Annotated in this window: 99 protein-coding genes and 7 pseudogenes (2 of these 106 cut by a window edge); 58 read left to right on the forward strand and 48 right to left on the reverse strand. The window is 51.8% G+C overall.

Annotated features, from left to right (window positions below):
- The 3 genes from AC2LB6_RS00570 to AC2LB6_RS00580 form a co-directional block, all read left to right on the forward strand.
- Positions 1 to 1,195 carry the 3' portion of an LLM class flavin-dependent oxidoreductase gene (locus AC2LB6_RS00570; RefSeq protein WP_490091963.1) on the forward strand. Its footprint begins 218 nt before the window's first position, so only the last 1,195 of its 1,413 coding nucleotides appear in the window; its start codon lies off the left edge, out of view; the stop codon is at positions 1,193 to 1,195.
- Between the two features lie 263 nt (positions 1,196 to 1,458).
- Positions 1,459 to 2,919, forward strand: coding sequence for an MFS transporter (locus AC2LB6_RS00575; protein WP_490091964.1), 1,461 nt, complete (start codon positions 1,459 to 1,461; stop codon positions 2,917 to 2,919).
- Entirely contained in the window at positions 2,912 to 4,126 is a 1,215-nt protein-coding gene (locus tag AC2LB6_RS00580; protein WP_490091965.1) for an acyl-CoA dehydrogenase family protein, read from the forward strand. Before AC2LB6_RS00575 ends, AC2LB6_RS00580 begins: the two co-directional genes overlap by 8 nt.
- Positions 4,127 to 4,178: 52 nt before the next feature.
- Here the strand turns inward: AC2LB6_RS00580 and AC2LB6_RS00585 are convergent.
- Positions 4,179 to 4,501, reverse strand: a pseudogene (locus AC2LB6_RS00585) (IS3 family transposase); the annotation flags it as partial.
- Positions 4,502 to 4,581: 80 nt separating this feature from the next.
- Here AC2LB6_RS00585 and AC2LB6_RS00590 point away from each other — a divergent pair.
- The gene (locus AC2LB6_RS00590) at positions 4,582 to 4,959 is read left to right on the forward strand and encodes a RidA family protein (RefSeq protein ID WP_490091966.1); all 378 of its coding nucleotides are present in this window, start codon (positions 4,582 to 4,584) and stop codon (positions 4,957 to 4,959) included.
- Between the two features lie 25 nt (positions 4,960 to 4,984).
- Here the strand turns inward: AC2LB6_RS00590 and AC2LB6_RS00595 are convergent, their stop codons facing one another.
- The 3 genes from AC2LB6_RS00595 to AC2LB6_RS00605 are packed head-to-tail and all read right to left on the reverse strand — an operon-like array spanning position 4,985 to position 6,203.
- Positions 4,985 to 5,512 carry a DUF4865 family protein gene (locus AC2LB6_RS00595; RefSeq protein WP_490091967.1) on the reverse strand — a complete coding sequence of 176 codons (528 nt, stop codon included), beginning with the start codon at positions 5,510 to 5,512 and terminating at the stop codon, positions 4,985 to 4,987.
- Positions 5,509 to 5,898 (reverse strand): tautomerase family protein, encoded by a 390-nt coding sequence (locus AC2LB6_RS00600; protein WP_490091968.1) that lies wholly within the window; start codon positions 5,896 to 5,898, stop codon positions 5,509 to 5,511. The genes AC2LB6_RS00595 and AC2LB6_RS00600 overlap by 4 nt, the downstream gene beginning before the upstream one ends.
- Positions 5,898 to 6,203 (reverse strand): carboxymuconolactone decarboxylase family protein, encoded by a 306-nt coding sequence (locus tag AC2LB6_RS00605; protein WP_490091969.1) that lies wholly within the window; start codon positions 6,201 to 6,203, stop codon positions 5,898 to 5,900. The genes AC2LB6_RS00600 and AC2LB6_RS00605 overlap by 1 nt, the downstream gene beginning before the upstream one ends.
- Positions 6,204 to 6,299: 96 nt before the next feature.
- Here AC2LB6_RS00605 and AC2LB6_RS00610 point away from each other — a divergent pair, with 96 nt between their 5' ends.
- On the forward strand, positions 6,300 to 7,181 hold the full coding sequence (locus tag AC2LB6_RS00610) for a LysR substrate-binding domain-containing protein (RefSeq protein ID WP_490091970.1): 882 nt from the start codon (positions 6,300 to 6,302) through the stop codon (positions 7,179 to 7,181).
- 7 nt (positions 7,182 to 7,188) lie between these two features.
- Here the strand turns inward: AC2LB6_RS00610 and AC2LB6_RS00615 are convergent, their stop codons facing one another.
- Both AC2LB6_RS00615 and AC2LB6_RS00620 read right to left on the reverse strand, forming a co-directional pair.
- Complete coding sequence (locus AC2LB6_RS00615) at positions 7,189 to 7,734, reverse strand: TetR/AcrR family transcriptional regulator (protein WP_490091971.1); 546 nt, start codon at positions 7,732 to 7,734, stop codon at positions 7,189 to 7,191.
- A gap of 393 nt (positions 7,735 to 8,127) precedes the next feature.
- A complete protein-coding gene (locus AC2LB6_RS00620) occupies positions 8,128 to 8,682 on the reverse strand; it encodes a GNAT family N-acetyltransferase (RefSeq protein ID WP_490091972.1) in 555 nt (184 codons plus the stop codon).
- Between the two features lie 408 nt (positions 8,683 to 9,090).
- Between AC2LB6_RS00620 and AC2LB6_RS00625 the strand changes: the two genes are divergently transcribed.
- Positions 9,091 to 9,708, forward strand: coding sequence for a pyridoxamine 5'-phosphate oxidase family protein (locus tag AC2LB6_RS00625; RefSeq protein ID WP_490091973.1), 618 nt, complete (start codon positions 9,091 to 9,093; stop codon positions 9,706 to 9,708).
- 51 nt (positions 9,709 to 9,759) lie between these two features.
- On the opposite strand, the gene AC2LB6_RS00630 is transcribed toward AC2LB6_RS00625, so the two are convergent.
- Positions 9,760 to 10,152, reverse strand: a complete 393-nt coding sequence (locus AC2LB6_RS00630; protein WP_490092289.1) for a VOC family protein — start codon at positions 10,150 to 10,152, stop codon at positions 9,760 to 9,762.
- 170 nt (positions 10,153 to 10,322) lie between these two features.
- Positions 10,323 to 11,330 carry a hypothetical protein gene (locus AC2LB6_RS00635; RefSeq protein ID WP_490091974.1) on the reverse strand — a complete coding sequence of 336 codons (1,008 nt, stop codon included), beginning with the start codon at positions 11,328 to 11,330 and terminating at the stop codon, positions 10,323 to 10,325.
- 308 nt (positions 11,331 to 11,638) lie between these two features.
- Here AC2LB6_RS00635 and AC2LB6_RS00640 point away from each other — a divergent pair, with 308 nt between their 5' ends.
- Positions 11,639 to 12,832: an MFS transporter gene (locus AC2LB6_RS00640; protein WP_490091975.1), complete on the forward strand. Its 1,194-nt coding sequence runs from the start codon at positions 11,639 to 11,641 to the stop codon at positions 12,830 to 12,832.
- A gap of 296 nt (positions 12,833 to 13,128) precedes the next feature.
- Here the strand turns inward: AC2LB6_RS00640 and AC2LB6_RS00645 are convergent, their stop codons facing one another.
- The gene (locus AC2LB6_RS00645) at positions 13,129 to 14,040 is read right to left on the reverse strand and encodes a LysR family transcriptional regulator (protein WP_490091976.1); all 912 of its coding nucleotides are present in this window, start codon (positions 14,038 to 14,040) and stop codon (positions 13,129 to 13,131) included.
- Positions 14,041 to 14,287: 247 nt separating this feature from the next.
- Between AC2LB6_RS00645 and AC2LB6_RS00650 the strand changes: the two genes are divergently transcribed.
- The 3 genes from AC2LB6_RS00650 to AC2LB6_RS00660 all read left to right on the forward strand — a co-directional run bounded on the left by AC2LB6_RS00650 (position 14,288) and on the right by AC2LB6_RS00660 (position 23,832).
- Positions 14,288 to 14,470, forward strand: a complete 183-nt coding sequence (locus AC2LB6_RS00650) for a hypothetical protein (RefSeq protein ID WP_490091977.1) — start codon at positions 14,288 to 14,290, stop codon at positions 14,468 to 14,470.
- A gap of 1,510 nt (positions 14,471 to 15,980) precedes the next feature.
- Positions 15,981 to 19,004: an autotransporter domain-containing protein gene (locus AC2LB6_RS00655; protein WP_490091978.1), complete on the forward strand. Its 3,024-nt coding sequence runs from the start codon at positions 15,981 to 15,983 to the stop codon at positions 19,002 to 19,004.
- 301 nt (positions 19,005 to 19,305) lie between these two features.
- The gene (locus AC2LB6_RS00660) at positions 19,306 to 23,832 is read left to right on the forward strand and encodes an ATP-dependent helicase (protein ID WP_490092290.1); all 4,527 of its coding nucleotides are present in this window, start codon (positions 19,306 to 19,308) and stop codon (positions 23,830 to 23,832) included.
- Here AC2LB6_RS00660 and AC2LB6_RS00665 read toward each other — a convergent pair.
- On the reverse strand, positions 23,797 to 24,744 hold the full coding sequence (locus AC2LB6_RS00665) for a LysR substrate-binding domain-containing protein (RefSeq protein WP_490091979.1): 948 nt from the start codon (positions 24,742 to 24,744) through the stop codon (positions 23,797 to 23,799). The two genes, AC2LB6_RS00660 and AC2LB6_RS00665, sit on opposite strands and share 36 nt — an antisense overlap.
- A gap of 95 nt (positions 24,745 to 24,839) precedes the next feature.
- On the opposite strand from AC2LB6_RS00665, the gene AC2LB6_RS00670 reads away from it, so the two are divergent.
- The gene (locus tag AC2LB6_RS00670) at positions 24,840 to 25,694 is read left to right on the forward strand and encodes an aldo/keto reductase family oxidoreductase (RefSeq protein WP_490091980.1); all 855 of its coding nucleotides are present in this window, start codon (positions 24,840 to 24,842) and stop codon (positions 25,692 to 25,694) included.
- 39 nt (positions 25,695 to 25,733) lie between these two features.
- Here the strand turns inward: AC2LB6_RS00670 and AC2LB6_RS00675 are convergent, their stop codons facing one another.
- The 4 genes from AC2LB6_RS00675 to AC2LB6_RS00690 all read right to left on the reverse strand — a co-directional run bounded on the left by AC2LB6_RS00675 (position 25,734) and on the right by AC2LB6_RS00690 (position 30,677).
- A complete protein-coding gene (locus AC2LB6_RS00675) occupies positions 25,734 to 27,233 on the reverse strand; it encodes an alpha/beta hydrolase (RefSeq protein WP_490091981.1) in 1,500 nt (499 codons plus the stop codon).
- 18 nt (positions 27,234 to 27,251) lie between these two features.
- Positions 27,252 to 27,812 carry a lipid IV(A) palmitoyltransferase PagP gene (pagP, locus tag AC2LB6_RS00680; RefSeq protein WP_490091982.1) on the reverse strand — a complete coding sequence of 187 codons (561 nt, stop codon included), beginning with the start codon at positions 27,810 to 27,812 and terminating at the stop codon, positions 27,252 to 27,254.
- A gap of 311 nt (positions 27,813 to 28,123) precedes the next feature.
- Positions 28,124 to 29,575: a sugar porter family MFS transporter gene (locus AC2LB6_RS00685; RefSeq protein WP_490091983.1), complete on the reverse strand. Its 1,452-nt coding sequence runs from the start codon at positions 29,573 to 29,575 to the stop codon at positions 28,124 to 28,126.
- A 205-nt stretch (positions 29,576 to 29,780) separates the two neighbouring features.
- Positions 29,781 to 30,677 carry a LysR substrate-binding domain-containing protein gene (locus AC2LB6_RS00690; RefSeq protein ID WP_090964948.1) on the reverse strand — a complete coding sequence of 299 codons (897 nt, stop codon included), beginning with the start codon at positions 30,675 to 30,677 and terminating at the stop codon, positions 29,781 to 29,783.
- Between the two features lie 197 nt (positions 30,678 to 30,874).
- Here AC2LB6_RS00690 and AC2LB6_RS00695 point away from each other — a divergent pair, with 197 nt between their 5' ends.
- From AC2LB6_RS00695 to AC2LB6_RS00710, 4 genes are read left to right on the forward strand one after another with little or no spacing between them, the layout of a single operon-like run.
- Positions 30,875 to 31,624: an SDR family NAD(P)-dependent oxidoreductase gene (locus AC2LB6_RS00695; RefSeq protein WP_490091984.1), complete on the forward strand. Its 750-nt coding sequence runs from the start codon at positions 30,875 to 30,877 to the stop codon at positions 31,622 to 31,624.
- Between the two features lie 55 nt (positions 31,625 to 31,679).
- Entirely contained in the window at positions 31,680 to 32,978 is a 1,299-nt protein-coding gene (locus AC2LB6_RS00700) for an MFS transporter (protein ID WP_490091985.1), read from the forward strand.
- A gap of 12 nt (positions 32,979 to 32,990) precedes the next feature.
- Positions 32,991 to 33,833 carry a transketolase gene (locus AC2LB6_RS00705; protein WP_490091986.1) on the forward strand — a complete coding sequence of 281 codons (843 nt, stop codon included), beginning with the start codon at positions 32,991 to 32,993 and terminating at the stop codon, positions 33,831 to 33,833.
- 1 nt (position 33,834) lies between these two features.
- Positions 33,835 to 34,845: a transketolase family protein gene (locus tag AC2LB6_RS00710; protein ID WP_490091987.1), complete on the forward strand. Its 1,011-nt coding sequence runs from the start codon at positions 33,835 to 33,837 to the stop codon at positions 34,843 to 34,845.
- A 1,147-nt stretch (positions 34,846 to 35,992) separates the two neighbouring features.
- Here AC2LB6_RS00710 and AC2LB6_RS00715 read toward each other — a convergent pair.
- The 3 genes from AC2LB6_RS00715 to AC2LB6_RS00725 form a co-directional block, all read right to left on the reverse strand.
- Positions 35,993 to 36,964 (reverse strand): ParB family protein, encoded by a 972-nt coding sequence (locus AC2LB6_RS00715; RefSeq protein WP_490091988.1) that lies wholly within the window; start codon positions 36,962 to 36,964, stop codon positions 35,993 to 35,995.
- Between the two features lie 7 nt (positions 36,965 to 36,971).
- On the reverse strand, positions 36,972 to 38,171 hold the full coding sequence (locus AC2LB6_RS00720; protein ID WP_490091989.1) for an AAA family ATPase: 1,200 nt from the start codon (positions 38,169 to 38,171) through the stop codon (positions 36,972 to 36,974).
- Between the two features lie 1,550 nt (positions 38,172 to 39,721).
- Positions 39,722 to 40,651, reverse strand: a complete 930-nt coding sequence (locus tag AC2LB6_RS00725) for a RepB family plasmid replication initiator protein (protein ID WP_003855845.1) — start codon at positions 40,649 to 40,651, stop codon at positions 39,722 to 39,724.
- 460 nt (positions 40,652 to 41,111) lie between these two features.
- Here AC2LB6_RS00725 and AC2LB6_RS00730 point away from each other — a divergent pair, with 460 nt between their 5' ends.
- The gene (locus tag AC2LB6_RS00730) at positions 41,112 to 42,482 is read left to right on the forward strand and encodes an aldehyde dehydrogenase family protein (protein WP_490091990.1); all 1,371 of its coding nucleotides are present in this window, start codon (positions 41,112 to 41,114) and stop codon (positions 42,480 to 42,482) included.
- Between the two features lie 3 nt (positions 42,483 to 42,485).
- On the opposite strand, the gene AC2LB6_RS00735 is transcribed toward AC2LB6_RS00730, so the two are convergent.
- Complete coding sequence (locus AC2LB6_RS00735) at positions 42,486 to 43,664, reverse strand: NAD(P)/FAD-dependent oxidoreductase (protein WP_490091991.1); 1,179 nt, start codon at positions 43,662 to 43,664, stop codon at positions 42,486 to 42,488.
- A gap of 93 nt (positions 43,665 to 43,757) precedes the next feature.
- Complete coding sequence (gene zigA / locus AC2LB6_RS00740; protein WP_490091992.1) at positions 43,758 to 44,987, reverse strand: zinc metallochaperone GTPase ZigA; 1,230 nt, start codon at positions 44,985 to 44,987, stop codon at positions 43,758 to 43,760.
- A 122-nt stretch (positions 44,988 to 45,109) separates the two neighbouring features.
- Between zigA and AC2LB6_RS00745 the strand changes: the two genes are divergently transcribed.
- Positions 45,110 to 45,448: an ASCH domain-containing protein gene (locus tag AC2LB6_RS00745; protein WP_490091993.1), complete on the forward strand. Its 339-nt coding sequence runs from the start codon at positions 45,110 to 45,112 to the stop codon at positions 45,446 to 45,448.
- Here AC2LB6_RS00745 and AC2LB6_RS00750 read toward each other — a convergent pair whose 3' ends face one another.
- Positions 45,449 to 45,997 (reverse strand): helix-turn-helix domain-containing protein, encoded by a 549-nt coding sequence (locus AC2LB6_RS00750; protein ID WP_490091994.1) that lies wholly within the window; start codon positions 45,995 to 45,997, stop codon positions 45,449 to 45,451.
- A 111-nt stretch (positions 45,998 to 46,108) separates the two neighbouring features.
- On the opposite strand from AC2LB6_RS00750, the gene AC2LB6_RS00755 reads away from it, so the two are divergent.
- From AC2LB6_RS00755 to AC2LB6_RS00765, 3 genes are all read left to right on the forward strand, one after another.
- The gene (locus AC2LB6_RS00755) at positions 46,109 to 46,777 is read left to right on the forward strand and encodes an AzlC family ABC transporter permease (RefSeq protein WP_490092291.1); all 669 of its coding nucleotides are present in this window, start codon (positions 46,109 to 46,111) and stop codon (positions 46,775 to 46,777) included.
- Entirely contained in the window at positions 46,774 to 47,097 is a 324-nt protein-coding gene (locus tag AC2LB6_RS00760; protein WP_490091995.1) for an AzlD domain-containing protein, read from the forward strand. Before AC2LB6_RS00755 ends, AC2LB6_RS00760 begins: the two co-directional genes overlap by 4 nt.
- Before the next feature lie 103 nt (positions 47,098 to 47,200).
- Positions 47,201 to 47,893: a DJ-1/PfpI family protein gene (locus tag AC2LB6_RS00765; protein ID WP_490091996.1), complete on the forward strand. Its 693-nt coding sequence runs from the start codon at positions 47,201 to 47,203 to the stop codon at positions 47,891 to 47,893.
- Here the strand turns inward: AC2LB6_RS00765 and AC2LB6_RS00770 are convergent.
- From AC2LB6_RS00770 to AC2LB6_RS00780, 3 genes are read right to left on the reverse strand one after another with little or no spacing between them, the layout of a single operon-like run.
- Entirely contained in the window at positions 47,879 to 48,844 is a 966-nt protein-coding gene (locus tag AC2LB6_RS00770; RefSeq protein WP_490091997.1) for an acyltransferase family protein, read from the reverse strand. The genes AC2LB6_RS00765 and AC2LB6_RS00770 overlap by 15 nt on opposite strands.
- Positions 48,837 to 51,899, reverse strand: coding sequence for an efflux RND transporter permease subunit (locus tag AC2LB6_RS00775; RefSeq protein WP_490091998.1), 3,063 nt, complete (start codon positions 51,897 to 51,899; stop codon positions 48,837 to 48,839). Before AC2LB6_RS00775 ends, AC2LB6_RS00770 begins: the two co-directional genes overlap by 8 nt.
- Positions 51,899 to 52,987: an efflux RND transporter periplasmic adaptor subunit gene (locus AC2LB6_RS00780; protein WP_490091999.1), complete on the reverse strand. Its 1,089-nt coding sequence runs from the start codon at positions 52,985 to 52,987 to the stop codon at positions 51,899 to 51,901. The genes AC2LB6_RS00775 and AC2LB6_RS00780 overlap by 1 nt, the downstream gene beginning before the upstream one ends.
- A gap of 514 nt (positions 52,988 to 53,501) precedes the next feature.
- On the opposite strand from AC2LB6_RS00780, the gene AC2LB6_RS00785 reads away from it, so the two are divergent.
- Positions 53,502 to 56,231, forward strand: a complete 2,730-nt coding sequence (locus AC2LB6_RS00785; protein WP_490092000.1) for a cation-transporting P-type ATPase — start codon at positions 53,502 to 53,504, stop codon at positions 56,229 to 56,231.
- On the opposite strand, the gene AC2LB6_RS00790 is transcribed toward AC2LB6_RS00785, so the two are convergent.
- Entirely contained in the window at positions 56,220 to 57,251 is a 1,032-nt protein-coding gene (locus AC2LB6_RS00790) for an AI-2E family transporter (protein ID WP_490092001.1), read from the reverse strand. The two genes, AC2LB6_RS00785 and AC2LB6_RS00790, sit on opposite strands and share 12 nt — an antisense overlap.
- A 198-nt stretch (positions 57,252 to 57,449) precedes the next feature.
- On the opposite strand from AC2LB6_RS00790, the gene AC2LB6_RS00795 reads away from it, so the two are divergent.
- From AC2LB6_RS00795 to AC2LB6_RS00825, 7 genes are all read left to right on the forward strand, one after another.
- Positions 57,450 to 58,064 (forward strand): TetR/AcrR family transcriptional regulator, encoded by a 615-nt coding sequence (locus tag AC2LB6_RS00795; protein WP_490092002.1) that lies wholly within the window; start codon positions 57,450 to 57,452, stop codon positions 58,062 to 58,064.
- Between the two features lie 50 nt (positions 58,065 to 58,114).
- Positions 58,115 to 59,014, forward strand: coding sequence for an alpha/beta fold hydrolase (locus AC2LB6_RS00800; protein WP_490092003.1), 900 nt, complete (start codon positions 58,115 to 58,117; stop codon positions 59,012 to 59,014).
- A gap of 241 nt (positions 59,015 to 59,255) precedes the next feature.
- On the forward strand, positions 59,256 to 60,443 hold the full coding sequence (locus AC2LB6_RS00805; protein WP_490092004.1) for a M20 metallopeptidase family protein: 1,188 nt from the start codon (positions 59,256 to 59,258) through the stop codon (positions 60,441 to 60,443).
- Positions 60,444 to 60,464: 21 nt separating this feature from the next.
- Positions 60,465 to 61,313 (forward strand): ABC transporter substrate-binding protein, encoded by an 849-nt coding sequence (locus tag AC2LB6_RS00810; RefSeq protein WP_490092005.1) that lies wholly within the window; start codon positions 60,465 to 60,467, stop codon positions 61,311 to 61,313.
- A gap of 6 nt (positions 61,314 to 61,319) precedes the next feature.
- Complete coding sequence (locus tag AC2LB6_RS00815; protein WP_490092006.1) at positions 61,320 to 62,045, forward strand: ABC transporter permease; 726 nt, start codon at positions 61,320 to 61,322, stop codon at positions 62,043 to 62,045.
- 9 nt (positions 62,046 to 62,054) lie between these two features.
- On the forward strand, positions 62,055 to 62,741 hold the full coding sequence (locus AC2LB6_RS00820) for an ABC transporter permease (RefSeq protein ID WP_490092007.1): 687 nt from the start codon (positions 62,055 to 62,057) through the stop codon (positions 62,739 to 62,741).
- Positions 62,738 to 63,541, forward strand: a complete 804-nt coding sequence (locus AC2LB6_RS00825; RefSeq protein WP_490092008.1) for an ABC transporter ATP-binding protein — start codon at positions 62,738 to 62,740, stop codon at positions 63,539 to 63,541. Before AC2LB6_RS00820 ends, AC2LB6_RS00825 begins: the two co-directional genes overlap by 4 nt.
- Before the next feature lie 112 nt (positions 63,542 to 63,653).
- On the opposite strand, the gene AC2LB6_RS00830 is transcribed toward AC2LB6_RS00825, so the two are convergent.
- The gene (locus tag AC2LB6_RS00830) at positions 63,654 to 64,361 is read right to left on the reverse strand and encodes a glutathione S-transferase (RefSeq protein WP_490092009.1); all 708 of its coding nucleotides are present in this window, start codon (positions 64,359 to 64,361) and stop codon (positions 63,654 to 63,656) included.
- Between the two features lie 136 nt (positions 64,362 to 64,497).
- Between AC2LB6_RS00830 and AC2LB6_RS00835 the strand changes: the two genes are divergently transcribed.
- Complete coding sequence (locus tag AC2LB6_RS00835; protein WP_490092010.1) at positions 64,498 to 65,067, forward strand: TetR/AcrR family transcriptional regulator; 570 nt, start codon at positions 64,498 to 64,500, stop codon at positions 65,065 to 65,067.
- Between the two features lie 98 nt (positions 65,068 to 65,165).
- Here the strand turns inward: AC2LB6_RS00835 and AC2LB6_RS00840 are convergent, their stop codons facing one another.
- Positions 65,166 to 65,675, reverse strand: coding sequence for an anti-virulence regulator CigR family protein (locus AC2LB6_RS00840; protein ID WP_490092011.1), 510 nt, complete (start codon positions 65,673 to 65,675; stop codon positions 65,166 to 65,168).
- Between the two features lie 382 nt (positions 65,676 to 66,057).
- Between AC2LB6_RS00840 and AC2LB6_RS00845 the strand changes: the two genes are divergently transcribed.
- Positions 66,058 to 66,225: a con-10 family general stress protein gene (locus AC2LB6_RS00845; RefSeq protein ID WP_490092012.1), complete on the forward strand. Its 168-nt coding sequence runs from the start codon at positions 66,058 to 66,060 to the stop codon at positions 66,223 to 66,225.
- 103 nt (positions 66,226 to 66,328) lie between these two features.
- Complete coding sequence (locus AC2LB6_RS00850; RefSeq protein ID WP_490092013.1) at positions 66,329 to 66,898, forward strand: DUF4142 domain-containing protein; 570 nt, start codon at positions 66,329 to 66,331, stop codon at positions 66,896 to 66,898.
- 205 nt (positions 66,899 to 67,103) lie between these two features.
- Here AC2LB6_RS00850 and AC2LB6_RS00855 read toward each other — a convergent pair whose 3' ends face one another.
- Positions 67,104 to 67,472, reverse strand: coding sequence for a winged helix-turn-helix transcriptional regulator (locus tag AC2LB6_RS00855; protein ID WP_490092014.1), 369 nt, complete (start codon positions 67,470 to 67,472; stop codon positions 67,104 to 67,106).
- Positions 67,473 to 67,572: 100 nt separating this feature from the next.
- On the opposite strand from AC2LB6_RS00855, the gene AC2LB6_RS00860 reads away from it, so the two are divergent.
- Entirely contained in the window at positions 67,573 to 68,361 is a 789-nt protein-coding gene (locus tag AC2LB6_RS00860; RefSeq protein ID WP_490092015.1) for an NADPH-dependent F420 reductase, read from the forward strand.
- A 16-nt stretch (positions 68,362 to 68,377) separates the two neighbouring features.
- Here the strand turns inward: AC2LB6_RS00860 and eptA are convergent, their stop codons facing one another.
- The 4 genes from eptA to AC2LB6_RS00880 form a co-directional block, all read right to left on the reverse strand.
- Complete coding sequence (gene eptA / locus AC2LB6_RS00865; RefSeq protein ID WP_490092016.1) at positions 68,378 to 70,027, reverse strand: phosphoethanolamine transferase EptA; 1,650 nt, start codon at positions 70,025 to 70,027, stop codon at positions 68,378 to 68,380.
- 500 nt (positions 70,028 to 70,527) lie between these two features.
- Positions 70,528 to 71,841 carry an NAD(P)/FAD-dependent oxidoreductase gene (locus tag AC2LB6_RS00870; protein ID WP_490092017.1) on the reverse strand — a complete coding sequence of 438 codons (1,314 nt, stop codon included), beginning with the start codon at positions 71,839 to 71,841 and terminating at the stop codon, positions 70,528 to 70,530.
- 165 nt (positions 71,842 to 72,006) lie between these two features.
- Positions 72,007 to 72,615: a dTMP kinase gene (locus tag AC2LB6_RS00875; protein WP_490092292.1), complete on the reverse strand. Its 609-nt coding sequence runs from the start codon at positions 72,613 to 72,615 to the stop codon at positions 72,007 to 72,009.
- Positions 72,616 to 73,042: 427 nt separating this feature from the next.
- Positions 73,043 to 73,918 carry a LysR family transcriptional regulator gene (locus AC2LB6_RS00880; protein WP_490092018.1) on the reverse strand — a complete coding sequence of 292 codons (876 nt, stop codon included), beginning with the start codon at positions 73,916 to 73,918 and terminating at the stop codon, positions 73,043 to 73,045.
- Positions 73,919 to 74,020: 102 nt separating this feature from the next.
- On the opposite strand from AC2LB6_RS00880, the gene AC2LB6_RS00885 reads away from it, so the two are divergent.
- From AC2LB6_RS00885 to AC2LB6_RS00900, 4 genes are all read left to right on the forward strand, one after another.
- Positions 74,021 to 74,956 carry an NADP-dependent oxidoreductase gene (locus AC2LB6_RS00885; protein ID WP_490092019.1) on the forward strand — a complete coding sequence of 312 codons (936 nt, stop codon included), beginning with the start codon at positions 74,021 to 74,023 and terminating at the stop codon, positions 74,954 to 74,956.
- A gap of 28 nt (positions 74,957 to 74,984) precedes the next feature.
- A complete protein-coding gene (locus AC2LB6_RS00890; protein ID WP_490092020.1) occupies positions 74,985 to 75,854 on the forward strand; it encodes an SDR family oxidoreductase in 870 nt (289 codons plus the stop codon).
- Positions 75,855 to 75,946: 92 nt separating this feature from the next.
- A complete protein-coding gene (locus tag AC2LB6_RS00895; RefSeq protein WP_490092021.1) occupies positions 75,947 to 76,348 on the forward strand; it encodes a DoxX family protein in 402 nt (133 codons plus the stop codon).
- A gap of 24 nt (positions 76,349 to 76,372) precedes the next feature.
- Positions 76,373 to 77,278, forward strand: a complete 906-nt coding sequence (locus AC2LB6_RS00900; RefSeq protein WP_490092022.1) for a pirin family protein — start codon at positions 76,373 to 76,375, stop codon at positions 77,276 to 77,278.
- 406 nt (positions 77,279 to 77,684) lie between these two features.
- On the opposite strand, the pseudogene AC2LB6_RS00905 reads toward AC2LB6_RS00900, so the two are convergent.
- Positions 77,685 to 78,653, reverse strand: a pseudogene (locus AC2LB6_RS00905) (IS5 family transposase).
- Positions 78,654 to 79,423: 770 nt separating this feature from the next.
- On the opposite strand from AC2LB6_RS00905, the gene AC2LB6_RS00910 reads away from it, so the two are divergent.
- The 4 genes and pseudogenes from AC2LB6_RS00910 to AC2LB6_RS00925 all read left to right on the forward strand — a co-directional run.
- Positions 79,424 to 80,101: a phenylacetate--CoA ligase family protein gene (locus AC2LB6_RS00910; RefSeq protein WP_490092023.1), complete on the forward strand. Its 678-nt coding sequence runs from the start codon at positions 79,424 to 79,426 to the stop codon at positions 80,099 to 80,101.
- Between the two features lie 161 nt (positions 80,102 to 80,262).
- Complete coding sequence (locus AC2LB6_RS00915; RefSeq protein WP_490092024.1) at positions 80,263 to 81,042, forward strand: hypothetical protein; 780 nt, start codon at positions 80,263 to 80,265, stop codon at positions 81,040 to 81,042.
- 17 nt (positions 81,043 to 81,059) lie between these two features.
- Positions 81,060 to 82,412 (forward strand): MATE family efflux transporter, encoded by a 1,353-nt coding sequence (locus AC2LB6_RS00920; RefSeq protein ID WP_490092025.1) that lies wholly within the window; start codon positions 81,060 to 81,062, stop codon positions 82,410 to 82,412.
- Between the two features lie 53 nt (positions 82,413 to 82,465).
- Positions 82,466 to 82,582, forward strand: a pseudogene (locus AC2LB6_RS00925) (transposase); the annotation flags it as partial.
- Positions 82,583 to 82,917: 335 nt separating this feature from the next.
- Here AC2LB6_RS00925 and AC2LB6_RS00930 read toward each other — a convergent pair.
- Positions 82,918 to 83,103: pseudogene (locus AC2LB6_RS00930) on the reverse strand (helix-turn-helix domain-containing protein); the annotation flags it as partial.
- A 406-nt stretch (positions 83,104 to 83,509) separates the two neighbouring features.
- On the opposite strand from AC2LB6_RS00930, the pseudogene AC2LB6_RS00935 reads away from it, so the two are divergent.
- Positions 83,510 to 83,716, forward strand: a pseudogene (locus tag AC2LB6_RS00935) (Rid family hydrolase); the annotation flags it as partial.
- 78 nt (positions 83,717 to 83,794) lie between these two features.
- On the opposite strand, the gene AC2LB6_RS00940 reads toward AC2LB6_RS00935, so the two are convergent.
- The gene (locus AC2LB6_RS00940) at positions 83,795 to 84,325 is read right to left on the reverse strand and encodes a GDYXXLXY domain-containing protein (protein ID WP_490092026.1); all 531 of its coding nucleotides are present in this window, start codon (positions 84,323 to 84,325) and stop codon (positions 83,795 to 83,797) included.
- Positions 84,318 to 86,525, reverse strand: a complete 2,208-nt coding sequence (locus AC2LB6_RS00945; protein WP_490092027.1) for a DUF4401 domain-containing protein — start codon at positions 86,523 to 86,525, stop codon at positions 84,318 to 84,320. The genes AC2LB6_RS00940 and AC2LB6_RS00945 overlap by 8 nt, the downstream gene beginning before the upstream one ends.
- Positions 86,526 to 86,918: 393 nt before the next feature.
- On the opposite strand from AC2LB6_RS00945, the gene AC2LB6_RS00950 reads away from it, so the two are divergent.
- On the forward strand, positions 86,919 to 88,277 hold the full coding sequence (locus AC2LB6_RS00950) for an esterase-like activity of phytase family protein (protein ID WP_490092028.1): 1,359 nt from the start codon (positions 86,919 to 86,921) through the stop codon (positions 88,275 to 88,277).
- 183 nt (positions 88,278 to 88,460) lie between these two features.
- Here AC2LB6_RS00950 and AC2LB6_RS00955 read toward each other — a convergent pair whose 3' ends face one another.
- Positions 88,461 to 89,024 (reverse strand): TetR/AcrR family transcriptional regulator, encoded by a 564-nt coding sequence (locus AC2LB6_RS00955; RefSeq protein WP_490092029.1) that lies wholly within the window; start codon positions 89,022 to 89,024, stop codon positions 88,461 to 88,463.
- 398 nt (positions 89,025 to 89,422) lie between these two features.
- Positions 89,423 to 89,974, reverse strand: a pseudogene (locus AC2LB6_RS00960) (glutathione S-transferase N-terminal domain-containing protein); the annotation flags it as partial.
- A gap of 536 nt (positions 89,975 to 90,510) precedes the next feature.
- On the opposite strand from AC2LB6_RS00960, the gene AC2LB6_RS00965 reads away from it, so the two are divergent.
- Positions 90,511 to 91,113 carry a LysE family translocator gene (locus tag AC2LB6_RS00965; protein ID WP_490092030.1) on the forward strand — a complete coding sequence of 201 codons (603 nt, stop codon included), beginning with the start codon at positions 90,511 to 90,513 and terminating at the stop codon, positions 91,111 to 91,113.
- A 226-nt stretch (positions 91,114 to 91,339) separates the two neighbouring features.
- Positions 91,340 to 91,687, forward strand: coding sequence for a cupin domain-containing protein (locus tag AC2LB6_RS00970; RefSeq protein ID WP_490092293.1), 348 nt, complete (start codon positions 91,340 to 91,342; stop codon positions 91,685 to 91,687).
- 185 nt (positions 91,688 to 91,872) lie between these two features.
- Here AC2LB6_RS00970 and AC2LB6_RS00975 read toward each other — a convergent pair whose 3' ends face one another.
- Both AC2LB6_RS00975 and AC2LB6_RS00980 read right to left on the reverse strand, forming a co-directional pair.
- Positions 91,873 to 92,499: a LysE family translocator gene (locus tag AC2LB6_RS00975; protein WP_490092031.1), complete on the reverse strand. Its 627-nt coding sequence runs from the start codon at positions 92,497 to 92,499 to the stop codon at positions 91,873 to 91,875.
- A gap of 226 nt (positions 92,500 to 92,725) precedes the next feature.
- Entirely contained in the window at positions 92,726 to 93,625 is a 900-nt protein-coding gene (locus tag AC2LB6_RS00980; protein ID WP_490092032.1) for an NADP-dependent oxidoreductase, read from the reverse strand.
- 231 nt (positions 93,626 to 93,856) lie between these two features.
- Between AC2LB6_RS00980 and AC2LB6_RS00985 the strand changes: the two genes are divergently transcribed.
- Both AC2LB6_RS00985 and AC2LB6_RS00990 read left to right on the forward strand, forming a co-directional pair.
- Positions 93,857 to 94,750, forward strand: coding sequence for a LysR family transcriptional regulator (locus AC2LB6_RS00985; RefSeq protein WP_490092033.1), 894 nt, complete (start codon positions 93,857 to 93,859; stop codon positions 94,748 to 94,750).
- Between the two features lie 130 nt (positions 94,751 to 94,880).
- Positions 94,881 to 95,333 carry a GNAT family N-acetyltransferase gene (locus tag AC2LB6_RS00990; protein WP_490092034.1) on the forward strand — a complete coding sequence of 151 codons (453 nt, stop codon included), beginning with the start codon at positions 94,881 to 94,883 and terminating at the stop codon, positions 95,331 to 95,333.
- A gap of 108 nt (positions 95,334 to 95,441) precedes the next feature.
- Here AC2LB6_RS00990 and AC2LB6_RS00995 read toward each other — a convergent pair whose 3' ends face one another.
- Together AC2LB6_RS00995 and AC2LB6_RS01000 are read right to left on the reverse strand one after the other, a co-directional pair.
- Complete coding sequence (locus AC2LB6_RS00995; protein WP_490092294.1) at positions 95,442 to 95,891, reverse strand: GNAT family N-acetyltransferase; 450 nt, start codon at positions 95,889 to 95,891, stop codon at positions 95,442 to 95,444.
- 213 nt (positions 95,892 to 96,104) lie between these two features.
- Entirely contained in the window at positions 96,105 to 96,848 is a 744-nt protein-coding gene (locus AC2LB6_RS01000; protein WP_490092295.1) for an SDR family oxidoreductase, read from the reverse strand.
- Positions 96,849 to 97,396: 548 nt separating this feature from the next.
- On the opposite strand from AC2LB6_RS01000, the gene AC2LB6_RS01005 reads away from it, so the two are divergent.
- From AC2LB6_RS01005 to AC2LB6_RS01025, 5 genes are read left to right on the forward strand one after another with little or no spacing between them, the layout of a single operon-like run.
- On the forward strand, positions 97,397 to 99,100 hold the full coding sequence (locus AC2LB6_RS01005; protein ID WP_490092035.1) for an ABC transporter substrate-binding protein: 1,704 nt from the start codon (positions 97,397 to 97,399) through the stop codon (positions 99,098 to 99,100).
- Between the two features lie 45 nt (positions 99,101 to 99,145).
- Positions 99,146 to 100,105 (forward strand): ABC transporter permease, encoded by a 960-nt coding sequence (locus AC2LB6_RS01010; protein WP_490092036.1) that lies wholly within the window; start codon positions 99,146 to 99,148, stop codon positions 100,103 to 100,105.
- The gene (gene opp4C / locus AC2LB6_RS01015; RefSeq protein WP_490092037.1) at positions 100,105 to 101,052 is read left to right on the forward strand and encodes an oligopeptide ABC transporter permease; all 948 of its coding nucleotides are present in this window, start codon (positions 100,105 to 100,107) and stop codon (positions 101,050 to 101,052) included. The genes AC2LB6_RS01010 and opp4C overlap by 1 nt, the downstream gene beginning before the upstream one ends.
- Positions 101,049 to 102,029, forward strand: a complete 981-nt coding sequence (locus tag AC2LB6_RS01020; protein ID WP_490092038.1) for an ABC transporter ATP-binding protein — start codon at positions 101,049 to 101,051, stop codon at positions 102,027 to 102,029. Before opp4C ends, AC2LB6_RS01020 begins: the two co-directional genes overlap by 4 nt.
- On the forward strand, positions 102,026 to 103,000 hold the full coding sequence (locus AC2LB6_RS01025; RefSeq protein ID WP_490092039.1) for an ABC transporter ATP-binding protein: 975 nt from the start codon (positions 102,026 to 102,028) through the stop codon (positions 102,998 to 103,000). Before AC2LB6_RS01020 ends, AC2LB6_RS01025 begins: the two co-directional genes overlap by 4 nt.
- A gap of 374 nt (positions 103,001 to 103,374) precedes the next feature.
- Here the strand turns inward: AC2LB6_RS01025 and AC2LB6_RS01030 are convergent, their stop codons facing one another.
- Positions 103,375 to 104,043: a DUF3313 domain-containing protein gene (locus AC2LB6_RS01030; RefSeq protein ID WP_490092040.1), complete on the reverse strand. Its 669-nt coding sequence runs from the start codon at positions 104,041 to 104,043 to the stop codon at positions 103,375 to 103,377.
- Positions 104,044 to 104,165: 122 nt separating this feature from the next.
- On the opposite strand from AC2LB6_RS01030, the gene AC2LB6_RS01035 reads away from it, so the two are divergent.
- The 3 genes from AC2LB6_RS01035 (at position 104,166) to AC2LB6_RS01045 (ending at position 105,409) form a co-directional block, all read left to right on the forward strand.
- The gene (locus AC2LB6_RS01035) at positions 104,166 to 104,651 is read left to right on the forward strand and encodes a hypothetical protein (protein ID WP_490092041.1); all 486 of its coding nucleotides are present in this window, start codon (positions 104,166 to 104,168) and stop codon (positions 104,649 to 104,651) included.
- Between the two features lie 82 nt (positions 104,652 to 104,733).
- A complete protein-coding gene (locus tag AC2LB6_RS01040; protein ID WP_490092042.1) occupies positions 104,734 to 105,024 on the forward strand; it encodes a hypothetical protein in 291 nt (96 codons plus the stop codon).
- Between the two features lie 82 nt (positions 105,025 to 105,106).
- Entirely contained in the window at positions 105,107 to 105,409 is a 303-nt protein-coding gene (locus AC2LB6_RS01045) for a hypothetical protein (RefSeq protein WP_490092043.1), read from the forward strand.
- 321 nt (positions 105,410 to 105,730) lie between these two features.
- Here AC2LB6_RS01045 and AC2LB6_RS01050 read toward each other — a convergent pair whose 3' ends face one another.
- Both AC2LB6_RS01050 and AC2LB6_RS01055 read right to left on the reverse strand, forming a co-directional pair.
- The gene (locus tag AC2LB6_RS01050; protein ID WP_490092044.1) at positions 105,731 to 106,348 is read right to left on the reverse strand and encodes a TetR/AcrR family transcriptional regulator; all 618 of its coding nucleotides are present in this window, start codon (positions 106,346 to 106,348) and stop codon (positions 105,731 to 105,733) included.
- Between the two features lie 222 nt (positions 106,349 to 106,570).
- Positions 106,571 to 107,284: an aspartate/glutamate racemase family protein gene (locus AC2LB6_RS01055; protein WP_490092045.1), complete on the reverse strand. Its 714-nt coding sequence runs from the start codon at positions 107,282 to 107,284 to the stop codon at positions 106,571 to 106,573.
- A 384-nt stretch (positions 107,285 to 107,668) separates the two neighbouring features.
- Between AC2LB6_RS01055 and AC2LB6_RS01060 the strand changes: the two genes are divergently transcribed.
- Positions 107,669 to 108,088, forward strand: a complete 420-nt coding sequence (locus tag AC2LB6_RS01060) for an ASCH domain-containing protein (RefSeq protein ID WP_490092046.1) — start codon at positions 107,669 to 107,671, stop codon at positions 108,086 to 108,088.
- A 526-nt stretch (positions 108,089 to 108,614) separates the two neighbouring features.
- Here the strand turns inward: AC2LB6_RS01060 and AC2LB6_RS01065 are convergent.
- Positions 108,615 to 109,370 (reverse strand): SDR family oxidoreductase, encoded by a 756-nt coding sequence (locus AC2LB6_RS01065; protein ID WP_490092047.1) that lies wholly within the window; start codon positions 109,368 to 109,370, stop codon positions 108,615 to 108,617.
- 118 nt (positions 109,371 to 109,488) lie between these two features.
- On the opposite strand from AC2LB6_RS01065, the gene AC2LB6_RS01070 reads away from it, so the two are divergent.
- Positions 109,489 to 110,079, forward strand: coding sequence for a TetR/AcrR family transcriptional regulator (locus tag AC2LB6_RS01070; RefSeq protein WP_490092048.1), 591 nt, complete (start codon positions 109,489 to 109,491; stop codon positions 110,077 to 110,079).
- 870 nt (positions 110,080 to 110,949) lie between these two features.
- On the opposite strand, the gene AC2LB6_RS01075 is transcribed toward AC2LB6_RS01070, so the two are convergent.
- On the reverse strand, positions 110,950 to 111,690 hold the full coding sequence (locus AC2LB6_RS01075; protein WP_490092049.1) for an SDR family oxidoreductase: 741 nt from the start codon (positions 111,688 to 111,690) through the stop codon (positions 110,950 to 110,952).
- A gap of 250 nt (positions 111,691 to 111,940) precedes the next feature.
- Here AC2LB6_RS01075 and AC2LB6_RS01080 point away from each other — a divergent pair, with 250 nt between their 5' ends.
- Complete coding sequence (locus AC2LB6_RS01080) at positions 111,941 to 112,381, forward strand: GNAT family N-acetyltransferase (RefSeq protein ID WP_490092050.1); 441 nt, start codon at positions 111,941 to 111,943, stop codon at positions 112,379 to 112,381.
- 93 nt (positions 112,382 to 112,474) lie between these two features.
- Here AC2LB6_RS01080 and AC2LB6_RS01085 read toward each other — a convergent pair.
- Both AC2LB6_RS01085 and AC2LB6_RS01090 read right to left on the reverse strand, forming a co-directional pair.
- A pseudogene (locus tag AC2LB6_RS01085) lies at positions 112,475 to 112,749 on the reverse strand (FadR/GntR family transcriptional regulator); the annotation flags it as partial.
- 777 nt (positions 112,750 to 113,526) lie between these two features.
- Positions 113,527 to 114,153, reverse strand: a complete 627-nt coding sequence (locus AC2LB6_RS01090; protein WP_490092051.1) for a TetR/AcrR family transcriptional regulator — start codon at positions 114,151 to 114,153, stop codon at positions 113,527 to 113,529.
- 73 nt (positions 114,154 to 114,226) lie between these two features.
- Here AC2LB6_RS01090 and AC2LB6_RS01095 point away from each other — a divergent pair, with 73 nt between their 5' ends.
- Positions 114,227 to 115,343: the 5' portion of an efflux RND transporter periplasmic adaptor subunit gene (locus AC2LB6_RS01095; protein WP_490092052.1), read on the forward strand. It continues 26 nt past the right edge of the window; the window shows 1,117 of its 1,143 coding nt (coding positions 1-1,117); it begins with the start codon at positions 114,227 to 114,229; the stop codon falls past the right edge of the window.

A 115,343-nucleotide genomic window follows, 5' to 3' on the forward strand; every position in this document is an offset into this window, starting at 1 on the left:
TGCGGCGATTCGTCAGGCCACGCAGGTGCCGGTCAACGATCCGCTGGCGTTAATCACGCCGATGGCCATGGTGACGGAGCATCTGGGCTTTGGCCTGACCGCCTCACTGTCCTTTGAACATCCCTACCCGTTTGCGCGACGAATTTCGACCCTGGATCATCTGACCAAAGGTCGCATTGGCTGGAATATTGTGACCTCCTATCTGGAAAGTGGCGCGCGCAATATCGGGCATCAGGCTCAGACTGACCACGACGCGCGCTACGACTACGCCGATGAATATCTGCAGGTCATTTACAAATTGCTGGAGGGAAGCTGGGAAGAGGGTGCGGTCCTGCGCGATCGTGAACGTCATATTTTCAGCGATCCGAATAAAATCCATCCAATTAACCATCAGGGGACATTTTTCCAGGTGCCGGGTATTCATCTCTGCGAACCGTCACCGCAGCGCACGCCGGTGCTTTACCAGGCGGGTGCGTCCAGTCGTGGCAAAGCATTTGCGGCGGAACATGCTGAATGCGTATTTGTGGCAGCACCGTCCAAAGTGTTGCTGAAGAAAACCGTGGCGGATATTCGCCACAGGGCCGCAGAGGCTGGACGCGATCCGCGCTCCATACTGATCTTCAACCTGCAGACGGTGATTGTGGGTGAAACCGACCTGGCGGCGCAGGCAAAATGGCAGGAATACAAAAGTTATGTCAGTTACGAAGGCGCGCTGGCGCTGATCTCGGGCTGGACGGGTATCGATTTCGGCCAGTATCAGCCGGATCAGGTATTGAAGCATCTGCATACCAACGCGATTCAGTCGGCGGTCGAGACATTCTCCACCGCCGATCCCCATCGTCAATGGACGGTGCAGGGCCTGGCAGACTGGGTAGGCATTGGCGGATTTGGTCCGCTGCTGGTGGGCAGCGCGGAAACCGTGGCTGATGAGCTGCAGAGCTGGGTAGAAGAAACTGACGTCGATGGTTTTAACCTCGCCTATGCCGTGACACACGAAACCTTTACCGACGTGGTGGAACTACTGGTTCCGGAACTGCAAAAGCGCGGCGTCTACAAGCAGGACTATCAGCCTGGTACGCTGCGTGAGAAGTTGTTCGGAGAGGGGCCACGGCTGGTGTTGCCGCATCCGGGGGCGGGTTATCGCCGGAGCGCAGACACGGAACAGCAGATAAGCAGCGCCGAAATATCGGGATAAAATCTGTGGATTGATGCAATCAGTTATCACTGAACGGATTTCATAACCACAGAGAAAAGCACGCAGCTTTCAGATCAGGAAAAAAGAAATGCTTTAATTCGCACCGGATGAATCCAGCTATTCATCCGGCTTTTGCCGTGGATAGCTTTCATGTTTAACTTATTGAATATATTGAAATAGTTATCGTTATTTGTTGGTTGTTAACTGTGCCGGAAATGCCTATAAAACCCTCGTTACCTGCTGAATATAATAACGAGGATACGATGAGTACATTAAATATTGACGACACCCTGACCGCCCCGCCGCCACACTCCGCACCGGTTCGATCGGTGAGTGATGTGGCCCGGCTCATCAACAATAATAGTGAGCAACACAGCTACGCCCGCTGGATTGTTTTTCTGGCACTGGGGGGCGTGTTTCTTGACGCTTACGATCTCACCACGCTCTCCTACGGCATTGATGATGTGGTCAGGGAGTTCGGATTAACACCCGTGCTCACCGGACTGGTCACCTCCTCAATCATGATCGGCACCATCGTCGGTAATCTGGTCGGCGGCTGGCTTACCGATAAATATGGCCGCTATTCGGTGTTTATGGCCGACATGCTGTTCTTTGTGGTTTCGGCAATTGCTGCGGGCCTGGCACCCAACGTCTGGGTGTTGATTGGTGCCCGTTTCCTGATGGGAGTTGGGGTGGGGATCGACCTGCCGGTTGCCATGGCCTATCTGGCGGAGTTCTCTAAATTCTCCGGCAAGGGAAACAAAGCGTCGCGACTCGCGGCCTGGTGCCCGATGTGGTACGCCGCCTCGTCTGTTTGCTTCTTTATCATTTTTGCACTCTATTTCCTGTTGCCCGCAGAACATATCGACTGGCTGTGGCGCGCCTCCCTGCTGTTTGGTGCCGTACCGGCACTGCTGATTATTGCGGTGCGCAGTAAGTTTATGAATGAGTCACCGCTGTGGGCGGCGAATCAGGGCGATCTGAGCGGTGCTGTGCGTATTTTGCGTGACTCGTACGGCATTGTTGCGCATGAGGCGTTGCCCGCTAAAGCCGCTGCTGTGAAAGCGACGCCGAAAGTGCGTATCCGCGTACTGTTTCAGAAGCCCTATCTTGAGCGCACGGTCGTCAGCGCGGTGATGAATGTCTGTATTTCGTTTGAGTACACCGCTATTGCTTTCTTCCTGCCATCAATTCTGGCGCAGTTCCTGGGCGCGGGGGTCTTCGAGACGATTTCTGCTTCGCTGGGGCTGAATGCGCTGTTTGCTTTTACCGGCGGTCTGCTGGGGATGCGGCTGGCGTGGAAATTTCCTTCCCGACATGTGGCGATTGCCGGTTTTGCGCTGCAGTTTATTGCATTGATCTCGCTGGCATTGATCGGTCATCCGGAAGCGACGGTCGGCGTGGTGTTTGCCGTGCTGATGCTGGGTCTCTGGCTATTCGCGGAAGGTTTTGGACCTGGCGCGCAGTTAATGATCTATCCGGCCCTCTCCTACCCGACCCACATTCGCGCAACCGGTGTCGGCTTCAGTCGCTCGCTCTCCGGTGTTGGCAGTGCGCTGGCACTGTTTATTCTGCCGATTCTGCAGGCCCGATACGGCACCAACATGTTCTGGATCGTCTCTCTTGCTGCTCTTATTCCGATTATTTTCCTGTTGATCGTGCGTTTTGAGCCGACCCGACAGGATATTGATGAACAACCCGAATCTGGAGAAGATCATGTCTGAACTAAGTCACACTGAATTTACCGCACTGACTGAATATTTCAGGCCACTTTTTGCTCGTATTGCTGAAGATGCCGCTGTGCGTGAAGCGGATCGCACCCTGTTGCATGAGCCCATTCGCTGGTTGAAAGCGGCCAGGTTCGGCACCCTGCGCATTCCCAGAGAGGAAGGCGGTTTTGGCGTTTCGCTGCCGCAGTTATTTTCTCTGCTGACCGAACTGGCAGAGGCGGATTCAAATCTGCCGCAGGCTCTGCGCGCACACTTCGCATTTATTGAAGATCGGTTGAATCAGCCTGATAGTGATGACCGTCGCCGCTGGTTTCGCCGTTTTGTTGATGGTGAACTGGTAGGCAGTGGCTGGAGTGAAATCGGTGCGGTTAAGCTGGGTGAGGTCAACACGCAGGTTTCACCCGCTGAGGGAGGATGGCGGATCAGTGGTGAGAAATTTTACAGCACCGGCACGCTCTATGCGGACTGGATTGATGTCTATGCGAAGCGTACTGACAATGGTCGCGACGTGATTGCTCTGGTGAACACGCATCAGAATGAAGTGGAGCGCGATGATGACTGGGATGGCTTCGGGCAGCGGCTGACCGGCAGCGGCACGACGCGCTTTAAGCTGGCGCAGGTGGAACAGTCGCATGTCTATGATTTCAGCGAGCGCTTTCGCTATCAGACTGCTTTTTATCAGCACGTTTTATTGTCCACGCTGGCCGGCATTGGTCGGGCAATCGTACGTGATGGCGCACAGGGCGTGGCGAAGCGTAAACGCATCTACAGCCATGGCAATGCCCCTCAGGTGAAACAGGATGTACAGGTATTACAGGTGATCGGCCAGATTAGCAGCTGGGCATGGGCAGCAGAAGCTACCGTCGATCGTGCGACCCACTCATTGCAACGGGCGTTCGAACTGCAACTGAATGGTGCAGATGAGGCACAACTTCAAGCGGCTAATGTGCAGGCTGAGGTAGAATCTGCCCGGGCGCAGGCCGTGGCCATTGAGCTCGTGACACGTGCTGCCAGCGAGCTGTTCAATGCACTGGGGGCTTCCGACACCCGCGCCAGTAAGGCGCTCGACAGACACTGGCGTAATGCCCGGACAGTCTCATCACACAATCCGGTGATCTACAAAATACGCAACGTGGGTGACTGGGAGGTGAACGGCAATGATCCGACGTTTATCTGGCAGATAGGTAGTGGTGAGCAGTAATGGTTTTAACGTTGTATTCCGGCAGCTCATCAGCGAGGCGTGGCGTACCCTATCGCTGTTTTGCTTCAGTGAAGGCCAGATAGACAGCGGCGTCACAGAGAAGCCAGAACTCCTGACGGGGCCGTGCTGATGGGCCAGGCATACCAACTGCTGCGGGCAACCCGAAGCACCCGACACATCGCTTTGATGCCGAACTCTGCCCGAGGCTTTTCGATAAAGACAGACTTCATTTCAGGCGCTTCGCGAAGTATGTCGCGGCCTTTTGGAGGATGGCCAGCTCCTCGTCCCGTTCAGCGAGTTGCCTTTTAAGACGGGCAATTTTGAAGCCTGTTCGTTCCCGCGCTCAGAGACTGTGGCCTGATACTGCTGCTTTGTTAACACAACCCGCTATCGGGTTTCGCTCTTTTTTGGTGCCAGTAGCCTGACTAGTATGAACTTCATCTTTAGGAGGAAATATGACCCTGCCAGAACGCAAAAATTATCCGCAACTGGGCGAAATCAAAGCGCCGTATGTACATGCCGTAAAACATGGCGCGACGCTGTATGTCTCAGGGCTGACTGCCTTCGGGACAGCGGCTCAGCAGGGCGATATCGCTGAACAGGCAGAAGCCATTTTTGAACAACTTAAGTCGGTTGCCGCTGCTGAAAATACGTCCCTCGCTGCGCTGCTCAAAGTCACAATCTTCATTACTTCATTCACTGAAATCAGCGCGCTGCGGGAAGTGCTTTATCGCAATTATGGCGAGCATCTGCCCGCCAGCTCGCTGGTTCAGGTCAGCGGGCTTTTCTCCGCCGACCTGCGCATCGAGATTGAGGCCATTTTTGCCCTTTAAATAGCAGATCGTGGTCTCTCCGCAGCTACAGCTGAAAATCTGCTGCAGCTGCCCCCCGCGCCAGATAACCGATGCGATAAACCTCCTGCTCGCCGGATGGTCGCTGCTGTGACGCGTCAATGTTTACTCCCTGCCAGCGGGTCACATCCCAGGCGCTGAATCCAGCTCTTACAGGGAGTGCTGCCAGGTCCGAATGCGCCGGAATCATCCAGCGGTTCAGCGTCATAAAGCGGGCGTCGGCCAGATTCCGGAGCGGGGTCTGCGCTTCCAGCGTCAGCCAGCTTTCGATGATCGGCCAGCCAAAATCCCTGACCAGTGTCGCGAAGCCAGGACTTTGCAGGAATTGCTGCATGCCTCTCGCTTCCCGCCAGAAATAGAGGGGCGCATAACGGTTTTCATTCGGTCCGCCATCTTCACGGCAGGCGTAGAGATACGCCTTAGCCACCAGCCCCGGAAAGCCATCAAGCCGCGCGCCGTTAAGTCGGATACGCTGTTCAATGATGCCCATGTCGTAGTCAGCAGGCAGCGTAAAACGGTAGTGCATGATAATCATAACGCCTCCTGTGCCAGCATCTGGCCGCCGCTAAAGCTCCACTCTTCGGTGCTATTGAACTGAATAATGATCATCACATCATGAGGATCGATCGCCATCTCAATCTGAAGCGCCGAGCAGAGTGAATGATAAAATCGTTGCTTCTGTTGCCGGGTTCGCGGTCGGCCTGCCGTCACCTGAAACAGCACGAAATTATCGCTGCGACCGCCGCTGAGATAGTGACGATCAAATACCCGCTGTCCGGCAGGCAGCATCTCAATCACCTGAAAGCAATCATGCTCAGGCACGTCAAACTCCGCCACCAGCGCCTGCTGAAGCAGCGAGGAGATCTGATGCAGATCCTGCTCGCTATAGCCCTGACGCAGGGTAATTCTGGTAAAGGGCATCAGTGATTATCCTCCAGATAGCCCAGCGCGGTGACGGCGGCCGGCCAGCCTGCGTAGAATGCCAGGTGGGTGAAACTCTCCACCAGCTCATCCTGCGTCAGCCCATTTTGCCGGGCGAAATCGATGTGCCACGGCAGCTGCTGGACCCGCCCCAGCGCGGTTAAGGTTGCCAGCGTCAGCAGGCTGCGTTCACGCGGTGACAGCAGTTCGCGCTGCCAGATATCGCCAAACAGTACCTGCTGCGTCAGTTCGGCAAGCTTTGGCGCGCGCTGCGCCAGTGTTTCCCGATCCAGTGAATTTTTCATTGCACACTCCTCAGTAGTCAGAGAGAGTGTCGCCCAGGGCTTCAATCCTGAAAATCAAATTAATCAACACGCAGCATCCTTTTTTACAGGACCATTATGAATAAGGTACCAGAGTCACTCGATATGGATGCGCTGCGCAGTTTCGTGGCGGGCATTGATGCGGGCAGTTTTGCTCTTGCAGCACAGCATCTGTGCCGGTCGACCTCAGCCGTCAGTGCGCAGCTTAAAAAACTTGAGCAGCAATGTGGCACGGCGCTGGTGATGAAAAAAGGGCGACATCTGCGGCTGACCCGTAGCGGTGAACAGCTGATGAGTTACGCCAGACGTTTGTTGTCGCTGAACGATGAGACATTGCGGGCAGTGAAAGGCGAAGCATTACAGGGCGAAATACGCATCGGGATGCAGGAGGATTTTGGTGAAGCGTTGATGCCAGCCATTCTCGGCGCGTTTAACCGTCAGCATCCGGATGTGATGCTGACCGCTCGCGTCGACAGAAACCTGCCACTGTTAACGGCGCTGGCCCGTCATGAGCTGGATCTGGCGCTGCTGTGGCAGGCAGAGCAGCAGGCTGGCACGCAGTTAATTGGTCAGTGTCCGTTAGTCTGGATACAGCATCAGGCGTTTGATCTGGCGGGATATCTGCAGCGCGGCGAGCCACTGCCGCTGGTGGCGTTTGATGCGCCGTGTGTCATGCGATCGCGCGCCACCGAGACGCTGGATAAGGCAGGTATTCCGTGGCGGGTGGTGTTCACCAGCCACAGTCTTAGCGGGATCTGGGCGGCATTACAGGCCGGGCTGGGCATCACCCTGCGCACCCGCGCAGGGTTGCCGGAGACGCTGATGATTGAATCACATAGACTCCCGCTTCCCGGCTTTCTGGGTATCGCGCTCTCCCGCTCAGACCAGAGCGACGATCCGGCGCGTGCGCTGTTGCAGCATCTGATCACCGAGGCCGCTCTGCCCTTTGTTCAGCGTTGATTCATGCTTAAAAGACCCGCTGAATCAGCGAAGAACAGTATTCCGCTGAAACGTCACGATCACCGAACAGAATATGAAACATCACCGGTGCCACGACCACATCGATGATGCGATCAACGTCAAAGCCCGATTGGCCGCGGGCGATGGCCCGGTTGTTGAGCGTTTCAAGATGTTGATAAGTAAACCCGCAGCATTTCTGGCTGGCTTCTTCACCATGGCTGCCAATCACATCGGCCAGAAGCTCGCGACCGACTTTCGATGACATCTCTTCAGCATACTGCTGGATAAACGCCGTAAGATCGCCGGCCGTCGATCCGGTATCTTCCGGTTCTGCAATGGGTCGCATCCGCGCCACGGCCACATCCGCCAGCAACTGGGACAGATCCCCCCAGCGCCGATAGATCGTGGAAGGTGTTACACCCGCCTGTTCGGCGATCATCGGCACTGTAATCGCTGAACGATCAAGCGTTTCCAGCAAGCGGTTAACGGTGTTATGCACTTCCGCCTGAATCCGTGCGCTGCGCCCACCCTGCCGAATCATCTCCCTTGCCATCTCTTTCTCCCGCTTTTATCAGCCTCAACGTCAAGGTTAAAGCAACGAAGTTGCATTAACAGATAACGGCAGTGTACCGCATCTCAGGCTGAGCAGGCGCTAATGTGTGCTATCGGGCGATTGTGAATTAAGGCTGCAGTTTACTCAGGACCGATTTAACCGGCTCGGCGGTGAGATGTGACGAACGGTTATCTGATGCGCCTATCCATAAAAGACTGACTGCCATGACTGCTGAAATAAAAATTGTACGAATATCCATAAAGCCTCCCCGGAATAAGATGGATAAAGTAATTCAGACTGCCAGGAGTTAATCGCGGGATAAGAGATGCTTAAAGGGGTAAAACGCGAAAAAGTGGCGCAAATTTCGTCACGCCTGGGTTACCAGCGAAAAAATCAGAGGGAGGTGGTCACGGTGTTGCCAGCCGCAAGCCATTCGCGTCGGCTAATAGTAAACATCAGGTTGGGAGGAAACCTATCTGGATCATCGACCTTCTTCAAAAAGGTTAAACCCGCTTTTTCCAGTACCCGGCGCGAAGCCAGATGGTTTTCGCGCGTCACACCCGTAATGACGCTCAGCCCGGCCTCTTCGAATCCGTAGCGAATGGCTCTGCGGGAAAGCTCGGTCGCATACCCTTTTCCCCAGGCAGCAGGCTCAAACCGGTAACCGAGATTATTCGTCTGACGGCCGTCGAACTGACTTCTGAATACGCCACCAAAGCCGATGATTTTTTCCGGATGGGCTTTCTCAAATATTGTCCAGTCGCCAAACCCCTGTTCCTGGTAGCTCTGTAATATGCGCTCCATGGCCTGAATAGCATAGGCTCTGTCAGGCCATGGACCTCGCGGGTTGAATTTATGCGTTTCGGGATCGCTGTAGATTCTGAAGAGGTCGTCGAGATCCTCACGAAGGGTATATCTGTAGAGCAACCGTTCAGATTCCCAAACCATCCTGCACTCCTTTTGCATGCTGAATAAGCAATTTTTACTCTTTATATCAGCAACGTCTCCTGTCACCAACTCTGTTAATACTCTTAACGAATGGCGGTTGATTTCAGTGCAAAAGGCGCAGTTTTCTTGCTCATCTGATCGCAGTAAATGGACCCCTCATCAGAGGCTGTCGCTACGTTTTATTGTGCTTCTGATATTGATAAAGAGTAGAAAGAGGTTGTCGTCCCAGGTAATGAGCTGTTTTAGCGGCGGGAAGACGGGTTCTCATGGGGTCATTGTCATAAAGGATAGCGCAAACGTTCTGAAGACACCGCATGGGTGTTAAAGTACTGCTTAAAGTGGCGCGTCGGGTCTGTGTAGTCTCACCTTCAGCGTCATGAGGATCTGAATAGTGAAAGGAAAGTGCAAATGGCTGAACAGAACAGCATTATTACTGAACTGACTGAACTTGAACGTCTTTACGGCACGGTTGCCAGGCCCTCTATCGCTAAGGTGACCGATCACATTCACCCCGTCTATCGTCCGTTTATTGCCGCCTCGCCTTTTGTGGCGCTGGCAACGTCAGGGTCGGAGGGACTGGATGTTTCACCGCGCGGCGATCCGGCCGGATTTATCGAAATTGAAGATGATAGAACTCTGCTATTGCCCGACAGACGTGGCAACAACCGCATCGACAGCCTGCGTAATATTCTGCATGACAATCGGGTCGCGCTGCTTTTTCTCATTCCTGGCATTGGCGAGACGTTACGCATCAACGGCACGGCAGCAATCAGCACCGACCCGGCGCTGCTTGAGCGCTTTGCCATCAACACTCAGCTACCCAAAACCGTGCTGCGCATCAACGTGGAGAGCGTTTTCTTTCAGTGCAGCCGGGCAATTATTCGCTCCGGATTATGGAATGTTGAAACGCAGATCTCGCGGCAGTCGCTGCCCAGCACCGGCTCGATTCTCAAACAGATTGCGGAAATTGATGGGGACGCCTACGACAAAGCGCTGCCTGAACGATTGAAGAATTCGCTTTATTGATCGCCGTTCGTGACTTTCAGGTTACGCCTCTAAGCGCACGCATCAATAGCCTTATGCAAAGCTCTCAAGTATCTGCTTTACCTGAAGGTAGTCGTAAGAGGTCACTTCAATTTTATTGTTACTGAGGTCGTTGAAATAGACGGACATCGACACATCGTGGTCACTGACGTTGAAAGGGATTTTATTGTCATTGAGGATAGGGATAAGTTCACTAAAAGATGACGCTGCCACCCCGAAAGCCACGGTATGGCCTGGTGGCTGAGATTGTCTGAGGAAAAGAGAGAGTGATGCCCGGTTGTTCCTGATGACCAACGGCCCACCCTGTTCAAACCAGAAGTACAGTGAAGTGTCGCGTTCAAAGCCCAGGGTTTCGTTGTACCACTTGTCTGCCTGTTCAATATTATCAACGTAGAGATGGATATGATCGATCTCAGCTATCTTCATCATCTGGCTCCCTGATTGTTTATTAAGAGTAAGACTCGCCGAAACGTTGTTGATAAACAATCCGAAAAACACATGACAACATGAAATTTACCATGATTCTTTATGGCAGACAGAGATTACCCTAAAGGCTGCTGCGACAATCATATTGCTTAGCTTATTTAATTAAAGTCTCACTTATCTTTTTTTAAGCAGACCAGTGCAAACCTTCCTCGTTCCGCTACAGATTCCGATATATCGGAAGCCAGTTGAGTGGCCATGGAAAAGGCTTCATCACATATATTTTCTAATTCTTTAATCAGCATTTCTCCGGCTATACGCCGTACCATCGGTGAGCGGTCAAGTATGGCCATCCTTAAGATATCAATAAAAGGTCTGGAAACGACTATTGTTTTTTCTTTTAAAACAGGTACACGCCGTCGTACGCCAAAGGCTTTATCAATCCACTTCCACTCCAGCCCCTCGGACCAGATAATTTTGCCTTCGAACAGGCAGCGGTACGCCTTCGCACGCAGTGAGGGCTGAATGGATAATTCAGCAATCTCAGACAGAAAATTATCTAATACTGACGTGCGTCCTGCCTGGGTAAAGACAGTCGCAGCAGGCCCCGAAGAAGCGCAGATAAGTCTTTTTTTCAGAGAGGCAGTGACGTTCTCCATTGAAATAATGTCTGTCAGTACCTCGTGTTCCTTCTCACCCGCTCTTTCCCATGAGGTCCAATAGGGAAGCGTTATAAACAAGACATCCACGATAACTTCCGGGTCAGAAGCTGCTGCGATTGAGGGCAGTGCTTCACGGGCGGCTTCTCTGACCTGAGGAACCCAATCATTTAACCTTCTGACGGCTAAGGCAAATAAAAAACTGTTGGGAGCACCAGCTGATAATGTTCGTAATGCGCGTTCCCGCCGAAAACCATCTGCATGACATAAGTCCAGCCACCTGAGAGAACCCACCTGCTGAATCTCAGCACCTGCCCATTTATAACCTGATCCATAAAAAGATGAGTCAATCTGCCAGCGTATTAATCGCTCCCAGTCAGCAAGACTTTTTAATGGCAGTAGTGACGTTGCAACCACGAAAGCTGATATATCAGGCCTTATTCGCTGATACAAAATATCAAAGGTGAGTGATTTTTTGACTGCTTCAGTAACTTCCTGTTTAAGGCTTTCCTGCAATAGCATGCGCCCTTTTCCCCAAATTAAATTTATAACGGTTTGAGCTTATCTATAAAGTCACGGTGGCCCAAAGTCAACGTGCCTCTGCCAGCACTTGGACTCCCGTCGGGAGAGGGTCGTACATCGGATATCCTGATAACAGGTTTGCCTCTTTCAAAAAGCAGACGTAAAACTTTGAATAGCTCTCACCGTTACAAACTCTCAGACATGCCTTCAACCCCACCGCAATAAACGTTAAAGCAAAGATATTGCATTAAGGTTCAGTTAACCGTATACCTTATTAAAAGCTAATATTTTGCATTAAGGTGATTGCCATGAACCCCACATTGACGCCCCAGGCTGCTGCCCGCACCACGCTTTTCAGTTTTACCGGTGCGGCGCTGATTTCCGCCACCAGCAGTGCGCCAACGCCGCTGTACCCACTTTATCGCAGCCTGTTCCACCTGACGCCGACCATGCTGACGCTGATCTTTGGCGCCTATGCTTTCGCTTTGCTGGCTGCGCTGCTGACGGTGGGTAAAGTGTCCGACTTTACCGGCCGCCGTCCGCTGATGCTTCTGGCGCTGGCGATCAATACGGTCGCGCTGGTGATCTTTATGACTGCCAACTCTGCCACCACCTTAATCGCCGCCCGGCTGGTGCAGGGTTTTGCTACAGGTATTGCCTTGCCGACCTTTGGTGCCAGCCTGATTGACGCCAGTAAAACCCGTGGGCCACTGTTGAACTCATTCACCGCCTTTCTGGGGATGACGCTGGGCACGCTGGCGGGCGGCATACTGGTCACCTTTGCGCCCTTTCCCACGGTAACGATCTATGCGCTGCTGCTGCTCCTGATGCTGATTGCCATGGCGCTGTTGCCGCTGATACCAGAAACCATTGCGCCTCAGCCGGGTATGCTGGCCGCACTGCGACCTCAGGTCAGCATACCGCGACGCGCACTGGGCCCGTTGTTGATGGTGACGCCGGTTAACATCGCAACCTGGATGCTGGGCGGATTTTACCTTTCCCTGATGCCTTCGATGGTGGCGAACGCAACCGGCCTGACATCGCCTTTTATCGGCGGCTCGATTGTGGCGACACTGATGCTGAGCGCGACGGCAGCAGTTTTTCTCTTTCGCCCGTTACCGCCTGCGCGGGCATTAGTTATCGGTACGCTGATGCTGATAGCGGGCGTCAGCGTCACTCTTATGGGCCTTTCTCTGCACAGCGTGGCCTGGCTCTATTTCGGTACCGCCATTGCGGGTCAGGGATTTGGATCGATTTTCTCCAGCGTGCTGAAGATCATTATGCAGTTAGCTGAAAGTCATGAACGCGCCGGACTGTTCTCCGCCTTTTTGATCAAAAGCTATCTCGCCTTTGCCCTGCCTGCGATTGCCGCAGGGATGGCAGCACCGCATATTGGGCTGAACCAGACCGCCTGGTGCTATGGCATGACCATCATCGTGCTGGCGCTGGTGTCGCTGCTGGCGATCAGAGGTCGCGCTTTAGCCGGAGCGGCCAGTTCATAAACCCGCCCGACGCGGCCAGGTGTCAGCTGCGTGATACCGTGAGTATGATGTCGAAATCCAAATCTGATGCGGTCTTAGCCCGGTTTTCATCCGCCACAAAGGGCCTGTTTGTCAATGCCCCCGGAAACAGATGAATAAAGTGACTGCAATGATAAGAGAGTCAATAGGTCTGGAAAGAGGAGCCTATTCGGATTCATTTCCGGGTAATGACAGTCTGCTAACCTTTTATAATGGTTAAGAATTAAATGTCGTCAGAGAGTCAACAAATCTTTTTAGCTTTACCCTTGCTCACAGGTTTACTTTTTCTCAGGTAAGTCGCCACCGTATCTGAAGACTGACGCCATAAATTTCCGAATTGCTGGCGAAGTATCCCGATCTCGGGTAGCGAGTATGACAGTAGTAGTGGGTGTATGGTCCTCAATCGGCAAGAACATGACCCCGCTACTTAGCGTTTTCCTCATAGAATCAGGAACAATCGAAACACCTAAACCGGCGCTCACCATTGGAATGATTGCCTCTATCTGAAGCACTGCCTGTTCGCATAGCGGCGTAAACCCAGCCTGACTACAGGCAGCCATGATGGTATCGAACAGACCACCGATGCTACCTCTCTCGCATAATACAAAAGGCTCTTTGGCGAGTTTTTCCAGCGAGACAGTACTATCTGCAACAGCCAGCTTGTGAGCAACGGGTAAAACTACGGCTAACCTTTCCTGAACAACAGGTGTAAGTTCAATACCATCTATCATCGTCGTTAACGGCCAAATAAATGCAGCATCCACATTTCCCTCAAGCAGTTTTCTTATCAACTCAGGCGTGTGCCCTGCCAGCGCTGGCTTCAACAACAGTTCAGTATGAGTACACTTAAACTGGTAAAGGATAGTGGATACGTCCCGGTTGAAATACGTCCCACCAGCAAATCCTAAATTCAACTCGTTGCCCTGGCTTCTTTTAAACCGTTGTACCTCATGTAATGCAACATCAACACTGGCAAGAATATCTCGTGCATGTTTGAGCAGCAATCGACCTCCTTCAGTGAGTTCAACACCTCTGGAGCGGCGATAAAATAATTTTATTTCCATACGCTTTTCCAGACTCTGTATTTGCAAGCTAAGGGGAGGCTGTCCTATCTCTAACCGCTCAGCCGCGCGACCAAAGTGCCCCTCTTCCGCCACAGCAATGAAATAACGCAGGTGATGCAGTTTCATATTCTTATCCTTATCTTTTTCACTGAAAGATATCAAAGAGAGCACTCTGGATGTATTGCACCGATAAATCAGCAGTGCATACTGCTTCAGGTGAGCAAGCGTGACGATGTTTACTTAACCACATGTTAATTTCCGTTAATGGAGCTAATCAGTCTGTTTAATAAATAGTGGAGCACAAGCATTGAAAAAAAACCGAAGAACTGTGTGGATTTTACTGTTCCTGTCATGTTTTCTTTTCTGGTTCGTTATGTTCTCTATCCTTAATCATGCTTTGGCAGTAGATGAATATCAAAAAAATAACGACGAGCATGGCGATGCTTCTCCAGAAGAGCTTATTGAGAAAGTAAAGCAACTAGATTTAACTGAGCAGCAAAGAAAATTCATTGAATCTTTCATTAACATCGACAAAATCAATGATAAAAACGAATAATGATTCTGTTGCTGCTCATCATTTCACTCAGTTGTGCTGATCGTTAATCTGAAAAAATCCTGTAGTGTCATTAATATCCTTTCTTTCAGGAAGGTTTCGGGCAGCAGTGTCACGGATTTACACTGTAGTCATGTGAGGAGATCATGATCGGCAGTTAATGGTTCATCATCACCGTAAGCAACCTTGAAATGGGTTAAGCTATTGACATAAGTCTTCACTGATACATAAGGACCCTCGTTGAATTATAAAAGAAACAGCCTGGTGTATACCTTTATGTTTTTAACTAACTCATATTTTTGTGTATTCAACCAGAGTATTGTTCAGTATGACGCTGAGACTCCATGGCAGCTTCTATAATCTATCGGCAAATTTCTTGATGAAAAGACTTATGTAATTAATGTCATTAGCAGAATGTGGCTTTCTAACTGATTTACTAAAAATATTTTAAGTCACACAAAAAGTCATCTGGCAAAGGGCCTATGATTTCATTGAGTTAAATAATAAAAAACACTAACAAAAGTTTAAGAATTAAAATAAAATCACAATATTACTGGCGGTATTTTAAAGAAAATGATGTAAATCCATCATTTTAATCGACTATCTTTTCTAAAATTAAAATCTTCATGTATGAAATTATAAAAATAAAAAAAAGGATTCAGCCCACTACGGAAACCTGTTCTATACTTTTAATTTTTACTACAAATCAGTTTGTTACAACCCGCAACAAGTTGATAGCCGATTACGTTCTACACAAAATACCACTCTGCAGCCATAGAAAACGCTTCGACAGCCCTTCACTCCTGCCTCGAAAGAGGGTTAAACGAGTGTCTTTTTCCGGTTCAACCTGCCTGCAAAAATTCATAGAATTATGTAATGCGGCGCACAATATGTCAGAGCTTTCAACCAGGAAGATGACAGGTTATATAACCGGCTAGTTGGTGCGTTAATGGATGAATATGCTTTGCACTGATGTTGATGAAGCGAAGCCCGCCTGCCGTTACTGATATCTTCGCCTCAGAAAGCCCTTAGTATCAGATACGAACGTAATAATTTTCTTGAGAGAGGCAATTACCTTTATCTCAATGTGGTTTTTCATTTTAATAGGCCCAAAGCATTAATGTTATTTGAGATAGTAGCATCTCTTATACGCAGGTTTATTGATTCAGGCAGGTTGATAAACACCATCATTATTTGTTTTTGTTCTAAGAGCAAGCCGCATTAATTTGGTGTAAGGAGAAAGCTACAAAAATTAAATAACTTAAAAAAACAGGATTTTACCTCTCATACCACGCTAACGCTAAATTCCACAAAAGATTCATAATCCATAATACCAACCTGGAATAGAATCCCCCCCGTATTAATATTCTGACATTAAAAAATACAAACCATTACCGGTTACATCCGAAATATTTTTAAAATATTATTTTTGGGAAAAAACATAATGGCACCCTTTTTAAGCCGGCAAATGCGTAATATTTATTTGAAATTCTTACTAAAACAGGATAATGGTATGCCACAATTTAAAAACTGCTCAGCATTTTTGCCTAAGTTTATTGTGGCCACGATGCTTGTGAATTTTCAAATACGCGCTGACACATTACCGCCTCCGCTAACAGTATCACAGCTCGACGGGGCCAGGGTGCTTAACGGCACCAATGGAATAGATTCTTTACCCTTGCAGACCTATCAGCAAAGCCTGCAGACAACCATTAATTTTAATAATAATGCCAGTCCCGAACGAGTAGACCAGGCTGTTTTTGACGCCAGTAATTATGTTTATGGCGGTTTCGGCACTAAAATCGATAAACAGTTACTTGCAGTTTTTAATGATTCATCCACCCCTTCACCACTGTTGAACTCGCTGAAGTTCCTGGATTTTTTTGCGAATAAAAGAGTCGGTATCGACAGTTCAAGGCTTAAGCTATATTTTGGGGTGCTGACTGATCCTGCGCCCGATCCTACGGGTAATGTCTATAGCAATACTGAAAAAACCGGATATACCCTGCTTCAGCAGTTCTATGCCTCAAACTCTCAGGGAAATCCCCGGCCCTTTCAGGTCAGTGATCAGATAAAACTCGATCCACGTTATGGCATCGTTCAGTCACAAAACTCTGCGGCATTCCCGAGCGGCCATACAACGGCGGGCACGGCTGTCATGCTTGCTCTCGCTATGGAAGTTCCGCAGCTTTATCAGTCCATACTCGCAAGAGGCGCTGACATCGGAAATAGCCGCCTCGTTCTCGGTGTTCACTATGCTCTGGACGTAATAGGCGGTCGTATTCTTGCCACACAGGAAATGGTCAAATATTTAAATAATACGCCCGGATATACAAATCCTGGTGAAAATTTCCCACAGGAACTGGCAGCTCAGGCCATTCCCATTCAGGCTTTTCTCGCCTCGCAGTGTGGTAGTGTTTCCTACAAATCTCTACAGCAATGCGCGCAGTCCAGTCCGGATGCGTTCACCAACTATAAAAATAATGAAGCGGCGTACACTTTTGCCCTGACTTATGGCATGACGCCAGTTGGCCCGACGAATCTTGCGCCCGTCGTGCCGGTTGGTGCCGAGGCCCTGCTGGCCACCCGCTTCCCTTATCTTTCCGCAGAGCAGCGTCGCGAAGTCCTTGCCAGCACAGAAATTGCTTCGGGTTTCGCACTGGATGATGGGTCCGGTTATGCACGGCTAAATCTTTTCGCTGCTGCGGGTGGATATGGCGCATTTACCAACGATATGATCGTGAACATGGATGCATCACTGGGCGGGCTTAATGCCGCTGACTCATGGATGAATGACATCTCGGGGCCAGGCGGCCTGACTAAAACCGGCAGTGGTGAACTGACACTGAATGGCAAGAGCACCTATCAGGGAGCCACCATCATCAATGGCGGCAAGCTTGAAGTTAACGGGGCTATCACGTCGCCGACGACCATTAACGCCAGCGGCACGCTGGCGGGTTCAGGAACAGTCAGCAATATTCTGGTCAACAGTGGCGGTACCCTGGCGCCTGGCTCGCTGGAAAATACAGGAACGTTGACGGCTAACGGCCAGGTATTGTTCGCCAGTCATTCGATCCTGGCCATCCGGGGTACCCCTGCCGCAAATGACCAGCTTACCGCTAACGGACCTGTTACGCTCGGCGGAGGAGAGGTTCAGGTAAAAGCAGGCAGTGGTCTCTACCTTCCTGCCAGCCGCTATACGATTATTACTGCGCCAGAAGTCACGGGTACGTTTAACACTGCTTCAACGGATCAGGCCTTCCTGGCCCCCCAGCTCAGTTATGATGCAAACCACGTCTATATGGCGCTTAACAGAAATAGCGTCTCGCTTTCAGGGCCTGCACGTAACGGCAATGAACGTGCTATAGGCAAAGCGCTTGATAAAGCTGCCGAAGGTACGCCAGGTGAGTCTGGCAACCGCCTTTTAAACAGTCTTTATCAGTTGACTACCCCACAGGCGCAGAGCGCGCTTCACACACTTTCTGCACCTGGTATTGGGTTTGCTGAGGCGGATAATATCGATCGCGGACGGATCGCCAGTCAGATTGTTGGTGGGCAGATGGGTGACTGGCTTGGAATTAACAGCGTTCCGACAAGCACCAGCCCGGCATACCAGCCAGCAAGTGGCAATGCAAATATTCCGGCATCTTATTCCGGCAATATGGCTAACCTGACTGTTGCGCCAACCTCTCATTCCTGGGGGACATTTACTGGCGGAAGAACAACCCGCAGCCCGGATGCTTCAGAGAGCTTTCCCGGCGGGCATAGTAGCTATACGGGCATTTTCTTTGGCGTCGATAATGCACTTTCGGACACCCTGCTTTTGGGCGGAGCCGTTGGCATAACCCGCGGTAATTTCAGTACCTCCGAAGGCGGTATGTCGGGTAAGGATGATGGATATCATGCTCTCGTCTATTCGGCACTGGCTTATGAGCAAAACTATCTTCAGTTAAGTCAGGCTTATAGTCATTTCAGCAATAAAACACTACGTTCAACCATGGACTTCGGCTTGCTTCAGTCCGATCAATTGAGTAGCTCCTTTGGTGCAGATGAATGGCGGACACGAATTGAAGCAGGCCATCGCTTCGACTTTGATGCTGCCAGACTGTCACCTTTTGTGGCTCTGGACTTCGCGAATTACCATGCAAATACCTATTCTGAGCAGGGTACTAATAGTACGGGCTCAACCGCGCTTAACGTGGAGAGCAATACCACCACTTCAGTACCGCTGTCGCTGGGGCTTCACGCGGCGGCAAACTATGAATTTGCTGACGGATGGATGTTAAGCCCAAATGCCACAGTTGCTGTGGTCCATGAGTTGTCCCAAGACCGTACCGTCACAGCACGATTTCGCGCCCTGCCTGAGGACGCGTTTGTTCTTAATGGACCGAGGGCCGATAAAAACACCGTTCAGTTCAACCCTCGTCTGACTCTCTCTTCTGTGGCCGGTTTATCCTTTATGATAGAAGGTCAGGCAGCACATTCAGGCGAATCGGACAGCCTCGCAGGCCGGTTGTCCGTGAAATATAGCTGGTGAAGAACAGCATCTGACTGCTGAAGCTTACGCCTGAATAGCGAGTTACAGCGTTCCACTCATGCAGCCGATCACTGATTTTAAAACCTGAAGAACAAGCCCGGTACTGCCGACAGGCAGCACCGGGCTGAGCCAGATGCCTGACTGTTTTGCCGAATGAGGATGCTACCGAAGACCAGAGAGCGCGCATTAAATGAATTCGTTATCGCAGCCCGTGTATGTTACGCCATCCACAAACCGCAATTTTCACTTACACTCAACGGATTAATTTCAGGCGCAGTTGCTGCGTGATACCGTGAGTATGATGTCGAAATCCCAATCTGATGCGGTCTTAGCCCGGTTTTCATCCGCCACACGACGCTGGTTTTCTGCCACCTTTGCTGAACCCACGCCGGTACAGCAGGCGGCATGGCAGGCTATTGCCAGCGGAGAGCATGCGCTGGTGATTGCCCCTACCGGCTCAGGGAAGACGCTGGCGGCCTTTCTCACCGCCATCGACACGCTGTTTCAGTTACGAACCGCCCAGCCCTCACCCACACGTGAAACGACCACCCGCATTCTCTATATTTCACCGGTAAAAGCGCTGGCCGCGGACGTCCAGCGCAACCTGAATCTGCCGCTGGCGGGCGTTTATGCTGAGCGACAGGCGCTGAATGAGCCAGAGATCACTCTGAATATCGGAATGCGTTCCGGCGACACTCCCAGTGCAGAGCGCGCCAGGTTGTTGCGCCGCCCGCCCGATATCCTGATTACTACGCCCGAGTCGCTGTTTCTGATGCTGACCTCAAAAGCCCGCACGACGCTGCAGGGCGTGAGCACGATCATCGTCGATGAGGTGCATGCGGTGGCGGGATCAAAGCGTGGTTCCCAGCTGGCGCTGAGCCTGGAGCGGCTGGATGCACTGCTGCCACAGCCCGCCCAGCGTATCGGGCTTTCCGCCACGGTACGGCCGGTTGAGCGGGTGGCAGCCTTCCTTGGCGGCTGTCAGCCCGTTCAGGTGGTGAATCCGGCCGCCGACCGCACGCTGCATCTGACCATCGAGGTGCCGGTCGAAGATATGACCGATATAGCCAGCCCCGATGACCTGACCGGTGAAGCCACGTCTGCCAGCGGATCGATCTGGCCGCACATTGAAGCGCGCATTCTGCAGCAGGTCATGGCTCATTGCGCCACGCTGGTGTTTGTGAATTCGCGTGGCCTGGCGGAAAAACTGACTGCGCGGCTCAATGCGCGTTATCTGACACAGCAGACAGCCGCTGGCGATCAGGATGCAGAGCGCGCTGACAGCGATGATCTTATTGCCCGCTCCCATCACGGTTCCGTCTCGAAAGAGCAGCGCAGCGAGATTGAAGCCGCCCTGAAGCAGGGCAGACTGCGCTGTGTAGTGGCGACCTCCAGCCTGGAACTGGGTATTGATATGGGGCCGGTGGATCTGGTGATTCAGGTGGGTGCACCGCTGTCAGTCGCCAGCGCACTGCAGCGGGTGGGTCGCGCCGGGCATCAGGTCGGCGGCATCTCCACCGGCATCCTTTATCCACGTACCCGACGCGATTTACTGGATTCTGCCGTAATCTTACAGTCGATGCGGGCCGGTCAGCTCGATGCGCTGGCGCCGCCGCGTAACCCGCTCGATATTCTGGCGCAGCAGACGCTGGCCGCCGTGGCAATGGATCCCCTGCAGGCCGATGCGTGGTACGCGCAGGTCTGCCGATCCGATCCGTTCCGCACTCTGTCGCGTCGGCTGTTTGATGCCACGCTCGATATGCTGGCGGGTAAGTTTCCGTCAGACGCCTTTGCTCAGCTGCGACCGCAGCTGGTGTGGGATCGTCAGAGCGGACTGCTGACGGCACGACCTGGCGCGCAGCATCTGGCCGTGACCAGCGGCGGCACCATTCCCGATCGCGGGATGTTCAGCGTCATTCTGCCGGAAGGCGAAGAGCAGGCAGGCTCACGTCGGGTCGGTGAACTGGACGAAGAGATGGTCTATGAGTCGAGGGTCAACGACATCATTACGCTAGGCGCTACGTCATGGCGGATTCAGCAGATTACCCACGATCAGGTGCTGGTAGTGCCTGCGCCGGGTCGTCCGGCTCGTCTGCCGTTCTGGCGTGGGGAAGGCGTTGGCCGTTCGGCGGATTCGGGTGCCAGCCTCGGGCTGTTTTTGCGTCAGCTCAACGCGGCTTCACCGGACGATGCGCAGCAGCAGCTGCGCGCGCTGGGACTGGATAGCCATGCGGTCATTAATCTTCTGGCTTTGCTGGATGAACAACGCGCCGCGACCGGTGTACTGCCGGATGATCGCACGTTGCTGATTGAACGCTGCCGTGACGAAATCGGCGACTGGCGGGTAATCCTGCATTCGCCGTGGGGAAAGCGGGTCAATGCGCCCTGGGCGCTGGCGATTGCCGCTCGTATCCAGCAACGTATGGGTATTGATGCTTCTGTGGCGGCCAGCGATGACGGTATCGTGGCCCGCTTTCCTGCCAGCGAGGGGCTGTTACCCGGTGCTGAGCTGTTCATGTTCGACGCCGACCTGCTCACCCAGGAGGTCACTGAGAGTGTCGGCCAGTCGGCGCTGTTTGCCGCCCGCTTCCGGGAATGTGCCTCACGCGCGCTGCTACTGCCGAGGCGTAATCCGGGCAAACGTTCGCCGCTCTGGCAACAGCGGCTGCGCGCCGGTCAGTTGCTGGAAGTCGCCCGTCAGTTTGACGATTTCCCCATCCTGATCGAAACCGCACGCGAATGCCTGCAGGATGTCTACGATCTGCCAGCGCTGCACCAGCTAATGGAACAAGTGACACAGGGCAACGTAAAAATGGTTGAGGTGACGACCGAACAGCCCTCCCCTTTCGCCGCGCCGCTACTCTTTGGTTACGTCGCTGAGTTTATCTACGCCAGCGATGCACCTCAGGCAGAACGGCGCGCCTCATTGCTGGCGCTCGATACCAACCTGTTGGGTGAGTTGCTCGGCCAGACCCGCAAGCGTGATTTACTGGCACCTGAGGTTGTGGAACAGGTTGAGAAGGAACTGCAGCGCCTCGACGCCCGCTATCAGGCACAGCACACAGAAGGCATCATCGACGTGCTGCGCGACCTCGGCCCACTCTCCGTTGCCGGTATTGCGGCACGGTTCCGCGGTAACGACCCGCAGATTAAAGAAGCAGTCGCGCAGTTCTCTGCCGCCCGGCGAATCATTCCGGTTACTCTCGCGGGTGAAGATCGCTGGGCGGTCATTGAAGACGCGGCCCGCCTGCGTGATGCGCTGGCCATTGTGCTGCCAGACGATTTGCCCACGACATTTCTCGAGCCACAATCTGCTCCACTGCACGATCTGATTAACCGCTTCGCCCGTACCCATACGCTGTTCACCGCCCGACAACTGGCCATGCATTTTGGTCTGGGTGTCGCCGTGGTAAATGAGGTGATGCTTTCCCTGCATCAGCAGGGCAGTCTGCTGAATACAGGCACGGCAGCGGACGAATCGGAAACGACGTGGGTCTCCTCAGAAATCTTCAAGAGGCTGCGCTTACGTTCACTGCAATCAGCACGCGAGGCAACCCGCCCTGTTCCACCTGCCGCCTGGGTCAGCCTGCTGCTGGAGCGTCACGGTCTGCTTAGCCCGCAGCGCGAAGAACTATTGGGTACCAACGGGTTGTTACGAGTGATCGAGCAACTGGCGGGCGTGCCATTACCGGCCTCGCTGTGGGAGTCACAAATCCTGCGCGCCAGGATAGCCGACTATCAGCCTGCGATGCTCGACGAACTGTTAGCCAGTGGCGAGGTTAGCTGGTGCGGACACAAAGCACTGGGTCAGAATGATGGTCTGATCTCGCTGCACCTCGCGGAATATGCCGCTGAAACACTGCCGGTGATTGACATCACACAGCCTCTGACGCCGATTCAGCAGGCGACTCTCGACGCACTAAGCCGCGGAGGCTCCTGGTTTGTTCATGAGATCATGGCGCAGATGGAAGAAGCGACCCAGGCCACAGAGATCTATGACGCCCTGTGGCAGCTGGTGTGGCAGGGCTATGTCACTGCCGATAGCTGGATTGCGGTGCGTGGGCTGCTGACCACGCCAGGCGCAACCCGTTCACGTCCCGCGCGCACCCTGCGCACCCGCTTTGGTCAGCGCTTCACCCCAGGCGCTCTGCCGGCACGCCGTCCGGCGGTCAATACGCTGGCTGGCCGCTGGTCACGGCTTAACCGACAGGAGATTGCGCCTGCCCGGCTTGCCCTTTCACTGGTGGAAAACCTGCTCGATCGTTATGGGGTGATCACACGTGGCTGCGCGATATCGGAACAGATCCCCGGAGGATTTCCGGCGTTGCAGCCGGTATTACGCAGCATGGAAGATGCCGGTCGGCTGCTGCGTGGCCGGTTTGTCGCCGGTGCAGGCGGTGCGCAATTTGCCGACCATAACACCATTGAGCGACTGCGGGAGCTGGCAGACAACCCGGAAAGCACAACAGAGGCGGTGGCAATGGCCTCACTCGATCCAGCGAATCCGTTTGGGGCAATGCTGAGCTGGCCGGTCCATCCCAGCGGCATCCGTCCGACCCGCCGTCAGGGGGCACGCGTGGTGATTGCAGGCGGCGCGCTGATGCTTTATCTGACCCCGGCAGGCAAAGAGTTACTGACGTTCAGCGACGAATCCGCACAGCTTGAGGCGGCGGTGGTGGCGCTAAGCGTTGCGCTGAAACGGGAAAAGTCTGCGAGTTTTACACTTGAAACGGTGGATGGGGAACCCGTGGCGCAGTCACCACTGCTTAATGCGCTGCGACACGCCGGTTTTTCACGGGTTCCGCAGGGTTTCAGCTGGTATAGCTGAGTTTTTTTCGCGCTCGTTTGTTTCGCGGACATAGTCGATAAAGGCCTGAAGCGGCGCCGGGATCAGACGCCGATCGTTGTAGTAGAGCCACGGACCGGAGAAAGTCAGCCACCAGGATTGCAGTAGCGGTTCCAGCCTGCCGCTGTCCAGGGCTGGGCGGAGCCACTCATCAAACAGATAGATCACGCCGCTCCCGGCGATGGCCGCCTCCACCGCCAGATCCATTGCACCACCGACGGTGACCACCAGCGGCCCGCTGGTTTCAACACTGATCTCTTCACCCTCCCGACTAAAGGTCCAGTCTGCCATGATGCCACTGGCATAACGGCCACGCAGGCAGCGGTGATGGATCAAATCGCGTGGGTGTTCCGGTTGGCCATATTCAGCCAGGTAAGACGGGGAAGCCGCCAGCGCGAACCGCTGCTGACGCGGGCCAATCGGTATCGCCACCATATCCTGCTCAAGCCGCTCATCGTAGCGAATCCCGGCATCACAGCCGTCACGATAAACGTCCTGCACATTGCTTTCCGCAACGATTTCCAGCCGGATATCGGGATAACGCCGCAGGAACTCCGGTACCAGCGCAGGCAGCACCAGCCGCGTGGCGCTGACCGGCACATTCAGCCGCAGCGTGCCGCCAGGCGTGTTGCGATAGCGATTCAACGCATCCAGCGCGGCGTTAACTTCATTCATCGCGGGCAGAAGACGCTCAATCAGCGCCCTGCCCGCTTCGGTTAACACCACGGTACGGGTGGTGCGATTAAACAGTCGAATCCCAAGTTGCTGCTCCGCCCGTCGTACCGCATCGCTCAGCCGCGAAGCATTGCTGCCCGTGACGCGCGCCGCTTCCCGGAATCCTCCCGCTTTTGCCACCGCAACTACGGCATCCAGCAGCGCCATATCGATCGCCATTGTGCATCACCCCGTACAGTCTGTCCTGATTTCACCGGATAGTTGCACAGCTCAATCACCGTTACAATTAATCTACATTCACGCAGGAGGTTTTCATGTCAAATACCACCATGACTTTTAGGTTAGGCGATCGTGAAGTTAACCGTCTCGGCTACGGCGCGATGCAACTGGCCGGGCCTGGCGTGTTCGGCCCGGTCAAAGATGAAGCCCGGGCCATACAGGTTTTGCGCGACGCCATTGCGGCAGGCGTCAATCATATCGACACCAGCGACTTTTATGGGCCGCACGTAACCAACCAGTTAATTAAAAAGGCGCTCCATCCTTATCCACAGGATCTCTGCATTGTCACCAAAGTGGGTGCCCGCCGCGACGCCAAAGGCGGCTGGCTGGCGGCGATGGAGCCTGAGGCGCTGACGCAGGCAGTAGAAGATAACCTGCATAACCTGGGGCTGGACGTGATTGAGTTGGTGAATCTCCGCAGTATGTTGCATCCGGCTAAACCTAAAGAGGGCTCTCTGGCACCACAGCTGGAGGCTCTACTGAAACTCCAGGCGCGCGGGCTGATTCGTCACATTGGCCTCAGCAACGTCACTGCCACGCAAATCGCAGAAGCGCAGGCGATGACGCCGATTGTCTGCGTACAGAATATGTATAACCTCGCGCATCGACAGGATGATGGGCTGGTGGATCAGCTAGCGCAACAGGGCATCGCTTACGTGCCGTTTTTCCCGCTGGGCGGTTTTTCTCCGTTGCAGTCTGATCGGCTTAATGAAGTGGCTGCGGCTCTGGATGCCACGCCGATGCAGGTCGCACTTGCATGGCTGCTGCGGCGCTCACCTAACATTCTGTTAATTCCTGGCACCTCTTCGCCTGAACATCTCCAGGAGAACCTCGCCAGCGGCAACCTGCAACTGTCAGATGAGGTGATGGAAAAGCTGAATACTCTGTAACACCAGGCCCGCACGATGCGGGCCTGATGCTTTTGCGGTTCAGTCGCTGTTCAGGCAGGCCGCCAGTTGCGGCTTGTCACTGCAACCAATGTGGTGATCGATTCGGTTAATCATATAAGGGTAAAACGGGTTGGAGGTGGCGCGCATAATCGAGTCCAGCCCGACAATCAGCACCGCACTCTCGCCACGCAGTGACAGCGTCCCAAAACTGATACCAAACTCATTCTTCCTCTCGGGCGCACTGCCATATAACCCATCTTCAACCGGGAACGGAATGGCAACGTGTGACAGCGAGTAGAGACCCGCCGGATAGTCGATTGCCAGCGGCTGAATCCGCTCCTGAATCTCACCGGCAGGCACACTTTTCGTGACCATTTCCAGCGAGGTCGCGGTGGCATTGGTGATTACCGTCGAGGCATAATTGCGACGCGCAGCGGGCAACAGTTGAGTAACTGCCATATAAGAGGAGTGACGGAATAGCGGACTGACGCTGACCGCCTGATTAATATCGAACAGCACCAGCTCACTGCCATTCTCTGGCAGGAAGTTATACAACGAGCGGATTACCGAGGGTGTGCTGACGGTGGAATCCATCACCGACTGGAAAGTCAGTACCGGCGGGAAGCCGGACAGCTGCTGATTACGCGCGTAGTGCTGGATCTCTTTCTGCAGCGCCTGCGTCAGCAAATAGGTCTGGCGGGCAGCGTGAACGGGAAAAGAGTTATATTTAAACGGATTAAACTCCGGCACGATATTCAGCCACGCGGTTTTTGAGAAGGCCGGAAAAACAGAGGGCAGCCCGGCGATACCGGCGAAGCGGGCAAAACTCGTCACACCGATCATCGGCGATAACAGTATCAGCTGCTGCGGACGACGCAGGGAATGATCGCCCAGGCTGTCGAGCGCATATTTTACCGCCAGCGCCCCACCGTTCGAGAACCCTACCAGATGGAGCGGCGTCTGCGTGCCTGCCAGACGGGTCGCTTCCCGCACCGCCAGACGTGTGGCGGCCATCCAGTCCTGCCAGTCAACATCGGTCAGCCCCGCAGGCACCGTGCCGTGACCCGGTAACCTGATCGCCACCGCCACATAGCCCTGCTGTCGATACGCCTCTGCCACATGACGCAGACTGTAAGGACTGTCAGTCAGACCATGCAACAACACAACTGCACCGCGCGGAGTCCCCGTCGGGCGCAGAATATAAGAACGGTTCCAGTCCTGTGCAAAATGACCAGGATAGATCATGCTACCGGGATAATATCGGTTGAGTGGCGTTTTATCTTCAGCTTCAAGTTTGTCGCTGACCTGATGCTTCATCTCGTCAAACATTTGATTTTCAGCAATGAGGTAATCGGCGTAAGTTCCGTTATTAAGTTGTTCTACTGTCAGTTCATGGGGGATCCAGGTGTGCCAGCGATGTAACTCCGGTCCGCGCTCGGCTTCATAGATTCGGATAATCAGTAGCAGCAGTAACAGCACCCCGACCACTATCACCAGCCGCCAGAGTCTGCGTTTAACTGTTTTCCACTTCCGGCTCATACATCCTTTCCTGAAAAATTAAAATGCATAGCGAAACCACGCGAACAGAACATTGCCATTATTGTACGTGCCCGGAATATAGGTGAACTGCACATTCAGCGCTTTATAACCGGCAGAGAACAGCGGCAGAACAATGGGGAGCGGAATGTAGTTGCCAAAATCTTCGCGTGCTGTAATACCCGCCGTTAATCCCGCCCCCAGACGAAAGTCATGATTCGAACCTGGATACCAGCCCTTCTCCCAGCCATAACCAACAATTGGCTGCCACTCGTTGTGCGAATCTTTAAAAGCCATCGCATAGAGCGCGCTCCAGTCTCCGCTGTCGTTGGAGCGGGAAACACCCAGACCGCCGCCCCAGGGATTCTCGTTATAGTGATCGGTTTTTTCTTTGTCGTACATGAAGCGGGCGTGCCAGCTGATAAACGGCAGATAGAGATCGGTGTATTGAGGATTGTTCCATGTCTGCGCCACATCGTCAGTGAATCCATTCCACCAGGAAGAGATGGGCGTGGTTTCAGCATGAAATGGCGCAGCGGTCAGAAGTAAAGCAACAACTGCCGTTAGGGTTGATATTTTCATTGTGCATCCCGATCAGCGTGCAGAGCAGATGGAAATTGAGTATAGCGCAGAGGCAGAAGCAATCTTTGTCAGTGGTCATGCTTCGCTTAACCGGTGGTTACAGAAGACTTTGCAGGATGATTTGGAAGCGGGGCTCTGGCGATTTCAGGCTGAAATCGCCAGAGCTGTACAGAAATTAAGCATGAGACATTACTGATTACAGTGAATGGTTTTCTGACTGAGAAATGAATGGGACCGGGAAGACGTGGACAGCGGGCAGGTAACAACGACGTAAAACCGGATTCAGCCTTTGAGCCGAATCCGGTGGGGACTTATAAGGCTTCAGCCTCTTTCGGCTTTTCGCCAAACTTCTCTTTCATGTGTGACTCAATCTCCTCCAGGCTCTTGCCCCGTGTTTCTGGCACCATCGCCATCACGAAGATTAGCGAGCCGACGTTAATCGCGGCAAAGATGAAGAAGGTCGTGCTGCCGGCATATTCCATGATCGGCGGGAAGCCGAACGCCACCACAGCGTTAAATATCCACTGTAGTGAGACAGCGCCACCGGTTAATACGCCACGAAGCTGCATCGGGAATAGCTCCGACATCATCAGCCAGTAGACCGGCGAGATGCACATCTGCATACAGAACAGGAACAGCAGAATACAGCCCAGTGCGAGGTAGCTCTGCATCAGGCTGGGAGCGATAAAGGTCATCACGCTGCCCAGCATAATCTGCGAAGCGACCACCAGACACAGGCCGGTAATCAGCATCGTGCGGCGCGGGAAGCGACTGACTGCCCAGATACCTATAATCGCAGCCACTACTGAGACCACGCCGTTACCGATGGTCGCGGCAATCGAGGCGCTGGTGCCAAGTCCGGTCTGTTTAAGGATGATTGGGGTGTAATACATAAAACCATTAACCCCGGTGAACTGGGCAACAAAGCCCAGCCCGACGCCGATAACCATCAGACGAATAACCCACTTCTCACGAATCAGGGTTTTCGCATCCGGCCCGCGCTCTGCGGCCCTCGCCTGCTTCTTCATCTGCGCCATTTCATGGCGCACTTCACGCGGCGTTTCGCGAAGATATTTCAGGATCTTTTTCGCCTCTTTCAGACGCCCTTCCGCGACCAGCCAGTGTGGTGAGGCGGGAACAAAGAACGTGCCGATGAACAGCAGGAATCCCGGCACCATGGCAATCGCCAGCATGTAGCGCCACAGGTGCTCATCATGCAGCAGATAGCTCAGCAGCGTACTGGCGACATAGGCGATAAGCTGTCCGGTAACGATCATCAGCTCATTGCGGCTGACCAGCGGCGCACGCAGTCGCGGTCCGGCAATCTCGGCGATAAACACCGGTACAGTGGAAGAGCCACCGCCGACAGCAATCCCCAGCAGGAAGCGCATGGCGACCATGACGTTGACAGAGGGTGCCAGTGCCGTTCCCAGAGAACCCAGCACAAAAATGACCGCCAGGCTGCGTAGCGTAATACGGCGGCCAAAACGGTCAGAGAAGAAACCACTCAGGAAGGAACCAATAGCGGCCCCGAACACCAGCGAAGAGGCGACCAGCCCTTCAGTGAAGGAGTTCAGTCCAAGACCACCCTGATCGGGTGGTGAGGTCATATAAGGTAACGCACCCGAAATAATCCCGGTGTCATAACCAAAAGCCAACGCGCCCATGGTGGCGACGAGCACCACTAAAAAGATGCGCTGGCGTACCGTATCTGCAGGCGCGTGATCGCCCGCTTCACCTGAGTCTGGTGTATTTGTACTCATATTATTCCTGCCATTAATAAGTTAAACATCCGTTTGCTTAAAATTCATACGGAATAGAAATGGAACATATTTACCGATTGGGAAAAGAAGTGTAGACGGTATTTTAAAGTTAGCTTTAGCAATGCGATTTTTAGGGCGGAGATAATTAATCGAAGAAATAAACCCGCGTAATAGTGACCCGGGTAAATTTATTTGAACATCAGAATCACGCGTTGAGTTCCTGCTGGATCCAGCTCAGAAAATGTGCGACGCGGGGAAACTGGGCGAACCCGCGAGGGAAGACCAGATGATGCGCGCTGACAGGCAGACTCTCCTGCTCTGACAGGACTCTGACCAGTTTTCCGCTGCGCAGGTAGTCCTGAGCCAGCAACTCACTCTCAAATATCAGACCGTGACCTAACATGGCCGCTTCAAGACTCATGTATGAGCGATCAAAACGAAATAACCACTCTTTATCCGGCTGAGGTAATTGCTGAGACGCAAACCACTGCGGCCATTGAATAAGCGGTGACTCGGATAATATCAGCGCATGATGAATTAAATCAGCAGGCTGATTAACAGGATGTTGTTTCAGATAGGCGGGAGAGGCCAGCACCGACATTCTTTCATGGCGGATGGTTTTAATTTCAAAGGCATTCCATTCCGGGAATCCATGACGTACTGCAATATCAATATTGTCGCGACTAAAGGACAGGTTTTCGTACGAGCAGGAGAGCGTGAGCTGGAACTCAGGATAGCTGTCACGAAATTTATGAATGCGAGGCAACAGCCACAACAGACCGAAACTGGGTGCGCAATGGATCCTGAGGTTGCTACGCGCTTTCTCATTACTGATGCGCGCCGTCGCCTGCGCCAGTCCCATCAGTATGGGACCAATCTCCCTGAGATAATGCTCTCCTGACAGCGTCAGGACAACGCCTTTTGCCGAGCGATTAAACAGAATACAGCCCAGCTCCCGCTCCAGTTTTGCCAGCTGATGACTGGCCGCCGAGGGCGTAATACTTAATTCTTCGGCCGCCCGCGCGACATTACCAAAATGGGCCACCTGCTCAAAAACCCGCAGTGATTTAATCGAAGGTAAGTGATCAGACTGCTTATCCATCTGCGCCTCCACTCAGGATTTTCGTGATGTATGCCCATCTTTAAATCACAGAATTGTTAACTCCATCAAACCAACAAATTCATTCAGCATCAAATGAATTTTTTTGCATTGCCAATATTAACCGCATTATCAATTCTGATCGTGACCCTGCCGGTAGTGATACCGAACCACTAATAATTATTCTTCTGGAGTGGACCATGTTACTCGAAAACAAAGTTACGATTATTACAGGTGCCGCCTCTCTGCGCGGCATTGGCCGGGCCACAGCCGCCTGCTTTGCTCAGCATGGCGCGCGCGTGGTGGTGCTTGATTTAGATCTGCAGGCCGCCCAGGCCAGCGCGCTGTCGTGTGGTGACGGGCATCTCGGCCTGGCTACCGATGTTACCGATCCCCTCTCCGTTCGTCGCGCCATCGACCAGGTCCTTGAGCACTTCGGTCGTATTGATGTGCTGGTCAATAATGCGGGGATTACTCAGCCGGTTAAGACACTGGAAATAGGCATCGAAGATTACAACCGCATTCTTGATGTCAATCTGCGCGGCACGCTACTGATGTCTCAGGCGGTGATCCCTTCCATGCAGCAGCAGAAAGGCGGCAGCATCATCTGCCTTTCCTCGGTATCGGCACAGCGCGGCGGCGGTATTTTTGGCGGTCCGCACTACAGTGCAGCCAAAGCGGGCGTTCTGGGCCTGACTAAAGCGATGGCTCGCGAGTTTGGCCCCGACCAGATACGCATTAATGCCCTCACGCCCGGTCTTATTCAGACGGATATTACCGGTGGTCTGTTACAGGATGATCGCCGCCACGCCATTCTCGACGGTATTCCGCTCGGACGCCTCGGTACCGCCAGCGATGTCGCTAACGCGGCGCTCTTCCTCGCCAGCGATCTCTCCGGTTATCTCACCGGCATCACGCTGGATGTGAACGGCGGCATGCTGATCCATTAATCAGCGCCCTGCCCTGCCCGCACTCCCTGCGGGCTAACTTTCGGGAGTGAACACCATGACCACGCTTAATTTGAGCGCAGCCTCTGCTGCGCGCGATATCACCTATCGCAAAATTGCCTGGCGTCTGATGCCCTGGCTGATGCTCTGTTACCTCTGTGCCTATCTTGATCGCGTCAATGTTGGCTTCGCTAAATTACAGATGATGGATGATTTATCGCTCAGCGAAACCGTGTATGGGCTGGGTGCCGGGATCTTTTTCATCGGCTACTTCTTCTTTGAGGTGCCGAGCAACCTGATCCTGCATCGGGTTGGGGCACGCCGCTGGATTGCCCGCATTATGATTACCTGGGGAATTATCTCAGTGCTGTTCGCCTTTGTTGAAACGGCCTGGCAGTTTTACCTGCTGCGCTTTTTGCTTGGCGTCGCCGAGGCAGGTCTGGCACCGGGTTTACTGCTTTATCTCACCTACTGGTTTCCGTCTTATCGTCGGGCACGCATGACGGTTCTCTGGTTTATCGCCATTCCCCTCTCAGGAATGATTGGTGGCCCGCTCTCTGGCTGGATTATGGCGACTTTTGCAGGTTTCCACGGCTGGGCTGGCTGGCAGTGGATGTTTATGCTGGAAGCTATCCCTACGCTTGTTATGGGATTCGTGGTGCTGGTGGTTTTGAAGGATCGGGTGGAGCAGGCGGACTGGCTTGATGACGATGAGAAACGCCGCGTGCGTGCCGATCTTGACGAGGACAATCAGCAGAAGGCCTGTCACGGTTCAGTGAAAGCGTTTATTGCCGATCGTCGTCTCTGGCTGCTGGCACTGATCTACTTTTGTGTGGTCATGGGCCAGTATGCACTGACCTTCTGGTTACCCACGCTGGTGAGAAACTCAGGTGTCAGTGAACCGCTGCATATCGGTCTCCTGACCAGTCTGCCTTACCTATGTGCCATTATCGTTATGCTGCTGGCCGGGCGCAGCGGCGATCGCCATCGTGAACGTCGCTGGCACCTGATAGTTCCGATGCTTGTCGGACTCACCGGACTGACGCTGGCGACCCTGCTCAGCCATAGCGTCTCCCTGTCACTGCTCTCTCTCTGTATTGCCGCTGCGGGCATTCTTTCCGCCTCATCCCTGTTCTGGATGTTGCCGACCAACCTGTTGGGTGGTGTCTCTGCTGCCGCAGGCATCGCTGCAGTGAACTGCATTGCTAATCTGGCCGGTTTTTTCTCGCCGTGGCTGATTGGCTCTATCACCACCGCAACCGGGTCACCGGCTTCCGGAATGTATTTTATTGCTTCCGTCCTGCTGGGTGGCGCGTTATGCGTGCTGCGCATTCGGGCGGCGGATGTTAATCGTTAATCAGGAGGTACCATGACTGACTCTCGTCACAGTTCAAACGCGCTTTCACTGCAGCAACGCGCGACCAATATTCGCCGTCATGCGCTATTAATGGGCCAGGTGCAGGGACAGGGCTATATCGGTCAGGCACTGGGTGCAGCTGATTTGCTTGCCGTCAGCTATTTTCACGCTATGAATTACCGGGCAGATCAGCCTGAGTGGGAAGGTCGCGACCGCTTCTATCTGTCGATTGGTCATTACGCTATCGCTCTTTATGCCGCGCTGCTTGAAGCGGGCGTGATACCCGAGGAGGAAAGGGAAACCTATGGTTCCGATGAAAGCCGGCTGCCGATGTCTGGCATGGCCGCCTATACCCCAGGCATGGAAATCACCGGAGGTTCACTGGGTCATGGCCTGGGTATTGCCGTAGGTGCCTGTCTGGGCCTGAAGCAGAAAGGCTCGCAGGCGCGAATCTATAACCTGCTTTCAGATGGAGAGCTTAATGAAGGCTCCACCTGGGAAGCGGCAATGTCAGCTTCACACTGGCAGCTTGATAATCTGATCGCCATTATCGACGTCAACAATCAGCAGGCTGACGGCCACAGCAGTGAGATTCTCGCTTTTGAACCGATTGTGGATCGCTGGCAGGCTTTTGGCTGGTATACCCAGCGGGTCGATGGCAATGACATTGCTGCTCTGCAGAAAGCTTTTGACGTAGCACGTAGCTGGCCTGAACCCCAGCCGCGCGTCATCATTTGTGATACCCGAATGGGCAAAGGTGTACCGTTTCTGGAGAGCCGAGAGAAAACTCACTTCATTCGGGTCGACGCCGATGAGTGGGACAAAGCCCTGACCGCACTAGAGCAAGGAGTCTGAGATGAGTTCACAACCGCAAAAAAAACGTCTGACCACATCCGCCATGATCGCCTCTATCGCTGCTGAGGGTCAGCCGACGGTTTCTGCTCCTTTCGGGCATGCTCTGGTCGCTCTGGCAGAGCAGCGCTCAGATGTGGTGGGCCTGACAGCAGATTTAAGTAAATACACCGATCTGCACCTGTTTGCAGAGGCTTTTCCGCAGCGCTTTTATCAGATGGGGATGGCGGAACAGTTACTCATGAGCGCCGCAGCGGGAATGGCTCGGGAAGGCTTTATGCCTTTTGTCACCACCTATGCCGTGTTTGCTTCCCGCCGCGCCTATGATTTTATCTGCATGGCCATCGCCGAAGAAAATCTGAACGTCAAAATTGCCTGTGCACTGCCAGGGCTGACGACCGGTTATGGGCCGAGTCATCAGGCAACTGACGATCTGGCTATTTTCCGGGGCATGCCGAACCTGACTATCATCGACCCCTGCGATGCTCTTGAGATTAGCCAGGTCATCCCGGCTATCGCGGAACATCAGGGTCCGGTCTATCTGCGTCTGCTGCGCGGTAAGGTTCCACTGGTACTGGATAAATATGACTATCACTATCAGCACGGTAAAGCTCAGCGTCTGCGTAGCGGTAAGCATGCCGTCATTATTAGCAGCGGATTGATGACCATGCGGGCGCTTGAAGCTGCTGAAGCGCTGGAAAAGCAGGGCATTGAGATCGGTGTAGTTCACTCTCCCATGATTAAGCCTCTGGATGAAGAGACCATCCTGAGGGAAGCAGGGGTAGCACTGCAGGCTAATCAGCTGGTTATCACGGCAGAGAATCATTCAATAACAGGCGGATTAGGCGAAGCTATTGCTGCGCTGTTAATGCGAAACCATGTAACTCCACGCTTCAAACAGATTGCCCTGCCGGATGCATTTTTGGCCGCAGGCGCATTGCCGACGCTGCATGACCGTTATGGCATCTCAACCGATGCCATGGTTAAGCAAATCACTACCTGGCTTGAGGCCTGATTCCTGACAAAACCGGGCCACGCCCGGTTTTCTTCTCTGTGTATCATTACCAGCCCTGTAAAATCACCCTTCATTCCCGTCCTCCTTCGCTTCCCGGACGTCGGTTTACTGATTGCAGTGGTCAGCACTCTCTGCGTGCCAGCAAACTCTCTGAATGCCTTTAAACCACCACGGTTGCCGAGTTTCATTGCTGTACGAACGGGGGAAAGGCCGATTCACTGTAAACAGCAATTCAGGCAGTTCTCCTCTTTAGCCTGGTGAACCTGCTGGCGTTCTCTATCGTTGAGCAGACGCTGTCATCCACTTTGCTCAATACAGTGAATCGGGTTCAATCACCTGACTACCTGCTATGACGCATAGTTGGCACCGGTTTCCGTTCGTAAAGTCTTCAGTGTGTTTTTCATAAAACAACCCCTTGTCTTAGCCATCTTCAGAAAATAATTTTTATAATGAGATAAAAGTTATCCACTTTTTCTGTGGATAAGTGAGGGATATTTTCTGAGTATCTTTTTACGCTCTCTGGTCATGACCTGGTTGTCGGTGAGTTGCGCTTCTTTTCTGATCTTGTTTATTCACCCAAGAAAGGTAAAAAGGGAGGGTTATCATCTTAAATTCTGGCGATTTCAGGCTGAAATTTATATGAATTTAAGTTAATAAACAGAGAGTTAACTTCAGTATTGAGTTGGCGCACGTCTTTACCTGGTAAGGGTGTGCAGTGGATCAATGGGTTACAAGAAGCAAGCACGCAGTAACTGAGGTCGTGTGAAAGGGGATTGGTCACTAATGAACCAGCGGCAAAAAATCATTCCTTGCATTATTGCGACTACTCTATGAAGCCTTGCAGCGAACTGAAATGTTAGCGATAGCATTGTGGGAAACCAGAGACTTATTGTCATGAGCTCGTGAGGAGTTTAGGCACTGCTTCAGCATCTGGCAAAAGGGTATTGCATAGTGGCGATTTCAGGAGGTTTATGTCGCATAAATAATAATTTAATCATTAAAAATCAATGTATTAATCAAATAAAGACCGATTAAATAGTGGCGATTTCAGCCTGAAATTCGGTTTCCAGCTACCGCTTACGTTATTCCAGACTGCAAAAAGAAAAAAAGCCAGCAATGAACGCTGGCTGATTTGAATGCGGAGAGGTTAGTGATTGAGATATTTTTTCAAAGTCTCAGCAATGACTTTATCCAGCTCTTCCTGCAGCTCTTTCGACTGCCGGTTGAATTCATAGCTGAACATGCGACCGCGCACCTTTTTACGGGCAAAGCGATCTTTATCAGCAAACGACCATAGCGAAGTGGCCTGCGTTTTATCTTTCTCCGGTTCCTTCATCAGCGTCTGGCTGCCCTGTCGAATCAGTCGCAGAATATGATTCTTAAGCTCGTCTTCTGCCAGACCTTCGCGGGCGCAGACCACATCAATTTCCCGGGAAATGGATTTGATTAGCGCTTCAACGCTCTGCCCTGACTCACTTAACTTTTCAGCAGCCTGCAACAGCGCTTTGTAGTCGGGATAGGTTAGTTCAGCGTGATTAGGGAAGAGTGAGATTAAATCTGCCGGAACGCTGGCGGCCTGCAGAGCACGCGTCACCTTTGCCTGGGATAACCCCTGATTCTCAGCGATCTCTTTCTGCGACAGACCTCCCTCTTTCAGCGTTAACAGGCGCATGCCCACTTCACGCAGGTTGTGTTCCCGCGCCGTCTGAATATCCTGCGCCAGTCTGCGGGCTTCATCCGGTGTGATGGCGGCATCGGTAATCAGCACGTCCAGCCCGGTTTTACAGTAGAGTGCGGCGGCACGTCGGCGTGAGCCGTCGAGGATCTCGATGCGGTCATCGCGCATTACGCCAATGGCCGGGAAGAACTGCTGTAGCTTGATGGTGCGGATAATGTCGCGCAGCGAGTCGGGTGTCAGGCCTGCCTGGTCGCGTCCATTGGTTTCCATCGTGACAAACGTTTTGTTTTCAACCTCACTGGCAGCAATACGTTCAAATCGGAACAGGGCGCGCTTTCCGGTAGCCAGAACGAACATCTGGTTATGCTGGCTGCCAGTTGTATCGCTTTCGAGTGGAGTCTGGCTGAAGGTTCTGCCAATTGTGATTCTTTTTGCGCTCATACAAACCTCAGTTCAGGCGAATAAATTCGATACGGTCGAAGACGGCTTTTGCGAAATCCTCTGCGGCGGATCGTGCATTCTTCAACGCTTCGCTACTGCCGACGTAGGTCGAAGGATTGGCGGAGATAACCGTATCAAAGGATTCGCCGCAACGTTCGAAACCATCAAGGCGGGGAAGGGCAGCATCCAGCATGTCACCGCCAAAAATCTCTTTAGCCAAACTATGACAGAGTTTGTGGTCAGCTTTATTGGAGAGCTTGGACATGAAGCCGATGTTGCCCTGCAGGCGACAGGTTGCGCCGGAGTCTTCGATAATCGCAATCAGTTCCGGCAGGCGTGTCAGATATTTAAGCGTCGAGTGAAAATCGACCTGCGCCGGTGGCACCGGCGTCATCAGCAGGTCAGAAGCGGCAATCGCATTCTTCAGAAAAGCATCAAGATGCGGGCCGCTGTCGATAAAGATAAAATCATAATCTTTTTTCAGCTTGGCAATGACATTGTCGTAAAGCACAGCATGAACGTTTTGTTGCGGCAGATGCTCAGCACAAAGCAGATCCCAGCTTGAAGCGATAAAGGCGTCATCAATCGAGGCGGGCAGTACATCGACACCCGGAATGATAGACGGAACGATGAATTCGTTTACCAGTTCATCACGGGAAACATTCTGCAGCATGGCCTGCGCTGCCGTTGCTTCCACCAGCCCGACTGAGCGCTCATGGTTTAAAAACATGGTTGCCGAAGACTGCGGATCAAGATCAATAACCAGAACACGTAAATCTTCGAACAGCAGATGAGGATGGGCACGTAGCGCGTGGGCCAGCGAAACGGTAGAAACCGTTTTGGAGACGCCGCCCTTAAGATTACCGACAAAAATGGTATAGGCATCGCTGTGGCGATCGCGATATTTCGGCACACCACGATGATGATAGATATCGATAATGTTCTGAATCGACATGGCATATTTAACAGATGAACCCGCGGCGCGTTTATCAAACTGATAACCGCTTTCTTCCATCTCATTGACTGCGTAATCCACACTGGCTCGGGTCAGTTTCGGCAACTTGGCTAACGCCGCTTTTGCATAGACCTGATAGTAGGTATTTTCATGCAGTTCCTGCTTTTGCGCCTGAATCTGATCGGTGAGGCTCAGAAGCATGCGTTCTGAACGCTGTGCAACCTTCATCACCTGCTTGTCATCGTTAGCCATAGTTGCTCCAAACATGTAGGATTTATGACTTTATACTGAAATCCTGCACGTAAGGCAATAATTTATCCTCTCAACATGATCTGTGTTTCTATGTAACAGCATGGGTTTTGGTGAGCTTCATCACACTATTCACTGTGTGTGGGGGAAATAAAGCGGGTAGTTTGCGATCAACATTCACTGTAATCAGCAGATCATTCACTGTAGTAAGTAAATAGATCCACAAATGATCAGGTAAAGGGAATGCAGACAGAGAGGAGGGGAGGCGGACTCAGAATGCCGCATTGAAAGCACCAAAGATTCACTGTAATCAGCGAAGTCAGCGTGGTATCCGGTGATGTTCCGGTAAGGGAGTCAGCGCTACTGAGGGTGGGATTGACGAGTGTTCAAACAAGCTCAACAGGTTGCTGCGCTGCTTTTTACCTCTTCCTGCTCCAGACATTCACTGTAGTCAGTAGCGTTTAAAAGAGCAGCGCAGCCAGGAGTAACGTTCACTGTAATCAGTAACCTTGTTCATTGGGTATCATGATAAGTAAATGGGCGGTGTAAACGTTCACTATAATCAGTAGCGGTTTGCTGATGAACCCGGAACGGGTCACTAAAGCATCGGGATCAGATGAGAAAATAAACAACGACCCGTTCGCTACTGCTTTTGGTCGGCAATGCAGACGAGTGTATCCTTAAACGTTCACTGTAATCAGTAAATCCTGCCAGACGCGAACGTTCACTATAGTCAGTAAATGAGGAGTGACTCTGCAAACATTCACTGTAGTCAGTAGAATAATTGGGCTCTGTTCTGCGCCACAGGGAGCCCCTGGTGTCGCTATCAGACAGTGACCGTCCTGCTGATTCTGAATCTGACCAGCCTCATGCAGCCAGACATATGCACATCAGCATCAGCCCTGCATATCAGCGATGGACTACCCGGCTTCGCTATAACGTTCACTGTAATCAGTAGCAGACGAAGAATGTTACGTCACATCGTAGCGAACATTCACTGTAATCAGTAAAGCGTTCACTGTAATCAGTACACATTACCCTAAGCCACGTCAGCCAGGCGGCTGCATAAGACGGAGGTGAAGAGAGCAACGTTCACTGTAATCAGTAACAGTGTCACGCGTGTCAAATCTCCTGACGGGTAACCTATCACTCTCAGATCAGCGCACCCGTTAGTCATAATCGTTGAGAACAGGGCGGAGTGCTGACGTTCACTGTATTCAGTAGCGTTCACTGTAATCAGCAGGATGCACCATCGTGAGACGCAGTCTATACATTCACTGTAATCAGTAAAACAGGGATGAGTAAGTGCTAACAGGTATGTATGTAAGTACACACTTACTCACTAAGCCTTATAGAAAGGAAGGGGTGGTATGAAGGGGAGCGATACAGGCTTTGGCATAGCACCACGATTACTGATTACAGTGAACGTTACTGATTACAGTGAATGTCGGAGAAATGCTGATTACAGTGAATGGGCACTAGAGACGCAATGTCACTCTTTTAGAAAAGTGACACTGCCACGGAGGATTGCTGATTACAGTGAACGCGAAGAGTTAATCCTCGAACTCGATCTCATCCAGCGAATCGATGCTCTCCAGATTACCGATACCATCAAGCTTTGGCGTGCGACTGTGAATGATGAAAAAGACCGAACGGCCACGCTTAACTTCTGAGTAATCCAGATAACCAATCTCTTTCAGCTGCTCCATCGCGCGCCGTACCACATGGTTCTGCGTGGTGGTCTTGGAGCCGAGATTGAGGCGCATACGCAGGCGTGCCAGCGAGATAGGCGCCGGATTGGTCGGCAGGCTCTCCAGGAAGGTGTAGAGCGCCTGTGCAGACTCTTTACGCTTGAGGCGGGAGATTGCCCGGAGCTGAAGCAGCACCTTATGATCGAAGTTATAGAGTTCGAAAAGCTTAGGGTCGGCCTGAATGCGGACAATATCTTTTTCACGGTCGTAATAGGCAGACTGAACAAGGTGGGTATGATACGCCTTGCCGTTGCCTTCAAAGGAGAGCGTATTGGTTGCAATGCGGCGCAGAGAGGCATCCAGGCGCTTACGCAGTGCGGCTGAAGAATTGGCAGAGGGAATGCCACACATCTTAACAAAGTCGATAAACGGCAGGGTGACCGTATCGCCTTTAGTCGGATAACGGGAAAACGACTGAATAATGCCCGCCCAGGTTTTGAAATCGTTATCCATATCCAGCCGCGCGCCGGTAATGGTAATCTTTTCGTATCCTTCCGCTTTCACCAGCGTCAGGTTCTTCAGCTCTTTCGTCGCATCTGTTGAGGCCATCGCACCAGATTTACCCCGTGCGGTCGATTTCAGGGTCGGCACAAAGAGTCCGAGACGCATTAATGCGACGGGCTGGACGGTATTATTCTTGTTGGGATGAAGCTGAATAACTTCACCACTGTTTTTGGTCACTGACAGAAAAGGTTCTAGTAACGCTTTGTTTTCGTTGTCTTTATCTGCCATGGCGTAAGATCTTCATTCTGTGGATGAAAGGGATCGTTTTCTGACTACAGTGAACATTAGCACTGATTACAGTGAACATTCTACCAGGTACAGTGAATAAAGTACTGATTACAGTGAACACTTTACTGATTGTAGTGAACACGATCACCCTTTCAGCCCTTGTGGGGCGTGGCCTGCGACGATCGGGGATCTCTTAGGATCTCTCTATGATCTATTAAGGATCGTTTTTTAGGATCTGGTCACTGTATAAGTGGAAAACTCCATCAGAACTTAATCTTCAGATGCATTAGCCGTCAGCAAAAAAATCTCCGGCAATCTGCAGGTTATTTGTCAGCCTGATCAAGTACTGACAAAAAATATTCTCAATTAATAAACAACTTCCTCACTATTATTCATTTTTCATAATCAACTACACCGCGTATCGTCTCTCCATCACTGACAGAATGAGGAAGACGGCACCATGACTGAACACGCCCTATCACGTAACCCCGCCACAGGTGAAATTCTGGCACGCTATCCGCTGCAGAACCCTGCAGAGCTGGAACAGACGCTGGCAACAAGCGCATCAGCTTTTGCGGCATGGCAACACAGCAGCATGCCCGATCGGGTTCGCGTATTGCGTCAGCTCGGTGAGCAGCTGCGTCAGCGGGAATCCGATCTTTCCCGCATGATCACCCTGGAGATGGGTAAACCCATTGCACAGGCCCGCGCTGAGGTTCTGAAATGCGCGAACTTATGCGACTGGTATGCAGAACATGGCCCTGCGATGCTGGCCGATCAGCCCACTCAGATTGCTGATGCATGGCAGCGATTCCGTCCCATCGGTGTGATCCTGGCTGTGATGCCATGGAATTTCCCACTGTGGCAGGTTCTGCGAGGCGCAGTAAGCATGTTGCTGGCAGGTAATACCTATCTGCTGAAACACGCGCCTAACGTCATGGGAAGCGCCACACTGATGGCTGAGCTGTTCAGCGCGACCGATCTGCCAGTGGGTGGCTTTAACCTGGTCAACGTTGACAACGACGGTGTCTCCATCGCCATCAAAGATGATCGTATTGCCGCCGTCGCCGTGACCGGCAGCGTTCGGGCTGGCGCTGCTATCGCCGCACAGGCGGGTGCAGCACTGAAGAAAACCGTGCTGGAACTGGGGGGATCCGATCCCTTTATCGTACTGGCAGATGCCGATCTTGATGAAGCGGTTAAATCCGCCGTTATCGGACGTTTCCAGAATACCGGGCAGGTCTGCATGGCTGCCAAACGCTTTATTATCGAAGCGCCCATTGCAGCAGAGTTTGAGAAACGCTTCACGGCAGCCGTCGACGCACTCACTATGGGCGATCCGCTGGATGAAAACACCTTCCTGGGTCCAATGGCTCGCGCCGATCTGCGTGATGAACTGGATGGGCAGGTAAAAGCCACGCTGAATGAAGGTGCGCGTCTGGTGCTGGGTGGCGAGAAAGTGGCAGGGGAGGGTAACTACTATGCGCCGACCATCCTCGCGGATGTCACCAGCAACATGACCGCGTTCAGACAGGAGCTGTTTGGCCCGGTCGCTGCCATTGCCGTAGCGCGGGATCCACAACATGCGCTGGAGATCGCCAACGACAGCGAGTTTGGCCTCAGCGCTACCGTCTGGAGTGGTAACGAGGAGATCGCCGATCGACTGGCGCTGCAGCTGGAAGTCGGCGCGGTGTTTATCAATGGCAACGGCGCGTCCGATCCGCGCGTTACCATTGGTGGCGTGAAGAAAAGCGGCTACGGCCGTGAGCTGTCGCACTTTGGTGTGCACGAATTCTGTAACGTGCAGACCGTGTGGAAGAATCGCCGCTAGTTCTTACTGTGCCGCTGGAAGATAAGCGGGCGCTGCTTTAGCGTCCGCACTGAGCGGACGTAGCAACCGATGCGGTGCAAACGCACTCAGCATCGGTGACGCTGTGCCGCTCAGCATCTCCTCAGCCACCAGCCTGCCCAGCAATGGGGCAAGGGTCATGCCGCTATGGCTGACCATCAGATAAACGCGTGCTGACTCGCTGAGGTAGCCTGATGCTGGCAAGCCATCAGCCGGACGCGACCGCTGTCCTGTTTCAATCCGCTCAATTCTCGCGCCTTCCGTGTTTTTAAACAGCCGACGCAATCGACGCAGCATCTCTTTGCCGATCAGTCCCTCCGGCGAGACCGGCCGCGCCGGATCGGCATGATGATCCAGATCCAGCGCCTGCAGCATCAGGCGGCCACCGCCATCCGGCCGCACATTCAGTTCCGGGGTAATCAGATTGCATTTAAGTGGGATCGGCAGAGGCTGCGTCTGCGCCAGAAAACTGCAGGCTACAGGATCGGCGCGGTTTGCATCGGTCATCGCCAGTTCAAGCCCGCACTGACTCATCAGTTCCGGTGCCCAGCGGCCGGTTGCCAGCACCAGTTGATCGCCACGCCATTCATCACCGCTGGCCAGTGTCAGATGCACATCCCGACCCGTTTCAGTCAGCGTTGTCACTTCATTGTTGCAGACCAGCTGACCACCACTGGCTCGCAAATCCGCCAGCAGAGAGGCGATGAACAGACTCGGATAAAGCAGGCACTCCGACGGGAAAAACCACGCGTGCTGTATGCGGGGATCGAGCCGCAACTCGGGCAGGGCACCCAGAAGCGCGGCGCGACTACGTTTCTCAACGGGATAATCGAGTGTCGTGAGCTTTGCTGCGCGCTGCGCCAGCTGGCGCAGGGAGGATTCATCGGCTGCCCACTCCAGCGTGCCGGTTTCCAGCAGCCACCGGGGCGATGCAGGGTGACTGGCCTGCCAGCGCTTGTGCTCGTCTATCGCATGGGCATTAAGATCATGGTAGCGGGTGGGTTCTTTGCCGTTGGCATTGACCCAGGCATAGCTGATCTGACTGGTTCCGCTGCCAGGATAGTTTTTATCGAAGACGGTGACCTGTGCGCCCCGTCGCGACAATGACTGCGCGACGGCTAAACCCAGCACGCCTGCACCGATTACGGCAATACGTTGTGGCATATCTGGTCTCTCCTGAACAGGGATGAGTGGAAAACTGCTACCTGCCGGTTCGTTTCACTATTACGAAGTCAAAGAAAGACGTCAACCGCAGTTTCAGGCGGTCGTTTCATCAAACCAGGCAGGCACAGGATCGGCCAGATTAATCCAGTGCTCAGGGCCTGCAGCCATCTCATGCAGTGTCAGCAGTGCGTGGTCCAGCGCGGAAAGAATGCGCTTTTCATCCATTTCAATGCCGATAAATACCAGTTCCTGACGCGCATCGCCGGTGCCTTCCTGCCATTGTTCTGCGATGAAATTGAGGGAATCCGCATCCTGTGGCCAGTCCATTCGCGGCACACTGACCCACCAGCGCCCGGCATAACCCTGACGAGCCACAGCGCCCGCCTGCGACCACATCGCGGCATAGTCAGGCCGGCTAGCGAGCCAGAAGTAGCCCTTAGAACGGATAACCCCGTCAAGCTGGTGATTAACGACCTCCCAGAAACGCTGCGGATGGAACGGACGGCGGGCGCGATAAACAAAACTGCGAATGCCATACTCCTCCGATTCCGGCTGATGCTCACCACGCAGGGTCTGCAACCAGCCGGGTGCCTGTGCTGCCCGGTCGAAATCAAAGCGACGGGTATTCAGAAGGCTGTCCAGCGGGACCTGGCCAAACTCACTGTTCACAATAAGGGCATGTGGATTAAGCGCACGTAGCATGCCCTGTAGTTCATGCAATTGCGTCTGGCTGAGCAGATCCGTTTTGTTCAGTACCAGCAAATCACAGAACTCAATCTGATCCACCAGCAAATCAACCACTGAACGCTCATCCTGCTCGCCCAGCGACTCGCCGCGAGACTGAAGATCATCGACTGAACGGTAATCGTGCAGGAAATTGAAACCATCCACCACGGTAATCATGCTATCCAGGCGGGCATAAGCCGACAGGCTTTCACCTTCTTCATCTTCAAACGTAAAGGTTTCAGCAACCGGCAGCGGTTCAGAGATGCCGGTTGACTCAATCACCAGATGATCGAAGCGACCGGCCTGCGCCAGCCGTTTCACCTCCAGCAACAGGTCTTCTCGCAGCGTGCAGCAGATACAGCCGTTACTCATTTCGACCAGCTTTTCGTCGGTACGTGACAGCTGTGCGCCGCCGTCGCGCACCAGCGCAGCGTCGATATTAATCTCAGACATATCATTGACGATGACCGCAATCCGCCGTCCTTCGCGGTTGTTAAGAATATGATTGAGCAGGGTGGTTTTACCGGCACCGAGAAAGCCAGAGAGAACCGCAACCGGCAGACGGGGATCCTCGGATGTCAGAAGGGAGAGTGGCATACTGTTACCTGTCAGTAGTGATTAACGTATATGTTATAACATAACATTAATAATACTGTTTTCAATCGGGATTTCTGTTCCTGTGTCTGATAATGAAAATGATTAAGAAAAAAGGAGAAGATATGCAACAACTTACACTGGTGCCGCGTCTTGTGCCGGATGTCAGAAGCGGCACGAAAACCTCAACGATACGCTGGCAGGAAAGTGATATCGTCACCGGCCCGCTGAAGCTGGTGAATGAACAGGATGCCGCAGACGCGGTCATCGTATGGGTGACGGATATTGATACACTGCGTTTAAATGAGGTGGCCGCGCGGCAGGGGAAGGAGGCTGAATGGCCGGATGCGGTGCTGCTGGAGGGGATGCGCGAGCACTATCCGGAAATCAGGCTGAGCAGTGAGGTGCAGCTGATTACTCATCTCACGCCCGCCGAAACGCAACAGAAGCTCACTGAACAGTAATCAGCTGTGCTCAATGACCAGCAGCGCCAGCGTATCGGCTTCCAGCGCCCGAAAGATATGCAGCTCATCACCCGGATAGGTAATGTAATCACCTACGTCCAGCTCCACCGCACTGTTGACCGGGCCCACCAACGCACGCCCTTTAGCCATAATAATATGCTCGATGGTATTGGGAATATGGGGTTGTGATATGCGCTCGCTGCCGGGCTGGACCTCCAGCAAATAGATATCACGCCGGACGCCAGGTGGGCAGGATGCCAGCAAAACGGCCTGATAATCGGCCAGATCTGCAGTCACCGACAGACCTTCTCCACGGCGAATCACCTGCAGACGACGCGCATCCGGCTCCAGCAACCGTGAAAACGGAATATTCAGCGTCACACACAACGACCACAAAGTCTCAATGCCCGGATTACCATTACCCGCTTCCAGCTGTGACAGCGTGGATTTGGCGATTCCGGCACGGCGTGCCACTTCCGCCAGTGACAGACCCGCTCGCTGACGTTCACGCACCAGGGCATTGGCAATAATGCTGATAGGGGTATTCAAACGTACTCCTGATAACCTGAATGTTTTTTATATCGAACATAATGTTCGGCTTGTAAAGCGCTATCGTGGTGTTCATTATATCGGATTATACGTTCATTATGAGACAGAATGATGCTTTTTCCGCAAATGCAGTTGCTGGACAAAGGGGTGATCAAAGCGATTTTCCTGGTCTGCCTGGCTGATGGAATTGTCGGCTTATCCTATGGCTCGCTGGCCTCCGCCGACGGGTTTCCGCTCTGGGTGCCGCTGGCGTTGTCAACGCTGGTACTGGCGGGCGCATCGGAGTTCCTGTTTATCGGCATCGTGGCGGGTGGTGGCAGTCCTTTTACCGCCGCCGCTGCGGGCCTGCTGGTGAATGCGCGTCACCTGCCGTTTGGCATTGCGGTAAAAGATCTGGTGGGAAAGGGCCCGTCGGGCTGGTTTGGCTGTCACATCATGAACGATGAAAGTGTGGTGTTTGGTATCTCTCAGCCGCAACTGGCCCAGCGTCGCAGCGCCTACTGGCTGTGCGGCATCGGTATCGGCTTAATCTGGCCGGTGAGTGTCATGACCGGAGCGGCGATCGGGCAGTTTATTCCGGATGTCTCGGTGATCGGACTGGATGCGGTATTCCCGGCCATCCTGATCGCCCTGATCTTCCCGGCGCTGCGCCAGCGACGCACCCGCATCCCGGCTGCCGTCGGCGCGCTGCTCTCTTTGCTGGCGACGCCGCTGGTTCCGGCGGGCATGCCGGTACTCTTCTCGCTGCTGGGTCTGCTGACATGGAGATCGCGCAAATGACGCATAAGGGAATGGTCATCGCCGGAATTGCCATGCTGGCTGCCGGAACCTATCTGATGCGCTTTGCCGGCGTCAGGCTGGGAAACCGTCTGCCTATCAGCGAACGCACCCAGCAGATGCTCTCCGACGCTGCCACGGTATTGCTGCTGGCAGTAGCAGCGACCACTACGCTGTTTGAGGGTCAGCATTTTGCCGGTGTGGCTCGGGTGGCAGGCGTGGGCTTTGCCCTGTTGCTGGCCTGGCGTCGGGCGCCACTGATTGTGATTATTCTGGGGGCGGCGGCGATGACGGCACTGCTGCGTTTCTTCGGCGTGCCCTGAAACTGATGTGCTCCGAGGCTGTTATGTCCCGACGCGCCCAGGATTGATATCTGACCGGGCATCACGGCATGATGTGGGTTCATCACCCGCCCGGAGTTTGCCCATGAATCGTCCGCTACAGATTGGCCTTCTGCTGTTCCCTGATGTCACCCAGCTCGATCTCACCGGTCCGTGGGAAGTATTTGCGCGCACGCCTGGCGTCGAATGTCATCTGGTCTGGAAGGATCTTCAGCCCGTTCGTTCCGATCGCGGCCTGTCGATATTGCCTACCACCACGTTTGATGCGTGCCCGCCGCTGGATGTGATCTGTGTGCCTGGCGGGCCAGGGCAGATCGCCCTGATGTCAGACGATATCACGCTGAATTTCCTTCGACAGCAGGCCGCTCAGGCGCAGTGGATAACCTCGGTTTGTACCGGGTCGCTGGTGCTGGGAGCGGCCGGATTGCTGAAGGGATATCGTGCAACCTCGCACTGGAGTTCCATCGATCAGCTGGCCTTGCTGGGCGCGGAGCCGGTCAGTCAGCGGGTGGTGCGAGACCGTAATCGTATCAGCGGCGCGGGCGTCACCTCGGGTATCGATTTTGCCCTGACGCTGGTGGCTGAAATCGCCGGGGACACGGTCGCTAAAGCAGTCCAGCTGCAGATGGAATATGATCCTGAACCGCCGTTTACCAGTGGTTCGCCGCAGACCGCACCGCCACAGGAAGTGGAACAGGCGCGGGCGAAAATGGCGGATTTTCTCGCCACGCGCCGTAAGGCAACCGAGCGTGCCGCGCGGCGGCTACAGGCTGATTAGCTTACGGACGCCGGGGATAAGCAGCAGCAGCAGTGACAACGCCATCGAGGAAATTAATGTCAGGACGATGACCAGCAGTTTATCGCCCAGCGTCTGAATGTGGATCGCGGCAGCCAGCAGGCCAAAAACCAGATAGTGCAGGATATAAACGCCGGTCATGGTTTTCCCGAGGGTGGTCAGAAACGAGGTCAGCCACTGACCTTTTTCTGGCAGGCGGATAGCGTTAATGCTGATTACGATCAGCACCACCAGCAGATAAACCTGCGAACCCGTCAGAACCACATCGTTTTGGGTCGCCAGAAAGCGCGCAATAAAGTAATGACGCTCATAGAGCCAGGTAAAGAGATAAACCGCAGGCAGCAGCAGCAGGCTGCTCTTTATCACTCTGGGTGAGGTCAGCAACTGCATCACGCGCGGCGCGGCCATCAGCCGACCGGTTAGGTAGTAAAGCACCCACGTCCAGATACGGTATTGCGGTAGCAGCGAAAAGGCCCGCTGGCCCGGATAGAGGCTGGCGAGCAGGTCATAGGCAAACGCTGAGACCAGCAGCAGGAATATCCCGGCTGCCATCACCCCTGGCCGCTGAATCAGCCGGTCGATCAGTGGATGCGAGACGTAAATCACAATGAGCGCAATCACAAACCACGGCTGAATCAGATAGCCTTTATGGTGCATCCCGGCAAACCAGAAAAAGCTGAACCAGAAGATAAAAATCAGCAGAATGCGGCGAATTTTGCCGAGCTGCCACGCGGGCGTGTGCAGCTCACCGGCATCGATATAGCCACTCAGCAGAAAATAGAGCGGCGTGGCGATCGTCGAGACAAAACTCAGCACGTTCAGCGTCAGATTGATGTCGTAATGGTAGCTGTCGTAGCTCTGGTACAGCGTAAAAAACGACACGGCGGTGATACAGGCCAGCGTCTTCAGCATTGCCAGCCCGGTCTTATTCACCGCGCGCCTCCTGGCCGTGGAAGCAGCGATAGATCACCGGCAGCACCAGCAGGGTCAGCACGGTCGCAAATCCCAGACCAAAAATAATCACCACGGCCATGCTCTGGAAAAAGACATCGCGCAGCAGCGGCAACAGGCCGAGCACCGTGGTGAAAGCCGTCAGGAGGATAGGGCGAAGACGCGAAGTCGCCGCATCAATAATCGCCAGCTGCAGCGACTTCTCCTGCTGGAAGAGCCTGATCTCCTCAATCAGCACGATCCCGTTACGGATCAACATGCCCGACAGGCTCAGCAGTCCTATCAGTGCCATAAAGCCAAACGGAATCCCGGTGATCAAAAAGCCACAGGTAACGCCAATCAGTGCCAGTGGCACGGTGATCCAGATGGCAACAGCGTCGCGCAGCGAGTTAAACATCAGCACGGTAATGATAAACATCGCCAGGAAGCCCACCGGCAGCGAACTGAGCAGCCCGCTCTGCGCTTCGCGTGAACTCTCCAGTTCGCCACCCCATTCAAGCCGGTAGCCAGACGGAAGTTTCAGCTGATCGATCTGCGGTTGCACCCGCGCGATGATCTGCGCAGAGGTTAAACCTGAAGCGGGATCGGGGTCGGTCTGCACCGTCAGCACGCGCGTGCGATCGCGGCGCATAATCAGTGGATTTTCCCACTCCAGACGGAAGTCAGAAACCACATTGCTCAGCGGCACAACGTGCTGCAGGGCAGCGCTCCAGAGCTGGATGTTCTCGATGTGATCGACACTCTGCCGCTCATCATCCGCCGGATAGAGCATCACCGGCATCAGCCGCGAACCGTCACGGAAAATGCCCACCGCGTCGCCGCTGAAGTTCATTCTCAGTGCCTGATCGATATCGCGCTTGTCGATGCCCAGTTCCTGACCGCGCAGTGCCGAATAGACCGGGCGGATCACTTTACTGCGCTCCTGCCAGTCGTTGCGCACCGGGAAAGTCGAACCATCCGCCAGGAAAATCGCATCCAGCTGGCTGCCGATGTGGCGCAGCACCTCAGGATCCGGGCCGATCACCCGCAGAGCAATGGCACTGTCGCTGGCGCTGCCAAACTGAATTCGCTTGATGCGCTGATTCACCTGCGGGAAGTTCTGCTTAATGTACTCCTCGGTCTTCAGCGACAGCGCGTCAAGCTGTCGCGCATCCTTAACCCGCACCATGATCTGAGCGAAGTTGCTGTACTGGCGCGCTGCGTCATAGGTCAGCGTAAAGCGCAGTGCGCCCTGGCCCACCGTGGTGACCGTCGACGCGACGTCCGGATCGTGATTTATAAACCGGGCAATTTCCGCCGCCGTATTGGCGGTGTAGTGGATATCGGTGCCATAGGGTAGCCATATATCGGTGAAAAAGACCGGCGTGCTGGAGGAGGGGAAGAAGTTCTGCTTCACCAGAGTAAAGCCATACAGCGACAAGGCCAGCAACGCCACCATCACCGTTAGCGTGGTGATGCGGAAACGCAGCAGCCCGCCCAGTGCCTGACGATAAAGCCGGAAAACCACGCCCTGATAAGGCGCAGTGGGTTCGGTTTGCTCAGGCTTAGCTGCGCCCCGGCGCTTCTCGCTCCAGTTGATAAACACCGGGGTTAAGGTCAGCGCCGTGACCCAGCTCAACATCAGTGAAATCAGCAGCACCTGGAACAGCGATTTACAATATTCGCCGGTCGAATCCTGTGACAGGCCAATCGGCGCAAAGGCGAGAATCGCAATGACCGTCGCCCCCAGCAGCGGCAGGGCGGTGCGCCTCACCATGCGGGCAATCGCCTGCTGCAACGGATGCCCGCGCTGGTGGTCGATCTTCACCCCTTCAACCACCACGATGGCATTATCCACCAGCATGCTCAGCGAAATAATCAGCGCGCCCAGTGACACCCGCTGCAGCTCAAGTTTAAACAGGTACATGATCAGCAACGTACCGAGCACGTTAAGCGCCAGCGAGGCGGCAATCACCATGCCGCTGCGCAGGCCCATAAACAGCAGCAGTGTTCCCACCACAATCGCCAGCGCCATCAGAAAGTTGAGGATAAAGCCGTCAACCGACTGTTTTACTTCATGCGCCTGGTTATAAAACACCTTCAGGCTGATTCCTGCGGGCGTATCCTGCTGATAGTGCGCCATGCGGGCGGAGAGCGCGTCACCGACATCGATCACATTGACGCCGGGCGCAAACGAGATGCCGATAGCCAGCGCCGCTTCACCGTCTGCAAAGTAAATATTGGATGGATTATCGGTGACGCCACGTGTCAGGGTGGCGATATCGCGCAGATGCACGTTCTGCGGGCTGCCCGCTGGCAGAATCGGCAGATTAGCCAGATCGTCGAGCGTTTGTAGTTCGCCGGTAGGGTGAAAACGGATCGATTCGCTGTCGACCCGCAGCGTGCCGGCACTGGCGACGCTGTTATTCCGGCTAAGCAGATCGGCAACACGCTGCGGCGTCATGCCATAGGCAGTCATTTTGCTGGCGGAAAGCGCGATGCGAATCTCCTCCTGCTCGACACCAGCGACCGCAACTTTCGCTACACCAGGCACCAGCACTAAATCGCGTCGCAGCTGGTCAGCATAATTACGCAGTTCGCTGTTCGTGTAGTCCTTGCCGTGGATAACGAAGAAATAGCCATACACATCGCCGAAGTCGTCATTCACCAGCGGCGCCTGCACGCCGGGCGGAAACTGCCGCGCTGCATCGCCGACCCGGCGGCGTAACTCATCCCAGATTTGCGGCAACTGATCGGCCAGATAGCGGCTTTGAATATTAACGGTAATCTGCGACAGGCCATTGCCGGAAATAGAGGTGACGTTGTCCAGCGACGGCAGGCGTTGCAGCGCATTCTCCAGCGGCAGCGTGACCTCCTCTTCAACCTGCTGGGCTGACGCGCCAGGATACTGGGTGACTATCACTGCCGACTTAATCGTAAAAAGCGGATCTTCAAGCCGACCGATGTTGAGCAGGGCATAGATGCCGCCTACGCCCAGCAGCAGAATGACCATCCAGATGCGAATGGGTTTATCAATAAAATGCTCCTGAATACGCATTATAACCCCCGCTCGCGCTGCCAGATGCGCACCGTTTCACCGTCACGCAACTCACCGACACCGGCGGCAACAATACGGTCGCCCGGCTTCAGCCCGCTGAGGATTTCAATGCCCTGAGCGGTGAGACGACCCACTTCGACCGGCCTATCTTTTACACGCAGCGCCTCGCCATCCTGCTCAACCAGCCAGACATGCGGTTGATTGGTGGGGCTGCGATCGGGATTAAATACTGCAGCCGTGGGCACCACCAGACGCGGCTGGGCTGGGGCATTCGGCAGGTTATGAAGTTTAACGCGCACAGAGCCGCTGAGACCTGCAACGCCAGGTAAATCCGCCGGACGTGGCATGGTCAGCACCACCTGATAAGTCAGCGTGGCGGCGTCGGTCTGGCTGGTATGCTCTTTGTACTGCGCGGTAAAAAAGCGACCGGGCAGGGCGTTAAACTGCACCTCAGGCTGATAGTGAATATTCTGGATGTCGAGGCTGGTGAAGAGGGTTTCCGGCAGCGTGAAGATGACGTCGAGCAGATCGGCCCGGGTCAGCAGCGCAATCGGCTGTCCGGCGGCCACCACCTGATGATTACGCGCCTGCACCCTGGCAATCACCCCATCAAACGGCGCGCGCAGCGTCAGAAACTGTAACTCCTCCTGTGCGATTTTAAGTGCAGTCGCGGCGGCATCACGGTTAGCGCGCTGAATATCCATCTCAGACTTTGAAACCGCGCTGCGCTGCGCCAGCGTATTAAAGCGCTGAAATTGCCGCTCCGCTAGCTGTAGCGCTGTCTGACGGTCGCGTACCCGCAGTTTTGCATCCGCATCATTCAGGGTGGCAAGCAATTGCCCTGACTTTACAGGCGTTCCATCACGTATATCGAGCTGTACCAGCTGGCCCGCGCGTTTAAATGCGAGATCGGTATTATCACCCGCCTGAATACGTGCAGGAAAAACCCGGATATTCTGCGCGATATCCGATTCAAGGGTAAACACTTTAATTACGCGCGGTGGCGAGGCTTCCGCTTCTTTTTTTTGATCGCACGCTGTCATAAATAAACAACAGAGCAAAATGGGGATAACCTTGCGTTTAATCATATTCTTCGCCTTAACATCAGCTATTTCACATCACTTTAATAAGCGTTAAGGCGTCATTAGCCCTGATGCTTATCGCGACCGGGATAAAATTATTTTTAATCTTCGCCATATAAGTTTAACGAAGCGGCAAGGCCGCTTCGCCTGAATCGACTTACGCCGCCATCTGAGACACCACCAGCCAGGTCAGTAAGCCCACCAGAGTCGTTGCGGTGACCGCGAGAATAACGAAACCGCAAAGCACGATAATGCTCTGTTTTTTCATCAGAGTTTCCTTTTGCGAGCCAGAGTATAAGCCGTTGCACACTGCATCAGCATACTTAAACCTTAGCTAAACAAAAACAACGTTGTCATTCTCATAATATAGGTTAGATTTAATTTAGCCATTTTATGTTATCCATCAGACGTTTCTTACATAAATATGATATCGGTCATTACCGGCGGGAGAGGTATGCCGCAAAATGCCTGCCTTTTAATTGCGCCTTTAATTCATCGCTAAATGGCACGAGGTTTATATATGCTAAATAATGATAAGCAGGATAAAGCGTTAGCTTTATCTGAGCGCCCCTGGTATCAGCGTAGTGTGGCAGAGATATTTTCTGACCTGCAGAGTTCACCCGCAGGATTATCGACTGCCACTGCACAGGAACGTCTTCAGAAACAGGGTCCCAACGCGCTTCCGCAAAAAGCTGAGAAATCGGCTCTGCTCAAATTCATCGCACATTTTAAAGATGTGCTGATCTATATTCTGCTGGCCGCGGCGGTGATCACCGCGATCATGGGTCACTGGGTCGATACCTTTGTCATTATCGGCGTGGCCGTCATCAATGCTCTGATCGGCTTTATTCAGGAGAGTAATGCCGAGAAGTCACTGAAAAGTATCCAGAACATGCTCGCCAGCGAAGCGATGCTGGTGCGGGATGGCAAGCAGGTCACAGTTGCGACGCGCGATATTGTGGTTGGTGACGTCGTGATGTTACGGCCGGGCGACAAAATCCCGGCTGATCTGCGACTGTTTGAAGTCAACAACCTGCGGGTTGAAGAGGCGATTCTCACCGGAGAGTCGACGGTGGTGTCGAAGAACACCGATACGCTGAGCGGTGAAAAATCGCTGGGCGACCGTCTGAACCTGGCTTTCTCAGGCACCACCGTCAGTTCCGGCACCGCTGCAGGCGTGGTGATCGCCAGCGGCGGTGATACTGAACTGGGTCATATCAACGAAATGATCAGCGGCATAAAAGAGGCCAAAACCCCGCTGCTGGTACAGATCGACAAACTCGGTAAAGCGATCTTTTTCATTATCCTCCTGATGATGGTCGCCCTGTTTATCTTCGGCTATCTGCTGCGTGACATTCCACTCGGCGAGCTGTCGTTGTCCGTAATCAGCCTGGCGGTAGCAGCTGTGCCGGAAGGTCTGCCCGCTATTATCTCCATTATCCTGTCGCTGGGCGTGCAGTCGATGGCGCGCACCAAGGCAATTATCCGCAAGCTGCCGACTGTCGAAACGCTGGGCGCGATGTCCGTGATCTGTTCCGATAAAACCGGCACGCTCACTATGAATGAGATGACGGTAAAAGCGGTGGTGTTGGCGAAGAGTCGCTGGCGCGTCAGCGGAAACAGCTACGAACCTAAAGGTGAGATTGTGGCTGAGCAGAGCGACACCAGCGGACTCTCTGCGGCACAGGATCCGCTGTTTCAGCAGTTCCTGCATGCGGTAGACACCTGTAATGAAAGCCAGCTGCGTCAGGAAAGTCAGGGTCACTGGACGATTGTTGGCGGCCCGACTGAAGGTGCGCTGAAGGTGCTGGCGGCGAAGGGCCAGACGACACCTCAGTCGGTTGAGGTGGTGAGCAAGCTGCCGTTCGATTCCCTTTATAAATATATGTCGGTCAGTTGTGTTGCCAATGGCGAATCTTATGTGCTGCTGACCGGTGCACCAGATGTGCTGCTGACGCTGTGCCAGCAGCAGCAAACACCGGAGGGAGCAGAGCCGATAGACCGTGCGTACTGGGATGCCGCCATCACCACCTACGCCAGCGAAGGGCTGCGCACGGTTGCCGCTGCCTGGAAAAGAACCTCTGCACCTGTTACCGACCTGGACCACGCCGATCTGAAAAGTGACATGGTTCTGCTGGGGCTGGCTTGCATGATGGATCCGCCGCGTCCGGAGGCGATTGCCGCCATCGACGAGTGCCAGAAAGCGGGCATTCGCGTCAAAATGATCACCGGTGACCATCAGGAAACCGCGATGGCGATTGGTCAGATGCTGGGGATTGGTAACAGCCAGGCCGCCATCACTGGCTACCAGCTTGAACACATGAGCGACGCCGAACTGGCCGAAGCCGCAAAAACCTATGACATTTTTGCCCGTACCAGTCCTGAACATAAACTGCGTCTGGTGAAAGCGCTGGAAGCCAGCGGTGAGATCGTCGGTATGACCGGCGACGGCGTCAACGACGCCCCTGCGCTTAAACAGGCCAACGTCGGCATTGCGATGGGCATCAAAGGCACCGAGGTGACAAAAGAGGCGGCCGATATGATTCTGGCCGACGATAACTTCGCCACTATTGCTGCGGCAGTTAAAGAAGGACGTCGGGTTTACGACAACCTCAAGAAAACCATTCTGTTTATCATGCCGACTAACCTGGCGCAGGGTCTGCTGATTATTATCGCGATTCTGATGGGTAATCTGCTGCCGTTGACCCCGGTTCAGATTCTCTGGATGAACATGGCGACGTCGGCCACGCTGTCGTTTGGTCTGGCGTTTGAGCCTGCGGAAGCGAATGCGATGCGCCGGCCACCGCGCAATGTTAAAGCGCATGTGATGGACGCTTACGCTATCTGGCGCGTGGTGTTTGTTGGCCTGCTGATTTCGATCAGTGCCTTTGTGCTGGAAGCCTGGCTGCAACCGCGCGGCTACAGTGCTGAGTTTATCCGCACCGTGCTGCTGCAGATGCTGGTTACCGCGCAGTGGGCTTACATGCTTAACTGCCGTAATTCAGATGGCTTCTCACTGGATCGCGGTCTGCTGAAAAATCGCGGAATCTGGCTGGTGACGCTGGTGCTGATTGTCCTTCAGGCGATCATTATCTATGTGCCATTGATGAACACGCTGTTTGGTACGCGTCCGCTGCCGATTAACTACTGGCTGATTTCGCTGATTGTCAGCATCGCGATCTTCATCGTGGTTGAGATCGAGAAACGCCTCACCCGCGCATGGCGGGTGAAGACGCCATCACTGAGTTAATTCTGCCTCCGGGTCCTGCTGCGAATAGCTCGCCAGCAGGACCTTTTTAATCAGATAGGTCAGTGGAATAGCCAGTATCCCGCCCGTAATCCCCAGCAACGCCTGCCAGAACAGAAACGCCAGCAACTGCGTGGTCAGCGCCAGATTGAGTCGCTTACCAATCAGCAGCGGTTCGATCACCGAACTCAGACAGAGGTTCAGCACCACAAAGAATCCGGCTACCGCCAGCGCGATCTGTAAATCAAACATGATGTAACTCTGGATCACCGGCGGAATGGCGGCAAGAAACGAGCCAAGTACCGGCACGTAATTAAAGATGAACATCAGCACGCCCCAGAAAAAGGCAAACTTCAGCCCAATCAGATGCGCACCCACCCCGACGATTAACCCGCCCAGAATACTGGTCAGCGTTTTCACTCTGGCATAGACAATCACGCTTTGAATGCCCTCCTGCAGCGCCAGATAAAAGGCCTGATGTTTTCCTTTTACCCGCTGTTGCAGTGCAGCTTTCAGCAGCGGCATCTCATAGAGCATAAACAGCAGCATAAGGAACACCATGATCCACCATGAGATGACACCTGGGATTTGCGTCAGAAATGCCGTGACGATGCGCACTATCGCACCCGCATCCACAAAGGTCAGCAACTGGTCGGGCGTCATACCGATATCAAGCCGGGCAAAGGCCAGCGTCAGCTGTTCAAGTCGGGCCGCCAGCAGCACGGGCGCCTGGCGGCTGAGCTGCATTAAATCCGGCGTCAGCACGGTTAACTTGATAGTAGTGACTACCATGATCAGCAGCATCAGCATGATGACCAGCAAGGATGAGACGATACGCGGTATCCGCTTTTTATCCAGCCGGGTAATCAGTGGGTCAAGCATGATCGCCAGCAACATCGCCAGCAGTACCTGATTGATGAGCGGTGCCGCCAGATAGAGGCCGGTGAGAATAATAGTCAGGCAGGCGAGGACAAACAGCACGCGTGCCAGTGGCGGCCAGAGAGTAAACCAGCTCAGTCCCATGATCGGGCTCCTTCAGCAAAGATAAGCTGCAGTATAGATGAGGCTTAAGCGTCAGTGCTTTGCGTCAGGTCAGAGGGTTGAGGCATGGGGAAGGTTATGAAATGGGTATCAACGCCATGATGCATCGTTTAGCTGCGTAGAAAAAGATTTTCATTGCGGGACAAATCAGTCTATCTTAAAGGAAATGATCATTCTCTAATGGTGTTTGCGATGAAAGATAGCCGTTATAAAGAGCGGGGACGACCGCGGGCGTTTGATACCGATGCGGCACTGGACAGCGCGATGCTGGTATTCCGGCAAAAGGGCTATCACGCCACCTCGATCGGCGATTTGGGCCACGCTATGCAGCTTACTACCGGCAGCATCTATAAAGCTTTTACCGACAAGCGCACGCTGTTTGCAAATGTCTTCGCTCGCTATCTCTCAATGCGTAACAGCAGCTTAGCCGCGCGGCTGGCGCAATGTGAAAATGGCCGTGAGCAACTGGCGGCGCTACTCGATTTTTATGTGGATTCAGTGCGCGATGTCGAAGGTGAACGCGGCTGTCTGGTGGCTGTCAGTGCCGTGGAGCTGCAAACTCTGGATGAGGAACTTGCCGGGGCCGTCAGCGCGGCGCTAATACGCAACCAGCAGAATCTGCATCAGATAATCAGCCTGGGTCAGCAGGATGGTTCGGTCAATCCTGCACTGGACATAGACGCCACCGCTTCACTAATGCTTTGCATCGTGCTGGGGATGCGGGTAGCCGGTAAAGTGGCTGCTACCCGGCCCGATGCCAGCATCATCCCCCTGGCGCTGAAATTACTCGACTAAATTTTTTACTCATTAAGGAAATTATTGTTTCCTTATTACCCGGAGGTTTTATGATCTTATATCCACGCTACCAGCGCCACTTTATTCATCTTGACTCGCAGCGGCTGCACTACCTCAGCGCAGGCAGTGAACACGCTGAGGCTGTGGTTCTGCTGGCGGGTTTCCCGCAAAGCAGTTATGCCTGGCGGGAGGTTATTCCCTTGCTTGCCAGCCGCTTTCATGTGATTGCACCCGACCTGCCAGGGCAGGGTGATTCTGACTTTCCAGCCAGGGGTTACGACACTGACAGCGTGGCAGAGCGCATACTGGCGCTGCTGAACCAGCTGGGCATCGAACGCTTTCATCTGGCCGGGCATGATATCGGAGCGTGGGTCGCCTGGTCACTGGCGGCAGGCCATCCCGAAAAGGTCAGCCGTCTCGCGCTGCTGGATGGCGGCATTCCCGGTATCACGCTGCCTGACTTGCTGCCAATGGTGGGGGACAGCGCCTGGAAAACCTGGCATTTTGGATTTCACTGTGTGGATGATTTACCGGAAGCGCTGATCACTGGCAGAGAGGCGCTCTACCTCGACTGGTTTTTTAACCGTAAGTCAGCCAATCCACATCGCATAGATGCGGCGGCCCGTCATGAATATCTGCGCGTTTTTCAGCAGCCCGGGGCCTTGCGGGCCGGACTGGCTTTTTACCGCGCTTTCGCTCAGTCGGCAGAGCAGAATCGACAGCGCGCGTTAAAAGGCAAACTGACGTTACCGCTGCTGGCTGTCAGTGCCGACCAGGGATCGATACCCGATATGGCCACCCCGCTGCGCGCCGTAGCGCATCAGGTAAGCAGTGAAACTGTTCTCAACTGCGGCCATTTTATTCCCGACGAACAACCCGTGAAATTAGCGGAAATACTGGCAAACTTCTTTATTCCCTCTCCGGATAAAAGCGAAATATCATCTCAGTGACAGTAGGGAAAGTAATGTCGTGTGGCGGATTATTAATATTATTGCTGATCCGCTGTTATCTCATACAGGTTTCCAATAAATAACACTATCTTATTGATTTTTAAGTATGTAGAGCAGGATGTTGCGCGTTGCTTTCTGTCGCGTGCTGTGAATAAATAAACGGTCATCACCATCCAGTATCAGGATGAGATAAAAATAACGGTCGGCAACAGAGTGCCGATCGCATATTGCCGGGGCTGCTATGAATCAGGAAAAAGCACGACTGGCCGGGGAAATAAAAGCCAGAGTTAATGAACTTGAATCGGAGTTAGTGGCGATTCGACGTGATATCCATGCGCATCCGGAATTAGGCTTTGATACGCTGCGCACCGCCAGTCTGGTAACCGACTATCTGCAGACACTCGGACTCAATCCTCGCACCGGCGTTGGCCGCACTGGGGTCGTAGTGGATATTGAGGGCGCAGAGCCGGGCAAAACACTGCTATTGCGCGCTGACATGGATGCGCTGCCGATTCATGAGCAGACCGGTTTGCCCTTTGCCAGCCGCTATCCCGGGAAAATGCACGCCTGTGGTCACGATATTCACACGGCCACGATGCTGGGTGTGGCAACGATACTGCCGCACTATCGTCAGCAGCTCAAAGGGCGCGTCCGGCTGATATTCCAGCCTGCCGAAGAGACGCCAGAAAGTGGCGCTGAGGCGATGATCGCCGACGGTGTGGCAGACGGCATCGACTGGGCTGTAACTCTGCATAACAAGCCTGAACTGGCGGCGGGAGAAGTCGCCCTGACGCGCGGGGCCAGCACCGCCTCCAGCGATGAATTCGACGTGATGGTACATGGCGTATCCACCCACGCGGCACGTCCGCATATGGGAACCGATCCAATACTCGCCACCGTGCATCTCCTCAGCCAGCTGCAGACTATTATCTCGCGTGAACGCGATCCCGCTCACTCTGCCGTGTTAACCATCGGCCACATTCAGGGCGGCACCACCCACAACATCATTCCTGACAGTTGTCTGTTTCAGGGCACTATTCGCACCAAATCGCCGGAAGTGCGCGCTGCTATGGAATCGTCGTTCAAACGGATGTGCGAAGGGGTCGCGCTGGCGCAAAACGTGCGGGTGGAAGTTAACTTCCAGCGTGGCGTGCCGCCCCTGATGAATGACGACCGCCTGATCGATTCTCTGGAAGAGATTCTGTCGCATCAGTTTGAAAAGACCATCATCGCGCAGCCCAGCGCCAGCTTTGGTGCCGAAGATTTTTCACTGTTTACGGAACGGGTACCGGGTTGCCAGATCCATATCGGGTCTGCCACACCGGGCCGTGACGATCATCTGCATAACTCCGACTATCAGCCGGATGAACGCAGCATTGCCGCCGGGACGCAGGCGCTGACCCGCCTTGCGATTGACTTACTCTCTTAATAATAAATAAATGAGGTTTATATGATGATGCGCAACCGCCTGTTCACGGCTTCTCTGACCGTGGCGCTGCTCGCCACTTCTGCATGCAGCCAGGCGAAAGATTTCGGCACCCTGAAGTTTGCCACCGAAGCGGCTTATCCTCCGTTTAACCAGACCACCCCGAGCGGCAAAATCGTCGGCTATGAGCCGGATATGGTGGCAGAGCTGGCAAAACGTGCGGGTTTTAAATATGAAATCATCGCGCAGAAATGGTCAGGCATGATCCCAGGACTGATCGACGGTAAATATGATGCGGTGGTCGATGCGGTGACCGTGACGCCAAAACGCGCTGAAGCCATCGACTTCACTCATCAGTACACCGTCAGTATCTCCAGTTTTGTGACCGCGAAAAAAAGCCCGCTCGCCACGCTGCCAGGCAGTGGCACGGTGGTGACGGCGGATGACGACGCCGGCATGAAAAAAGCGATCGACGATCTGAAAACCACCTTCAAAGGCAAAACCATTGCGGTTCAGGTCGCCACCATTCAGGCGGACTTCCTGCAGAAATACCTGGGGGATGTTGCCACCATCCGCACCTATCAGGCGGGTCCAGAAACCTTCGCTGACCTGATGAATGGCCGCGTCGATGCCGTCATGGCTTCACGTACTAACCTTAATGCCTTTGTGAAAAAAAACAGCGATGCGATCAGTAGCAGTGGCTACGGCTTCTCGGGTGGCGTGCTGGGTGCAGGCTCGGCGATTGGTCTGCGGAAAGGCAACAGCGAACTGCAGCAGGTGCTGAATCAGGCGCTGGACTCCATGATCAAAGACGGAACGCTGAGCAAACTGTCGATGAAATGGTTTGGCGAAGATGTTGCGCCAAAAGCATAACCGCTGATGCTGATGAATATTGACTGGCAGATACTGGGTTTCGGGGATGAGGGATGGGGTGGCGTGCTGCTTAGCGCCGCCGCCGTCACTGTCAGCGTATCGCTCTGCGCCTGGCTGCTGGGTGCGGTGCTGGGCAGCATGCTCTGCTGGATGCAGATCGCTGGTTCGCGCTGGCAGCAGCGACTGGCGGCAGGCTACATCACGCTGTTTCGCGGCGTGCCGGAACTGCTGGTGATTTATCTGTTTTACTTCGGAGGACGGCAGGTAGTTTCCACGGTGGGCACCGCGCTGGGCTTGCAGGGACCGTTCGATGTGAACGGTTTTGTGGCGGGCGCGATCGCCATCGGGTTGATCTCCGGTGCCTATCAGAGCGGCGTGTTTCGTGGCGCGTTTTACGCCATTCCCGGCGGTACGCTGGAAGCGGCGACCGTGACCGGCATGGGAAGGCTGATGATGTTTCGCCGCATTATCGTGCCGCAGGCGTTACGCACTGCGCTGCCGGGCATGGGCAACCAGTGGCAATCGGTGATCAAAGAGTCGGCGCTGGTCTCAGTAACCGGGCTGGTGGAAACCATGAACCAGGTCTCTACCGCAGCGAACTCCACCCAGATGTCCTTTTTTTTCTACAGCGTGGGTGCCGTGATCTACCTGGTTATCACCACCTGTTCCGATATGGTTTTCCGCTACGTGGAAAAGTTTGCGATGCGCGGTCAACAGCGCGTGAAGGGGTAAGGAGTCCACGTGGATATGATGTTTTTACAGCAGACGCTGCTGGCGCTGCTGAAAGGATTGCCGCTGACCATCAATCTGGCGCTGCTCTCGCTGCTGGGTGGCGGCGTGCTGGCGCTGCTGCTTAATTTGCTGCGCATAACGCGTGTCGGCAGTCTCTTCTGTCGTTTCTACGTCTGGCTGTTTCGCGGTACGCCGCTACTGATCCAGATCTTTATGGTCTATTACGGCCTTGGCAGTTTACCGGCGGTGCGCGAAAGTCTGTTGTGGCCGCTGCTGCGCGATCCCTACTGGTGCGGCTTGCTGGCGCTGATCCTCAACGATGCGGCTTACACCTCGGAAATCCTGCGTGGCGGATTACGCGCGGTGAGTCAGCAGTCACTGGAGGCCGCCAAAGTCTCGGGCATGTCGTCCTATAAGATCTTCACCCGCATCACCTTACCGATTGCGATTCGACAGGCACTACCCGCCTACAGCAATGAAATCATCTCGATGATTAAAGCGACGTCGCTGGTCAGCACCATCAGTCTGATGGAGATGACCGGTATTGCTGACTCGATAGTCTCTTCCACCTTCCGGGCGCTTGAAGTGTTCCTGAGCGCGGCGGTGATCTACCTGATACTCACCATGCTGGTCAGCAAAGGGGTATCGATGCTGGAACGACGCTTATCACCTTACTATTTTGGAGCACGCTCATGACCGCACCAACTATCATGCTGAGTCATCTCAGAAAGAGTTATGCGGGACACGAAGTGCTGCACGACATCAGCCTGACCGCGCAGGATGGCGATGTGATTTCGCTGATTGGTGCGAGTGGGTCGGGTAAAAGTACGCTGTTACGCTGCATTCCGTTTCTTGAGATACCGCAGGCGGGCGAAATCGCGGTCGGCGATATTAACGTCACGCTGGATAACGCCGAGGAGAAACTGAGCCGCGAGCAGAGACGACGCATCAAGCTGATGCGGATGCAGCTCGGCTTTGTGTTTCAGAGCTTCAACCTGTGGCCGCATAAGACGGTGATGCAGAACATCATTGAAGCACCGGTTCATGTGCAAAAGCGCAGTCACAAAGAGGCGATTGAAGAAGCCGAAGCGCTGCTGCATAAAGTGGGACTTTATGCAAAACGCGACGCCTGGCCGTCGCAGCTTTCCGGCGGACAGCAGCAGCGTGTGGCGATTGCCCGGGCGCTGGCGCAGCAGCCTAAAGCGATCCTGTTTGATGAGCCGACATCCGCACTGGATCCGGAGCTGGTGGGCGAAGTGCTACGGGTGATCCGCAGCCTGGCGGAAGAGGGGCGCACCATGATTATCGTGACGCATGAAATGGGCTTTGCGCGTGACGTGTCGAACAAAGCGGTGTTTCTGCATCAGGGCATGATTGAGGAGTCTGGTTCGCCGGAGCAGGTGTTCCTTGACCCCATCTCGCCGCGCTGCCGTGCCTTTGTGAACAGCCATTTTGAGCGCAATGCAGGCCAGAGCGGCAAGGGCAACGAAGTCTGACTGCGGCGCTGCGGCTGCGCGTCTTAAAATCAGAAAACCCCGGAAGATATTCCGGGTTTTTTTCAGCCAGGCTTCGTGATTCAGACGAGCCTGTAAACGCAGTAATCTGTAATTAAGGATTAAAAACAGAGCGGCCCGCTTCAACCAGTGCCTGCCACTGCTGATAGCTGGGACGGCGCTGAATGTTTGAATACCACGCCTTCAGGGCAGTACATTCGTCAGGTACAGCAAGGTTCACCAGAGCCGAGAAGATCATGCCGCCTGTTACGGCGATGTCTGCCATCGTAAACGTTTTGCCCGCGACATAAGGCTGCGAGCGTAAAACGCCATCGAAATAGTGCATGCCACGGATGGCCTTTTCACGCATCTTCTCACCCCATTCCGCATTCTGATAGAGCTCAACTTCTGGTCCCAGTCCTGCGGTGGCATGATGGAAATAGACGCTGACCGCATCAAGAAATTCGATTTCAGCCCGTTTGGTCATCATATGGATAACGCCTTTTTCTACCGGCGTGAGGCCCGTCAGAACAGGATTGTCATCCAGCACGTCCAGATATTGCGTAATCGCGGTGCACTCTGCAATCAGCGTTCCATCATTCATCGCTAATACCGGCAGGGTTCCTGAGTAGTTTATGGCTAAAAATTCGGGCTTTTTATGCTCACCTTTCCAAAGATTTACCGGGATGAATTCCACCTGAGAAAGTAATCCCTTTTCCGCCAGGGCAATTCTGACCCGTGCAGGATAAGGGCCATTATACCAGTCATAGATTTTCATCGAGGGGAGTGAAGAAGCTACAGATGCATTGTTGATATCAGTCATGATTAAGTTACCTACCTGTCAATTGGTAGTTTGATTGTGGCGTTGAACGTTTATTCTGTCAATCCCTATCTACCAGTTGGCAGGTAAAGTTTTTTTCTTTACAATGGGACTCCACCTCTTTAAGGAGAACAGGATTATGAGCCTGAACGCACGTGAAGCTATTCTGGCAGCCGCAAAGAGTGCTGCTCAGAATCATGGCTATAACGGGATTAATTTTCGCAGCATCGCTGATGAGGTGGGGATTAAGAATGCCAGTATCTACTATCACTTCGCCAGCAAGGCCAATCTGGGGGCCGCCGTCGCTAACCGATACTGGCAGGATACAGCGCAGAATTTAAAGACCATCCGCGAGCAAAGTGCGTCAACGGATGAGGCGCTACAGCGCTATCCGCAGATTTTTCGTAAGTCGCTTGAAGATGCCAACCGGCTCTGTCTCTCCAGTTTTATGGCGGCGGAATATGAAGATTTGCCTGAGGAAGTGAAGCTGGAGGTGCAGTGTTTCGTTGAGGCAAACGTTGAGTGGCTGACTCAGGTCCTGAGTGAAAAGGAACCTGATAACAAAGAGAAAAATGCTCAGCGCGCGCTGGCAATCTACACCGCAGTTGCTGGCGCGCAGTTAATTGCCCGTACACGCCAGGATGTTAAAATTTTTGATAGCCTGATTGCGACCTATCAGGAGACCGGCCTGATTCCGCTGTGGCGGTGAATGTAGACGTAAAAGTCTCTGGCCGGCTTCAGAAAAGCATTTAAGCGTATTACTGGCGCTCCACCAAAAAAGTTAACCCGTACGAAACGTTTTGAAGTTTAATCGAAAACCCCATTAATTACGGCGGTCACGACAGCGGTGCTCAGGGCTATCAGCACAAGATCATCTCCGACGGCTCGCCATTCGTAGCCAGGATAATAGGGCAGCTCATTTAGCATTGATGCTGGCAAACTTTTTTTGGCGATACCCGGAGGCAACGGTTTACCACGCGCAACTTTTTTAGCTATTCCTGGCGGCAAAGACTGATAGCCGACCAGGCCATAATTGACGGCAAGGTTACGTGCAAGAGAGTAGTTGATATCTGACCCGACGTGATCGGGACGTCCAGCGTTCTTACGATTTCCATGTTTGTCTTTCGGACCCGCATTACCATGCCCCTTGTTTCCGTGCTCTCCGCTTTTGCCGTTATTACCCTGGCTTCCGCTATTACCATTACCCTGACCGCCACCACCGTTGCCGTTGCCAGGATTTGCAGAGACTGGCGCAGCAAGCATGGTACAAGATATAACCACCGCAAATGCGGCTTTTAAAGCGCGAGATTTGAGCATGTTATTTTTCCTTAATATTATTCAATAATCTTAAACAGGGCATTTGAAAGCGATGTAAGGAAGTAACATGAGCTCACCCTCGTCACATTATGATGTCACCTGTTAATTATTACCGAGCATTAAACGGCCGACAACCGTACATTGATATTAAGAATTATCTTAAAAGAATCAAAAAAAAGCTGTACCGTGTTTTAATGTTTTGTATAAGTTTCATGCTGAAACCTTTGCTTGTAATAGATAAAAATTCGGTTTTAAGCGAGGCGGAAGGCTTTTTTGTTATTTTTATACTGCTGCAATTCATTGTTTATATTTGCGATTACCTGACATTACTACGACGCTTAATAACTCTGCAATATTAGACAGCTTAAGCGAGGTAGAAAACATGACGACTCATCGAGGCGGCTCAGATAATTTCGTGCAAAATCCGCAGCGGGCTGCAGAAGCGGGAAGCAAAGCGGCTCTGGCCGACACTTCGCGCCTGCAATTTTCATCTGTTTTCTTCCGTGATTTCCAGCCATCGTTTCCGGTATTAAAAACTGAACGGCTGTAGCAACACGCCAGTTCTCGCGCGAACTGATACGTTACTTATTTCACTATCAGGCTGAGTAGAATTTTTCTGATATCGGTCTTCCTACAATATTCAGGAGTTCAAAATGAAAATTAATAAAAGCTATAAAGGATGGCTTGCTGTATCAGCCGTCGTCGCTCTCTTCAGCACTGCCAGCGTACAGGCTGAGACGCAGACCAGCGCCCCGCAGGGTGGGAATACACCGCAGACCGTAAAGAATGACAAGCTCAGTCCTGGTGACGAAAAAGCACTGAAGGATATGGCGCAGGCCAATATCAATGAAATTGCCGCCGCCAAAATTGCGCTGAACAAAACACAAAGTGCAGAAGTTAAAACCTTTGCACAGAAGATGGTCGAAGACCATGGCAGTGCCCTGACAAAAGTTCAGGCGGTTGCTAAGCAAAAAGATGTGACATTACCGACTGCGCCAGATGCTAAGCATAAGGCCATGGCAGACAAACTGGAAAAGCAGAGCGGCGGTGCTTTTGACAAATTGTATATGGAAAACGCCGGAATAATGGACCATAAGAGGGTGCTGGCGACATTGAAGAGTGATGCGACGAAGATAAAGGATCCGGATGTGAAGGCGCTGGCCGACGCACACACCCCTGTTGTAGAACAGCATCTGACGTCCGCCCAGCACATGTCGATGTAACCGGGCTGCCCGGTTTCCGAATTATCCGCCAGCGCTGTTACGGGATCAATTAAGCGGCTTCACATCTATGCGGATCCCGACTTCAACAGCACGCATGAAGAGCGGTTTTGTGGCCGTCAGTGGGAATGATCCGTTCAGGTGACCTCTGAATGATGAAGGGGCATGCGCTCAGACACGTCGGTATAACTGGGGAGGGTTGCGAGCTTCAGGCGTGATCAAGACCCAGCGTTTCACGACGCAGTAAAGCCCAGTCAATCAGAGCAGCCATTGATGGCCCAAGTGCTTCTCCCAGCTCGGTAAGTGCGTACTCAACGCGCGGTGGAACCTCCGGATAAACCGTGCGTGTCACGATGCCATCCTGTTCCAGTTGCTTGAGCTGCTGGATCAGCATTTTTTGATTGATGCCCTTAATTCGTCGCTCCAGCTCGGAAAAGCGCAGCGGGCCTTTGGCGGCGAAAAGCTGACAGATAATTATTGTCTTCCATTTACCTTCAATAATCTTCAGCGCTTCGGTGGTAGCCTGAGCCCACACCAGTCGTTGCTCCGGAATATCACAACGCCAGTCTCTTTCCATACTTACCTTCAGGTTAGTAACCCACTATTTTGTCGGTTCTTGTTGTTTATTCAGTGAATATATAAGGTATCTCACTTCATCACAGAATCGGGAGCAAAATATGAAAATCGGCGTAATTGGCACAGGTAATATCGGCGGTACCCTGGCACGTAAGCTCAGTGAAGCGGGGCACAAAATAAAAATAGCTAATTCACGTGGGGTTGATGGCGTGCGTGCTTTTGCGGGTGAAATCAACGCAGAACCCACAGACATCAGGGGAGCAGTTACAGACGTCGAGGCCGTGATTCTCTCTATTCCGCTGCCTGCACTTAGCAGCCTGCCTGATGGGCTTTTCGATCACCTTCCACCCCATGTCCCGGTTATCGACACCAGCAACTACTATCCGGGCCTGCGCGACGCACCGATTGCTGCTCTGGATAATGGGCAGACCGAAAGTGAATGGGTTCAGGAGCAAATCGGGCACCCCGTGGTTAAAGCTTTTAATAATATTCTTGCCGACTCGCTCGCCGATCTGGGCCAGCAACAGGGAAGTCGGGGCCGTCTGGCGGTTGCCGTAGCCGGAGATCATTCTGACGCAGTGCAGACTGCGATGTCTCTGGTCAACGATACCGGCTTTGATCCCGTGTTCTCAGGGCCGATCGCTGAATCATGGCGTCAACAGCCTTGCACGCCTTGTTACTGCTGTGACTGGGAAGCGCCCGTTATGCTGCGTGCTCTGGCGGTAGCCAACAAGGGAGAAGGTCAGGCCCGGTTGCCACTGCTTTACGCCAGCTTCGCAAAGCTGGGTAATGCACCTTCACATCAGGATATTATCGAAAATAACCGCGCCATAAACTGGCCGCTTAGCCCGGTTCCGCTGCTAACATCCAGCCTGAATAAAGCCCCATAACGGGGCTTTATTACTTTTATTTTCCACCAGGCTTATTCCTGCATGTCGCCAGTATATCGTCCGACGCGACATATTCCCGGGTCTGAACACCGGTAATACCCAGCATGGTGGAAAACAGATTGTCCTGAGAGTATTTTTGCGTCGAGGCCTGATGGCTCAGACATGTGTAGTCCACGGCATAACGCTGCTGGTAATCGGGTGACAGCCATATAAGCAGCGGCACATGAGTCTGGGCTTCCGGCGCGATAGCATAGGGCAGGCCATGCAGATAGACACCTTTCTCCCCCAGTGACTCACCGTGATCGGACAGGTAAACCAGGCTGGTCGTAAACTTCTCCTGATGGGCTTTGAGTAACTCTATTGCTTTATCAACGATATAGTCCGCATACAGGATGGTGTTGTCATAAGTATTAACCAACTGTTCCTGCGAACACTCCTGAATCTGATTGGTTTCACAGGTGGGTTTGAATTTGGTGTATTCCGGAGGATAACGGTGATTGTAGGTCGGGCCATGACTGCCGATAGTGTGCAGCACGATCACGCCATTGCCCTGAAGCTGATTGATATACTCCTCAAGGCCATGGAAAAGTACCTCATCATAGCACTCGCCTTTGATACACATTCCCGGAAGATTCAGCGCGGTCATATCCTGATTAGGCACTCGATCGCACGCCCCTTTACATCCCGCATCGTTCTCATGCCATAGAACACTCAGACCTGCCCGCTGAATCACATCCAGCAATCCTTCCTGATGGCTGGCCAGAGCGTCATCGTAATGTTTGCGCGGCATGTTTGAGAACATGCAGGGAACGGAGACCGCCGTGGAGGTGCCACAGGAGGAGACGTCGGAAAAATAGACAACATCATCTTCTGCCAGCAAAGGATTGGTCGGTCGTGTATAGCCGCCCAGCGAAAAATTGGCGGCACGAGACGTTTCACCCACCACCAGAATCGTCAGGTTCTTTTTAGGGCCTTTCAGCATCTGCGGAAGTTGATGCGCATCTTCGCCTATTTTCACCAGCGGAAGATTGGCCCGCTCGCGGTGATTATAGTAGGAGAGCGAGGCAGCAATGAAATTAGACGGACTCAGGGATTTCACTAGTTCGTGATTATTACGAAATAGTGAGGCGTAATCCTTGTAAAACAGCATGGCTATCACGGCTATCAGCACAACGGAAATAACCAGACTTACAGCGCGCTGAATCACCCCTTTCCAGACCGGCACCGCCTTTTTAAACGCGGGCCAGAAGGCCAGTGCAGCCATAAAAATGCCGGTAAAAAATATCACCGCAATCATCTTTGGTGTCAGCAGCGCCATGCTTTCTGCTGGCGTGGTATCGACCATATTGGTGATCATCGAGCGATCAAGGACGATGCCATAGTGCTGAATAAAGTACTGAGCCGTAGCAGAGATAATGACAAACAGGGCAATGGTTATCCTGTCCAGCCACAAAAATGAAGTAAGCGTCACCACAATATTAATGACGCTAAAAGCGACTATTGGCATGGAGAGGAAGAAAAGAATATTGCTAAGCCCGTTCATTTCTATAAGTGAATAAGCCTGCCGGTAAAAGGAAAAATTTAGAAAAACTGAGATGTAAAGTGAGAATAATATGATGAACGTAATGTGAGACAATACAGGCTGACTGATTCTTAAACGTGGCATAAAGGTATTCCGTAACTTTGAAGTGGTGAAGCCAAAAGAATTATTATTAAAAATGATTATTAAAGCTTAATAAAAATTATGTGCTGTACACCAAATATAGAGGAAGCTCAGGACAGTAATTACTGAAATAGCCACTGAAAAACATTCACTTAATGAAAACCTGAGCATAGCGGATGCCTGAAAAATCAGTTGTTCACATTTGGCAATGTTAAGCTAAAATGAAGTTATTGCTACAGTTTGTGCTGTAAGCGTTAGGCTTTTGTGATATGCATCACGTTTATTAAATTAATACGCTGGAATTTATTAGTGTGACTGGGGAATTAGAGAAAAATCTAAGAGCCGTTCTGGTATGACACAGATGTTTATGGAACGAAGCGGGACAGTGTCCGTTGATGCTATCAACTGTAATATCAGCCGCATTTCATACGCCATCGCATCGCAAAAGATTTAACCCGGATAGAAAGCGAACGGGTTTCCCCGTCCGTCTTTATCGCGAACAGTTAAACCTCTTTGCGACCCAGATAACGCTCTTTCATCAGTGAAAACGCAATGCCGATATCCAGCGCTGGCGAGGGCGGCATAAAGCCAGCCTTGCCCAGCGACAGCATTTCGGCAATATGCGGGTTGTCCTGATTCATCATAAAATCAGCCAGCAGACTGCCCGCCACCGTTTGTTTTGAAACCCCTGCGCCGTTACAGCCGCCCGCTGTACAGATAAATTTATTCAGTATGCCCCATTCCGGCGCGCCGTTACTCGTGACGCTGATGGTACCGGACCAGGTGTGGGTTATTTTTACACTGCCCAGGGTCGGATAGACTTTATTGAATAAGCGCTGATGCAGTTGGGTCGCCTGCCAGGTCTGCACGGCATTCACCTGACCGCTGAGTGCGGGGATTACGTGCTGGCGAATCAGGAAACGGCGGTCTGAGGTAAAACGGAAGGTTGCACTGGCAATCGCATTAACCGGCGTAAGTCCCCAGCTCTGCATGGGGGGCAGAGTAGTCAGTTGTTCATCCGTCAGCGGATCAGTAATACTGGCGAAGGTAGCCATTGCAGCCTGACGCGAAAGTCCTGGTCGCAACTCTGGCGACAATGCGTTGGTTGCCAGCATAACCTTTGGTGTTTTAATGGCTCCCAAAGGTGTCAGCACTTCAGCCATGCTGCCGTAGCGAATCCCCAGCACCGGCGTATTATCGAAGCGTTGAACATTTTCAGGTAAATAATGGTTCAGGCCGGCAATCAGCTGCGCCGGATTAACCAGTACACACCCCGGCGTGAATATCCCTTTGCTGTAAAAGCGCGTGCCAAGTTTATGGTACAGCTCTTCGCTGCTTAACATCTGCCCCGGCTCATCCATTAAATCGAGATGGCTGGCGTACTCCTTTAGAATTCGATCGTTGCCACGCTCCGCCTGGCAGTGATATTTACCGACATGTTCCCAGTCACATTGAAGATCATGCTGAGAAATGACCTGCTCCAGCTGACGAATTCCTTCCTGAAGCAAATTTCGGTAGGCATTAGCCTTTTTTAATTCGGCGGTAGAACTGCCAATATTATGAGGCAGGCCAATAACGAAACCGGAATTACGTGCCGATGCGCTTTCACGTGTGCTGTGCGCCTCAACGATAATAATTTTCAGGGTGGGATTAATTTCAGCCAGGCGACGCGCAAAGGCGACACCGGCAAATCCCGCCCCGACAATGACCCAGTCGGCGGTGATATCCCCTCGCAGCATAGGCTGCGATGGAAAATAAGGCTCACCCGCAGGCCAGCCTGATTGATTATGATTGAATGGTATTGATGCGTAGCGCAATTCCCTGTGCCTTTTCTGAAAAATAAAGCAATTTTATAAGGGAAAGCAGGATGTCTGTACCAGCGTTAAACGGACCATTGTTGATTTTGGACAAGTAAAATTCCGGGGGATGATTTTTACTCAACAGGTAAAGAGAGGCGAGCACGTAAAGATGCCTTTAGAACGTCAAAGCATTCTGTTAATTTCAGCGACCACCTGCATGGTTGCCTCTTCGATGCTTCCTTCATTGCGGCATAAAAACCAGCCCTGTCCGATAACTTCCTGCTCAAACGCACGGGTACAGGCGATATGTTCTTCCAGGCGGTGAATCACTGTACTTCCCAGCCCCCGCGAACGTGCCGCGGCTCTTTCCCATGAAACCTCAGATGCCGTGACCACCCCTACATGCAGATCTGGTGTTCGCACATTGTGCTCAGTGTTTAGCTGCAATATCTCTGTGAAAGGCACCATCCGCCGAAATGCGGCATCCGACGGATACCAGCGATCCATCAGAATAATGCTGTCGGGTGGCTGTTTAGCGAGTACATTTTGTGAAATCCAGGCACGGCTTAATGCAAAGCGCTCACAGATCTCCCGTTCCAGATCGACGGAGGGATCTCTGGCAATTTGGTTAACCCGCGCCATAGATTCCGCCCTGAAAGGATCGCTTTTTTTCTCGCTAAGCCGGATCACCTTTCTGTTATCCGCTCTTAGCACTTGCGTAATAGACTCCAGCAGGGTGGTTTTACCGGTTCCCTTGGGCCCATCCAGAGTAACAAACAGCTGACGAATCATGCCGGGAATGACAACTGAGTTAAGATTTTTGTAAACCGTGCATCTGCTAACAGCATCTTTTTCCTGGTTTGAATGGCTGAACTTACATCGTTCGCTGGAGCCGTCACACACATCAGAGCTAACAGAATTCTTATAGTCTGAATTAATGAACATGCTGGCAACGGTTCTGACTCAAGAGTTCATGAATCAGGAAGTCAGCCGTTTAAGCTCATTAGTTAAGATCTGCGCGGTGTAGTTTAAGGGAAGTGTCTGGAAAACGGAAAAGATCCCGGATACTCCCTGGTACTTCCGGAAGGGAACTATTGATGGTCGGGCTGATCTGAGGGCGGTTAAAACTATCCCGATAGCAAATAAAACAGGCTTAGCGAAGGCTATTTCCCTTCTTCAGACGGCCACGTAATCTGATGGATTCGCTCTTACTGAGGCGTTATCCATTTAGAACCAAAGACATGTCCGGGTATCTGGCGCAAATGAAATCGACGAAAGCACGAACCTTTGGCGCAGCAAGTCGCTTTGAGGTATGTAATACCCAGAGCGTCCGCTCTGGACCCGACATGATGCCCCATTGGATTAAATCGCCTCGGGCAAGCTGGTTCCAGGCAATAGACTGCGGAATGAGGGCTGCGCCGCCACCAGCGATAGCTGCATCCCGGACCATCAGTAGCGAAGAGAAGCGCAGCTTTGGAATTGGCTCCAGCACCAGCAGGCCTCCATCCAGAGTCCAGTGATTGGGCTGGAAACCAGAAGTGACAATGGCGGGGATTGCCCTTATTGCACCCGGTAATGGCCTGGATATTTGAGGCGCCGCCACGACGACCAGCCTGTCTTTGGCGAAACTCCGTCCGACTAAATTGCTGTCTGGACTCGGGTTGATCCGGATCGCGACGTCAAATTGTTCCTCAACCAGATCCACCATGCGATCCTCCGCCACGATTTCAATTTCAACTTCAGGGTAAGCTGCACAGAATTCTGCCCCAATCCGCCCCATAGCAAGCTGGGAAAACAGGACTGGAGCTGCGACACGCAATCGTCCGCGGGGCGTTGAAACACCGTCACCAACCGCCGTGATGGCTTCAGTCACTTCACTCAGCAGACCTTCTGTTCGTGATATCAGCGTTGCACCGGCTTCGGTAAGTTTCAGACCGCGAACGCTACGTTCGATCAATCTCACGCCCACTTGCTCCTCAAGATCTGCGATGCGTCGCGATAATGTGGCTTTGGAAATTCCGCTTGCGCGGCTTGCTTTCCCGAGACCCCCATTCGTTGCGACAAGAATAAAATCAGACAGTGCGTTCAGATTCATAGTGTTCCGTTTATGAAACAAGGTATCTATCTTTTATGATCTTTGTTTTTTTATTGCAACGGAATACTGTCTCGTTATCAAAAATTGCGACGAGGAGCTGCAATGAACAACAGACAACGCGCTGTACTGATTCGCCACTACGGCGGGGCTGATGCGGCGGAAGTAGCCGAGGTTGAAAAGCCGACACCGGCAGAAGGCCAGGTTCTGGTTAGGGTTCTGGCCGCTGGCGTGAACGGTATTGACTGGAAAGTTCGTGAAGGACTGGTACGGAATGCCTTTCCGCTCTCACTACCGATCATTCTGGGTGCCGAGTTGGCCGGAATTGTCGCCGCAGTCGGTTCCGGTACCTCTCGCTTTCGCGTCGGTGACCGTGTCATGGGCGCAATCGGAGGGTTGGGCGCATACGCCGAATTCGTGGCAATTAACGAAGCAAGCCTTTCACCGACACCGGACGGGCTGAACGATATCCATGCTGCTGCCATCCCCGTAGCGGCAGTCGCGGCCTGGAACAGCTTACACCACGCAGGAGCGCTCTATTCTGGCCAGCGCATCCTCATTCATGGTGCTGCCGGTGGACTCGGGACTTACGCTGTGCAGTTTGCCAGCCGGGCCGGTGCCGAAGTCTTCGCCACTGCAGGCACAGCTGATCTGGATTTCGTGCGCGGACTTGGTGCCAGACATGTCATTGATTATCAGTCACAACGTTTCGAGGATGTTGCCCGGAACATTAACCTGGTGCTGGATTACGTTGGCGGAGAAGTGCTGGACCGCTCCTGGCAGGTTTTGGCAGAGGATGGCGTTATCACTGGCACAACCTCACCGGACATTCTGGTTCGAAAACCCGCTAATCGCCGGGGCCTCTGGTTTATGAATAAACCCGATCCGCTATTACTGGAAAAGCTGGCCATAGATGTCGCCAGTGGCACGCTTCAGTCCAGGGTTGGCGGAATAGTGGGGTTCGCTGATATTCCAGACGCTATCGAACGTAACCGTACCGCCTCCCGGACCGGAAAGGTCGTTGCAGACTTTTCACGTTAATCATTTTCTTTATCTTCAGGAGTTAAATATGAGCATTCTCGTTACGGGTGCCACAGGCACTATTGGTTCACTCATCATTCAGCGGCTGGCCGACGCCGGTGCCGAGACGACAGCCCTTGTACGCAAGGCAGGTAAACGTGAATTCCCTGCAGGGGTTACTGAAGTCGTTGCAGACCTGACCGATGTTGCTTCAATGCGCAGGGCACTGTCATCCGTACGCACGCTATTTTTGATCAATGCGGTCACGCCAGACGAGGTTACTCAGGCTCTGATCACTCTCAACCTGGCTCGCGAAGCGGGAATCGAACGTATCGTGTATCTGTCGGTCATTCATGCTGACAGGTTTACAAACGTGCCGCATTTCACTGGCAAGCATACGGTTGAACGAATGATAGAAAGCCAGGATATTCCTGCAACTATTTTGCGACCGGCTTACTTTATGCAAAACGACCTTATGGTTCAGCAGACCATTCAGAATTACTCAGTGTATCCAATGCCGATCGGATCGGCAGGCGTCTCAATGATTGATGTCAGGGATATCGCAGACGTTGCCGTGGCTGAACTACTGCGACGCGATAGAGCAACTTCTGCACAGGAAAGCGTAACGCTGGAACTCACAGGCCCTCAGCCACTTACCGGAACATCCGTTGCGCAAATCTGGAGTTCTGTTCTGGGGCAAGAGATCACTTATGGAGGTGATGATGTCGCCGCTTTTGAAGGGCAGCTCACCTCTTACTCTCCGGGCTGGCTGGCATACGACATGCGACTGATGATGGCAGGTATCCAGACATTCGGTATGCACTCCTCGGAAGGAACGATCGCGAAGTTACAATCCATCATAGGACATCCGCTGCGCACTTATGAAGAGTTCGTACGCGAATCCGTGGCAGGGAACTAAAGCATCGGGCACAGGGGCGGTTTACTGCCAGGCAGATATCCGCCCTGAACAGACTGCCTGTTCGTCTTTATTTCACACTTGAGAATACGGTTATGAAAACACAAAAAATAACGCAGTCCCCCGCATCGGGTAAAACCATCAGATACCTTTTATTCATACTGCGTCTTCTTGCCGCTGCTGCATTTCTGGCCGCAGGCGGCGCCAAGCTTGCGGGCATGCCAATGATGGTTGCGATTTATGAACATATTGGCCTGGGACAATGGTTTCGTATTCTGACAGGGATGATCGAGGTTATCTCTGCAATAGCCCTGTTAATACCGTCCCTTTCCGGTCTGGCGGGATGTGTGCTGGCTGTCACTATGTGTTGCGCCATAATGACCCACCTGTTCGTCATCGGTGGTAATCCTCTGCCAGCCATCGTTTTGTTACTAATGACTGCAGGGATCGCCTGGTTTAATCGCGCGGACATCCAGCATCTCCTCCGTAAAAGGTAAACGTCATATTTTTGGAGTAGTATCATGCCGAATAACACATTGAACCAACTAGATAAGAATGTACGCCGTCGTATTACAGAACGTACCCGGGGAACATCAGGCCATGGCCCTATTATCCGCCTGATGAGTCCTTCCGATCTGGGGATGATGCTGAAACCCTTCGTGTTTCTCGATTTCTTTGATGCCAGTGGGGATGCCATTCATGCGATGTCAGAGATGCCTCTGCATCCCCATTCCGGTATCGCCACCGTGACGGTATTTACGCAAGGCAGAGTGCGTTATAACGACCCTGCCAATGGCCAGGGAACGTTCGGTTATGGTGGTGCCGAATGGATGCTTGCCGGCGGAGGCGCCTGGCATGGTAAGGAACTGTCTGCCGATGAGGTGCCCCGTATTCAGGGATTCCAGCTGTGGATTGCTCTGCCTGAAGAGCTTGAAAACAGTGAGCCAGAAAGTCGCTATATCGAGTCGGTAGGTGAAAGTGTGGGGCTGCCTTTCCATGTTATTCTCGGTAACTACCAGGATGTACAAAGTCCTATTTCTGCACCTGAAGGCATGAACTACCTGCTGGTCACCTTAACGCCCGGAGAGCAGTGGACCTATCTGCCACCGGCCGGGCACACTGTCGGATGGCTCGCGCTTGCCAGTGGAGAGCTGAATGCTGGCGAATTTATCAAGGCGGGGGAAATGGTGAGTTTTGATTTCAGTGAGGCACCCATCATCCTTCAGGCATCTGAAAATGAGGATGCGGTCTTCGTGTTAGGCTCAGCAATACCTCATCCGCATCCGCTGCATCTGGGACACTTTTCAGTGCATACCAGCGCGCTGGCACTGGAGCGGGGTGAACGACGGATAGCTGAATTGGGCAGAAAAATGAAAGAGGAGGGAGATCGTCGTACTGCATCTGGAACAATTCCTGTTTTCCGCTAAGGGGTTACTATGTTGTCGGATTAATTTAATCCTTTAGCCTCCATCTTTCAGAACGGGATGTCATGGGCGTACCACAGATGAACCCTTTGTAATAAAAATAATCAGCTATTTCTACAGCACCTCTTGTCATTTTCCTTCATCTGTTCCGCCGCTTTAGAGCTTTAGAGCGCGATCAATCATTGTTACGCCGCAAGATGTAGGGGTTATTAAGTTGGGCTGCGCTCAATAAAACAGCCTCAGTGAATGTTAATCGGATGTGCGTTTGTGGCACCAGGCTAAGTGACTTCAGGCTAATGTCTGCTGTGAGAGAGAAGTGGATGTTATGCGTTATTGACGATTGGCATTCCACTCGGGTTTGTTGAATAAATCAGATTCGGGGCGAGTGTCCCTGTCGCAGGGCAGAGTTTCAGGCAATACGGAAGCTTTCTGGCATTCCTGCCTTTGTCATTCTATTCAGCGCTCGAACCATGGCCAGAGCCTCAGCCACCTGCCCATCATAATCACGCAGCGTCAGTGAACCCCCGAACAGCTGTTTTATCCGATACATCGCCGTTTCCGCTATCGAGCGACGGTTGTAATCTGTTGTCCACTTCCACCGCGTATTGCTCCCGCTCAGACGCTGATTTGCAACGGCACGGTTGCGGTCTGCATACTCAACGGGCCATTAGCCCGCGCCTTTTCGGGGAGGGATAAGCGCGCTGATATTCTTACGCCGCAGTTCATCATGACACAGACGCGTATCGTATGCGCCATCGGCCGCTGCCGCCCTGATTTTTCTGTGAGTCTGCCGGATAAGACCCGGGAAGGCTTCAGAGTCCGTTACGTTGTTCAGTGACAGGTCCGCACAGATGACTTCATGTGTTTTACCATCAACAGCAAGATGCAGCTTTCGCCAGATACGGCGGCGCTCTTTGCCGTGCTTTTTAACTTTCCATTCGCCTTCACCAAAGACCTTCAGCCCGGTGGATTCAATCACCAGATGCGCTATTTCAACCCGGGTGGGCGCTTTAAAACTGACATTCACCGACTTTGCCCGTTTGCTGACGCTGCTGTAGTCCGGGCTGCGCAGTGGGACACTCATCAGAGAAAAAATGGAATCAATAAAGCCCTGTGCGGCTCGAAGGGTCAGCCGGAATAGGCGTTTAATCATCAGAACGGTAGTGATAGCAAGGTCTGAATAGCGCTGAGGCCGTCTGCGTGATGCGGGCGTTGCTGACTCATACCAGGCCTGAATCGCCTCATCATCCAGCCAGAAAGTGATGGAGCCACGATTAATCAGGGCTTTGTTGTAGTTGCACCAGTTGATGATTTTGAACTTCTGCTTTGCCACGGAACTGCCTGCATTATCAGGATTATGCGTGATCTGTTCCTGCAACTCAGCAAAAGTTCGATTTATACAACAAAGCCGTTTGGTGACGATAATAGCCTTTTAAGACGCATTATTTATCTTTAACACTGTGGGCTAATGATAAATCGAATGCGGCATATCAAATCATTGTTCCGATTAAACCGTCTGAATGACTGGATCAAAAACTTTAAAATTTTTGATTAAAATCTACCCTTTATATGATTTATGGAATTACATGTTCATAAAAAAGAATTAGAAACAGGTAAATCATTGAATGATAAAAAGAAAAAATCCCATTGTTATTAATGGCAAAGCTAAGAACAAAAGCAAAAAAAAAGACATAAAATACAAAATATGACTCCACATGGACGTTTATATGGAAATAATAATGCATAGGGGAATTTTATAAATTTTAATAGCTTGAAATAATAAAAAAACGAAGAGGTTTAAGCTGAAGGCAGGAAAAAGCAGCAAACAAAAAAATTGACAACAAAAAAACGAATATGTAAGTTGATTGAAATTTTATGAATTCAACATTATATTTTCAGTGAGAAAGACCCCTCATGGTATGAAAATTAAAAATTAGTAAGAGCGCTTAAAAAACAACACTACCAAATTAGTATAATCGAATAGAAAAGGATAAATTATGGTATCGGTCGTAAGAGAATACACGGATGAAGTTAATAATAAAATTAGAGATGTTGAGGGAGAATCGATTACTCATCTAGAACTCGAACCCTTCATAAGAAGAAACAATCGTACAATCAAAGAAACGTTAGAGACGCAGAAAAAACTCCATGATAAATGGGAAAAACAAAAAAAATGCAGTAAGGGTTCTGCCTTTTCAGAGTTATGAAGAAACACGCTCCCAACAACTGGAGAAACTAAAAAATCTCGTTCAGCATGCATATTCAACAACAAATTTTTATCGGGAATTATATAATACAGTTGGTTATGAGCCAGGTTGCATAGTTGACTGGTCTGATTTTGAAACCCTACCGATAATAAATAAAAAAATTATCGTAGATGCTGGGTTAAGCGAAGAAATCAGGGATAATAATAAAAATGTTAACTTGCATTCAGCAAGAACATCTGGTTCAAGTGGATTAAATTTAACAATTTACCAGGATGACGAAAGTGTTCACTATCGGCACATCTTATATATTCGGTTTTGTGAAATGATGCTTGGTCGAAAGCTTAAAGAAAACGACCTTAGATATGGTATTTATTTTGCTTTAGAACGATTCTCTTCTTTGTTAGGAAAATATCCTTTTGTTACATTCTCTCAAGAAACCCCAGTAGAATTAATCATTAAAAATCTTGAGATCCTAAAACCACAACTCCTTTTGTCATTCCCAAGTTACTTACAACGATTGTATAAAAATGGTATTTGTATATCAGATATCGGTGTTGAAGCAATTTGTACAAACTCGGAAAGAAGCAGCCTTGAAGAAAGGTTAGTGATACAGGAATAACTGGACTCACACTGGGGGGCGGGATTGGATGGCTAGTCTGTTCAGCTGGTCTTACATGTGATTATTTAGAACATGTCGACTTGATAAATTATAAGGGAGAAACTATTGAAGTTTCAAGTTGTAATAACTCTAAATTATTTTCAGTTCTTAAAGGCTCAGGGATGGGAGCTTTTGGAGTTATAACCAGACTAACTTTTCGTACAATTGGATTGCCAGAAATAATTGCAGGATCTGTAATTTTCTCTGAAGAAAATGCGTCTTTAACATTAAAAAAATTACTCAATTTTTACAAAAATAAACCGTCTCCTAGGATTACTATTGCACCAGTAATTTCAATGAGCTGTGAGCGTAGATTATCTATTGATTTATGCTGCACTAGTTCGGATGTCAGGGATCTTTTTTCATTGAAAAGATTAATTGGGGGTGACTGGTCTGATGTAAAAAAACGCTCCTACACTGAATGGCAGTGTGCCTTCAATGATATGTTCTTACCTCCTAAACGAGGATATTGGAAGAGTGTACATTTTGATAGTCTTAACATTAATACCGATTTATTGTCTGAGGCTATCGTTGATGCTCCTTCAGATGGTTGCACTATCTTAATGGAAATATATAACCCGGAGCTACTTCTTTCATTTTCGGATGAGTCATTTTACCCCAAAAGAAATTCCCACATTGGGATACTACTATCCGCTCGTTGGGTTGATTCTGAAAGAGATGATGAATATATTAGCTGGGCAAAAAAATGGAATTTAACACTTAAGGAATTAGGAGGAGATGTTGGTTATTCTAACTATTCATCTCTTGATGGTGGGATTGCCAGTGGCTATTCAAATGAAGCGATCGACCTAATTTCAAGTGTCGGTAATTTTTATGATCCAAAAAACCTCTTTGCTAATGGGCATCGTAGCAAGATTCTTAAAAAAACTTTCCAACATTAACAGCTGGATAATGTATTATGGAAAACATTCAAAAGAAGCTTTTATCTATAGGTATGCCTTTGGCGATTGGCTTCATCGCTCAGATGACTATATCCTTCTCAGATGCTGCATTGGTAGCCAGACTGGGGCCTGAGCAACTAGCAGGGACAACTCTCGCTCTTAGTCTATTTACGTTGGTAATGCTATTTGGCATTGGGTTTATATCAGCAATCTCACCTTATGTAGCTGAAGCGTTTAAATTAGATGAGATGGATAAAATAAAATACTGGTACTCTCAAGGTCAGTGGGTATCATTTGTTATTGGTATAATTGGGTGCTTAATATTATTATCAACTCAAAAAATCCTGGTTTTTTTTGGTGTCGACGAACAATTAGCTCACTATGCACAAGAGTATAATTCTGGATCAGCTCCGGGCCTTTTTTTCTTTTTACTTTATGTTAATGCTCGCTCTTTAGCGTCTGCAATAGGTAAACCAGCTTTGTTGACATTTGTAATGTTAATATCAATTCCTATCAACTTACTTTTAGGATGGTTTTCAATTTTTCAAAGCCCGTTCGGTTTAGGGTTAGGCATTTATGGAGCAGGTTTATCAAGCTCTTTAATTAGAGTAATTATATTTGCAAGTATCACTATAATCTTTATGCGTGAGAAAACATTCAAACAGTTAGATATAAGCATTTTGCCTTCTAAACCTAAAGTTCAGTTTCTGGCTAAAATTTTTAGAACAGGTGCCCCAATAGGTTTACGTATAACACTTGGTGAGGGTTTTATTCCCGCAATTTCTTTTTTTGTCTCTTACTTTGGTCAAAGTGCTATAGCTTCACATAGTATTATGGCACGCCTATTATCTTTAGCTGGGGTTTTTGTCCTAGGATTTTCTGGTGCTGCATCAACCCTTGCAGCATGGCTTAGAGCGGAAAATGACTGGCTAGGTTTACAAAAGCTTAGGAATTCTCTTTTATCTATTTCTTTTCTTTATGTCATGTTAGTAAGTTCACTTATTATCTTTTCATTTAAATTTATCATAAATAGCATCTTCTCAGTTCATGATTTATCAATTATTTCAATGATGAATACACTTCTTCCTTTACTTTTGTTATCCTTGTTTTTAGATACCTTAGGTAATATGTACAATGGGTTTCTTGTAGGTATGCTTGATACATCCGTCCCCACTGTTGTCGTTGTTTCAAGTTATTGGGTTATTGGTTTAGGTTTTGGTTTTATATTTTCTCGCTTTGATTCTTTAGGTTTTATCGGCTATTGGGTTAGTATGATTATAAGTAGCTTAATCGTATTGGTATTTAATTTATATAGAACTGCAGGCCACATTGTTAATATAAGAGAAAATATTTTACCTGATCCCCATTGATTAATACACTTTGATGTTATTAATTTTTTCATGATCCACATGAGGACATCCTCATGAAGAAGCGATTTTCCGACGAACAGATCATTAGTATTCTCCGCGAGGCAGAAGTCGGGGTTTCGGCACGGGAATTTTGCCGCAAGCATGCCATTTCAGACGCCACCCTCTACACTTAGTGTAAGAAGTTCGGCGGCATGCAAGTCCACGAAGTGAAGCGGCTAAATAGGTTTTGAAAGGCTTGAGGCTTAAGCCGTGTGCGAGGAAACTTGCACGCACGATTCTTAGGGGAGGATGTGGCGGTAACCCCACATCCTTATCCGACACGTCATCGGCTGAAAAAAGAAATGCTGAAAATGCCCTTATTATTACGGGCGAGCCGGAAACCGCGCGGCAGTATGAGACGCAATTTAACCTGCCCGTCACCCGTGCTGAATTAATATCACGCAGGTCGAAGAGTCAGTATTCAGATCAGGAGGGTGCTTATTATGACGGCAAAGAAAACATTTCCCAGTTTCACACCCAGCCGTTGCTCAAGGCGGACAACATTTTTTCCTGCCGCAGATTTCGACAATCCCATCCGGGCTGCTGCAGCTGTAAAGCTGCCTGTTTCAACGGTCTGTACAAAAGCCACTATACAAAGCAGATAATAGCCTGAAATCGTCAGATTTTTTCTTTCAAAGGCTGGGTGAACCATATTCTGCCATTACCATCGGCTGGCCCTTGGAGCCATGCCAGATGATGCTCGCCTATATCGAGAGGAACCAAAACGTTAAGTTTACTTTTCTGATGATAGATTTCTTGGAAAAAACTCGCGTCGCAACGTGAAAGGCTTTTCGTCAATGTGCTGGCCTGAACAGAAGATACTGCGCATGCCATGTTAAGTATCATGCCGGTTGTGTATACAAATTTACGCACGTTATATCCTTATTTAGAAAAAACATTTTTAGTATCGGCGCGAGTTGATGAAACTTTACAGTGCTCCATTAAATGTCTTTCATGTTGATTTTGTTAGTGCAATAACAGTAAGTCTGGATCGTCATTGTCAGGCTGTGACGTGCTCCCGGTAAACTAACTTACCATGATGCAAGCAACGTCCGCTTCTGGCACAGAGCGGACTTCAGTTCGCCCGCTATCAGCAGCATGGTAATGCTGATAACATCCGTTCAGGCGATTTGCTGTTTGTCTCGGGTCAGATAGGCAGCCGAGCCAATGGCATCACGGAATCCGATTTTGCTGCTCAGGTAAAACTTGCCTTTGTAAATCTGACAACAACGCTTGCGGCGGCAGGTTGTACGTTTAACGATCTGACAGGGGCATCCGGGCAATAAGGACATTATGGCCGCCTGTCAGTTTTTTTTGGGCAGGGCAGTGAGCGTCTCGCTTAGTTAAGGCTGAATCACCTTACCCTGCTCATCAAGCAGATCCGTCAGGAGTGCCGTGCCATCGCTCCCCACCCGAAATGCCCCGTAACGGGCCTGCGCAAAACGCTCGCCATGGCCTTCCTGAAAAAACCAGGCGTTGGTGCCGACGGTCAGCGAACCGTAATGTTGATGGTATTTCACCCTTAGCTGATTCGGTTGCAGAGGCTCACCCTGATCAAACCGGGCCTGAGTCGCATGACGCTGTGCATCGAGGTCAACAATCAGGGTTCCGCTGGTGGGCAGGCATGGCGCTGACAGGGTCCCGCCGCAGGATTCAGCCTGTTGATACAACGTCAGCTCCAGAGGACGGGTGAGGGCATAATTCAGCGCCATGTAATCACCCTGCATCAGGGAGCGCGGGTCAACCGGGGCAAGGGGTAAAATCATGACCGCGCCTTGCTTCAGCAACTGCTCTTTTTGCCATATGCTGACATTGACGGCCACCAGCACCAGCGCTATCACAGCGCCAGTCAGCCATCGGCTCTGTTTACGCATTCTCACTGGCACCTCCGATTTGTGCGGGTAATACTTTTTTGACTCCCCATGCCAGCCCCAGTAAAACCAGACCGCTGAGCAGTAGCAGCAGAGATTTCTGCAGCAGAATGACCTCCAGGAAGTAATACCAGCCAATGACATACAGCACCATGAAACCGCTACTAACCACCAGCAACCCCAGACTTCCCTGATAACGCGCCATCAAAATCAACCACAAGCCCAGCCCGATACCCGGTGCGTAGAGAGCGGCAGCACCGCAGATCAGGGCAGCGGGCAGTGTAATAATCGAAAACAGCGGCTGGCCGTTCCTTCTCTGACTGAGCGCACTTAGCATTAAACCTGTCGCGATCCCTGTACCCATAGCAGACTGAAGCGTAGCAAACTGCGCAGCGGACCAGAACATATCCGTGATAAACGCCGCGTTTATCCCGAGGAAACTCAGCAACATCAGACCAGCCGGAATGCCATACAGCAGGGGAGGTACCGCGTCAGCATACGGCCCTGCCTGTAACCTCAGCTGATGGCTGACAATCCGCAGCCACAAAAACATGACCGCCGCCACCAGTATGGAAACAGCAAGGCGACCCGCCGTCGGCGACAGGGTCAGCCGGGCCATTGAATAGCCCGCCAGCACCAGAAAAAAGGTCATGGCCGTGATGGCCATAAACCGGTAGGTGCGGTCAGGCATCGACACTGCCATCACGGCAAGAATCGGCAAGGCACACAGTGAACCCAGCATCATAAAGCTGATATCACTGCTCTGAATTTGTAGCAGAACGCCGAAGATCAGCCCGCACGTTGCCGCAATGGCCCAGGCCAGCCCGAGGTGATGTTTACCGTCACGCTCATTGCGTAACAGGCCGCGCGCAATGACGGCGAGCAGCAGTGAAGGCAGAATAAGGGTGGCAGAATTCGGGTCGTCGAGTAAGTCAGCGGCATAGAGCACCAGCGCCATCAGTAACAGAATGATGATCGCTGCGACCCAGCCTCCGATACTCAGCGCCAGCCTCAGATACCATGGCAGATCCGATGCGTGACCGCGTTGCTGGATCTCCTGAACCTGTGAGTAGCTCAGCAAGCCCTGCTGACGCAAAGTGTCTTTCAGTACGGTTAGCCTGGCCGGAACCAGATCGATTGGCCCATTTTCAACCAGTTTGCGTTGCCACTTCAGCAGGATCGAACCATTTGCCACTACCCATAAAATCATCAAAGCACCCGTCAAAAACAGGTCACCCGTATCATAGGCCAGAAGGAATAGTTGCATGATCAGCGCGCAGCCCACAACGGTCAGACTGGCGATGCCCAGCGTCAGCATGCAGAGATCTACGTAGCGATAACGGTACAGGTAATAGCCCGCCAGCAGGGTGATCGCCCAGGCGCCCGTAACAGACGTAAAGTGGTTAGCGCCTTGCCAGTCAGAGAGATTTCCGGCCACGATGCTGGTCAGCAGCAACAGTAAAAATCCCGCCATGACGCGTGAGAACCAGCGGCTTGCCAGCCAGCTCTCTGGATGATGTTTAATCGCCCTCCAGGCCAGCGCTTCCCGGATAATCAGGCAGGCTGCCAACAGTGCAAGATAGCTGTAAAGCACAGCCGTCGGGAGCCGGGTGAAGCTGTCAGACACGGCGACATCCAGCAGTGAGCTCGGCAACGTCGTGTAATAGAGCTGGAACGCCAGGTTAGCGATGAGCCAGCTGAAAAACCACAGGCTGTTCTGCCGGGCAATCAGAGCCAGCGGCAGAAGAACGCATAACCAGGCCCGGAATAGCTCCCAGCTGTCAGCTCCGGTCTGATAAATCTGCCCGTAAAGCGCAAAGAGGGCGCCGAATCCTAAGCCTGCCGCCAGCAACGCGCTGCGAGCCAGCGTGCTGTACCAGCGCCACCAGGTAATCACCGCCAGTGCGATGATCAGCAGTTCGGCCAGGGCAAATTTCGCCATCTTCGGCAGCCAGGCCCAGTTCCAGGCAACAAAGAACACCGCTCCGGCAACCAGTGACAGTAATCCCAGGCAGCACAGAACCGGGATAAGAAACTGGCGCCACTGAGTATCTGACGGTCTGATACCACAAAAAGCATAGATACGCAGGCAGGCCTCCGGCGTCAGGCTTCCGCCTTTCACCAGACCAGCGATCTGACGGCACAGATACGCTGCCGTCCGTGACGGCATCCCGGTTATGCCATCAGGTGCAATCTCCCTCATACTTTCCCTGCCTCTGTTTACGGTGTGACTTTGATGATGATGTTAACCACTGCTTTTCCCTGCGATCAATTCATGTATCAGCTCTGCTGCGCGGCAGATAATGTTGCAGAACAAATGTAAACATCTTTTCCGGGATATAACAGCGTAAATCAAAGGAGAGGGGTGAACTCTGCGCGATCCGCCGCATTCTTATGATCATGAGTATCGCTGACCAGAAACATCTGCGTTTACTGATGTAAGAATGCGGGCCGTTGTGTCTGAACAGACAGGTTCATCCCACTTTCTTATCGGGGAAATAATCCACCAGTTCGAAGCCCATGTTTCCCGAAGATTTCATTTTCCTGTCATTTTTATTCTTTACGCTCGTAGCTTCCCTTCATGGATATTAAAAAGATGAAAATAAAAACTATTTCTCTGGTTATTGGTTGCACGCTCTCGTTATCAACGTTAGCGGCACAGCCCAAGGTTGAGCACTATATCGTCAGTTTTCCCGAAGGGACGCATGTGAGCTACAACGGCGCGTTCGCCAGCGCATTTCCCCATGGTTTGCCGGTGGGGATCGGCTCAGGTTTGCTGTTTACCGGCAAGCAGGGGGATGCGCTGACCTTCGTGACCGTCACCGATCGCGGACCGAATGCCGACTCGCCCGATGTGGGTAAGAGAGAATCAAAAATTTTCGTCACGCCAGATTTCGCTCCAATGCTGATGAACATTCGGGTGCAGAACGGCAAAGCCGAGGCCACGGATGCCCGACCTTTGCATGACGATAAGGGCAACGTTAACGGATTGCCGTTGCAGGATGGCGTCATCGGATCAACCAATGAAATCGCGCTAAGCGATACGCTGAAAGTACTGCACGGCGATAACCGCGGTCTGGATACCGAAGGCATTACGCCGGATGGGAAGGGCGGATACTGGCTGTGCGATGAGTATGGCCCGTTCCTGATTAACGTTGATGAGCGCGGTAAAATCCTGGCGATGCATGGGCCTCAGGCAGCAGAGGGGGAGAAATCCATCGCAGGTGGTCTTCCGAATATTCTCAAATGGCGTCAGCCAAATCGCGGCTTTGAGGGGATCACCCGCATGCCGGATGGGCGTATCATCGCTGCGGTGCAGAGCACGCTGGATATCGACGGTAAAAGTAAGAAGCAGGCGCGCTTTACCCGCCTGGTGAGCTTCGATCCGGCGACCGGGAAAACCGCAATGTATGGTTACCCTATCGACAGCGAGGCTTACAGTAAAAACAGTGACGCAAAAATTGGCGATATTGTGGCGATCGACGATCAGCATATCCTGCTGATAGAACAGGGCACCGACAAAAACGACGCGATGCGCAACCTTGTCTATAAGGTAGATCTCAGCCCGGCTACGGAGCTTTCAGCATATGATAAGCTTGGCGAATATCCAGAGTTTAACGACGAGAAAACGCTGGAGAAGCGCGGTATCAAGCTTGCCGCTAAAACGCAGGTTGTCGATTTACGTCAGCTCGGCTGGCAGCAGGAGAAGGCCGAAGGGCTGGCACTGATCGACAATAAAACGCTGGCGGTCACCAATGACAATGACTTTGGCGTGAAAACGGTCATGCAAAATCCGGTGGAAGGTAAGAAGCGTAAGGATTATCGCGTAACGGAACAGGGGACGCTTACGGTAGATGATAAGCCGGTGGCCACGACCATTGGCCTGAAGGCGCTGAAGAAACCGGAGTCTGACAGTGAATTATGGATTGTTACACTGCCTGAACCGCTGAAATAAACGCTTTCCTACCCGAGGCTTCACCCCTTTATCGCAGGTGATGATGAGACATGGCGTAATACATTTACCCTGGCCCGTCGCGCATTGATTCAAAGGGGTGGTTTCCCTAGTGGAAAAGCACGTACGCTATCAGGCGCGCGTGCAGAAAGCCGGCCATTCGCTGAACCGGGTTGCGGGCAGTGGCTATGCTGGCAGAGGTCCGAAGGCGCGGTATGAATCCACCAGTGAATCGAAAAGTGAGATATCTGAGCGACTTCTGGCGATAAGCTGGGCACCGGCAATGGCCGTGAAAATTGCACGTGCTCTGGATTCACTCTCACTTAAGTCGCACACCTTCGCAGCCACCAGAAGCTTGTTCAGCCATGCAATATTCACTTCAGAAAACTTCTGAATTTCTGCATTCATTTCAGGGGGTAAGGTATCTTTTTCAGCACCCATGAAACTGCCAAGGCAGAGACGATTGTCGGCTTCAAGTGATCTTCGGAAGATTTCAGGAAAGCGACGTAGCGCGTCAATGGGTGAGGGGCTTTCTGATTCGATCATCTCGAGTGCGAGCGCACCGTCCTCCCAGTATCGTCTGGCAACGGCTATACCCAGTTCGGCCTTGCCTGGAAAATAGTAGTAAATACTCGCCGCTTTGATACCCACATCCTGCGCAAGATCGCGGAAATTCAAACCGTTGTAACCCTGCGATTGGGCAATTTTCCTTGCCGCCAGCAAAATGGCTTCTTTGGAGTTGGCGCTCATCTTGATGCCTTTGGTATTGGAATGATCTCTTAAATAGGGAACGCTAATTTACAGCAAACGCTTACCGGGTAACAGATAGATTGTCAGTGAGAGCAGTGAGTCCAATGCATTCAGAATGCTCAGGCAGACGTGGCTCCATCATAGTTCAGCAAGCGGCATCGATAGCCGACGCTATCATGAACACTCAGGTTACCGGGAAAGTCAGTGGATAACGATCCCGGCGTACCGGAGTGTCCATTGAGAGACGATTACCAGGCTGGCGAATCCAGCTCAGGAATGCCGCTGTTGTGATCGGCGTAGGCTGCCTGGAAGGCAGGACGTTTTGTCCAGCGTTGCCAGTACGCATCCAGGAACTCAAAACGCTCGTCCAGTGGAGTGGCGTTGACCGGGAATTTCGAGAAGGCGATCGCGGTTGCCAGAGTAATATCCGAGAAGGTCGGGGCATGGCCGCCGAGCAGCCATTCGCGGCCGTCTGACAGATGGCGATTAACCAGCGCGGCGTGAGCCAAAGCTTCTTTACGGCAGTGTTCGCCCCAGGCCTCATTTTTGGTCAATTCCAGCTTAAAGCCGAGGCCGGTGTGCAACACGTGGAACGCTGTAACGATGCGGTACAGGATATGCACCCACACCCGGTTATCCCACATATTATCCAGACCCTGTTCCAGTGCGGTTTCTCCCATGATCTTGCGACCCGGATACTCCTGATCAAGATAGCGAACGATGGCAGCCGTTTCTGAAATGTAACTACCGTCAGCCAGTTGAAGAGTAGGCGTTTCGCCCCACGGATTCATATTCAAATGACGCCAGCCACGCTGTTCTCCTCCAGGGGACATGTCATAGATGGTCTCGGCAAACTGTTCAGCGATGCCCTTTTCGTGCATGAAAAGGCGCAGACGCTGTGGATTAGGAAAGGCCGAAGGTGATGTGAAAAGCTGCAGTTTAGTCGTCATGGTCGATCCTGAAGGTTGGTGGCTGGGATACCTAACTAACGTTAGGTAGATAAACCATAGCGGGCGAATCGACGCACGTCAACACCGGCCTAACACTTGTTAGGTTAATATTTGGTGCCTTTACTGGCTGAGACGAGATCTCAGACCAGGCATAGCTGAAGGGGGGAGAATGACCCCGGAGGGTTGAACGAATAGAAATGAGTGGTGAGGTTGGATGTAAACGGGTGTTCAGGTGAGTTGCACTGTGGCAATTGCAGTCAACTATCTGCCATCCGGGTTGCCGCCAACAGGAATATTCGGCGGATAGTCCGGAAGCGCAAGGGCCATGGGATGAGGTGAGGTGGTAACTGTCAGGTCAACCCATTGAGCCGACGGGTGTCGGCATCTTTACCGATCACAACAATAAGCGGCCGCTATGAGCGAGAAGCGGACCTTTGTTTGATGACGATTATGTATTTTTGTTTCGCTTGGCATTACGTCCTTACTAAGGGCCTTAACTGGCAATCCTGGGGAGTGTCAATTACTATCCAGAATCTATGGATGTGAACATTTTGGGCTTTATGCCAGCATTACTCCCTATTGCAATGTCTCCCGGAGCAAGCTTCACTCTCGTAATGAACAGTGCTCTGGCAGGGGGCCACAAAGGCCTATTCAGAACCCTCGCCGGAACAGCTTTGGGCATATATACCCATGCGGTTTTAATAGGGTCTGGCATAACGACTGTGCTCATCTCATCGCCGGCAGCTTTTGCTGTGCTTAAAGTGGCTGGAACGGCCTATCTGCTTTGGTTAGGAGCGATGCTCATCCGAAGTGGAACAACGGTAAATACCGGCGGACTGACTGATACAAAGCATTCGGTGACTTTAAAAGAGGCCTGGCTCGCGAATGTTCTTAACCCTAAAGCCATCCTTTTTTATCTGACAGTCGTATCACAGTTCGCAGGGTTAAAGGGAGGCGTTTACAACTACCTGACGCTGGCATCAGTTCATATAGTCGTTATGAGCATCTGGCTTTTAGCAATCAGTCAGACGCTTATATTATCAACAAAAAAAACCAACCCATTGAGGCTCAAAAGATACGTCAACATTTTTGGCGGAATGTTGCTCATTGCTTTTTCTCTACACAGCCTGATCCATTAACTCATCGGTTATAGCGATGATGTCCACTTCTGGTACAAATCGGCCATAGAGGTCCCGTTAATATGCTGCTATGCCAATACCTTAATGACTATTGGATTTGTCGAACGATGCAGTTCAGATCTTTAGGGAATTAATCAAAAGCACAACCAGTGCGAATCGATAGCATTTATCGGTATAACTTTCTTAAAATATTGATAGAAGGGCGGGTGTGAACAGGATAAGGATGATGATTTCAAAGGAAAATGCAAAGCATTATTTCTGGGGCGACGATTGTGATGGTTGGTATCTGGTAAACCGTCAGGACATGCTGATTATTCATGAAAAAATGGCGCCAGGTGCTTCTGAAAAGCGACATTTTCACTCCGTTTCCAGACAATTTTTCTATGTTCTCAATGGTGTTCTTTCAATGGAGCTGGAAGGTGAGATGCATAATATTAAAGCCCTGCAGGGGCTGGAAATTCCACCGGGGTCAAAGCATCAAGCCATAAACAACACTGAGTTTCCCGTGGAATTTATTGTAATTTCGCATCCGACGACGCGAGGAGATCGATCTGACCTCCCGTCATCCTGCTGACGGCTTATGAACAACTGCTATGGCTTGTCTTAAGGTAAGGCCAGCGCGCTAAGTGTTAACGTACCTGCGTATTTGCAACGCCTGCTTCTGGCATACAGCCGTCTTAGGCAAGCCCAGCGACAGCTATGAGCGAGAAGCAGACGCAGGGGAAAAAAGCCGCCTGATGGTGGCTGTTATCTGGATGATTAGGTGCTGCTTTTACGGTACAAAGCAACCGATCCGGCGAGGATTAATAAAAACGACCCGCTGATGCGGTTCATCCATCTGATGCCGCTGGCTTTCAGAAGATGGAGTGATTTTTTACCCAGTGCGGCATAGCCCAGCATCACCGTCACATCAATCGAAACGATCACTGCTGCCAGGCTGGCATACTGCGGCAACGCTGGCTGAGCCGTACTAACGAACTGAGGCAGCAGTGCGGTCATGAAGATGTAATATTTAGGGTTGCTCATGGCGACAAAGAAGCTTTTAAAAAAAAGCAGCCCCCGCGTCGGAGCCGTTTCTTCCGTACCGTCTGGCAAAGCAGTTTCCGAAGAAAGCAGCATCCGCAGGCCAATATAAGCAAGCCATGCAGCACCAACCCACTTCAGGGTGACAAAAAGCGTTTCCGAAGCCGCTAACACAACGCCAAGCCCCAGCCCGACCAGCGCAACCAGAAGGACATCCGCTGCTGCAGCGCCAAGAATGCCCCAGCAGGCCCGACTGATGCCAAAACGAGCCGCATTATTGAGAGCCAGCAGAACGGTCGGGCCGGGAGTAACGATACCGGCAGACATTATCAGGGCAAAAGCCATGAGAGCAGATAAAGACATACAGTAAACCTCGCCAAAAACATCACTATACCAACATGAGAAGCAGGTGAGGAATGGTTTGGAGTAGGGCAGCTTATTGAGGGCTTTTAAAAAGTCCCTGGCCGACGATCAGAACACTGCTGAACACCTGACCTACGCTTCGCTTATGAAGCTTAGCGAGTGAAGCGGAGTGGACCGGCAAGCAGGTATAAAGATATTAATCGCCTGAGCGCCCGTGACGGTATCTTTACTTAAGCAATATCTTTCCCTGAACACCTTTTTCAACCATCCTGTGAGCCTCTCCAATCTCTTCAAGACCAAGTACTTTAGCTACAGGAATGATAAGTTCTCCCCTGGATGCAGCCCCAAGCACGTCATTCATGGTATCCATATCCGTCTGATGGAAAAGTTCGTGGATAAAAACGCTTTGATCATTGTTGATGCCATCAGGAATTTGAACGATGCTGGCTATATGCCCTCCATTACGCACATGAGCTATCAGATTTTTTGCTACGGAGTAGGCTGTACTGATAGCAAAATCAAAATCCGCTGTGTCCGGCATTTTCGTGATATCAATAGCTTCTCCAGCAAGGAGGCGTGCACTTTCTATACGTTCAGGCCGGACGCCAGCAACAGGCTTTGCTCCGATCTCCCTGAGATACTGGATAGCCACACGACCAACCATGCCTAAACCGCCGGAGACTAAAACCCGATCACCCGTTTTGATCGGCAAAGCATCAACAGTCTGCCTGCCTGTAAGTCCAGCTTTAACCAGCGATGCGCCTTGTTCAAAACTCAGGTTATCGGGAAGCCTGGTTACTGATGTTTCTGGCAGAACGCCATATTCTGCATGCGCGCCTTTGCCATTTGCAGGGAAATCTCCTACAACTCTGTCACCGACCTTAAGACGGATGACCCCAGCTCCCACCGCAGTTATCGTCCCCGCCGCGTCCCCGCCAAGTATTGCTGGCAGTTCAAGCGGAATAAACTGAGCCATAAACCCCTGTCGCAGGATGAGATCAAAGGGATTTACCGCTGAGGTTTCGATCTTAATCAATACCTCGCCAGCGTGTGGTACGGGCTCAGGGACATCACCCACAATAAACTGGTCAATATCCCCGTAGGACTTTAGAAGGACTGCCTTCATAGATTAAATCCTTAATTTTGAATTGTTAATACGAGGCTTGGGCGAAAGAACATATTGCCACCCCCTCCAGTCAGTCTTTTGTAACAGGTTCAGGCGGCAGAGCTGACAGTTTATCTATGGGCACGGCTTGCCAGGGTGGCCGGTGAGAGCAGATTAACGCTTCCTGAAAATTCATCTATATGCTTTATATTGAAGCTGAATTAATTGAGAGTTGATGATATGGACACACTGATGAGTATTCGTGTCTTTTGTGCAATAGCAGAACTTAAAAGCTTTACTACGGCAGCGGAGCGATTGGGGCTTTCTCCAGCCATGGCCAGTAAGCATATCGCCCATCTCGAAAACAGGCTCAGTACAAGGCTGCTCAATCGCACAAGTCGCCACGTAAGCATGACTGAGTCCGGCCTGCTTTACTTTAACCAGGTGAGATTGATGCTTGACGGGCTGGATGAGGTAGAATCAGCATTAGGGAACGTGACGGTAATGCCGCTAGGATCATTAAAACTCAGCGCACCGGTATGGATGGCTAACCAGCAAGTTGCTCATATGATAGCTGGATATCACAGACAATATCCCGAGGTGACCTTTGATATAGATTTTAGCGGCAGGCTTGTGAATCTTGTGGATGAAGGTTTCGATCTTGCTCTGCGTGCTGTCGCTCCTGAAAAGCTTGATCCTGGTATTGTTGCACGTCCAGTTACAACGGTTGTTTTTCACCTTTATGGTTCACCAGCTTATCTTTCGCGCAAGGGAATACCGACTAGTACTTCCCAGCTGAACGGCCATGAAATACTGCTTTATAACGGAATGAATCCTGGCGGTAGTCTCAATGTCAATGGTCCGAACGGACTAGAGTCACTTCAGCTTCTACCAGTAATGCGAAGCGAGAGTGAAACCATGCTGCACCTTGCCGCTCTTGAGGGGATGGGGCTGGCATTTCTTCCAACTTTGATGGTCAGGGGGGACCTGGTTGAACGCCGCCTGCAAAAAGTTTTGCCAGATGTGATGAGTTTCACTACGACACTATATGCAGTTTATCCAAGCCGAAAATATCTATCTGCAAAGGTAAGAACGTTTATTGATTTTTTGACATCTCAAAAAAATCTCAGTCAGGGGGAAACATAACGGAAATAAAATATAAGGTGCGATTTTTGACCAATGTTAATTCATGAACAGGCGTTCATATGCCTACAGTCAATAACCGTATGTTTTCAGCATGTTTATGTTGTTCACTTTTATCCTGCAGAGTATAACTATGATAACAGTAGAGAAATCAGATCCATTTTCATCAGAATCCCATCGCTTAATCGAATTGCTGTCAGCAGAACTTGCCGCTATTACAGGTGATAACGGAAAAAGCAATTTCACCGTCGAAGCAATGAGTAATGACAAAGCGTTATGGGCATTAGCAAAGAATTCTCATGGCAAAGCTGTAGGATGTGGTGCTATACGGCCATTAACGCAAAATATAGCCGAGCTTAAAAGAATGTTTTCGGACCGAAGTGTGCCAGGGGTTGGCGGTGCTTTACTCACTTTTCTTGAAAAATCTGCAAAAGAGATGGGATATACCGAACTTAGGCTGGAAACCCGACAAATTAATTATCGAGCTGTAAATTTCTACAAGAAAAACGGTTATATACGTATTGAGAATTATGGCCCATACATAGGTAGGACAGAAGCTGCCTGCTTCTCTAAGGCATTGCGCTGATTGTATTAATTCGATCTGACGTCCGCTCCTGGCACGAGGCAGGCACTACATCAACATCCTGCAGGCTACCTCCGGCTTTCCAGCAGGCCGAATCATTAGCGCAATAGCTTAACCGGCAGCGCCGTATGGTTCTACCGAACCATCGGAAGCCAGTTTGCTCAGGCATTCACCATGAAGAGAATAATTCACAATAGTGTCATTTATTCTTCCCCCTAAAGACTGATAAAAAAGGTTTGCTCGATGGTTGGATTTCTCGGCGTTCCAGCTTAGGCTTCGGCATTCCTGCTCAAGAGCGAGTTTCGCAATAAAACGCATTAAAGATTTTCCTATGCCTTTACCTCTCTCGTGTTGGGAGACATAAAGCTCTTTGATGTGAAGCTCACCGCTATATCGTGGCGAAGGATAGAGAATACTGCAGCAGGCCAGCCCAATAATATGAGCATCGCTGCGAGCTCTGAGTACCCATGTACCGGAGAGCTGGCTGAAAAGTTGATTGCTGAGGTATTTTTTCAACAGCTGTTCCTGAATGATTCCTTTACCATAATAGTGTTCTTCCATTTCGATAAATATTTTCACCATAGACTCCCATTCATAGGGTGGACACAGTTCTACCGATACTTGCATCTTTCTTCCTTTTAGTTAATTAAAGCTCACAGTCGAGGACTGTTGCTTTTACGCAGTTGTTCAGCACTACAGTAGTCCTCATCAATGAGGATATGTCCGCTATGAGCGAAAAGCGGACGTTGACCATTTTGCTCACCGTCATCCCCTTCAGCTCCTGGTGTTCAGATCTTCGCGAGTTGGACCTTGAAAATAGATGCTACTTATATGGCAACTTCGAGGCTGTGTCAGCACAAAACGAATTGTTTCCCAGACCGCTCGTCCATTCATGAGACGTTCACCCATTCTGGATTGACTATCGACAGAAGTGTCTAACCCTGTAATTTCGAAATCCGGAGGGTACAACCCGGTAACACGTATATTTTCTTCAGATAACTGTTGTGCCAGCTTGGTTGTAAACCCGCTAAGCCCCTGTTTACTGGCGAAAAAGGCTGGGTGCGCAATAGAATCCGTAAAGTTCGGGACTCCACATGTAGATATAATTGAGACAATATCAGCATTTTCTGAACGTCTTAAGCCAGGCAGCAGAGCCTGAGTAAGTAGAATCGAACCTGTGAGGCCTGAACTGACGGTATTGATAATTTCTGTGTCAGGCTGATCATCTAATCTCCCTGACAACCACTGAGCAGCATTCAGGATTAAAATGTCTATAGGCTTTTCTGAAGTTAACAGCTGTGAAGAAAACTGAGAAAGGGATTCAGGTCGGGTTAAATCACAGATATACCCTTTTGCAATGCCGCTTTCAGCAGTGATGATGCTGCAGGTTTTTTGAATGCTTTCAGCCCGCCGTGCGCAAAAATGCACCTCGACGCCCTCTCGTGCCAGCCACACGCACAGCGCCTGGCCAAATCCTCTGCCTCCACCGGTAATAACAGCTCGTCTACCTCTCAGCATCTTCATTTATCCTTTTTATGATGACTATGTGTGGATGTAGATATACATGAGGAAATCAGGTGACATCTTTCAGTTAATGCCTTTTTACATGAGGAACGGAAATAAGCTGCAGTGCAAGCTCTTAGGCGTATGTCAGAGGATTAGCAATTCCCGCTTCTGGCACAAAGCGGGCTTACATCAGGATAATGTCCGCTATTAGCAAAAAGCGATCATTACTAAACGCCAGATATAAGTATCAACGGGGAGCACAACAGATAGGTTTGTATGGCCATTTTGAGAAAAGGTCTTGTCAGAATTGATTTCTGATACTGACTGGCGTGGTTTTTCACATTATTGATCGTCAAAACCCTTACGATATCAGAACCCTTCGACTGCCCCGCGTGATGTCTCATCTTCTTTAGCTGAAATTAAGCATTACTTTCTCAGAAATCTACTAATGATAGTTTGCTATAAGCCAGATTGTTTCGTTGTTAGACAGTGTGCGGTGCGGCTTTTATCTTTCGTCATGATTTGTAAATTCCACACAAACATTTGATGAGGGAGCCATATTGTCCATCCTACTGAAAAGAATAAAAACAAAACCCACGCTCTTTACACTGGCGCTGAAAATCGCGTTACTCAGCAGTGTGGTGGCTTTCACTTCAGCCTCTTTCGCCGATGTACCCTTAAAAGAGGGCATTACACCAGCCACCGATGCCAGCCAGATTCCGGCAGTGGCTAAGCTGCGTAAAGATACGGTGGTAGCAGGTATCTCTGAACCGCAGGGCATTTTTAACCCTTATTTCTTTGTTAACGGCTGGGACGAAAACGTCACCAACGTGATTTTCTCACGTTTGATCGACTGGGATAGCCACGGCAATCTGGTGCCAGGCCTGGCCGAAAGCTGGAGCGTCAGTCAGGATAACAATGTCTATACCATTAAGCTGCGCCCAAACCTGACTTTCAGCGACGGCTCGTCCCTTACCGCCGAAGACGTGGCGTTTACCCTGACCGTGCTGCATGACCCGAAATATGATGGCGATACTGACATCACCCTCGCCAACATCGTGGGCGGCGCGGAGTATAAAGCCGGAAAAGCTGATAGCGTCACTGGTCTGAAAGTGATCGACCCGCTGACCTTACAGGTCACCACCAATCAGCCTGGCGCGACAACGCTGGCGAAAATTGGCGGCCCGGTGTTGTCGAAAGCGTATTATGGGAAAGGGTATCAGCGCGGCAATCTCGACTATCTGCGCACGTTGCACGGTAAACCGCTGGGCAACGGACCGTATGTCTATGACAAATATATTCCCGGCCAGGAGATTCGTTTCCACGCTAATACCCATTTTTACCGTGGCACACCACCGACGCCGCGCTTTATCTACCGCGTAACCAACCCGTCCACTAACTTCCAGTTGTTCCAGACTGGCGAAACCGATTACGACTCGTTTACTTCTCGCCCTGATGATATCGAACAACTGAAAATGCTGGGCTTCGCCAATATCAACCTGTTCGGCTCCAGCGACTACAGCAAAGTGGAATTCAACGTACGTCGCCCGGCGTTGCAGGACGTGAAAGTGCGACAGGCGCTGATTTATGGTCTCGATCGCCAGAAGTTGATTGATGTGGTTTATCAGGGCTATGGCAAAGTAGCAATTGAACCTATTGCTCCGATTTCATGGGCGTATAACACAGATGGTGTGAATCCATATAAATTTGACCCGGCACAGGCGAAGAAACTTCTTGATGAAGCGGGCTGGAAACCGGGGCCTGATGGCATCCGCGTGAAGGACGGTAAACGTCTGGAGTTGACGCTGCTGGTGAGCAAGAAAGTGCTGAACGATGCGTTGATCCCCATCGCCAAAGAGAACTGGCAGCAGATTGGCGTGCTGTTGAAGCCGCAGGTGGTGGATTTCAACGCCCTCATGGCGCAGCGTAAAGCCGGTAACTATGACCTGGCCTCTTTCAGCACCAGCACACTCAACGATCCACATGATGGCGTGTGGGATTATTACAGCACGGAAGCGAAAGAGTCCGGCTATAACAATCCGCAGGTTGATAAGCTGATCAACGAAGGCAATGCGGTGCTGGATGTGGAAAAACGCAAACCGATTTATCACCAGCTGTATAAAGTGCTGGCGGACGATCCGCCGGTGATTCTGCTGGGTAACCGCGAGATTTTGTCGGCCAGCAGTGCCCGCGTCACTGGCTTTAAACCGGATATCTACAACGGGCTGACCGGTAGCCTGCCGGATGTGAAAATCGTTAAATAACACTAACAACTGCCGGGGTCTCCCGGCAGTTGTCATGAGAAAGCTATGCGAAATTTTATCCTCAGGCGACTGCTGCAAACCCTGCCAATGCTGCTGCTCGCATCACTGATTATTTTTATGCTTTTCGCGAAAACGCCCGGCGACTTTATCGACGGTAACGTTACCCTCACCGCCGCCCGCGCCGCCGAACTGAAAGCTATTTATGGACTCGATCAACCGATCTTTACCCGCTATCTGCATTGGCTCGGCCAGTTGCTGCGCGGCGATTTGGGGTTCTCGCTGCAATACCAAATTCCGGTGAGTCAGCTACTTAACCAGTACATCTGGAACTCGTTCCTGCTGGCAAGCGTTGCGCTGGTGTTTTACTGGAGCATCGGGCTTGCGGTGGGCGTTGCCTCGGCGCTTAAACCCAATTCGCTGTTCGATCATCTGGTGAGCGTGTCGGTGTTCGCTGCCATGTCTTTCCCGACCTTTTTTCTCTGCCTGTTGCTTATTAAGTGGTTCGCAGTCGATCTGCACTGGTTGCCAGTGGGCGGCATGACCAACACCGGCAGCGACGATAACGGCTGGGAGTGGGTGATGCAGGTTGCGGCGCATCTGGTGTTACCGGTCATGGCGCTGGTGATGTTGCAGGCGGGCAGCCTGACGCGCTATTTCCGTGCCAGCATGCTTGACGTAGTGAAGATGGATTTTATCCGCACCGCGCGCGCCAAAGGGCTGCGGGAACGCACAGTGATCCTTAAACACGCGCTGCGCAATGCGTTGCTGCCGATCATCACCCTGCTTGGTTTTGAGCTGCCGGGGCTGTTTTCCGGCGCGATCATCACCGAAAAGGTGTTTAACTGGCCGGGCGCAGGGCATATTCATATTGATTCTCTGGCCGCCCGCGATTATCCGGTGCTGATGGGGTTCACCCTGTTTCTGGCGGTATTAACCATTGTTGGCAACCTGATTGCCGATATATTGTACGCGTGGGCCGACCCACGCATTCGCGTGAGGTCGTGATGTTCGGTTCCCTTTTCTCAACGAATCGCCGCTTACGCAAGGCGGAAATTCCGGCGCTGGCGCAGGCCACACCGTCTCCGTGGCACCAGGCGTGGAAAGCGCTGAGCCACAATCATCTGTCGATGCTGTGCCTTGTTCTGCTGGTAATCATGACCATCTGGTGCGTGCTGGGGCCGGTGTGGACGCCGTGGAAAGATGACGCCACCGATGCGCTGATGATCAACAAACCGCCTGGCGCAGAGCACTGGCTGGGCACCGATTTTCTTGGCCGCGATATTTATACCCGGCTGCTGCTTGCCGGACGTATCTCGCTGATTATTGGCCTGATGACCATGCTACTTTCGGTGGCTCTGGGCTACCTGCTGGGGGCGGTATCCGGTTATGCCGGCGGCTGGACGGACAAACTGATTATGCGCATTGCGGATCTGGTGATGACGATTCCCAGTCTGCCGCTGCTGATTGTCGCCGGAGCGATGTTATCTGAGCTCGATTTTTCGTCTGATTCGCGCATCTACATGGTAGTGGTGATGCTTAGCCTGCTGGAGTGGCCGAAGCTGGCGCGGCTGGTGCGCGGGCAGATCCTCTCACTGCGCGAACGCGATTTTATGCTGGCGACGCAGGTCCTGGGCCTCTCTTCGCGCCGCCGTCTGTTCGGTCATCTGTTGCCGAACACCATACCCATTCTGGTGGTGATGGCGACGATGGCAGTGGCCAACGCCATCCTGATGGAATCTGCGCTCAGCTATCTCGGCCTTGGCGTCGTACCGCCAACGCCTTCATGGGGCAATATGATGGACGCGGCCAACAGCCTGATCGATTTTCAGCGTCGCCCATGGCTGTGGATGCCGCCGGGCATTGCCATTTTTCTGACCGTCATCGCCATTAATGTGCTGGGCGATGGCCTGCGCGATGCACTGGATCCGAAGATGAAACGGAGCCTGAAATGAGCGAGCCGCTAATTACCTTTAATAACTTATCCATCTCCTTCGCCAGCGAGCAGGGGCGCGTGCGCGCTGTGCAGGATGTCTCCTTTACCATTCAGGCAGGGCAGACCATTGGCGTTGTTGGTGAATCTGGCTGTGGCAAAAGCGTTACCGCCATGTCGCTGATGGGACTGTTACCGCCGCAGGTTGCGCGTATCGACGGCGGAGAAATCCGCTTTCAGGGCACCAATCTGCTGGGCCTGAAGCCGTCGAAAATGGCCGATCTGCGTGGTAATCAGTTAGCGATGATCTTTCAGGAGCCGATGACAGCGCTCAATCCGGTGCTGACCATTGGCGAGCAGCTTTGTGAACCGCTGATACGCCATCGCGGCGAAACACCAAAGGCGGCCTGGACGCACGCCACGCAACTGATCACTGATGTCGGACTCGGGCGCGCGGAGAGTCTGATGAGCTGCTATCCGCATCAGCTTTCCGGCGGCATGTTGCAGCGCATCATGATTGCCATGGCGTTAAGCTGCCAGCCCAAGCTGCTGATTGCCGACGAGCCAACCACGGCGCTGGATGTCACCGTGCAGGCGCAAATCCTGCGCTTACTGCGCGACCAGGCGCGGGCGCAGCAGATGGCGCTGATGCTGATCACTCATGATTTGGGGGTTATCGCGCAGATGGCGGAACACGTCGTGGTGATGTACGCCGGGCGCATCGTTGAGCAAGGCCCGACTGCCGATGTGCTTCACAACCCGCTGCATCCTTATACCAAAGGGCTTATCGCGTCGCGCCCTGTTCCGGGTGAGCGCCGACGCCGCCTCTACTCCATTCCTGGACAGGTGCCTGATCTGGCCGAACTGCCGCCGTATTGCGCGTTCTATGATCGCTGCGAACGCAGAACCACGCAGTGCAACGCGGGCATTCCGCCGCTGATCGGGCATACGCGGCAAGCCGCATGTATTCATAGCGAGTTAGCGGAGCCGATCGCATGAGCCAGCAATATGTTATTGAAGTGAAGGAGCTGAAAAAGCATTTCTCCCTACGCGACGGGCTTTTTGGTCAGGAAACCGGACAGCTACGCGCCGTGGACGGCGTCAGTTTTAACATTCGACCCGGCACTATTTTTGGCCTGGTGGGCGAATCCGGTAGCGGTAAAACCACCGTAGGACGCACGCTGCTGGGGCTTTATGACAAAACGGCAGGTAGCGTGAAATATCGTGGTCAGGAGTTGCAGGACCTGACGCCTAAACAGATGCGTGCGCTGCGCCCGAAAATCCAGTTGGTATTTCAGGATCCTTACAGCTCACTGAATCCGCGTATTCGGATAGGTGATGCAATTGGGGAAGCAATGCTGGAGCACAAGCTGTGCAGTAAAGAAGAAGTGCGAGACAAAGTGCTGGAGGTAATGAAAATATGTGGACTGGCGCCGCAGCATTACAATCGCTTTCCCCATGAGTTTTCCGGCGGCCAGCGCCAGCGTATCGGCATCGCCAGGGCGCTGATCCTCAACCCGGATTTTATTATTGCCGACGAACCCATCTCGGCGCTGGATGTCTCTATTCAGGCGCAAATCATTAACCTGTTTTCCGACTTGCGCGATGACTATGGCGTCACCTTCCTGTTTATCTCTCACGATCTCGGTGTCGTGGAGCATTTGTGTGATGACGTGGCAGTTATGTATCTGGGGAAGCTGGTGGAAACGGCCAGCCGCGATGCGCTGTTCAGCCAGCCGCTACATCCTTACACCCAGGCGCTGTTGGCAGCGGTGCCGACGCTCGCCCCGGAAAGCGTACCCGTGGCGGTGGTGCAGGGGGAAATCCCGGATCCGTCACGCCCGCCCTCTGGCTGTCGCTTCTCTTCCCGCTGCCCGCAGGCAACAGTACGCTGCCGCACAGAAATTCCGGAACTGCGCGAAATGCGCCCAGGCCATCAGGTGGCGTGCCACTGGGTGCAGTTGGCGTAATAAAAAAGGGAGGCTTCATCCCCCCTGGATGATGAGGTCTGACGGTCAATGATGTGAAAAACCACGCCAGTCAGTATCAGAATTTCATCCTGTCACGACCCTGTCTGAAAAGGTCATAAAAACCTATCTGACCGGCTCCCGGCAAACTAACACAGCAATGTAAGTAAGTTCCGCTTCTGGTAAAAAGCAGTCTTAATCATGACCAGGCACAGCTATGAGCGAGAAGCGGACATTGGGAATTCATAACACAGCACTTTTTGATGCGAGGATAGCTTTTATGAACAATGCCTGTAACCATCTCCCATCAGTGCAGCAATCGCTACACTGACAGATTCCTGTGCTCACAAGTCTTCATCTTCTGGTTATTGCCTGCCTTAGCGCAGTTTTTCCAGCAGCTGCTCAGCGCCCTTGTCCACCCCTGTCTCTGCCGCACTCATTGAGCCAAACGTTGCCCCCACGTTCATGGCATTAGGATACTGCTCCGCCACGTAGGCCAGAAGGAGTTCACCGCTCGCGGCATCTTTCACTTCCACAGCATAGTTGACGTAACCGCTCATTAGTCCGCGCCCGCCTCGCACAGACTGAACGATATTATAAGGGCCGCCAGCCAGGTCGAATTTCGTAAAGGTCCCCACAACCTGTGGCGTCGTGTCCGCGCCGGTCAGCGTCAGCGTTAGCCGGAGAGAAGGGGCATTCACGGCGCTGGCGTTGACAGTAAACTTCTCCCGCAGCACATCGGCAAACTTCTTCTGCATGTAGTCTGCCAGATTGCGCCGGTCTTCCTGAGACATGTCATTAAACTGTGCGTCGCTGCCGCCATAGATTTCAACAGGATCGATGGTGATGCTGCGGTATTTGCTCCAGTCAACCGGGGTGGCGTAGCGGAAGGGGATCCGATCGCTGTCATCAGCCGTGTTAGGCGTCATCCGGGATGTGGCCTGAATGCCGGAATATTTTACCGGTGACGTGGACGAACATCCTGCGGCGGCAATGACGGCGGTCAGGATAAGCGTACGGGACAGCTGTTTTGTGAGGCGAACCATAAATTATTCTCCGGTTACTTTTTGATATAATAAACTGTACGGTATAGTTAATATGGTTTATCCTGACTCTGTCAAGAAAATGTTTCAGTGCGTGTCGGTGACTTTCACATAAGGAGTGCGGAATGCTTTATTTCAAACCGGAAGTTTCGTTGTCAGACATCACTTGCTTGCCCCGTTCCCGGCTGGCCATCATGACGGTAGTGAGGGAGGACATGCCGGAGCGCATGCGGGAAGTGAGTGCTGAGCGCGCCTCTTTTATCCTGAGCCTGCCGCTCCGCTACTCCGGTCTGCCGGTGCGGCGCAGGCTGATAAGAATGATGCTGACGCTGCAAAAATATGGCGAAGCCAGGAGCAGCTTTGACAGCCCGGGAAGAGACGCCTTTACACCGGCAGCGGACTATGCGCGGAGCGTTATTGATACGGCAATGCTGCGCGGAGAGTTGCGCTGCCGGCCCTCTGGCGAAATGGCTCATGCCTGGCTGAAGCTGACGGAGGAGCTGCGAAGGCTGATGGCTGGCCTTCAGCAGGATAAGGCGATGCTCCGTAAAGAAGTGAGGAGCAGAACAGCTGATTTTCTTCGGCGGTATGCTGCGGGTGCAGGAGCATGAAGGTGCTGCTCATCCGGACCGTTCTGGCGCTTGTTTTTATTGCCGCTGGCCTCCTCACCACATTTGACGCCCGGATCAGCTGATGAATGGCTGGCTGATAGCCGGGGGACTTGAAAATACGTCGCCGAGGCAATGGTTCGTATATGGAGCCATGCTGCTGACCGTGGCATGCGCCCTGATCAGAACCGCCCGCAACCTCAGTGAAATGCGCCGCCTGCGCCGGTTCGGACAGCGCCGGGCCGGATACTATGCCGCCAGGGTGTGGGGGGCCACATCAGGACTGGTACAAATATTTCTGGTGGCGGAATGCCTCATTGTGGATGCGCTTTCTGTGCTACTGCTGCTGGTACTCAGCGATGTCACCCTCTGGTGAAAACCCGCAGCGCCTGCCCAACTCACAGGGATGCGCGTTTTCAGAACCCCATAAGCGAAGACTCTACATGAAAGAGGATACAATGAAGGAGAAACTGTCAGTGATTAATGGCGGGGGGGGCTGGATGGACTGGAACACCCTGAGCATCCTGATTTTATTTGGCGCTCTTGCGGTGACCGTCATGATTATGTGGTGGCACGTCATCATTAACGTAAAAGAGATCGTCCATATCCGGCGCCTGAAAGGCCGCCGCGGAAGAAAATATATTGAGGGGGCCTGGGGAGTCCACCAGAACTCGTTAATGACGCTGCTTGTTGTAGAAATTATAGTTGCTCTGGCCATAAGCACTCTGATTGTGCTCATGCTGTCGGAGGTATTATTTTAGACGTGCGCAGACGGTATCAGAAAATTGCCCGCCTGAAGGCGGGCTGGTAAGGTTCAGATGTGGCTGCCGATGGAAAGACACCCGGTAAGCATCAGTACGGCCATGCCAGTAATGAGGCTGTAAACAAGACGCATGTTAACTCCTCAGAATAAAGAAACGCAGCCGCTCAGCAGAAGCGAACCCACGGCCAAACCTGCTACCAAAATGAAACGATTAAGCATTGTTCTAATCCTCACTATAATTGAACTGTACGTATCAGTTTATATATGTCCGAGGATTAGTCAACCGCATATGGTGAATAATCCGCCTCTGCCCGCCAGGTCAGCGTGGTGATGCACCCGATATAAATACCTCTACAGCGCTTTTCACCATAGCGATGATATCTTCGCGCGTATAAACCGGCATATTGTACCGGAGAAAGAGCTCATCAGCCTCGGCCTTCACAAGCGCAGAAAACTGTTTCGCCCTCAGTTCGGGACGGGCGGGAGCCAGGTCACCAGCCTCGATATGCTGTTTCATCAGCGTTGCCAGAGCGTTCATGCTTTCGCGGACACCGGACTCATAAAAAATATCACCGATGCCGGAATGTCCTGCCTCGCCGATAACCATGCGATACAGTTGTAGTCCCTTCCAGTCCGATGTCATTGCACCCAGCATGCCCTCACCAAAGCGCTGCAGTCTGTCAGCCAGGGGCAGATGACGACTGTCCTGACTGTAAATATCGTCCGCCGCGCGCGTCAAAAAATTGGTGCCGTACGCCCTGACGACGGCGTCAAGAAGGCTCTCCTTGGAGGAGAAATAGTTATAGAGCGTGGCTTTGGAGCATTCTGCTGCTCTTGCCACAGCCTCCATGGATGCGCGTTCGTAACCCTGCTCGAGAAAGACAGTCGTGGCGGCGTTAAGGATGTCAGTTCGTTTCTTTTCAGTCAGTGTTCGCATGTGGTTTCTCCCTGTAAACCTTTTCATCTTAACAGAACCACCCGGTTCATTAAAGGTATGCATTTTTAGCTTAAGTATCTCGGTTGCTGACTTTTAGCTGCTCCCCCATGATTAATGGAATGCAGTCTCAGCTACGTCCGCTTCTGGCACCAGGCAGACTGACGACAGACTAACGTCCGCTATGAGCGAGAAGCGGACATCAGACTGGCCGAATTTATGGATCTAGCCTGTATTATTACCGGACAGTTGCCTGTAGTTTTTAATGGTCGCTTTGGAAAGGCTTGCTGCCGTATCCACAATGACAAAGCTGAAAGCAGTTTCAGTTATAAGGGGACTCAGATCGGTACAGGCTATAAGAAGAGCCTCCACCTTGAGATTTGCCACTATAGACAATAAATCCTTCCACTCTGCCTGCGCATCAGGGTCATGAAAACCTTTGGTTTTAACCCGTCCGATTAATGATGTGGTCATTTCACGAAGTAGAGGTGAATCAATGATTTCTTTGCCAGAAGCCTCTAACCGCGCCTGATAGAACCCTGCTTCCAGAGTTGGTTCTGTCGCCAGTACAGCTAGTCTGGTTGCTTCTGCGGGCAGTGATTCAAGCGCACTGTCTGCGATATGCAGAAGTGGAATACCTGAGCTCACCGCTTTCATTTCGGCAAAGTAGCAGTGTGCAAGGTTACAGGGAACAGCTATAAGGCTCACTTTTGCCCTGAGGAGTTCGTAAATACCCTGCTGCAGGGTCGCGATCATCGCATTATCATCAATTTTCTTGCCCGGCCAGAAAGGTGTTGGCAACGAGATAATATGCATTTTAGGAAAATCCATATCATATTTTGCTCCGTATCCGACGTGGCAGTCTTTCACCAGCATATCAATGAAAGGGGCTGTAGAACGGGGCCCCATACCTGCAAGTACACCTATAGAAACAGTCATCGTGAGTGCCTCCTTTCGACATTATCTTCACGGTTGACAAATTATTGTTGAGTTGCCTGAAGATTTAAAGGTTTATGATTTTCATACTTATCTAAGAAAATTAATAATAACTATGCTTTGATGGCGAGTTGACTGAAGAACGAAATGACCATTTGGGAGAGTGTTCCAAAGACATGCTGGGGAGATGCCTGGCGTGACTAGCCTATCGTGATGTGAGTAAAGTCCGCTTCTGGCACAAAGCCGTCCGTGGGGGACTAATCCACTGTGAGCGAAAAGCGGATACTCGCAGTAGTGCCACACAAATGATGTTTTGGCTTAGATAATTGATATTAATCGGAAATTAGAGGCCACTTCAAACAAAAATCAGATTAACAAAGGTTGACAATGACAAAGCTCGATAAATTAAGCAGTACTTATTCTGGCGCACTTGCATGGCACTTTGGCGATAGCCCGGAACTTGCTGACGAACTCGTTCAACTGGTTTTGAGTGGCATTAAAACAGCAACATGCTGTTCAAAAGCTTCTTTTGAGCTTGAATATGAACGAGGTGAAGCTCCCTGCGTTGGAAGTTACAATATCATTCTTGATGGAACCGGAAAGCCAATGTGCGTGATCCAAACTGTCAGAATGCATGCCATCCGCTTCTGTGAAATGACGAGTGAACTCGCCAGCAAAGAAGGTGAAGGTGATTTAAGTTTGGAGTACTGGAAGGAAGTTCATAAACGTTATTTTGAACGTGAAGGCACTTATTCTGAGGAAATGGAACTTATCTTTGAGGAGTTCGAGCTTATCGAGATTTTGTGAACCTCCGCTTCTGGCACAAAGCGGACTGACGTCAGGCTAATGTCCGCTATGAGCGAGAAGCGGACGTTCGCAGTTGCTCTACAGGCAGAAGAATCAATTGCAAACGTAGCCGTGTATCAACCGTGGCAGGTCAGGCGTTCTGTGTTTCGTCACGCCGACCTATTTCCGCCGGAGCATAACGAATGCCAGCTTGTCTGCAGTAAGGATAACAGGCTGGCATTTATACTTAATGCTTTACATGAGACTGGAAGAGGGACGAACGGTATTCCAGGCGTTTTTAATATGTTACAGATTCAGTGGGAGTACGACGAACAAAATCGACTTAATAGCAATCTGTTTATAAACTTATACAGATACTCATCGCTTTACCCAGGACCCTGCCTTTATGATACCTGTAGCGACAATAAATAGGGGAATACGTTAGCCGTTCAGAAAATTTACGAACCCTCTCATGCATATCGAAGCTATGAAGATTTCGTGCGTTGTTGCGCACGAAATGGCATAAAAACGAGTATTGATGCAATCCTCACTCCTGAACATTCCAGGCTGAAAGCATTTTAAGCGCGCTTTCGTAATTACCAGTCGCCTCAGCTGTCCGTAAGAACTTTGCGCGTTCAACAATGATTTCATCAGGTGTGGAATTGGTATGCAGCAGGGTGAAGGTTTCATCAAGAAATTCATTCAGAGGCATAGCGTGTTCCTCATTTTGCTGTCCGAATAAGGTCGTACGCACCCCCGGTGGAGCTAATTCTATCACGCGTACCGGAGTGTCACTAAGCTGCACGCGTAAACTCTGCGTGAACGAATGTAAGGCGGCCTTTGTGGCACTATAGGTCATAGCTACTGGAAACGGAACAAACGCCAGAGCGGAACTGACATTGATGATGAAGCTGTCTTTCTTTTGAATCAGTTGAGGTAAGAAGGCATAAATCATGCGGATGGTGCCCAGAAGATTAATCTCAACGGTCTGTTGCGCAATATTAATTGAATCCGAATCCAGTACATTTTCGCTAAGCATGATACCAGCGTTATTGATGACGACGTTCAGGTCAGGATAACGTTCTGTTGCGAGTTTACTTGCTCTTTTGACTGATTCAGCATCAGCAATATCAAGCTCAATGGCCTCTATTCCCGGATAGTCACTCGTAATTTGATCAAGTAAATCCCTGCGGCGACCAGCAACAATCACTTTATTGCCAGCATCATGAAAACGCACCGCAAGGCCCAGTCCAATACCCGAGGTTGAGCCGGTGATAAGGATCGTATTGCCTGAAGTTTTCATATGTTTCTCCGGTATGATAAAAGATAAAGGCGTAAGCGGACAATCGTCCGCTTAGAAATTAACGGACAAGTGTCCGTTTAGCAAGCTTTTAATATTTCAGCGAGGAAAAGTGGTGACAATGAAGAATAATGTAGAGCGTCCGGCGCGCGCTGATGCACAGAAAAATCGCGAATGTATTCTGTCGGTTGCACTTGAGGAGCTGACGATTTCTGCAGACGTTGCGCTCACAACGATTGCGAAAAAGGCCGGCGTGGGTCAGGCCACTTTCTATCGCCACTTCCCGTCGCGTGAAATACTGGTGATGGAGGTTTATCGCTATGAGATGTTGCAGGTCACTAAATATGCAGAACAACTGCTTCATTCGCGCACGCCCGATCAGGCATTGCGTGAATGGATAGTTCGCCTTGCTGAGTATGCAATGACCAAAGCTGGTCTGGCTGATGCAATGCGGATAGTGTCGCTAAGCACAAGTTGTCCGGAGAAGGCTGGTTATGCCCCGGTGATTGACGCTGCACAAATGCTGCTTGATGCAAATGAGAAAGCGGGAACCATCCACCCCGGAGTAACAACTGATGATTTCTTTCTGGCAGTTGCGGGCATATGGCAGCTTGATTTTAATGGCGAGTGGCGGCAACGACTTGAGTGGCTTATAAATATCGTTATGGCGGGACTGCATTCTGAGGCATCGCTTCATGCAGTTCCTTCATAGATCAATACAGGCGGACATCTCAACGGTTATTTATATCAGCCTGTGTCCGCTTTTGGCACAACGCGGACTGGCGTCGGGCTAATGTCCGCTATGAACGAACAGCGGGTATTGGATAACCGCTTCATATGCCGGCGCTTTATGTTTTCCTTCGCCTGGCAATCGGAACAAGGACACTACCGTGAAAATCTACTGGACCCAAAAAAGTATTCCCGAACTAAAAGACTTATCTTTTCGGGATCGCGGAAGACGTTGGCGGAGGGCTATAAATCGACCTTCCGGCACTGGCAGACCTGGGGAGGTCTCGTCCTTTGCGGGACCCTCAGTGGCGCGGGAGCGTACTTTGGCGGCATAGCCGGCACCGTAATATTTGCTGGACTGGGCGGCTTTATTTACGGTCAGATAGTGACACACGTTGTCCTGAAACATTATCGCCCCCGGTTGAAGGACGAAGCCAACTGATCTTTCAGGACTTTAAGGCTTCCAGACTTAGCAAGCTGTTAGTGACACGTCTTCATTCATGCGTCTCAGTGAATGCTACCTGGGAGCTACTCATAGTCAGTCAGTTGCGCCGCATGAGTCTCCCAAATCTTTTGGGGAAAAAGGCCTGAGGCACGCTAATAACGCTGGCGTCGCTCAGCCATATTCATAATTTTCGATTGCTGAAGTGCGCACTGGTGTCGAAAACGCGTATAACCTCTTTCGTTTGACCGTGAAAAATCCTGGTTTTCAGGCAGGTCTTTTATTGCGCTAACAGCATACGGGCAATCACGCGACTCGCATAAAGCAGGCCTGCAAATGCGCAGTCCGCTATGAGCAAAAAGCGGACGTTACTGGATTAATTTCACTTAGTTTCGTGACTTTGGGAAGCGGTCAGTAATGTACCAGCCCGCCGTCTACAGCATACTGGCTGCCGGTAACATAGGATGCGTCATCGGACAGGAGGAAAAGTGCAACTGCAGCGGCCTCTTCTGCTGTTCCTGCACGACCCAAAGGAACCTGGCTTACCACAAAATCTTCAAACTGCTGACGAGACTCTTCTGGCATAAAGTGCCTGAAGTTAGTTTCAATCGGACCCGGTACCAAAGTGTTGGCACGGATACCGCGTTCAGCAAACGCAGATGCCCAGCTTTTGACCATAGCGATAACGGCACCTTTCGTCGCTGCATACAGGCTTGTCATCGCCGCTCCTTCATATACAGATGAGGATGAAGTCACCAGAACGGATGCACCTGAATTAAGTGATTTGGAGAGCGCTGCCAGCTGTAGCATCGGACCGCGCACATTAGCGTTCATCATACGATTGAAAGAATCTGCGGTTACAGATTCCGGAGAGCCTACCTCTGCAAAGCCGGCATTAAGCCATAATCCATCAAGTGAACCCCAGCCGCTGATAGCTTCCCCTAGCCCGTTGATGTCAGTTTCGCTTGCAGCATCGCTTTTCAGAATAAGTGATGTCACAGGAAGCAAGCTGCGTGCACGTTCCAGCTTTTCTTCATTAAGCCCCGTAATGGCTACGTGGCCACCTTCAGTGACAATACGCAGAGCGCCCGCCAGCCCCATGCCACTGGTGCCGCCCGTGATCAGTATACGTTTACCCTGAAATCTTCCCATGCTTACTCCCTTTGTTTAGCTGTGGAATCAGCATTTACCTTACGTAAAAAACACTATTCGTCATCTGTTTCATCACGCAACTATGGGAACAACTTGATTGCTGCCTGGACGTCCGCTTCTGGCACAGAGCTGCCTGTTGAAAGGGGCGGATGTCTGCTATTAGCGATTTCGCTCAAAGTCTCAGGATTCTGAAGAGGATATGATTGCATTACCCTCAACATTTATCTTTGTCATACATGGAGTAAGACTAATGGATATCAATATAAGGCTAGCTCAATCATCTGATGTTGAAAGTATTTTCACTGTCAGAACTTCTGTAACTGAAAATCACCTGAGCCGGGAAGAGATGCGGGATATGGGCATCACTGAAAGTACCTTGAGCAATATGATCGAAGTAGGTCGTTGCGCATGGTTCGCCACAAATTATGATGAAGTGGTTGGTTTTTCGATGATTTTAAGGGAGAAAGGCTCTCTTTTTGGTCTTTTTGTCCTTCCTGCCTACGAAGGCAGAGGCATTGGTCGCAGACTAACAAAGATTGCGGAACAGGAGTTGTTCAAACATCACAACGTTGCCTGGCTGGAAACAGATAAAAACAGCCGTGCAGCTAAATTTTACATGCAACTCGGCTGGAGTAATAAGACAACATTAGATGGTGCTTTCATCCGATTAGAGAAACAACGTGGTAGTTGAGCTTCTAAAGATCTCATGGAGTTCCGCTTCTGGCACACAGCGGACATCACTGTTAAAACTCACCCGTTTATCCTGGTTTTAATTCAGGAATTTTCACTCCTGCGCCCGCTCAAATGTCGCAATTACCCGGTCAATATGTTTCTTCATCGCGCTTCTCGCTGTCTTACCATCACTTTTTTCAAGCGCCGAGAGAATCGCCATGTGCTCAGATTCCGAGTCAGACAGAATATCGCTGGGGTATAGGTATAGTGCGCCTGCAACATGCGGAACATGCTGCCATAGCGATGACCGAGCAGGTGGCCGATGATAAAGCCATAAGCAGGGTTGCCGCTCGCCTGGGCAATAGGGATATGGAACAGGCGGTCACCGGAGCAACTATTCACATGGAACGGGTAGTTAGGTTGAGTGGTCACGCCAGCATATTAACATTAGAGTGTGCAGCAGGCAGGCTATCAGGAAAAATACGAATTTTAACAAATCCGAAAAAATCAGGCCCGGTTTCGGTCTATTTGTTCAGAAACAACCTGATAAGGATGATCACCATTACCGTAATGGTGATCATGATGCTTACGGCAGCGCCGCCGATCACGTAAGGTTTAAATCCTTCAGTTGTAAAGAAGGCAGTCATTAATTCGGGCATGATTAGTTTCCGTGGTCAGCCCCACCTGATGATGGTCGTGGCTACTCTACACAAAGATTATGTATAGGGAACGATGCGTCCGGTTATCTTTTCGCGGTTACAAACGTCTGATGTTCGGCAGAATAAGCGTTTTATCGACCCGTTGAACTCACACCTCCAGGCGGACACTGCCTAATTAAGTGACTCAGCGCGGGCTAGTGTGCCAGACCAAAGACTGGACATAGGGAGTCATGATGGAAGCGGCTACCAAATCCCGACAAGCCCTCAACTATCTTGCGTCTGCTCCCTTTTTTCCTCGCTCAATCTGTCCAGTGGCGTTCAAAATACTATGATGTAAATCGGGCGAATTGAAAGAACACTTAACTGATCGCCAACCACCGGAAACTAATCCCTTATTTTAAGGTTTAAAGCTATGTTGGATACCTGCCCTTTCAAACGATGCCGTTTATTCAACAGGTGTAAACCAGACCATGCAGAAGAGAGCTTGCCAGGCAAAAAACTAAATTTACAAGCCCTTCAGACAGTGATCGATAATTTCATTTATGTTAGCCGTAAGCACAGTCTTATCAGTTTTGTCCTCGTCAGACCAAATCGAGGAATATACAGATAACCCATTGAATATAATTGGTATTATATGCATAACTGAACGAAATTTTTTAAGGTCAGCTGATTGCGTAATACCCGTTCTGGCCTGTAATTGTGCTTCTAAAAGCGCTTCAGTTTTCTTATGAGAAAGATGTAAAATTTTAGCCACTGCCGGGTTTCTTGATGACTCTGCCGCAATTTCCAGCCACAAACCGACAAAATCCGGGTCCATATGGTGATCAACCATTTTTCGGGTGTAACGTGCCATTGCGGATGAAAGTGCTTCATCAGACGGACCTACCGCAATGTCCTTGAAAAGCTCAAGTATTGTATTTTCCTGCCTTGCAATTAGTGCCTCAACGATCGCTTCCTTATTTTCAAAATGATAATAAATGTGCCCTGGACTCATGCCGGCCATTTTTGATATACGCGCAATACTACTGCCGTGAAAACCACTCTCTCTGAAACATTTAGCCGCAGCATCAAGCACCTGATTTTTACGGTTTCTGCTTTTTTCACTGAGGCCATCAGTGCTTACATCTGTCATCGCCTTTTTACTCCTGAGATCTGTTGCATGTTTTATTTTAGTATGAATATACTAGAATGAACATACTACTTGAATGAGCCCTGAAATGATCATCCGGACCTTCCTTACACCAAAAGCTTATCTCGTGACGCTTTTTACATTACTGCTGGCAGGATGTGATCGTTCATCTGCTATGCCACCCGCTCCGTCAAACGAGGTCGGAGTTATTACGCTTAAATATGAAGATGTTACGCTAACTACCGAGTTATCGGGAAGGACGTCTGCTTTCCTGGTTGCAGAAATCAGGCCTCAGGTTAGCGGCATTCTCAAACAGCGTTTGTTTGAAGAGGGAAGCGTAGTTAAAGCCGGACAGCCATTATATCAGATTGACCCGGCATCCTACCGGGCAACACTTTCAAAACAAGAAGCTGCGCTGCAGTCGGCAAAATTGCTGGCACAACGCTATGAAAGACTCATCAGGTATGGAGCCATCAGCAGACAGGACGCAGATGATGCTCGATCAACCTGGCTTCAGGCTCAGGCCTCAGTTGATGCCGCAAAAATTGATCTCGGATATACCACAATAACCGCACCCATATCCGGTCGCATTGGTCGGTCCTCGGTTACGCAGGGTGCTTTGCTGACGGCTAATCAGACGGATGCTATCGCAACCATTCAGCAGCTCGATCCTATCTATGTCGATATACCTCAGTCCTCGACTGCGCTGTTGAAGCTTCAGGAGGACCTCTCGGCAGGGCTTTTATCGAGTGGGGGCACTCAGCAGACTGACGTTCGCCTGCGTCTCGATACCGGAAAAGATTATGCCTATCCAGGTCGTCTTAAATTTTCTGAAGTCACCGTGGATGAGGCAACGGACTCCGTCATAATCCGAGCGCAATTTCCTAACCCTGATGGACGTTTACTGCCGGGGATGTTTGTTCGAGCCCGCTTACAGGATGGTGTCCGAAAAGGGGCAATACTTGTTCCGCAGCGCGGGCTTACCCGTGATCCTGATGGGGGCGCAACGGTTCTCGTTGTTGAGAAAGATAATAAGGTCGCACTAAGAAAAGTAGTCACGGAACGCTTAGTCGGTAACCAGTGGATCGTCAGCGAAGGCCTTAAGGCTGGAGAGCGTGTGATCGTTGATGGCACCCAGAATGTTCAGCCAGGTCAGGAAGTGAAAGCCAACCCCGCGGCTACCTTCCGGTCAG

Source organism: Pantoea sp. RCC30.1 (assembly GCF_058148845.1).

Coding starts and splice junctions, on each gene's coding strand:
- AC2LB6_RS00575 (WP_490091964.1), top strand. CDS start 1,459: ATGAGTACATTAAATATTGACGACACCCTGACCGCCCCGCCGCCACAC.
- AC2LB6_RS00580 (WP_490091965.1), top strand. CDS start 2,912: ATGTCTGAACTAAGTCACACTGAATTTACCGCACTGACTGAATATTTC.
- AC2LB6_RS00590 (WP_490091966.1), top strand. CDS start 4,582: ATGACCCTGCCAGAACGCAAAAATTATCCGCAACTGGGCGAAATCAAA.
- AC2LB6_RS00595 (WP_490091967.1), bottom strand. CDS start 5,512: ATGATTATCATGCACTACCGTTTTACGCTGCCTGCTGACTACGACATG.
- AC2LB6_RS00600 (WP_490091968.1), bottom strand. CDS start 5,898: ATGCCCTTTACCAGAATTACCCTGCGTCAGGGCTATAGCGAGCAGGAT.
- AC2LB6_RS00605 (WP_490091969.1), bottom strand. CDS start 6,203: ATGAAAAATTCACTGGATCGGGAAACACTGGCGCAGCGCGCGCCAAAG.
- AC2LB6_RS00610 (WP_490091970.1), top strand. CDS start 6,300: ATGAATAAGGTACCAGAGTCACTCGATATGGATGCGCTGCGCAGTTTC.
- AC2LB6_RS00615 (WP_490091971.1), bottom strand. CDS start 7,734: ATGGCAAGGGAGATGATTCGGCAGGGTGGGCGCAGCGCACGGATTCAG.
- AC2LB6_RS00620 (WP_490091972.1), bottom strand. CDS start 8,682: ATGGTTTGGGAATCTGAACGGTTGCTCTACAGATATACCCTTCGTGAG.
- AC2LB6_RS00625 (WP_490091973.1), top strand. CDS start 9,091: ATGGCTGAACAGAACAGCATTATTACTGAACTGACTGAACTTGAACGT.
- AC2LB6_RS00630 (WP_490092289.1), bottom strand. CDS start 10,152: ATGAAGATAGCTGAGATCGATCATATCCATCTCTACGTTGATAATATT.
- AC2LB6_RS00635 (WP_490091974.1), bottom strand. CDS start 11,330: ATGCTATTGCAGGAAAGCCTTAAACAGGAAGTTACTGAAGCAGTCAAA.
- AC2LB6_RS00640 (WP_490091975.1), top strand. CDS start 11,639: ATGAACCCCACATTGACGCCCCAGGCTGCTGCCCGCACCACGCTTTTC.
- AC2LB6_RS00645 (WP_490091976.1), bottom strand. CDS start 14,040: ATGAAACTGCATCACCTGCGTTATTTCATTGCTGTGGCGGAAGAGGGG.
- AC2LB6_RS00650 (WP_490091977.1), top strand. CDS start 14,288: ATGTTCTCTATCCTTAATCATGCTTTGGCAGTAGATGAATATCAAAAA.
- AC2LB6_RS00655 (WP_490091978.1), top strand. CDS start 15,981: ATGCCACAATTTAAAAACTGCTCAGCATTTTTGCCTAAGTTTATTGTG.
- AC2LB6_RS00660 (WP_490092290.1), top strand. CDS start 19,306: ATGTCGAAATCCCAATCTGATGCGGTCTTAGCCCGGTTTTCATCCGCC.
- AC2LB6_RS00665 (WP_490091979.1), bottom strand. CDS start 24,744: ATGGCGATCGATATGGCGCTGCTGGATGCCGTAGTTGCGGTGGCAAAA.
- AC2LB6_RS00670 (WP_490091980.1), top strand. CDS start 24,840: ATGTCAAATACCACCATGACTTTTAGGTTAGGCGATCGTGAAGTTAAC.
- AC2LB6_RS00675 (WP_490091981.1), bottom strand. CDS start 27,233: ATGAGCCGGAAGTGGAAAACAGTTAAACGCAGACTCTGGCGGCTGGTG.
- pagP (WP_490091982.1), bottom strand. CDS start 27,812: ATGAAAATATCAACCCTAACGGCAGTTGTTGCTTTACTTCTGACCGCT.
- AC2LB6_RS00685 (WP_490091983.1), bottom strand. CDS start 29,575: ATGAGTACAAATACACCAGACTCAGGTGAAGCGGGCGATCACGCGCCT.
- AC2LB6_RS00690 (WP_090964948.1), bottom strand. CDS start 30,677: ATGGATAAGCAGTCTGATCACTTACCTTCGATTAAATCACTGCGGGTT.
- AC2LB6_RS00695 (WP_490091984.1), top strand. CDS start 30,875: ATGTTACTCGAAAACAAAGTTACGATTATTACAGGTGCCGCCTCTCTG.
- AC2LB6_RS00700 (WP_490091985.1), top strand. CDS start 31,680: ATGACCACGCTTAATTTGAGCGCAGCCTCTGCTGCGCGCGATATCACC.
- AC2LB6_RS00705 (WP_490091986.1), top strand. CDS start 32,991: ATGACTGACTCTCGTCACAGTTCAAACGCGCTTTCACTGCAGCAACGC.
- AC2LB6_RS00710 (WP_490091987.1), top strand. CDS start 33,835: ATGAGTTCACAACCGCAAAAAAAACGTCTGACCACATCCGCCATGATC.
- AC2LB6_RS00715 (WP_490091988.1), bottom strand. CDS start 36,964: ATGAGCGCAAAAAGAATCACAATTGGCAGAACCTTCAGCCAGACTCCA.
- AC2LB6_RS00720 (WP_490091989.1), bottom strand. CDS start 38,171: ATGGCTAACGATGACAAGCAGGTGATGAAGGTTGCACAGCGTTCAGAA.
- AC2LB6_RS00725 (WP_003855845.1), bottom strand. CDS start 40,651: ATGGCAGATAAAGACAACGAAAACAAAGCGTTACTAGAACCTTTTCTG.
- AC2LB6_RS00730 (WP_490091990.1), top strand. CDS start 41,112: ATGACTGAACACGCCCTATCACGTAACCCCGCCACAGGTGAAATTCTG.
- AC2LB6_RS00735 (WP_490091991.1), bottom strand. CDS start 43,664: ATGCCACAACGTATTGCCGTAATCGGTGCAGGCGTGCTGGGTTTAGCC.
- zigA (WP_490091992.1), bottom strand. CDS start 44,987: ATGCCACTCTCCCTTCTGACATCCGAGGATCCCCGTCTGCCGGTTGCG.
- AC2LB6_RS00745 (WP_490091993.1), top strand. CDS start 45,110: ATGCAACAACTTACACTGGTGCCGCGTCTTGTGCCGGATGTCAGAAGC.
- AC2LB6_RS00755 (WP_490092291.1), top strand. CDS start 46,109: ATGCTTTTTCCGCAAATGCAGTTGCTGGACAAAGGGGTGATCAAAGCG.
- AC2LB6_RS00760 (WP_490091995.1), top strand. CDS start 46,774: ATGACGCATAAGGGAATGGTCATCGCCGGAATTGCCATGCTGGCTGCC.
- AC2LB6_RS00765 (WP_490091996.1), top strand. CDS start 47,201: ATGAATCGTCCGCTACAGATTGGCCTTCTGCTGTTCCCTGATGTCACC.
- AC2LB6_RS00775 (WP_490091998.1), bottom strand. CDS start 51,899: ATGCGTATTCAGGAGCATTTTATTGATAAACCCATTCGCATCTGGATG.
- AC2LB6_RS00780 (WP_490091999.1), bottom strand. CDS start 52,987: ATGATTAAACGCAAGGTTATCCCCATTTTGCTCTGTTGTTTATTTATG.
- AC2LB6_RS00785 (WP_490092000.1), top strand. CDS start 53,502: ATGCTAAATAATGATAAGCAGGATAAAGCGTTAGCTTTATCTGAGCGC.
- AC2LB6_RS00790 (WP_490092001.1), bottom strand. CDS start 57,251: ATGGGACTGAGCTGGTTTACTCTCTGGCCGCCACTGGCACGCGTGCTG.
- AC2LB6_RS00795 (WP_490092002.1), top strand. CDS start 57,450: ATGGTGTTTGCGATGAAAGATAGCCGTTATAAAGAGCGGGGACGACCG.
- AC2LB6_RS00800 (WP_490092003.1), top strand. CDS start 58,115: ATGATCTTATATCCACGCTACCAGCGCCACTTTATTCATCTTGACTCG.
- AC2LB6_RS00805 (WP_490092004.1), top strand. CDS start 59,256: ATGAATCAGGAAAAAGCACGACTGGCCGGGGAAATAAAAGCCAGAGTT.
- AC2LB6_RS00810 (WP_490092005.1), top strand. CDS start 60,465: ATGATGATGCGCAACCGCCTGTTCACGGCTTCTCTGACCGTGGCGCTG.
- AC2LB6_RS00815 (WP_490092006.1), top strand. CDS start 61,320: ATGCTGATGAATATTGACTGGCAGATACTGGGTTTCGGGGATGAGGGA.
- AC2LB6_RS00825 (WP_490092008.1), top strand. CDS start 62,738: ATGACCGCACCAACTATCATGCTGAGTCATCTCAGAAAGAGTTATGCG.
- AC2LB6_RS00830 (WP_490092009.1), bottom strand. CDS start 64,361: ATGACTGATATCAACAATGCATCTGTAGCTTCTTCACTCCCCTCGATG.
- AC2LB6_RS00835 (WP_490092010.1), top strand. CDS start 64,498: ATGAGCCTGAACGCACGTGAAGCTATTCTGGCAGCCGCAAAGAGTGCT.
- AC2LB6_RS00840 (WP_490092011.1), bottom strand. CDS start 65,675: ATGCTCAAATCTCGCGCTTTAAAAGCCGCATTTGCGGTGGTTATATCT.
- AC2LB6_RS00845 (WP_490092012.1), top strand. CDS start 66,058: ATGACGACTCATCGAGGCGGCTCAGATAATTTCGTGCAAAATCCGCAG.
- AC2LB6_RS00850 (WP_490092013.1), top strand. CDS start 66,329: ATGAAAATTAATAAAAGCTATAAAGGATGGCTTGCTGTATCAGCCGTC.
- AC2LB6_RS00855 (WP_490092014.1), bottom strand. CDS start 67,472: ATGGAAAGAGACTGGCGTTGTGATATTCCGGAGCAACGACTGGTGTGG.
- AC2LB6_RS00860 (WP_490092015.1), top strand. CDS start 67,573: ATGAAAATCGGCGTAATTGGCACAGGTAATATCGGCGGTACCCTGGCA.
- eptA (WP_490092016.1), bottom strand. CDS start 70,027: ATGCCACGTTTAAGAATCAGTCAGCCTGTATTGTCTCACATTACGTTC.
- AC2LB6_RS00875 (WP_490092292.1), bottom strand. CDS start 72,615: ATGATTCGTCAGCTGTTTGTTACTCTGGATGGGCCCAAGGGAACCGGT.
- AC2LB6_RS00880 (WP_490092018.1), bottom strand. CDS start 73,918: ATGAATCTGAACGCACTGTCTGATTTTATTCTTGTCGCAACGAATGGG.
- AC2LB6_RS00885 (WP_490092019.1), top strand. CDS start 74,021: ATGAACAACAGACAACGCGCTGTACTGATTCGCCACTACGGCGGGGCT.
- AC2LB6_RS00890 (WP_490092020.1), top strand. CDS start 74,985: ATGAGCATTCTCGTTACGGGTGCCACAGGCACTATTGGTTCACTCATC.
- AC2LB6_RS00895 (WP_490092021.1), top strand. CDS start 75,947: ATGAAAACACAAAAAATAACGCAGTCCCCCGCATCGGGTAAAACCATC.
- AC2LB6_RS00900 (WP_490092022.1), top strand. CDS start 76,373: ATGCCGAATAACACATTGAACCAACTAGATAAGAATGTACGCCGTCGT.
- AC2LB6_RS00910 (WP_490092023.1), top strand. CDS start 79,424: ATGATAAATGGGAAAAACAAAAAAAATGCAGTAAGGGTTCTGCCTTTT.
- AC2LB6_RS00915 (WP_490092024.1), top strand. CDS start 80,263: ATGGGAGCTTTTGGAGTTATAACCAGACTAACTTTTCGTACAATTGGA.
- AC2LB6_RS00920 (WP_490092025.1), top strand. CDS start 81,060: ATGGAAAACATTCAAAAGAAGCTTTTATCTATAGGTATGCCTTTGGCG.
- AC2LB6_RS00940 (WP_490092026.1), bottom strand. CDS start 84,325: ATGCGTAAACAGAGCCGATGGCTGACTGGCGCTGTGATAGCGCTGGTG.
- AC2LB6_RS00945 (WP_490092027.1), bottom strand. CDS start 86,525: ATGAGGGAGATTGCACCTGATGGCATAACCGGGATGCCGTCACGGACG.
- AC2LB6_RS00950 (WP_490092028.1), top strand. CDS start 86,919: ATGAAAATAAAAACTATTTCTCTGGTTATTGGTTGCACGCTCTCGTTA.
- AC2LB6_RS00955 (WP_490092029.1), bottom strand. CDS start 89,024: ATGAGCGCCAACTCCAAAGAAGCCATTTTGCTGGCGGCAAGGAAAATT.
- AC2LB6_RS00965 (WP_490092030.1), top strand. CDS start 90,511: ATGGATGTGAACATTTTGGGCTTTATGCCAGCATTACTCCCTATTGCA.
- AC2LB6_RS00970 (WP_490092293.1), top strand. CDS start 91,340: ATGATTTCAAAGGAAAATGCAAAGCATTATTTCTGGGGCGACGATTGT.
- AC2LB6_RS00975 (WP_490092031.1), bottom strand. CDS start 92,499: ATGTCTTTATCTGCTCTCATGGCTTTTGCCCTGATAATGTCTGCCGGT.
- AC2LB6_RS00980 (WP_490092032.1), bottom strand. CDS start 93,625: ATGAAGGCAGTCCTTCTAAAGTCCTACGGGGATATTGACCAGTTTATT.
- AC2LB6_RS00985 (WP_490092033.1), top strand. CDS start 93,857: ATGAGTATTCGTGTCTTTTGTGCAATAGCAGAACTTAAAAGCTTTACT.
- AC2LB6_RS00990 (WP_490092034.1), top strand. CDS start 94,881: ATGATAACAGTAGAGAAATCAGATCCATTTTCATCAGAATCCCATCGC.
- AC2LB6_RS00995 (WP_490092294.1), bottom strand. CDS start 95,891: ATGGAAGAACACTATTATGGTAAAGGAATCATTCAGGAACAGCTGTTG.
- AC2LB6_RS01000 (WP_490092295.1), bottom strand. CDS start 96,848: ATGCTGAGAGGTAGACGAGCTGTTATTACCGGTGGAGGCAGAGGATTT.
- AC2LB6_RS01010 (WP_490092036.1), top strand. CDS start 99,146: ATGCGAAATTTTATCCTCAGGCGACTGCTGCAAACCCTGCCAATGCTG.
- opp4C (WP_490092037.1), top strand. CDS start 100,105: ATGTTCGGTTCCCTTTTCTCAACGAATCGCCGCTTACGCAAGGCGGAA.
- AC2LB6_RS01020 (WP_490092038.1), top strand. CDS start 101,049: ATGAGCGAGCCGCTAATTACCTTTAATAACTTATCCATCTCCTTCGCC.
- AC2LB6_RS01025 (WP_490092039.1), top strand. CDS start 102,026: ATGAGCCAGCAATATGTTATTGAAGTGAAGGAGCTGAAAAAGCATTTC.
- AC2LB6_RS01030 (WP_490092040.1), bottom strand. CDS start 104,043: ATGGTTCGCCTCACAAAACAGCTGTCCCGTACGCTTATCCTGACCGCC.
- AC2LB6_RS01035 (WP_490092041.1), top strand. CDS start 104,166: ATGCTTTATTTCAAACCGGAAGTTTCGTTGTCAGACATCACTTGCTTG.
- AC2LB6_RS01040 (WP_490092042.1), top strand. CDS start 104,734: ATGAATGGCTGGCTGATAGCCGGGGGACTTGAAAATACGTCGCCGAGG.
- AC2LB6_RS01045 (WP_490092043.1), top strand. CDS start 105,107: ATGAAGGAGAAACTGTCAGTGATTAATGGCGGGGGGGGCTGGATGGAC.
- AC2LB6_RS01050 (WP_490092044.1), bottom strand. CDS start 106,348: ATGCGAACACTGACTGAAAAGAAACGAACTGACATCCTTAACGCCGCC.
- AC2LB6_RS01055 (WP_490092045.1), bottom strand. CDS start 107,284: ATGACTGTTTCTATAGGTGTACTTGCAGGTATGGGGCCCCGTTCTACA.
- AC2LB6_RS01060 (WP_490092046.1), top strand. CDS start 107,669: ATGACAAAGCTCGATAAATTAAGCAGTACTTATTCTGGCGCACTTGCA.
- AC2LB6_RS01065 (WP_490092047.1), bottom strand. CDS start 109,370: ATGAAAACTTCAGGCAATACGATCCTTATCACCGGCTCAACCTCGGGT.
- AC2LB6_RS01070 (WP_490092048.1), top strand. CDS start 109,489: ATGAAGAATAATGTAGAGCGTCCGGCGCGCGCTGATGCACAGAAAAAT.
- AC2LB6_RS01075 (WP_490092049.1), bottom strand. CDS start 111,690: ATGGGAAGATTTCAGGGTAAACGTATACTGATCACGGGCGGCACCAGT.
- AC2LB6_RS01080 (WP_490092050.1), top strand. CDS start 111,941: ATGGATATCAATATAAGGCTAGCTCAATCATCTGATGTTGAAAGTATT.
- AC2LB6_RS01090 (WP_490092051.1), bottom strand. CDS start 114,153: ATGACAGATGTAAGCACTGATGGCCTCAGTGAAAAAAGCAGAAACCGT.